The organism is Pseudomonas sp. FP603 (genome assembly GCF_030687415.1).
GTDB lineage: Bacteria > Pseudomonadota > Gammaproteobacteria > Pseudomonadales > Pseudomonadaceae > Aquipseudomonas > Aquipseudomonas wuhanensis.
In genome coordinates, this window is record NZ_CP117431.1 from 3,374,431 (window position 1) to 3,489,773 (window position 115,343).

Annotated in this window: 100 protein-coding genes and 3 pseudogenes (2 of these 103 only partly in view); 48 read left to right on the forward strand and 55 right to left on the reverse strand. The window is 59.3% G+C overall.

The window, feature by feature from the left end; all coding sequences use genetic code 11:
- Window positions 1-1,155, reverse strand: the 5' portion of a protein-coding gene (locus PSH65_RS15615) for an MFS transporter (protein ID WP_305426880.1). 156 nt of this gene lie to the left of the window's left edge; only the first 1,155 of its 1,311 coding nucleotides appear in the window; its start codon is at window positions 1,153-1,155; its stop codon lies beyond the left edge, outside the window.
- Window positions 1,156-1,324: 169 nt separating this feature from the next.
- Here PSH65_RS15615 and PSH65_RS15620 point away from each other — a divergent pair, with 169 nt between their 5' ends.
- From PSH65_RS15620 to PSH65_RS15635, 4 genes are all read left to right on the forward strand, one after another.
- A complete protein-coding gene (locus tag PSH65_RS15620; RefSeq protein ID WP_305426881.1) occupies window positions 1,325-2,446 on the forward strand; it encodes a sugar diacid recognition domain-containing protein in 1,122 nt (373 codons plus the stop codon).
- Between the two features lie 257 nt (window positions 2,447-2,703).
- Complete coding sequence (locus PSH65_RS15625; protein ID WP_305426882.1) at window positions 2,704-3,846, forward strand: glycerate kinase; 1,143 nt, start codon at window positions 2,704-2,706, stop codon at window positions 3,844-3,846.
- A 342-nt stretch (window positions 3,847-4,188) separates the two neighbouring features.
- The gene (locus PSH65_RS15630) at window positions 4,189-5,814 is read left to right on the forward strand and encodes a methyl-accepting chemotaxis protein (RefSeq protein WP_305426883.1); all 1,626 of its coding nucleotides are present in this window, start codon (window positions 4,189-4,191) and stop codon (window positions 5,812-5,814) included.
- A gap of 40 nt (window positions 5,815-5,854) precedes the next feature.
- Window positions 5,855-7,042, forward strand: coding sequence for a pyridoxal phosphate-dependent aminotransferase (locus tag PSH65_RS15635; protein WP_305426884.1), 1,188 nt, complete (start codon window positions 5,855-5,857; stop codon window positions 7,040-7,042).
- A gap of 125 nt (window positions 7,043-7,167) precedes the next feature.
- Here the strand turns inward: PSH65_RS15635 and PSH65_RS15640 are convergent, their stop codons facing one another.
- The 5 genes from PSH65_RS15640 to PSH65_RS15660 all read right to left on the reverse strand — a co-directional run bounded on the left by PSH65_RS15640 (window position 7,168) and on the right by PSH65_RS15660 (window position 12,608).
- The gene (locus tag PSH65_RS15640; RefSeq protein WP_305426992.1) at window positions 7,168-8,145 is read right to left on the reverse strand and encodes an NAD(P)-dependent oxidoreductase; all 978 of its coding nucleotides are present in this window, start codon (window positions 8,143-8,145) and stop codon (window positions 7,168-7,170) included.
- Between the two features lie 21 nt (window positions 8,146-8,166).
- Window positions 8,167-9,465: an MFS transporter gene (locus PSH65_RS15645; protein WP_305426885.1), complete on the reverse strand. Its 1,299-nt coding sequence runs from the start codon at window positions 9,463-9,465 to the stop codon at window positions 8,167-8,169.
- A 61-nt stretch (window positions 9,466-9,526) separates the two neighbouring features.
- Entirely contained in the window at window positions 9,527-10,546 is a 1,020-nt protein-coding gene (locus PSH65_RS15650) for a sugar kinase (RefSeq protein WP_305426886.1), read from the reverse strand.
- Window positions 10,539-11,321: a sugar phosphate isomerase/epimerase gene (locus PSH65_RS15655; RefSeq protein ID WP_305426887.1), complete on the reverse strand. Its 783-nt coding sequence runs from the start codon at window positions 11,319-11,321 to the stop codon at window positions 10,539-10,541. Before PSH65_RS15655 ends, PSH65_RS15650 begins: the two co-directional genes overlap by 8 nt.
- Window positions 11,322-11,582: 261 nt before the next feature.
- Window positions 11,583-12,608 carry a LacI family DNA-binding transcriptional regulator gene (locus PSH65_RS15660; protein WP_305426888.1) on the reverse strand — a complete coding sequence of 342 codons (1,026 nt, stop codon included), beginning with the start codon at window positions 12,606-12,608 and terminating at the stop codon, window positions 11,583-11,585.
- 281 nt (window positions 12,609-12,889) lie between these two features.
- Between PSH65_RS15660 and PSH65_RS15665 the strand changes: the two genes are divergently transcribed.
- The 3 genes from PSH65_RS15665 (at window position 12,890) to PSH65_RS15675 (ending at window position 18,260) form a co-directional block, all read left to right on the forward strand.
- A complete protein-coding gene (locus tag PSH65_RS15665) occupies window positions 12,890-13,651 on the forward strand; it encodes a hypothetical protein (protein ID WP_305426889.1) in 762 nt (253 codons plus the stop codon).
- Between the two features lie 106 nt (window positions 13,652-13,757).
- Window positions 13,758-15,779: a hypothetical protein gene (locus tag PSH65_RS15670; RefSeq protein WP_305426890.1), complete on the forward strand. Its 2,022-nt coding sequence runs from the start codon at window positions 13,758-13,760 to the stop codon at window positions 15,777-15,779.
- Between the two features lie 228 nt (window positions 15,780-16,007).
- Window positions 16,008-18,260: an autotransporter outer membrane beta-barrel domain-containing protein gene (locus PSH65_RS15675; protein WP_370694688.1), complete on the forward strand. Its 2,253-nt coding sequence runs from the start codon at window positions 16,008-16,010 to the stop codon at window positions 18,258-18,260.
- A gap of 71 nt (window positions 18,261-18,331) precedes the next feature.
- On the opposite strand, the gene PSH65_RS15680 is transcribed toward PSH65_RS15675, so the two are convergent.
- From PSH65_RS15680 to PSH65_RS15700, 5 genes and pseudogenes are all read right to left on the reverse strand, one after another.
- On the reverse strand, window positions 18,332-18,835 hold the full coding sequence (locus PSH65_RS15680) for a hypothetical protein (RefSeq protein WP_305426892.1): 504 nt from the start codon (window positions 18,833-18,835) through the stop codon (window positions 18,332-18,334).
- Between the two features lie 316 nt (window positions 18,836-19,151).
- Entirely contained in the window at window positions 19,152-20,012 is an 861-nt protein-coding gene (locus PSH65_RS15685; protein ID WP_305426893.1) for a hypothetical protein, read from the reverse strand.
- Between the two features lie 142 nt (window positions 20,013-20,154).
- The gene (locus PSH65_RS15690) at window positions 20,155-20,796 is read right to left on the reverse strand and encodes a DUF1345 domain-containing protein (RefSeq protein WP_305426894.1); all 642 of its coding nucleotides are present in this window, start codon (window positions 20,794-20,796) and stop codon (window positions 20,155-20,157) included.
- 190 nt (window positions 20,797-20,986) lie between these two features.
- Window positions 20,987-24,088 (reverse strand): annotated as a pseudogene (locus tag PSH65_RS15695) (multidrug efflux RND transporter permease subunit).
- Between the two features lie 15 nt (window positions 24,089-24,103).
- Window positions 24,104-25,261, reverse strand: a complete 1,158-nt coding sequence (locus PSH65_RS15700; protein WP_305426895.1) for an efflux RND transporter periplasmic adaptor subunit — start codon at window positions 25,259-25,261, stop codon at window positions 24,104-24,106.
- A gap of 293 nt (window positions 25,262-25,554) precedes the next feature.
- Here PSH65_RS15700 and PSH65_RS15705 point away from each other — a divergent pair, with 293 nt between their 5' ends.
- Both PSH65_RS15705 and PSH65_RS15710 read left to right on the forward strand, forming a co-directional pair.
- Window positions 25,555-26,256, forward strand: coding sequence for a response regulator transcription factor (locus PSH65_RS15705; RefSeq protein WP_305426896.1), 702 nt, complete (start codon window positions 25,555-25,557; stop codon window positions 26,254-26,256).
- Window positions 26,257-26,260: 4 nt separating this feature from the next.
- Window positions 26,261-27,562 (forward strand): ATP-binding protein, encoded by a 1,302-nt coding sequence (locus PSH65_RS15710; RefSeq protein ID WP_305426897.1) that lies wholly within the window; start codon window positions 26,261-26,263, stop codon window positions 27,560-27,562.
- Window positions 27,563-27,591: 29 nt separating this feature from the next.
- Here PSH65_RS15710 and PSH65_RS15715 read toward each other — a convergent pair.
- Window positions 27,592-27,900 (reverse strand): annotated as a pseudogene (locus PSH65_RS15715) (isochorismatase family protein); the annotation flags it as partial.
- 123 nt (window positions 27,901-28,023) lie between these two features.
- Here PSH65_RS15715 and PSH65_RS15720 point away from each other — a divergent pair.
- The gene (locus PSH65_RS15720; RefSeq protein WP_305426898.1) at window positions 28,024-28,836 is read left to right on the forward strand and encodes a crotonase/enoyl-CoA hydratase family protein; all 813 of its coding nucleotides are present in this window, start codon (window positions 28,024-28,026) and stop codon (window positions 28,834-28,836) included.
- A gap of 6 nt (window positions 28,837-28,842) precedes the next feature.
- On the forward strand, window positions 28,843-29,673 hold the full coding sequence (nudC, locus tag PSH65_RS15725; RefSeq protein WP_305426899.1) for an NAD(+) diphosphatase: 831 nt from the start codon (window positions 28,843-28,845) through the stop codon (window positions 29,671-29,673).
- Here the strand turns inward: nudC and PSH65_RS15730 are convergent.
- Complete coding sequence (locus PSH65_RS15730; protein WP_007900140.1) at window positions 29,641-30,420, reverse strand: TSUP family transporter; 780 nt, start codon at window positions 30,418-30,420, stop codon at window positions 29,641-29,643. The two genes, nudC and PSH65_RS15730, sit on opposite strands and share 33 nt — an antisense overlap.
- A gap of 195 nt (window positions 30,421-30,615) precedes the next feature.
- Window positions 30,616-31,854 carry an acyl-CoA dehydrogenase family protein gene (locus PSH65_RS15735; RefSeq protein WP_305426900.1) on the reverse strand — a complete coding sequence of 413 codons (1,239 nt, stop codon included), beginning with the start codon at window positions 31,852-31,854 and terminating at the stop codon, window positions 30,616-30,618.
- 335 nt (window positions 31,855-32,189) lie between these two features.
- On the opposite strand from PSH65_RS15735, the gene sfnG reads away from it, so the two are divergent.
- Window positions 32,190-33,284 carry a dimethylsulfone monooxygenase SfnG gene (sfnG, locus tag PSH65_RS15740; RefSeq protein ID WP_370694689.1) on the forward strand — a complete coding sequence of 365 codons (1,095 nt, stop codon included), beginning with the start codon at window positions 32,190-32,192 and terminating at the stop codon, window positions 33,282-33,284.
- Window positions 33,285-33,404: 120 nt separating this feature from the next.
- Here the strand turns inward: sfnG and PSH65_RS15745 are convergent, their stop codons facing one another.
- Together PSH65_RS15745 and PSH65_RS15750 are read right to left on the reverse strand one after the other, a co-directional pair.
- On the reverse strand, window positions 33,405-33,881 hold the full coding sequence (locus PSH65_RS15745; protein WP_183681829.1) for a nuclear transport factor 2 family protein: 477 nt from the start codon (window positions 33,879-33,881) through the stop codon (window positions 33,405-33,407).
- Window positions 33,882-33,937: 56 nt separating this feature from the next.
- Complete coding sequence (locus tag PSH65_RS15750) at window positions 33,938-34,501, reverse strand: TetR/AcrR family transcriptional regulator (protein WP_305426902.1); 564 nt, start codon at window positions 34,499-34,501, stop codon at window positions 33,938-33,940.
- Window positions 34,502-34,716: 215 nt separating this feature from the next.
- On the opposite strand from PSH65_RS15750, the gene pssA reads away from it, so the two are divergent.
- The 8 genes from pssA (at window position 34,717) to PSH65_RS15790 (ending at window position 43,368) form a co-directional block, all read left to right on the forward strand.
- Window positions 34,717-35,817: a CDP-diacylglycerol--serine O-phosphatidyltransferase gene (pssA, locus tag PSH65_RS15755; RefSeq protein WP_370694690.1), complete on the forward strand. Its 1,101-nt coding sequence runs from the start codon at window positions 34,717-34,719 to the stop codon at window positions 35,815-35,817.
- Complete coding sequence (locus tag PSH65_RS15760; RefSeq protein ID WP_370694691.1) at window positions 35,748-36,062, forward strand: phospholipase D-like domain-containing protein; 315 nt, start codon at window positions 35,748-35,750, stop codon at window positions 36,060-36,062. Before pssA ends, PSH65_RS15760 begins: the two co-directional genes overlap by 70 nt.
- Before the next feature lie 270 nt (window positions 36,063-36,332).
- On the forward strand, window positions 36,333-37,349 hold the full coding sequence (locus tag PSH65_RS15765) for an AraC family transcriptional regulator (RefSeq protein ID WP_305426903.1): 1,017 nt from the start codon (window positions 36,333-36,335) through the stop codon (window positions 37,347-37,349).
- 273 nt (window positions 37,350-37,622) lie between these two features.
- Window positions 37,623-39,287 (forward strand): AMP-binding protein, encoded by a 1,665-nt coding sequence (locus PSH65_RS15770; RefSeq protein WP_305426904.1) that lies wholly within the window; start codon window positions 37,623-37,625, stop codon window positions 39,285-39,287.
- A gap of 16 nt (window positions 39,288-39,303) precedes the next feature.
- On the forward strand, window positions 39,304-40,065 hold the full coding sequence (locus tag PSH65_RS15775; RefSeq protein ID WP_305426905.1) for an SDR family NAD(P)-dependent oxidoreductase: 762 nt from the start codon (window positions 39,304-39,306) through the stop codon (window positions 40,063-40,065).
- 12 nt (window positions 40,066-40,077) lie between these two features.
- Complete coding sequence (locus PSH65_RS15780) at window positions 40,078-41,271, forward strand: acetyl-CoA C-acyltransferase (RefSeq protein ID WP_305426906.1); 1,194 nt, start codon at window positions 40,078-40,080, stop codon at window positions 41,269-41,271.
- A 165-nt stretch (window positions 41,272-41,436) separates the two neighbouring features.
- Window positions 41,437-42,564 (forward strand): acyl-CoA dehydrogenase, encoded by a 1,128-nt coding sequence (locus tag PSH65_RS15785; RefSeq protein ID WP_305426907.1) that lies wholly within the window; start codon window positions 41,437-41,439, stop codon window positions 42,562-42,564.
- Between the two features lie 30 nt (window positions 42,565-42,594).
- Entirely contained in the window at window positions 42,595-43,368 is a 774-nt protein-coding gene (locus PSH65_RS15790; RefSeq protein ID WP_305426994.1) for an enoyl-CoA hydratase, read from the forward strand.
- A gap of 120 nt (window positions 43,369-43,488) precedes the next feature.
- Here the strand turns inward: PSH65_RS15790 and PSH65_RS15795 are convergent, their stop codons facing one another.
- Complete coding sequence (locus tag PSH65_RS15795) at window positions 43,489-44,640, reverse strand: acyl-CoA dehydrogenase family protein (RefSeq protein WP_305426908.1); 1,152 nt, start codon at window positions 44,638-44,640, stop codon at window positions 43,489-43,491.
- Between the two features lie 3 nt (window positions 44,641-44,643).
- The gene (locus PSH65_RS15800; RefSeq protein WP_305426909.1) at window positions 44,644-45,750 is read right to left on the reverse strand and encodes an enoyl-CoA hydratase/isomerase family protein; all 1,107 of its coding nucleotides are present in this window, start codon (window positions 45,748-45,750) and stop codon (window positions 44,644-44,646) included.
- A 472-nt stretch (window positions 45,751-46,222) separates the two neighbouring features.
- Here PSH65_RS15800 and PSH65_RS15805 point away from each other — a divergent pair, with 472 nt between their 5' ends.
- From PSH65_RS15805 to astA, 7 genes are all read left to right on the forward strand, one after another.
- Window positions 46,223-47,002, forward strand: a complete 780-nt coding sequence (locus PSH65_RS15805) for a transporter substrate-binding domain-containing protein (RefSeq protein WP_305426910.1) — start codon at window positions 46,223-46,225, stop codon at window positions 47,000-47,002.
- Between the two features lie 75 nt (window positions 47,003-47,077).
- Window positions 47,078-47,803 carry an ABC transporter permease gene (locus PSH65_RS15810; RefSeq protein WP_305426911.1) on the forward strand — a complete coding sequence of 242 codons (726 nt, stop codon included), beginning with the start codon at window positions 47,078-47,080 and terminating at the stop codon, window positions 47,801-47,803.
- The gene (locus tag PSH65_RS15815; RefSeq protein WP_305426912.1) at window positions 47,800-48,510 is read left to right on the forward strand and encodes an ABC transporter permease; all 711 of its coding nucleotides are present in this window, start codon (window positions 47,800-47,802) and stop codon (window positions 48,508-48,510) included. The genes PSH65_RS15810 and PSH65_RS15815 overlap by 4 nt, the downstream gene beginning before the upstream one ends.
- 56 nt (window positions 48,511-48,566) lie before the next feature.
- A complete protein-coding gene (locus PSH65_RS15820; RefSeq protein WP_305426913.1) occupies window positions 48,567-49,328 on the forward strand; it encodes an ABC transporter ATP-binding protein in 762 nt (253 codons plus the stop codon).
- 12 nt (window positions 49,329-49,340) lie between these two features.
- The gene (locus tag PSH65_RS15825) at window positions 49,341-49,820 is read left to right on the forward strand and encodes an Lrp/AsnC family transcriptional regulator (protein ID WP_205890769.1); all 480 of its coding nucleotides are present in this window, start codon (window positions 49,341-49,343) and stop codon (window positions 49,818-49,820) included.
- Window positions 49,821-50,040: 220 nt separating this feature from the next.
- Complete coding sequence (gene ctlX, locus PSH65_RS15830; RefSeq protein WP_305426914.1) at window positions 50,041-50,991, forward strand: citrulline utilization hydrolase CtlX; 951 nt, start codon at window positions 50,041-50,043, stop codon at window positions 50,989-50,991.
- On the forward strand, window positions 50,988-52,022 hold the full coding sequence (astA, locus tag PSH65_RS15835) for an arginine N-succinyltransferase (RefSeq protein WP_305426915.1): 1,035 nt from the start codon (window positions 50,988-50,990) through the stop codon (window positions 52,020-52,022). The genes ctlX and astA overlap by 4 nt, the downstream gene beginning before the upstream one ends.
- 156 nt (window positions 52,023-52,178) lie before the next feature.
- On the opposite strand, the gene PSH65_RS15840 is transcribed toward astA, so the two are convergent.
- The 9 genes from PSH65_RS15840 to argH form a co-directional block, all read right to left on the reverse strand.
- Window positions 52,179-52,877, reverse strand: a complete 699-nt coding sequence (locus PSH65_RS15840; RefSeq protein ID WP_305426916.1) for an HPP family protein — start codon at window positions 52,875-52,877, stop codon at window positions 52,179-52,181.
- Window positions 52,878-53,035: 158 nt separating this feature from the next.
- The gene (locus PSH65_RS15845; protein WP_305426917.1) at window positions 53,036-54,214 is read right to left on the reverse strand and encodes an MFS transporter; all 1,179 of its coding nucleotides are present in this window, start codon (window positions 54,212-54,214) and stop codon (window positions 53,036-53,038) included.
- Between the two features lie 136 nt (window positions 54,215-54,350).
- Window positions 54,351-55,748, reverse strand: a complete 1,398-nt coding sequence (locus PSH65_RS15850) for an MmgE/PrpD family protein (RefSeq protein ID WP_370694692.1) — start codon at window positions 55,746-55,748, stop codon at window positions 54,351-54,353.
- Complete coding sequence (locus PSH65_RS15855) at window positions 55,745-56,632, reverse strand: polysaccharide deacetylase (RefSeq protein ID WP_305426918.1); 888 nt, start codon at window positions 56,630-56,632, stop codon at window positions 55,745-55,747. The genes PSH65_RS15850 and PSH65_RS15855 overlap by 4 nt, the downstream gene beginning before the upstream one ends.
- The gene (locus PSH65_RS15860) at window positions 56,625-57,473 is read right to left on the reverse strand and encodes a polysaccharide deacetylase (protein WP_305426919.1); all 849 of its coding nucleotides are present in this window, start codon (window positions 57,471-57,473) and stop codon (window positions 56,625-56,627) included. The genes PSH65_RS15855 and PSH65_RS15860 overlap by 8 nt, the downstream gene beginning before the upstream one ends.
- A 270-nt stretch (window positions 57,474-57,743) precedes the next feature.
- Window positions 57,744-58,568, reverse strand: a complete 825-nt coding sequence (locus tag PSH65_RS15865) for an ABC transporter substrate-binding protein (protein WP_305426920.1) — start codon at window positions 58,566-58,568, stop codon at window positions 57,744-57,746.
- A 53-nt stretch (window positions 58,569-58,621) separates the two neighbouring features.
- Window positions 58,622-59,386 carry an amino acid ABC transporter ATP-binding protein gene (locus tag PSH65_RS15870; protein WP_150727267.1) on the reverse strand — a complete coding sequence of 255 codons (765 nt, stop codon included), beginning with the start codon at window positions 59,384-59,386 and terminating at the stop codon, window positions 58,622-58,624.
- 10 nt (window positions 59,387-59,396) lie between these two features.
- Window positions 59,397-60,275, reverse strand: a complete 879-nt coding sequence (locus PSH65_RS15875) for an amino acid ABC transporter permease (RefSeq protein WP_305426921.1) — start codon at window positions 60,273-60,275, stop codon at window positions 59,397-59,399.
- Window positions 60,276-60,449: 174 nt separating this feature from the next.
- Window positions 60,450-61,877 (reverse strand): argininosuccinate lyase, encoded by a 1,428-nt coding sequence (gene argH / locus PSH65_RS15880; RefSeq protein WP_223484255.1) that lies wholly within the window; start codon window positions 61,875-61,877, stop codon window positions 60,450-60,452.
- A gap of 306 nt (window positions 61,878-62,183) precedes the next feature.
- On the opposite strand from argH, the gene PSH65_RS15885 reads away from it, so the two are divergent.
- On the forward strand, window positions 62,184-63,149 hold the full coding sequence (locus PSH65_RS15885; RefSeq protein WP_305426922.1) for a LysR family transcriptional regulator: 966 nt from the start codon (window positions 62,184-62,186) through the stop codon (window positions 63,147-63,149).
- A gap of 2 nt (window positions 63,150-63,151) precedes the next feature.
- Here PSH65_RS15885 and PSH65_RS15890 read toward each other — a convergent pair whose 3' ends face one another.
- The 10 genes and pseudogenes from PSH65_RS15890 to arnB all read right to left on the reverse strand — a co-directional run bounded on the left by PSH65_RS15890 (window position 63,152) and on the right by arnB (window position 74,113).
- Entirely contained in the window at window positions 63,152-63,670 is a 519-nt protein-coding gene (locus PSH65_RS15890) for a GNAT family N-acetyltransferase (RefSeq protein ID WP_305426923.1), read from the reverse strand.
- A gap of 22 nt (window positions 63,671-63,692) precedes the next feature.
- Complete coding sequence (locus PSH65_RS15895) at window positions 63,693-65,312, reverse strand: glycosyltransferase family 39 protein (RefSeq protein ID WP_305426924.1); 1,620 nt, start codon at window positions 65,310-65,312, stop codon at window positions 63,693-63,695.
- Window positions 65,285-66,664 (reverse strand): UDP-glucose/GDP-mannose dehydrogenase family protein, encoded by a 1,380-nt coding sequence (locus PSH65_RS15900; RefSeq protein WP_305426925.1) that lies wholly within the window; start codon window positions 66,662-66,664, stop codon window positions 65,285-65,287. Before PSH65_RS15900 ends, PSH65_RS15895 begins: the two co-directional genes overlap by 28 nt.
- Window positions 66,661-67,074 carry a 4-amino-4-deoxy-L-arabinose-phosphoundecaprenol flippase subunit ArnF gene (arnF, locus tag PSH65_RS15905; protein WP_305426926.1) on the reverse strand — a complete coding sequence of 138 codons (414 nt, stop codon included), beginning with the start codon at window positions 67,072-67,074 and terminating at the stop codon, window positions 66,661-66,663. Before arnF ends, PSH65_RS15900 begins: the two co-directional genes overlap by 4 nt.
- Window positions 67,071-67,415, reverse strand: a complete 345-nt coding sequence (arnE, locus tag PSH65_RS15910; protein ID WP_305426927.1) for a 4-amino-4-deoxy-L-arabinose-phosphoundecaprenol flippase subunit ArnE — start codon at window positions 67,413-67,415, stop codon at window positions 67,071-67,073. The genes arnF and arnE overlap by 4 nt, the downstream gene beginning before the upstream one ends.
- Window positions 67,412-69,061, reverse strand: a complete 1,650-nt coding sequence (gene arnT, locus PSH65_RS15915; protein ID WP_305421111.1) for a lipid IV(A) 4-amino-4-deoxy-L-arabinosyltransferase — start codon at window positions 69,059-69,061, stop codon at window positions 67,412-67,414. The genes arnE and arnT overlap by 4 nt, the downstream gene beginning before the upstream one ends.
- On the reverse strand, window positions 69,058-69,942 hold the full coding sequence (gene arnD / locus PSH65_RS15920; RefSeq protein WP_305426996.1) for a 4-deoxy-4-formamido-L-arabinose-phosphoundecaprenol deformylase: 885 nt from the start codon (window positions 69,940-69,942) through the stop codon (window positions 69,058-69,060). The genes arnT and arnD overlap by 4 nt, the downstream gene beginning before the upstream one ends.
- Complete coding sequence (gene arnA / locus PSH65_RS15925) at window positions 69,942-71,951, reverse strand: bifunctional UDP-4-amino-4-deoxy-L-arabinose formyltransferase/UDP-glucuronic acid oxidase ArnA (protein ID WP_305421113.1); 2,010 nt, start codon at window positions 71,949-71,951, stop codon at window positions 69,942-69,944. The genes arnD and arnA overlap by 1 nt, the downstream gene beginning before the upstream one ends.
- Window positions 71,948-72,967, reverse strand: coding sequence for an undecaprenyl-phosphate 4-deoxy-4-formamido-L-arabinose transferase (gene arnC / locus PSH65_RS15930; RefSeq protein WP_305421115.1), 1,020 nt, complete (start codon window positions 72,965-72,967; stop codon window positions 71,948-71,950). Before arnC ends, arnA begins: the two co-directional genes overlap by 4 nt.
- Window positions 72,964-74,113, reverse strand: a pseudogene (arnB, locus tag PSH65_RS15935) (UDP-4-amino-4-deoxy-L-arabinose aminotransferase). The gene arnC and the pseudogene arnB overlap by 4 nt, the downstream one beginning before the upstream one ends.
- On the opposite strand from arnB, the gene PSH65_RS15940 reads away from it, so the two are divergent.
- Window positions 74,045-74,323, forward strand: a complete 279-nt coding sequence (locus PSH65_RS15940; protein WP_305427081.1) for a hypothetical protein — start codon at window positions 74,045-74,047, stop codon at window positions 74,321-74,323. The pseudogene arnB and the gene PSH65_RS15940 overlap by 69 nt on opposite strands.
- 143 nt (window positions 74,324-74,466) lie before the next feature.
- Window positions 74,467-75,405 carry a tyrosine recombinase XerC gene (xerC, locus tag PSH65_RS15945; protein ID WP_370694646.1) on the forward strand — a complete coding sequence of 313 codons (939 nt, stop codon included), beginning with the start codon at window positions 74,467-74,469 and terminating at the stop codon, window positions 75,403-75,405.
- A gap of 7 nt (window positions 75,406-75,412) precedes the next feature.
- Here xerC and PSH65_RS15950 read toward each other — a convergent pair whose 3' ends face one another.
- The 7 genes from PSH65_RS15950 to PSH65_RS15980 all read right to left on the reverse strand — a co-directional run bounded on the left by PSH65_RS15950 (window position 75,413) and on the right by PSH65_RS15980 (window position 82,918).
- A complete protein-coding gene (locus tag PSH65_RS15950; protein ID WP_305421116.1) occupies window positions 75,413-75,964 on the reverse strand; it encodes a membrane integrity-associated transporter subunit PqiC in 552 nt (183 codons plus the stop codon).
- A gap of 17 nt (window positions 75,965-75,981) precedes the next feature.
- Window positions 75,982-77,637, reverse strand: a complete 1,656-nt coding sequence (locus PSH65_RS15955; RefSeq protein ID WP_305421118.1) for an intermembrane transport protein PqiB — start codon at window positions 77,635-77,637, stop codon at window positions 75,982-75,984.
- A complete protein-coding gene (locus PSH65_RS15960) occupies window positions 77,634-78,284 on the reverse strand; it encodes a paraquat-inducible protein A (RefSeq protein WP_305421120.1) in 651 nt (216 codons plus the stop codon). The genes PSH65_RS15955 and PSH65_RS15960 overlap by 4 nt, the downstream gene beginning before the upstream one ends.
- The gene (locus PSH65_RS15965; protein ID WP_305421122.1) at window positions 78,281-78,877 is read right to left on the reverse strand and encodes a paraquat-inducible protein A; all 597 of its coding nucleotides are present in this window, start codon (window positions 78,875-78,877) and stop codon (window positions 78,281-78,283) included. Before PSH65_RS15965 ends, PSH65_RS15960 begins: the two co-directional genes overlap by 4 nt.
- A 139-nt stretch (window positions 78,878-79,016) precedes the next feature.
- Window positions 79,017-80,318, reverse strand: coding sequence for an FAD-binding oxidoreductase (locus tag PSH65_RS15970; protein ID WP_305421124.1), 1,302 nt, complete (start codon window positions 80,316-80,318; stop codon window positions 79,017-79,019).
- On the reverse strand, window positions 80,315-81,403 hold the full coding sequence (locus PSH65_RS15975; RefSeq protein ID WP_305421126.1) for a polyamine ABC transporter substrate-binding protein: 1,089 nt from the start codon (window positions 81,401-81,403) through the stop codon (window positions 80,315-80,317). Before PSH65_RS15975 ends, PSH65_RS15970 begins: the two co-directional genes overlap by 4 nt.
- Before the next feature lie 156 nt (window positions 81,404-81,559).
- Window positions 81,560-82,918, reverse strand: a complete 1,359-nt coding sequence (locus PSH65_RS15980) for a glutamine synthetase family protein (RefSeq protein WP_305421128.1) — start codon at window positions 82,916-82,918, stop codon at window positions 81,560-81,562.
- Window positions 82,919-83,078: 160 nt separating this feature from the next.
- On the opposite strand from PSH65_RS15980, the gene PSH65_RS15985 reads away from it, so the two are divergent.
- Window positions 83,079-84,005, forward strand: coding sequence for a helix-turn-helix domain-containing protein (locus PSH65_RS15985; protein ID WP_305421130.1), 927 nt, complete (start codon window positions 83,079-83,081; stop codon window positions 84,003-84,005).
- Window positions 84,002-84,322, forward strand: a complete 321-nt coding sequence (locus PSH65_RS15990; RefSeq protein ID WP_305421132.1) for a hypothetical protein — start codon at window positions 84,002-84,004, stop codon at window positions 84,320-84,322. The genes PSH65_RS15985 and PSH65_RS15990 overlap by 4 nt, the downstream gene beginning before the upstream one ends.
- On the opposite strand, the gene PSH65_RS15995 is transcribed toward PSH65_RS15990, so the two are convergent.
- From PSH65_RS15995 to PSH65_RS16005, 3 genes are read right to left on the reverse strand one after another with little or no spacing between them, the layout of a single operon-like run.
- Window positions 84,307-85,356 carry a DUF2955 domain-containing protein gene (locus tag PSH65_RS15995; RefSeq protein WP_305421134.1) on the reverse strand — a complete coding sequence of 350 codons (1,050 nt, stop codon included), beginning with the start codon at window positions 85,354-85,356 and terminating at the stop codon, window positions 84,307-84,309. The genes PSH65_RS15990 and PSH65_RS15995 overlap by 16 nt on opposite strands.
- Entirely contained in the window at window positions 85,346-86,485 is a 1,140-nt protein-coding gene (locus tag PSH65_RS16000; RefSeq protein ID WP_305421135.1) for an HlyD family secretion protein, read from the reverse strand. The genes PSH65_RS15995 and PSH65_RS16000 overlap by 11 nt, the downstream gene beginning before the upstream one ends.
- Window positions 86,482-88,014, reverse strand: coding sequence for an efflux transporter outer membrane subunit (locus tag PSH65_RS16005; protein ID WP_305421137.1), 1,533 nt, complete (start codon window positions 88,012-88,014; stop codon window positions 86,482-86,484). Before PSH65_RS16005 ends, PSH65_RS16000 begins: the two co-directional genes overlap by 4 nt.
- A gap of 192 nt (window positions 88,015-88,206) precedes the next feature.
- Here PSH65_RS16005 and PSH65_RS16010 point away from each other — a divergent pair, with 192 nt between their 5' ends.
- Window positions 88,207-88,728, forward strand: a complete 522-nt coding sequence (locus PSH65_RS16010) for a transporter suffix domain-containing protein (protein ID WP_305421139.1) — start codon at window positions 88,207-88,209, stop codon at window positions 88,726-88,728.
- 7 nt (window positions 88,729-88,735) lie between these two features.
- Here PSH65_RS16010 and PSH65_RS16015 read toward each other — a convergent pair whose 3' ends face one another.
- Both PSH65_RS16015 and PSH65_RS16020 read right to left on the reverse strand, forming a co-directional pair.
- A complete protein-coding gene (locus PSH65_RS16015; RefSeq protein ID WP_305421141.1) occupies window positions 88,736-89,368 on the reverse strand; it encodes a response regulator transcription factor in 633 nt (210 codons plus the stop codon).
- Between the two features lie 34 nt (window positions 89,369-89,402).
- The gene (locus PSH65_RS16020; RefSeq protein ID WP_305421143.1) at window positions 89,403-90,764 is read right to left on the reverse strand and encodes a cache domain-containing protein; all 1,362 of its coding nucleotides are present in this window, start codon (window positions 90,762-90,764) and stop codon (window positions 89,403-89,405) included.
- Between the two features lie 380 nt (window positions 90,765-91,144).
- Here PSH65_RS16020 and PSH65_RS16025 point away from each other — a divergent pair, with 380 nt between their 5' ends.
- From PSH65_RS16025 to PSH65_RS16070, 10 genes are all read left to right on the forward strand, one after another.
- Window positions 91,145-93,202: a carbon starvation CstA family protein gene (locus tag PSH65_RS16025; protein WP_305421145.1), complete on the forward strand. Its 2,058-nt coding sequence runs from the start codon at window positions 91,145-91,147 to the stop codon at window positions 93,200-93,202.
- 15 nt (window positions 93,203-93,217) lie between these two features.
- On the forward strand, window positions 93,218-93,415 hold the full coding sequence (locus tag PSH65_RS16030; protein WP_007900300.1) for a YbdD/YjiX family protein: 198 nt from the start codon (window positions 93,218-93,220) through the stop codon (window positions 93,413-93,415).
- Window positions 93,416-94,341: 926 nt separating this feature from the next.
- A complete protein-coding gene (locus tag PSH65_RS16035) occupies window positions 94,342-94,737 on the forward strand; it encodes a hypothetical protein (protein ID WP_305421151.1) in 396 nt (131 codons plus the stop codon).
- Window positions 94,738-94,841: 104 nt separating this feature from the next.
- The gene (locus PSH65_RS16040) at window positions 94,842-95,249 is read left to right on the forward strand and encodes a hypothetical protein (protein WP_305421153.1); all 408 of its coding nucleotides are present in this window, start codon (window positions 94,842-94,844) and stop codon (window positions 95,247-95,249) included.
- 88 nt (window positions 95,250-95,337) lie between these two features.
- Window positions 95,338-96,024: an isoprenylcysteine carboxylmethyltransferase family protein gene (locus tag PSH65_RS16045; protein ID WP_305421155.1), complete on the forward strand. Its 687-nt coding sequence runs from the start codon at window positions 95,338-95,340 to the stop codon at window positions 96,022-96,024.
- Window positions 96,021-96,290, forward strand: a complete 270-nt coding sequence (locus tag PSH65_RS16050; protein ID WP_205890508.1) for a DUF5676 family membrane protein — start codon at window positions 96,021-96,023, stop codon at window positions 96,288-96,290. The genes PSH65_RS16045 and PSH65_RS16050 overlap by 4 nt, the downstream gene beginning before the upstream one ends.
- Before the next feature lie 40 nt (window positions 96,291-96,330).
- Window positions 96,331-98,499, forward strand: a complete 2,169-nt coding sequence (locus PSH65_RS16055) for a heavy metal translocating P-type ATPase (RefSeq protein ID WP_305421160.1) — start codon at window positions 96,331-96,333, stop codon at window positions 98,497-98,499.
- On the forward strand, window positions 98,496-98,714 hold the full coding sequence (locus tag PSH65_RS16060) for a hypothetical protein (RefSeq protein ID WP_305421162.1): 219 nt from the start codon (window positions 98,496-98,498) through the stop codon (window positions 98,712-98,714). Before PSH65_RS16055 ends, PSH65_RS16060 begins: the two co-directional genes overlap by 4 nt.
- Before the next feature lie 30 nt (window positions 98,715-98,744).
- The gene (locus PSH65_RS16065; protein ID WP_305421163.1) at window positions 98,745-99,050 is read left to right on the forward strand and encodes a DUF2933 domain-containing protein; all 306 of its coding nucleotides are present in this window, start codon (window positions 98,745-98,747) and stop codon (window positions 99,048-99,050) included.
- A 150-nt stretch (window positions 99,051-99,200) separates the two neighbouring features.
- Window positions 99,201-99,851, forward strand: coding sequence for a dienelactone hydrolase family protein (locus PSH65_RS16070; RefSeq protein ID WP_305421164.1), 651 nt, complete (start codon window positions 99,201-99,203; stop codon window positions 99,849-99,851).
- 32 nt (window positions 99,852-99,883) lie between these two features.
- On the opposite strand, the gene PSH65_RS16075 is transcribed toward PSH65_RS16070, so the two are convergent.
- The gene (locus PSH65_RS16075) at window positions 99,884-101,251 is read right to left on the reverse strand and encodes an erythromycin esterase family protein (protein WP_305421165.1); all 1,368 of its coding nucleotides are present in this window, start codon (window positions 101,249-101,251) and stop codon (window positions 99,884-99,886) included.
- Between the two features lie 290 nt (window positions 101,252-101,541).
- On the opposite strand from PSH65_RS16075, the gene polX reads away from it, so the two are divergent.
- The gene (polX, locus tag PSH65_RS16080; RefSeq protein WP_305421166.1) at window positions 101,542-103,350 is read left to right on the forward strand and encodes a DNA polymerase/3'-5' exonuclease PolX; all 1,809 of its coding nucleotides are present in this window, start codon (window positions 101,542-101,544) and stop codon (window positions 103,348-103,350) included.
- Between the two features lie 68 nt (window positions 103,351-103,418).
- Here the strand turns inward: polX and PSH65_RS16085 are convergent, their stop codons facing one another.
- Window positions 103,419-103,961, reverse strand: coding sequence for an Hsp20/alpha crystallin family protein (locus tag PSH65_RS16085; RefSeq protein WP_305421167.1), 543 nt, complete (start codon window positions 103,959-103,961; stop codon window positions 103,419-103,421).
- Between the two features lie 77 nt (window positions 103,962-104,038).
- Window positions 104,039-105,532, reverse strand: a complete 1,494-nt coding sequence (gene arcD, locus PSH65_RS16090) for an arginine-ornithine antiporter (RefSeq protein WP_305421168.1) — start codon at window positions 105,530-105,532, stop codon at window positions 104,039-104,041.
- Between the two features lie 292 nt (window positions 105,533-105,824).
- Between arcD and PSH65_RS16095 the strand changes: the two genes are divergently transcribed.
- Window positions 105,825-108,107, forward strand: coding sequence for a heavy metal translocating P-type ATPase (locus PSH65_RS16095; RefSeq protein WP_305421170.1), 2,283 nt, complete (start codon window positions 105,825-105,827; stop codon window positions 108,105-108,107).
- 14 nt (window positions 108,108-108,121) lie between these two features.
- On the opposite strand, the gene fnr is transcribed toward PSH65_RS16095, so the two are convergent.
- Together fnr and PSH65_RS16105 are read right to left on the reverse strand one after the other, a co-directional pair.
- The gene (gene fnr / locus PSH65_RS16100) at window positions 108,122-108,868 is read right to left on the reverse strand and encodes a fumarate/nitrate reduction transcriptional regulator Fnr (RefSeq protein WP_305421172.1); all 747 of its coding nucleotides are present in this window, start codon (window positions 108,866-108,868) and stop codon (window positions 108,122-108,124) included.
- A gap of 164 nt (window positions 108,869-109,032) precedes the next feature.
- Window positions 109,033-109,680 (reverse strand): BON domain-containing protein, encoded by a 648-nt coding sequence (locus tag PSH65_RS16105; RefSeq protein WP_305421174.1) that lies wholly within the window; start codon window positions 109,678-109,680, stop codon window positions 109,033-109,035.
- A 117-nt stretch (window positions 109,681-109,797) separates the two neighbouring features.
- Here PSH65_RS16105 and PSH65_RS16110 point away from each other — a divergent pair, with 117 nt between their 5' ends.
- Complete coding sequence (locus PSH65_RS16110) at window positions 109,798-112,647, forward strand: cation-translocating P-type ATPase (protein ID WP_305421175.1); 2,850 nt, start codon at window positions 109,798-109,800, stop codon at window positions 112,645-112,647.
- Window positions 112,648-112,698: 51 nt separating this feature from the next.
- On the opposite strand, the gene PSH65_RS16115 is transcribed toward PSH65_RS16110, so the two are convergent.
- Entirely contained in the window at window positions 112,699-113,619 is a 921-nt protein-coding gene (locus PSH65_RS16115; protein WP_305421177.1) for a universal stress protein, read from the reverse strand.
- A gap of 250 nt (window positions 113,620-113,869) precedes the next feature.
- Here PSH65_RS16115 and PSH65_RS16120 point away from each other — a divergent pair, with 250 nt between their 5' ends.
- Window positions 113,870-115,108: a DUF4010 domain-containing protein gene (locus PSH65_RS16120; RefSeq protein WP_305421178.1), complete on the forward strand. Its 1,239-nt coding sequence runs from the start codon at window positions 113,870-113,872 to the stop codon at window positions 115,106-115,108.
- A 107-nt stretch (window positions 115,109-115,215) separates the two neighbouring features.
- Window positions 115,216-115,343, forward strand: the start of a protein-coding gene (locus PSH65_RS16125; RefSeq protein WP_305421179.1) for a universal stress protein. The gene runs 796 nt beyond the window's last position; 128 of the gene's 924 nt are visible here — the first part of the coding sequence; it begins with the start codon at window positions 115,216-115,218; its stop codon lies off the right edge, out of view.

Genomic DNA, 115,343 nt, shown 5'->3' on the forward strand with positions numbered 1-115,343 from the left:
GTTGATCAACGCCAACCCACCGGCCGCCGCACCCGCACTCAGCATGGCCGTCGGCACCGGCCAGAACATCGGCAGGCCGGTGAGGGCGCCCATGGTGGCGAGGGTCAGGCCGAGGATGGCGAGGGCCGGGTTGGCGGCGAAGTTCACCGCAATCAACAGGCCCACCGCGCCCATCAGCATCGGCACCACCAAGTGCCAGCGGCGTTCTTTGCGCAGGTCCGCCGAGCGACCGACCATCAACATGAACACCGCCGCCAGCAGATACGGAATCGCACTGAGCCAACCAATCACCAGGTTATCGCTGAAACCCAGGTTCTTGATGATCGACGGCAACCAGAAGTTGATCGCGTAGACACCGCTCTGGATGCAGAAATAGATCAGGCCGAAGGCCCAGATCGCCGGGTTCTTGAACACCGCCAACAGGGAATCAGTGGCGGTTTTCGGTTTGCTGGCCAGGTCTTCAGCGTGATCGGCCTCAAGCACCGAACGCTCGTAAGGGGTCAGCCACTTGGCGTTGGCGTAACTGTCGCTGAGCAGGAAGTAGGCGAGGGCACCGAGGATCACCGTCGGAATGCCTTGCAGCAAAAACATCCACTGCCAGCCCGCTAAACCGCCTTGGCCAGCGGCGAAGTGGTTGAGGATCCAGCCGGAAAACGGGCTGCCGAGCAGGCCGGACACCGGGATCGCCGACATGAACAGCGCCATGATGCGACCACGACGGAACGTCGGGAACCACTGCGAGAGGTACAGCACCACACCGGGGAAGAACCCGGCTTCGGCCGCACCGGTAAACAGGCGCAGGGTGTAGAACTCGGTCGGTGTGGTGACGAACAGCAGGCAGGTCGACAGCGTGCCCCAGGTAATCATCATCAGCGCGATCCAGCGTCGCGGGCCGAATTTGGTCAGGGCCAGGTTGCTCGGTACGCCGCACAGTACGTAGCCGATGAAGAAGATCCCGGCGCCGAGGCCGTACACGGTTTCGCTGAATTTCAGTGCGTCGAGCATCTGCAGTTTGGCAAACCCGACGTTCACCCGGTCGAGGTAGTTGAACAGGTAGCAGATGAAGATGAAGGGGATCAAACGCAGGGTAATGCGCTTGTAGACGGCATTCTTGTCGTCAGCGTTGGCCAGGGTAGCTGTGGCGCTCTGTGACATGGCGGGCTCTCTCTTTATTATGATTTTTTGCGACGCAAGGGTAACGTTGATCGCCCAGTGAGTCTCGGCCACCCCTTGGGTGGTTGTCTTTGTGCCTGAGCACAGGGTTTACGACCAAGGCCTGTGCGGGTGAACAACCCGTTCCATCACGTTTTCAAGGAACCGCGCTATGTTCGAACTCGATCACGACCTGGCCCAGGACATCGTCGACCGGGCGATGGCCATCCTGCCGTACAACGTCAATGTCATGGACAGCCAGGGGCTGATTCTTGGCAGCGGCGAGCCGGAACGCATCAATACCCGTCACGAAGGCGCGCAATTGGTGCTGGCCAACGGGCGCGTGGTGGAGATCGACGCGCAAACCGCGATTCACCTCAAAGGCGTGCAGCCGGGTATCAACCTGCCGCTGTTGCTCGATCAGCGTTTGATTGGTGTGCTGGGCATCACCGGCGAACCCGAGCAATTGCGCACTTACGCCGAACTGGTGCGCATGACCGCCGAGATGCTGGTGGGCCAGCGCAATCAGCAAGCCGAACAGCAATGGCGGCGCCAGCGTTGCGATGATCTGCTGGCGCTGCTGCTCAGCGAGGCGGGGGATTCGCCGCGGTTGCTGGACGAAGCGCAGCAACTGGGGCTCAAACCGCAATTGACGCGGGTGCCGTACCTGTTCGAGTTGGGCATGGAACACGGCCCGGGGCAGACCGTCGAAGCGCTCAGCGCCTGGTTGATGTCGCGTTATCCGGACAGTTGGTGCGTGAGCTCGGCCAAGTCCTCGTTGCTGTGGTGCCGACCGGCGACGCCTGCGATCGAAAATGATCGGCTGCTGGAGAAGCTCGATGGCCTCGGCTGGAATATTTTGCGCATCGCCGTGGGCGGGCAGGCCGATGGATTGTCGGGGTTGCGCCGCTGCTATCGGCGCGTCGGTGATTTGCTGGCCTATGGACGCGATGTGTTACCGCATTCGCGCTTGCTGACCCTGAACCGTTATCGGCTGCCGGTGATGCTCTGGCGGCACCGCAACGACGATGCGCTGGATGAACTGCTGCGGCCGTTGCGCAAAGTCATCGCCAAGGACGGCAACGGCCAACTGCTGGCGACCCTGCGCAGTTGGTGCGAACACGACGGCCAGAGCCAGGCCTGTGCCGATGCCTTGGGCATCCATCGCAACAGTTTGCGTTACCGCATGGAGCGGATTGCCGAACTCAGCGGCGTCGACCCGCTAAAGCTGGACGGAATGCTCGCGCTCTACCTTGGCGTCCAGCTGCTCCCCCAGGCAGACGCCAACCCATGAATCACATAATTCCCTGTGGGAGCGGGCTTGCCCGCGATGGCGGTGTGTCAGTCACCATTCATGTTGGACGTGATGGCCTCTTCGCGGGCAAGCCCGCTCCCACAGGGAATTGTGGTGGTGCACAGATTTGTGAACGACGCTGCTCCCGCCGGGTTTTGTGGAAATGAACAATAATCCTCATGCCCGCTTGTGCAGCGGACCGGCGTTATTGTTCATGGCGGCTGGCAGCATGGACGCATTGGAACTGGAGAATTCGCATGAAAATCGTCATCGCCCCCGATTCGTTCAAGGACAGCCTGAGTGCCCAGGGTGTGGCCGAGGCCATTGCGCTGGGGTTGGCCGAAGTCTGGCCGGATGCACACTTGCTCAAGTGCCCGATGGCTGACGGCGGGGAAGGCACGGTCGAATCGATTTTGGCCGCGTGCGACGGCGAACTGCGCCGCACCCATGTTCGCGGGCCGCTGGGTGCCACGGTCGATGCCGCGTGGGGGTGGTTGCCACAGAGTCACACCGCGATCATCGAAATGGCCGAGGCCAGTGGCCTGCAACTGGTTCCGCCGAACCTGCGCGATGCCTGCACCAGCAGCACCTACGGCACCGGTGAGTTGATCCGCGCCGCGCTGGATGCCGGCGCGCAACGGGTGATCCTGGCGATTGGCGGCAGCGCCACCAACGACGGCGGCGCCGGGGCGATGCAGGCCTTGGGTGTGAAACTGCTGGATGCTCAGGACCAAACCCTGGTGCCGGGCGGTCTGGCCTTGGCGCAATTGGCCCGCATCGATCTGAGTGAGATCGATCCGCGCCTGGCCAAGGTGCGCTTCGACATCGCCGCCGACGTCAATAACCCGCTGTGCGGCCCTCACGGCGCTTCAGCGATTTTCGGCCCGCAGAAAGGTGCGTCACGTGAGCAAGTCGAGCAACTGGACCACGCTCTCGGGCATTTTGCCGAACGCTGCGCGCAAGCCTTGGACAAAGACGTGCGCGATGAGCCGGGCAGCGGCGCGGCGGGCGGCTTGGGTTTTGCCGCCAAGGCGTTTCTCGGTGCGCAATTTCAGGCCGGAGTGGAAGTGGTCGCCGAACTGGTGGGGCTGGCCGAAGCGGTCAAAGGCGCCGATCTGGTGATCACGGGCGAAGGTCGTTTCGATGCCCAGACGTTGCGCGGCAAAACCCCGTTTGGCGTGGCGCGCATTGCACGGCAGCACGGCGTGCCGGTCATCGTCATCGCCGGCACGTTGGGCGAGGGGTATCAGGCGCTGTACGAGCATGGCATCGATGCGGCCTTTGCCTTGGCCAGCGGGCCGATGACACTGGAGCAGGCCTGCGCCGAAGCGCCGCGATTGTTGCGTGAGCGGGCCCTTGATATCGCGCGGGTGTGGCGAGTGGCCGCCTGCAAGGCCTGACTCAATCCTCAGCAGAAAGAAATCCCTGTGGGAGCGGGCTTGCCCGCGAAAGCGGTGTGTCAGGCACCGCCAATGTTGACTGTGCCGCCGCCTTCGCGGGCAAGCCCGCTCCCACAGGTTCTGCGCTTTAGCTAACCAGTGTTTCACCGCTGAAACACTCCAGCCTCCCTCGAAAAATATTTCTCCAACCCCTGCAAAAAACCTCAACCCCGGCCGATACAGCTAACAGGCGCACACAAACCAACTACAACAGTGGCGCCAAGCTGAAAGGGTGCGCGCCATCGCCCGCCCGACAGTGATCACCGCAAGGATGCTCGCCGCCTCAATTACCGAGATCATCCTATGTCATTGCGTAATCTGAAAATCGCGCCTCGAGCTTTCCTCGGTTTCGCCTTCATTGCCATGCTGGTCATCGTGCTCGGCGTGTTTGCCGTGAACCGCATGTCGATCATCCGCCAGGCCTCTGTCGATATGGAAATGACGCAGTTACCCAGCATCGGGTTTCTGGGCAACGTGACGGAAAACGTTCTGCGTCTGCGGATTCTCTCGTTCCGCGTGCTGGTTAACCGTGACCCGGCGGCGTTGCAGGAAGCCCAGACCCGCATCGGCGTGCTCGTCGACAAGGTGCGCAGCGCCCAAGCCAGTTATGCCGCCTTGCCGGCCAGCCCTGAAGAAGCCGCGCTGTACAAAACCTTCGCGACTACCCTCGACAACTACATGCAGGCCCAGAGCCAAATGCTGGAACTGTCGCGGCAGAACAAACTGGAGGAGATGCGCGCCCTGATCAATACGCGGATCAAGGAAGGCACCGATCAGATGGGCGAGCAACTGAACAAACTGGTAGCGCTCAACGCCGCCGATGCCAAAGCTGCGTCGGCCAAGGCGGGCGAGCATTACAGCGAAGCCTTTACCGGCATCGTGACGGTGGCGGTGATGGCTTCGTTGCTGACCGTGCTGCTGGCCTGGCTGTTGACCCGCAGCATCCTCACACCGCTAAACCGTGCGGTGCTCGCCGCCGAAACCATTGCCGGCGGCAACCTGAGCAAGGTCATCGAAGTCGACGGCAACGACGAACCGGCGCGTTTGCTGGGTGCCTTGTCCGCCATGCAGCTCAACCTGCGTAAAACCATCGAACAGATCGCCGGCTCCGCGACGCAACTGGGCGCCGCCGCTGAAGAGCTCAGCACCGTGACGCAAGAAGCGTCCCGTGGCCTGCAACAGCAAAACAACGAAATCGAACAGGCGGCCACCGCCGTCAACGAAATGACCGCCGCCGTGGAAGAAGTGGCGCGCAATGCGGTATCGACCTCCGAAGCCTCGAACCAGTCGACCCAAGCGGCCCGCGAAGGTCGTGACCGGGTGGTGGAAACCGTCGACGCGATCCAGACTATGACCCATGACGTGCAGAACACGGCGTTGATGATCGAAGGCCTGGCGACTCAGGGCCGCGACATCGGCAAAGTGCTGGACGTGATCCGCGCCATCGCCGAGCAGACCAACCTGCTGGCCCTCAACGCCGCGATCGAAGCCGCCCGTGCAGGAGAGGCCGGACGTGGCTTTGCGGTGGTGGCGGATGAGGTTCGGGCGTTGGCCCATCGCACCGCGCAATCGACCCAGGAAATCGAGAAAATGGTCGCCGGCATTCAGAACGGCACCGGCGAAGCGGTCTCGTCGATGCAACAAAGCAATCAACGTACCCAAAGTACCCTGGAAATGGCCCGTGCGGCGGGTGTCGCCCTGGAGCAGATCACTCAATCGATTCAACTGATCAACGAGCGTAACCTGGTGATCGCCAGCGCCTCGGAAGAACAGGCTCAAGTGTCCCGTGAAGTCGACCGCAATCTGGTGAATATTCGCGACTTGGCTACTCAGTCCGCCGCCGGTGCCAACCAGACCAGCGCCGCCACCCACGAACTGTCACGATTGGCGGTTGATTTGAATGCGATGGTGGCGCGTTTCGTGATTTGAGATAGGGTTGAAACTGGAACCCGCGCGTTAGGAGAAGTACATGCGCTATTCAGCCTTGACCCAACGAATCGACGGTGACGGAGCGGCAGCCTGGAAGATTCACGATCGAGCGCTGGAATTGCGCGAGCAGGGCGTCGACGTGCTGCTGCTATCGGTCGGCGATCCGGATTTCGACACGCCGCTGCCCATCGTCCACGCCGCCATCGACAGCCTGTTGGCCGGTGACACTCATTACTCGGATGTACGCGGCACCCGCACACTACGCACCAGCATCGCCAGCCGTCATCAGCGGCGCTGCGGTCAGGAGGTGGATGCCGACCATGTGATCGTGCTGCCCGGTGCGCAGTGCGCGGTGTATTCGGTCGCCCAATGCTTGCTCGATCCGGGTGATGAAGTGATCGTCGCCGAACCGATGTACGTGACCTATGAAGGTGTGTTCGGCGCCTGCGGAGCCAGCGTGGTGCCGGTGGCGGTGCGTCCGGAGAATGGCTTTCAGGTCGAACCGGCGGATGTAGCGGCGCTGATTACCCCAAAAACCCGCGTCATCCTGCTCAACAGCCCGAATAATCCCTCTGGCGCCAGCCTGTCGTTGAAGAGCTGGCAAGCGCTGGCGGCGCTGTGTGTGCGGCATGACCTCTGGCTGATCAGCGACGAGGTCTACAGCGACCTGTTGTATGAGGGCGAGCACATTAGCCCGGCCAGTCTGCCGGGCATGGCCGAGCGCACCGCGACCCTCAACAGTTTGTCCAAATCCCATGCCATGAGCGGCTGGCGGGTGGGCTGGATGATCGGCCCGAAACCGCTGGCTGAACACTTGATGCACCTGTCGCTGTGCATGCTGTTCGGCCTTCCGGATTTCGTCCAGAAAGCCGCGCAAGTGGCGCTCGATAAAGACTTGCCGGAAGTGGCGCTGATGCGTGAGGAATATCGCCAGCGTCGCGATCTGGTGTGCGCGAGGCTAAGTGGTTGCCCGGGCATCCGGCCGATCAAACCCGATGGCGGAATGTTCGTGATGGTCGATGTGCGCCAGACCGGGCTTGGGGCCCAGGATTTTGCCGAGCGGTTGCTTGAAGTGTATGGCGTGTCGGTGTTGGCCGGCGAAGCTTTCGGGCCGAGCGCGGCGGGGCATATTCGCATTGGGTTGGTGGTGGATCAGGTGAGGCTGGCGGATGCGTGCCAGCGGATTGCGTCGTGTGCAGCGCAGTTGCTGCAGGTGCGGCGGGCTTGATGGATTTGTGTTGTATCGGCCGGCCCCATCGCGGGCAAGCCCGCTCCCACAGGTTTTTGTGAACGCCATAGATCCCTGTGGGAGCGGGCTTGCCCGCGATGGCTGCCTGACAAACGCAAAATTTCTTAAACCCGCCACGCTCCGACATTCACCAAATTAGCCGGTCGCTCCCCAGCCAAAGCCGCCAACAGATTATCCACCGCACACGTCGCCATCGCCTCCCGCGTCTCGTGCGTCGCCGACCCAATATGCGGCGTCGCCACCACATTATTCAACTGCAGCAACGGCGAGTCATACCCCAGTGGCTCACGCTCGAACACATCCAGCCCCGCCGCGCGAATCCGCTTTTGTTGCAACGCTTCGATCAGCGCTGGCTCATCCACCACCTTGCCCCGGGAAATGTTGATGAAGATCGTCTCGGGACGCATCAGGGCGAACTGTTCAGCGCCAATCAACCCCTCGGTTTCAGCAGTCAGGGGCAACGTCAGGCAAACGAAATCGGCCTGCTGCAGCAGTTCGGTCAGGCTGCGGTATTGCGCATTGAATCGCTGCTCCACCGCCGGTTTCGGTGAATGGCTGTGATACAGAACCGGCATGCCAAAACCGAAATGCCCGCGCTGCGCCAATGCCTCGCCAATCCGCCCCATGCCGATGATTCCCAGCGTCTTGCCATGCACATCGCTGCCGAAATGCGTCGGCCCGATGTTGCGGTTCCACTGGCCGGCGCGAACCATGTTGGCCAGTTCCACCACACGCCGGGCGGTGGCCAGGATCAGCGCGAAACCGGTGTCGGCGGTGGTTTCGGTCAACACGTCGGGGGTGTTGCTGAGCAGGATCCGCCGCTCGGTCAGGTAGTCGATGTCGTAGTTGTCGACGCCGACGGACACGCTGGCAATGGCTTCCAGGTTTGGCGCCAGATCCAATAACCCGGCGTCCAGTTTCAGGCTGGCGCCGAGCAACCCTTGGGCGCGGGGCAGGGCCTGGCGCAGCTTTGCCAGACCCTCGGCGTCGAGGCTTTCGATCAGCGTCACCTCAGTCTGCTCATGCAAGCGAGCCATCAGTAGTGGCGAGAGTTTCTTGTACAGCACAACCTGCTTTTTCATCGTCGTCATATCAACATCCATTCAGGAATGAGCCCCAGCCGGCCGAGGCGTCGCAGCCTTGGCCACCACCCGGTCACTGGCGCCGGGCTTGAGGAAAATCGTCAGCACCACCGACAGCAGCAAGGCGCCGCTCATCAGCAGGTAAGACGCACCGGGCGATCCGGTGGAGCTGTTCAGGTAACCCACCAGATAAGAACCGCCAAACGAACCGAGTGCGCCCATGCTGTTGATCAACGCCATGGCGCCACCCGCGACGTTGGCCGGGAGGATCTCCGGGACGATGGCGAAAAACGGCCCGTACGGGGCGTACATGCAGGCGCCGGCGATCACTAGCAGCGTGTAGGACCACCAGAAATGTTCCGCGCCCAAGGCGTAGGAGCCATAAAACGCAATCGAGGCGATCAACAGCGGTGGCCAGACGAAGCGTTTGCGCTTTTGCAGTTTGTCCGAACCCCAGGACACCAGCAGCATGGCGATCACTGCGGCCAGGTACGGCAATGACGACAGCCAACCGGCTTCGATCATGTCCATCTGCGCGCCGGCCTTGAGGATCGATGGCAGCCACAACACGAAACCGTAGACACCGATGCTCCAGCAGAAGAACTGCAAGGCGAGGATGATCACCTTTGGCGAACGGAAGGCTTCGGCGTAGTTTTTCACCGCTTTGATGCCCACCTGTTCGGCGGCCAGGGCGCTCTCCAGGTCCTGTTTCTCCTGGTCGTTGAGCCACTTGGCCTGAGCCGGACGATCATCGGCCAGGCGCCACCAGATAAACGCCCACAGCACCGCCGGCAATCCTTCGATGATGAACATCCAGCGCCAGCTGAAATGCTGGATCAGGTAGCCCGACACCACCGACATCCAAAGCATGGTCACCGGGTTGCCGAGGATCAGGAAGGTGTTGGCGCGTGAGCGTTCGGCCCGGGTGAACCAGTGGCACAGGTACACCAGCATCGCCGGCATCACCGCGGCTTCGACCACGCCGAGCATGAAGCGAATCACGATCAGCCAGTAGGCGTTGGAGACGATCCCGGTCAAGGTCGCCAGGCCGCCCCAGAGGATCAGGCTGACGAAAATCAGCTTCTTCACGCTGTGCTTCTGGGCGTAAATCGCTCCGGGGATCTGGAAGAAGAAATAACCGAGGAAGAACAGCGCGCCGAGCAGGGAGGACAGGCCTGGGGTGATCATCAGGTCCGCCGCCATCCCGGAGGCGGCGGCAAATCCATAGTTGGCGCGGTCCAGATACGCCAGGCTGTAGGTGATGAACACGATCGGCATGATGTACCACCAGCGGCGGGTGGCCAGTGTTGCGGTTTTCATAGTGATGCTCCTGAGCTTGTTGTTTTTGTCGCAGCAGGTAACGATTTTAAATCTTCAGTGACTATTCGGGCCTCATCGCGGGCAAGCCCGCTCCCACAGGATTTGCGCCGATCCCTGTGGGAGCGGGCTTGCCCGCGATGGTGGCTTCAAACTCGACGGACATTTCCAGCCTGTTGGGCAACCCCTCCATATCCCCACGGCTCTGCACCGCGCGGCTGCCGATCCAGTTGGCACGCTGCACGGCGTGGGCAACGCTGTGGTTTTCCAGCAGGGCGCTGATCAGGCCGACGGCAAACCCGTCACCGGCACCGACCGTATCGACCACTGTCTCCACCGGCACGCCTGCAACGAAACCTTCATCCAGAGGGGTTCGGTAATACGCGCCGTGCGGCCCGAGCTTGATCGCCACGGCTTCAACGCCCTGGTCGAGGTAAAACGCGGCGATGTCGGCGGGGTCTTCGAAACCGGTGAGCAAACGCCCTTCGCTCAAACCCGGCAGCACCCAATGGGCGAGGGCGGCGAGACGGTTGATTTCGGTGATCATCTGTTGCTCGCTGGCCCACAGACTCGGGCGCAGGTTAGGGTCGAACGACACGCTGCGCCCGGCATTGCGCATGCGGGTCATCAGCTCGAAGGACATTTCCCGGGCCGATGCCGACAACGCCGGAGGAATGCCCGTGGCGTGCAAGTGCCCAGCCTTGAGCAATTGCGGCTTGATGGACTGCACCGACAAATGACTGGCCGCCGAGCCACGACGGAAATACTCAACAACCGGATCGCTGCCATCATCGGCGCGGGACTTGAGTTGAAACCCGGTGGGGTGCGCCGGGTCGATGTCGACATGAGTGCAATCCAGGCCTTCTTTCTCAAGCGTATCGATGACGAACCTGCCGAGCGAGTCCGCGCCAACCCGGCTCAGCCAGGCGACGTTAAACCCCAACCGCGACAAGCCAATGGCGACATTGCTGTCGGCCCCGGCAATGCGTTTGTGGAACTGGCCGACGTCGGCCAACTCACCGTTCTGCTCGGCAACGAACATCGCCATGGTTTCACCGAACGACAGAATATCGATCTCAGACATGAGCAGACTCCAGGCGGGATTGACCGAGGTGGGCGAGGGCGGCGACATGCTCGGAGGTCAACTGCACCAAGTCATCGCCTTGCAGCGGATACTCCGCTGCACGCATCACGTCGTGATCCATGTGCCGCAGCAATTGGCCCCACAGATGCAGGTCGCTGGCGGCCGGTGGCACCGCCACCAGTTTGCCGTCGGCCCGGCGCGCCACTGCTTTACAGTGCACGTAACCGACATGTCGACCGAGCAACCGCGCGGCGCTGGCGGCGGATTGGTCCTGCCATTGCCAGTTGCCGATATCGAAGGTCATTTTGATCGGCAGCTGATGTTGTTCGATGTCGGCGAAGAAACGCTGAAACGGTTCGATTCGGCCGCCGTGCAGCGTCTGGTCGTTTTCCACCAGCAGATGCACCGGGCTCTGTTGCAACTGCAGCGCCAGGGTTTGCAGATCGTTGTTGTCGGTGAAATAACCCAGGGAGACTTTCAGCCATCTGGCGCCGAATGCCTCGGCGCGCTTCAGGGTCGAGAGCAGTTCAGGATTGGGTGCCGATTGCCCGGCCAACCACAATTCCATCGGTGAGGAATAAATGCTTTCCAGGCCTTGGGATTGCGTGGCATCAGCCAGTTGCGCGGGGTCTTCGAGGGTCAATAGTTCTTCGCGCCATTCGATGTGCGTGGCACCGGCAGCGGCCAGCACCTCGACAAAACTGCCTTGGCCGCGTTGGCGGACAAGCTCCGCGCCGTAGCTGGAAAGGCTGATGGAAACGGGTGGTTTGTTCATTGTTATTCACCTCTGAAACCGGTTTCATTTTTGTTCAAAAAAAATGGCTGCTTTAAGGATGTGTTGTTCTTTCGGGCCCCATCGCGGGCAAGCCCGCTCCCACAGGTTTTGTGAACGCCACAGATCGCTGTGATTTGGCAAAAAAATATTGATGTTGAGTTGTGGGGTTTTTAGGGCCCCATAGCGGGCAAGCCCACACAGATTTTGTGAACGCCACAGATCCCTGTGGGAGCGGGCTTGCCCGCGATGGGGCCCGAACATTCACCGAAGATTCCCCAGGGTGGACCCCCGCACAATCAACCGAGCCGAAAAATCCAACGTCCGCACCGGCCCATCATCCCCACGCAGTCGCTTGAGCAAACATTCAAACGCACTCGCGCCAATTTCCTCAGTCGGCTGGGCGAGGGCGGTAATCCCACTGCCCACCAACGGATACCAATCCAGATCATCCAGGGCGATCAGCCCGACATCCTCGAACAGATTGCACTTCAACTCACGCAACGAATGGGTGCTGGCCAGCGCGGCAATACCGTTGGCACAAAACAGCGCTTTCGGGCCAGGACCGGGAGTTTGCAAAAAGGTGTTCAAGCGAGCAGTCAAATCGCCGCCAGTTTCAACCACCGCGCCCGAGAACGCCGGACGCTGCGCGACCTGCGCCTTGAAACTGCTGACCCGTTCGATCCGCGAACTGGTGCCGTCATACGGCTCGGTGACCATCAGCACATCGCGATAACCGCGTTCTTCAAGGTGGGCAATGGCCATCTCGACAGCGGCCGGATTATCCAGCCCCACCAGATCGCTATCGAGCTGCTCGACCTTGCGATCCACCAGCACCATGGGCATTTCCTGACGCAACTCGCGCAGTTCATCGCGGTGATGACCGAGGGTGTTCACGATCAAGCCTTCGATGTTGTAGGAACGCAGCAACGCCAGGTGCTGACGTTCCTGCTCATCATCGCGGTCGGTATTGCACACCACCAGGCTGTAGCCGTGCTGACGGCAAGCGGTTTCCACCCCGTGCATCACGGCAATCGAATAAGGGTTACGGATATCGGCCACCAACATGCCGATCAGGCGGGTGCGCCCACGTTTCAGGCCGCGGGCCATTTGATTCGGGCGATAGCCCAACTCGCTGATCGCCTGCTCGATGCGCGAGGCAATGGCATCGGAGAGCAGGGCGCGATCTTCGCCGATGAAGCGCGAGACACTGGCCTTGGAGACCCCGGCGTGTTCGGCGACGTCGAGCATGGTGACGCGGCTGCGTTGGGCGGCGGAGAAGTCGTTCATGGTGGGCGACCTTGTTATTGGGATAGTTCACACAAAGGGTCCTGAAACCGATTTCAGGAAACATCATTACGCAAATGCCGTCAAGGTTGCTGTCATTCAAAAATGTAGGAATAAGCGACGAACGGTAGTAAGACCTGTCAGATATGACAGTAGCCAGTCGATTGACTTTGGCGCCTAATTTAACTCAGCAACCACATCAATCCGGGAATATACACGCCAGCATGATGAGGGCTCATTACATGTCCCCTATACCGATTTATGAACCTCCAAAGGTGATCGGAGTGGCCGATCCCGATGTTGATCCCGCAGGCAATATTCCTTATGAATTGCTGCTAAAAGGTATTGATGTTGTTGTTCCTCTTTGGAAAAACTACGCATCAAAACCAGATGAGCGGGATATCCTTGTCGTGTTCTTTGAGCAGCCAGAATTGGAACTGCCTCCGGTGCGGATAGAAAGTATATACTTGCCAGCAGATATCAAGCCGGAATTTATAATTCATATTTCTCCAAAGTATTTGCAGCATAATGGGCCTGGCAATTTGTGGTATGAAGTTTTCGATACTGCTAATAATCCGGCTTACTCGTTTCGACGAACGCTTACTATCGATCATACTCCTGTTCAGACAGACCTTCCCGCTGCTGAGTTTCCCCACGCCGATAAGTACGGGTATCTCAACTGCACAACCGAACCGCCGCTGTGGAACGGTGTAACTGTGAAGTTTCCGCCTCTCCCAAGCTTTGAAGTAGGGGATGTATTTAATATTTTTTGGAGTGCTTATACCTCTCTTAATGGGAGTGGCCTGCAATTGACAAGGGCGCGCAAAGTAATTAAGCATGACATTTTGACTGAAGAAGATCTCCGCAATGGATTTGTCGAGGTGGTCACGCCATACGACATTCATATAAAGCCGATGGTCAGTAATGCATCTGCGCTGGTTAGTTATAAAGTGTATCGCGGATCCAGACTCATAGGGAAATCAAAGGTCGGGCTGGTAAGGATAGATAGGGTCATACCAGGAGAGGAACTTCCGTGCGGACCTTGAAAGAGCAGTGAGTTATATGTGTAGTCATATAAGTGAGAGCGTGCATCAGGTGGTCGTTCGTTGAAACCGGTGCGCTATCGATTGCTAAGACATGGAGAAAACCAGAATGAACGCAATAGTTGAAAAGGCCGTATTGTCCAGAATGGCAGTGCTTCAAGAAAGAACCTTCAGGTCAGGCGATACACTCGCTGATCCTCCCAAGGCAGTTACTATTCTGGCGCAAACATTGTTGCCCGACTTGCGAATACCCATCGCAGACTTGCTGTCGCCCTTGAAGTACCTCGTTCCCAAGCCATTGCTTGAAGACGATGATGATTTTCTACAGCCTCAGATTCGCAAAATAGGAGATCCAGCCTGGACAGATATTGCCCCCGGCCAATTTATTGAGCTGGGTCCAGTGGCTGACAGGGATTGGACTGTGCCGTTTGAGATTGCGGTCAGCTTCTTGAAAGAAGAACTCACCCCTGAGCCCCCTACTGAATATGAGATGCGATACATTTATTGGGCTGGAGGAACGAACGACGGTATATCGGAGAGCACCCTGTACACGATTGACCTGACAGCGCCCTACAAAGTGAAAAATCCGCCATCGGACCGTACGCCGGGCGCACCCACGTGGCCTGCCGATCTGGCGCCGACCTCACCGATCGATGAAGCTTATCTCGATGGCAAGCCTGGGATTCCCGTCAAGCCAGCAGTCTCCCCAACCTATCACCTGAGTGACATTTACAGTTTTTACTGGGGGCCCGCACCTGATCCGGCTCGCGATACGCCAGTGTTTGAAGATGTATTGAATGCTGCAGGGGAGGCGTTAATTCCTGCCGACGCATTTAAGAATGGGGAGGAGGGGCCTAATCAGCTTATTTATGTAGCGAGAGACTTGCCAGGAAATAAAGGGCGCAGATCAAATCCCAGCCAGCGCACTGTGGTCTTTTTGCCTGACCCTGATCCTGCCACGGTCTTGCCGCCAGTGCTTCCTTTGGCGAATGGTGAAAGTGGCGATAATCTGATTGATCTGCCTGATACTCAATTTGATACAAGAGGTGTGCAAATTAATGTTTGGGTGCCGACGCCCAACGCACCCGGTGACACAATCATTTGTTTTTGTGGAGGAAAGCCTGTTGGTCCAGAGCAAAGAGTACGAACCGAAGTCGAATTAATATTTTTTGCTATGTATGATCTTATAAAAGAAGTTTATGGCGATACCGATGGAATAGTACCCATAAAATTTAGCTATAAAATGTTTCGTGGTGTCCGTGAGATTGCTGCAAGTGATGTCGACATAGATGTGGATATTTCATTCATTGGTCCGGATCCGATTCTTATTGGGTTGGATGCGCCCCGGCTGACAACAACGGCGGGTAACAACGATGAGGTATTGGAAGGGGACTTCAACGACAATGGTATAAAAATCTTCATTGACCTATTTACTACTCCTCCTACTGAAGAAGGTTGGTTGATTGATGTTTCTTATGGCGGTGTAAAAATCGGTCCGACCATTGCTTTGACAACAGGACAAGAAGGCACCACGATTCCTGTGTCGCTGCCTTGGGCAACTGTACTTTCCCAAGGCAGCGGAACCAAGGTTTTGAGTTGCAAATTGTATACGCTGACCGGGGTCAATCCGACTGAATCCAGGCCAAAGGATATTCTCGTAGAAGCATTTCCAATCGAAATGGCCGCGCCGGAAGTATTAAAGCTTGCAGGTCCACTTAAACGAATTGGCTGCTCTACATTGAACTTCCCTTCAGCGTTGGATCCAGGGGATGGTACGTCTAGACGAAATCTGCTGGTGCGCGTACTGAAAAATGCATACACAGTTGACGGTGAAACAATCACTCTGAACTACTATGCATACGTCACTGACCCTGCAGTTCCAATTGCTGGTACAGAGGCCGAAGCTACTTACGACATTGTTGGCGATTATCCTGAAGCCGGCGTCCTCATTAGTATTGGCGATTACATGGAGGACTTCAGGCCGGCACACAATGCAAATGGCAGGGTTACCTATACTATTTCGCGCGGAGGTACAGGTACTCCAACGCCTGAATCACTACCTGCTGTTCATCGGTTGGATCTGGACAACAGTGAGGGCCAATTCTGTGAAGAGGTGCATCCTCTTCCATAGATAAAGGCTGGCTTGCAACAGTGCGACGGGAGAAAGCCCCGTCGCACTGTTGTAATGCATTGATATACGTTTTTAAGAGAAATTCTGAAGGAGTTTTCGCTTATTAAATAAGGATAAATCCTACAGAACTTTGTGAAACTCCCAGATAGCCTAGCGACCCTCAAATGGCTGGCCTCGCTCATCTCCGAGAGTGCCGGCGCTCGAGTTTTTTTCAGGTAGGTGTCTACTATGCGAGGCAAATTTTCATTTTTTCCCAGGAGTGCGTCCAGGTGTACGTTGCTGTGCCCCTCGCTACTGGCGTGCTTCACTTCATTTGCAACCGCTGCGCCCGTCATTGGGGGGAATGTAACTATTAATGGCGGCACACCGGAAAGCTGGGACCTTAGCCAGAATGCGACGCTGACGGTTAATGGCGCGCAGACGCTCAGTATCACCTCCGACAGTTCGACACTCAATGTAAACACCGGTGGCACGACTCAGCAGATTTCGGCCAGCAATGGCTCGAGCGTCAATCTGAGCGGGGCGACCGTTTCAGGCATCGGCGGCCTTGCAGCTGTCTTGCTGAGCAACAGTGACGCCACTATCGATAACAGCACCATTACCGGTAATCGTGTAGGACTGCAGGCGGTTCGCAATGCTGCTACTCAGACCGGCTCCAAGGTTACTGTGACAGGTAACAGCACCATTACCGGTGTATTGGGTGGTGCCTTGGTCAGTGCCTACAGCACCCTGGATGTTACCGATTCAACCATTCAAGGCACTGGTGCCACGAGTTACGGGATTCGGTTGCGCAGTGGCCAGGCTACGGCCAGGAGCAGCACAATCGTTGGCGGGCAAAACGGTGTACTCATTGACCTTGACCCGAATGACGTTCAACCCGCCGTATTGGCCATTGAAAACACCACAGTTCAGGGGCATTCCGGTTCGGCGATCCTGGTGGACTTCGCCAATGGAGCGACTTCGACAGCGACCATCTCCTTGAGCAATTCCCGATTGCTGGCAGGCAACGATACGCTGCTGGATGTGAGAGGCGGTGCCAACACCTCCATGACCGTTAATGGCAGTACGTTGACCGGTAACATCGTTACCGAGCAAGGCAGTACCACCCAACTGATCCTGCAGAACGATTCAGTCTTGACCGGCCGCCTGGAAAATGTGGCCAGCACCACCATTAATGACAGTTCCAAATGGGTACTGGTGGATAACAGTAACGTTGACAAACTCACGCTCAACAATGGTGGGGCGGTGATATTCGGTGCTGATAACGCCTTCTACCAATTGAACGTGACCACGCTGTCGGGCAATGGCCGGTTCGTGATGGGCACAGATTTCGCCACGGGCCAGACCGATTTGCTAAATGTCACAGGGACCGCCAGTGGCAATCATGAATTGTTGATTGCCAGCAGTGGTGTTGACCCTGCCGCCGGCCAACCGATTCGCGTGGTTCAAACCGCCGCTGGCGATGCGCAGTTTTCTCTGGTCAACGGCGCGGTCGATCTTGGGACCTATTCCTACGGGCTGGCAAAAAGTGGCAATGACTGGGTACTCGATCCGAGTACTCGCACGGTCAGTCCGGGCACACGCTCGGTACTTGCTCTATTCAATACCGCATCGACCGTATGGTTAGGCGAGTTGACCTCATTGCGCACTCGCATGGGGGAACTGCGTTTCAATGGCGGCAAGGCGGGCGCCTGGGGCCGCACATACGCCAACAAGTACAACATCGCCGATGGCTCGGGTGTCGGTTACCAACAAACCCAGCAAGGTTTCACGTTGGGCGCAGATGCGCCGCTGCCTGTCGGAGATGGCCAATGGCTGGTGGGTGTGATGGCCGGTCAGAGTAAATCCGACCTTGACCTGAAGGCTGGCACCTCAGGGCGTGTAGCTAGCTACTATCTGGGCACATACGTCACCTGGCTTGACTCACGGACCGGTTATTATTTCGACGGCGTGTTAAAGGCGAACCGTTTTCGCAATGAAGCGAAAGTCGGTTTGAGCGATGGCGCCCGGGCCAAGGGCGACTATGACAATTCGGGCCTGGGAGGCTCCATCGAGTTTGGACGCCATATCAGCTTCGCCAATGGAAACTTCCTTGAACCCTTCACTCAATGGTCCGCGGTGGTCATTCAGGGCAAGGACTTTTCCCTGGACAACGATTTGCAAGCTGAAGGGGATCGCACGCGTTCCTTTATCGGTAAGGTGGGGGCTACCGCAGGGCGAAATATCCCGCTCGAACAGGGGCGTGTGATACAGCCATACCTGCGGGCCGCCTGGGCTCACGAGTTCGCGAAGAGCAATGAGGTTCAGGTCAACAACAATGTCTTTAATAATGATCTGTCCGGTTCTCGAGTTGAGTTGGGTACTGGGGTTGCCGTCGCCATGACGAAAAAACTCCATATGCACGCTGACTTCGACTACGGCAGTGGTCGAAATTTTGAACAGCCTTTTGGGTTCAACTTTGGCGTTCGTTACGAGTGGTAAATACCCCTGCCAAGTCATGTAAAAAGGAAGCTAGCGCTTCCTTTTTTTACTATCACTGTTTTATCAATCGGTTACGCAGCTACCGCGCGGGCGCGCAAACTGCTGGAGAGTGCGCTATTTTTCCTCACCGAAAATTTCACATCAATCGTTAATGCCTTAGGTTCGTCATCGTCGTGGTTTTCAACAACAGCGCCCTTCAATGTTCCGTAAAAAACCCCGGTGACGGCATTATATTCCCACACGGCCGTTCCCCCGCTTTGGGTGTAAATAACAGGTTTGGCGGGATTACTATTGTCAGCGTAGGTAAGCCGGACATTATGCGCTAGCGGCGTCAACTCGTAGGTGCCATTGATTAACCCCTCTTTTGAAAAGGAGAGTGTGATTTCTTTCGTCGTATAATTCGGTTCTCCGGAGCGTTGCCGCGCAAACATTACGTAAGCGGCGTTATGTTCTGGTGGAAAAGCTTCCTCCTTGAGCTCCACCAGACCTGCGTTAAACTCTTCCGTGGTGTTGATCGTCCCGATACAGGTATTGGCGTTCACTGATTGTCTGAATTTTTGCGTGATCATATTCATCAATAAGGTCTCCATAGTCATGACAAGATATCCCGCTATTAAAGACAACTTCCGGGATGACGTATCAAAGCGCTAATGGGTCTGCCCTGTAAACTCACAGACTTGCTAGTTTACAAAGCCCGATTAATGTGAATTTTATCTGGGGCTTGGGTTGACGCTGATCAGGTAGCTGAAATGTGCGCGTAGGGTTTCGATGCCTGGGTCGGCGTCCTGGGGTCAGGTCGATCCGGTTGTGATTGGGCATGGGAATCCTGAGTTTATGCGGGGAAGGGCAAAACCGTCAGCCTGGGGCTGACGGTTTATTGAGCGATGGGCATCAAAATTCGTTGTCTTCAATATTGAACTCGCCGTTTACCAGAATCTTCTTCTCATTCTCGATGAAATTCGCAATCAACGTACCCTCGGCATGACCTGTTCCGGGCAGCGATGTGAACGAGAGCCTACCCTCGATCGCATGAAAGATACCACCGTGGTCTGGCCTGAAGTAAGTGACCCAAACGTCTTTGTTGTCCTTTAACTGGTGTTCTTTCCCCTCCACGTTTTCGTTGATAAATAGCGCGATATGGGATCGGGTCGGTGGAAGCTCGTTATCCATGCGGCCGACAATCTCCCAATAACCGACCGGATCAACGGGAATTTTTTTACATTCAATGCTCACATCGTTGGCATTGAAGGAACCCCATTCCTTGCTGGTGGCCTTGAACGTTCCGCTATCGGTGAACGTGCCATTGTGCTTGACGCCGTCGGTGATGCCCGTCAAATCGAACTCACCGGCACTGATGTTGATCTCAGTGGAGCCAACCCTGGATTTGAACTGAAAAGTACCTTTCATTTGGGCTGTTTTCCAGTTGTAACTCATTCTGAGTTGGCCGGACGCTGACCCCCATTGACTTCCGCCAGGCGAAAACTGTTCGTAGTTTGCCCGGGCTTGAGTGTTCGAATCCGGGTTCATCACTAATGACAAGTCAAACTCCGATCCATCATCGGGAATGCTGGCGGGTAAATACATTGAAATGTAACGCCACTGCCCATTGGGCAAATCCATACGTGCCTTGACATAAAACCGCTCAGGGGATTTCTGGATGGCGAAGCCACTCGATCCCTTGAAACTTTCGTTGAAGTAGTCAATTTCGGCTGACATTGTGCCAGTGGTCTGGCGGGGAATTTTTTGGTCCATAACTCTGTGCTCCCTGGCCCTCGGGCCGTCTGGTAATCCACTGAAACCAGTGGAAGCCACAGCGTATGAGCAATGAGCAACCGGCGTAACTGTCAGAGTTGATAGGGGTAGCCGCCGCTTTGAAGCTTGCGCACAATCAGTTTCAGCCAAACAACCCTGCCGCAATATTGATCGAAAACCCCAAAATCGCGGTATTAAACACAAACCCGATCAACGACTGCGCCAGCACGATCTTGCGCAAGTCCCGCGTGGCGACGCCTACATCTGCGGTCTGCACCGCCACGCCGATGGTGAACGAGAAGTACAGAAAGTCCCAGTAGTTGGGGGTTGCCAGCCCCTCGGCAAAACGCAGCGCCGGTTCCTTGCCGTTCCAGGTGTAATACAGCCGGGCATAGTGCACGCTGAAAATCACCCCGATCAGTAGCCATGAGCCGATCACCGTCAGTGCGGTGAAACCGTAGCGCAGCAGTTTGCGGGCGGTTTCCAGGTCCCTGCTGCCGGCGAGTTCGAAGGTGATGGTGCCGAGGCTGGCCAGTGCCGCGATGCACACCAGCAGCAACACCAGACCGGCGTTTTCATCTTCGACTTCGGCAATGCGTTTGACGTCTGGGGCCTTGGCGCGCACGGTGAGCCAGAGCATCAGTACCAGATAGGTCCAGACCCCGGCGTTCCAGCCGATGAGGATTTTGCTGATGATTGAGTCGGCTGGAGCCAGAATGCCTGCCGCGACGCCGAGCGTGGCAGCGGCGGACAGGCGAGGGTGGGTGCGGGCGAGTAGGGGCATGGAGGCTCGATGCGTCTGGGCTTTGCAACACCATAGCCCAGCGTTGTCCGTTGTCACCACAAAGCTGAATCCAATGGGATCGAATGTGGGAGCGGGCTTGCTCGCGAAGGCGGCGTGTCAGTCAACATCAATGTTGAATGTGACGGCCCTTTCGCGAGCAAGCCCGCTCCCACAGTTGATTGATGTTTGGTCAGATGTTTTTATGGTGTTTGCGCACCAGTTTCATCACCACCACAAAGAACACCGGTACAAACACCACTGCCAGGGTCGCGGTGATCATCCCTCCAATCACCCCGGTGCCGATGGCTTGCTGGCTCGCCCGAACTCGCGCCGGTGGCAATTGCCAGCGGCACCACGCCGAGGATGAACGCCAGCGATGTCATCACGATCGGCCGCAACCGCAGGCGCGCGGCCTGCAGAGTGGCGTCGATCAGGTCGTGGCCTTCGTCGTACAGGCTTTTGGCAAACTCGATGATCAGGATCGCGTTTTTCGCCGACAGGCCGATGATGGTAATCAGCCCGACTTTGAAGAACACGTCATTGGGCATTTCCGCGCAGGGTCACGGCCAGAACTGCACCAAGTACCCCCAGCGGCACCACCAGCAACACCGACGTCGGAATCGACCAACTCTCGTATAGCGCCGCCAGGCACAGGAACACGATCAGCAGCGACAGCCCCGAGCAGAATCGGTGCCTGGCTGCCGGACAGGCGTTCCTGCAATGACAACCCGGTCCATTCCTGACCCAACCCGGCCGGGCCTTGCGCCACCAGCCGTTCGATTTCCGCCATGGCTTCGCCAGTGCTGTAGCCCGGTGCCGGTTCGCCGGAAATGCTGATGGCAGGGTAGCCGTTGTAACGCGTCAACTGCGCCGGACCCTGGGTCCAGTTGGCCCGGACGAAGGACGACAACGGCACCATTTTCTCGGCGTTGTTGCGCACGTTAATCTTCAACAGATCGGCGACTTGACTGCGTTGATCACCTTCAGCCTGGACCACCACCCGTTGCATCCGCCCCTGGTTGGGGAAGTCATTGATGTAGGCCGATCCGACGGCGGTGGACAGCACGTTGCCGATGTCGGTAAAGGAAATGCCCAAGGCATTGGCTTGCTTTCGGTCGACTTCCAGTTGCACCTGCGGCGCTTCGGCCAGGGCGCTTTCGCGCACGTTCATCAGGACCGGGCTCTTCTCGGCGGCGGCCAGCAACTGGCTGCGCGCCTGCATCAGCGTGGCATGACCGAGGCCGCCGCGATCCTGAAGGCGGAACTCGAAGCCGCTGGACGTGCCGAGGCCATCGACCGGCGGCGGTAACACCGCGAAGGCCATGGCGTCCTTGATCTGACTGAGCGCGATGTTGGCGCGGTCGGCAATCGAACTCGCCGAATCGTCACTCCCCCGGTCCGACCAATCCTTGAGCGTGGTAAACGCCAGCGCGGCGTTCTGCCCGCTGCCGGAGAAGCTGAAACCGAGAATCACCGTGCTGTCGCCAACGCCCGGTTCAGTGGCGTTGTGCGCTTCAATCTGCTCGACCACCTGCACCGTGCGATTCTTGCTCGCGCCCGGTGGCAGTTGAATGTCGGTGATGGTGTAACCCTGGTCTTCCACCGGCAGGAACGAGGAGGGCAGGCGACTGAAACACAGCCCCAGACCGATCAGCAGTACGCCGTAGATCAACAGGTAACGACCGGTGCGTTTCAGCGCGTAGGCGACCCAGCCCTGATAGCGCTCGGTCAGTTGTTCGAAGCGTCGGTTGAACCAGCCGAAGAAGCCGCCCTTGGCATGATGTTGGCCTTGGGCAATCGGCTTGAGCAGTGTCGCGCACAGCGCCGGGGTCAAGGTCAGGGCGAGGAATGCCGAGAACAGGATCGACGTGGCCATCGACAGCGAGAACTGTCGGTAAATCACCCCGACCGAGCCCTGCATGAACGCCATCGGAATGAACACCGCCACCAGCACCAGGGTGATGCCGATGATCGCCCCGGTGATCTGCTTCATCGCCTTGCGCGTCGCGTCCTTGGGCGACAGGCCCTCGGTGGCCATGATCCGCTCGACGTTCTCCACCACCACAATCGCGTCGTCCACCAGAATACCGATGGCCAGCACCATGCCGAACATGGTCAGCACGTTGATCGAGAAGCCCAGCGCGAGCATGGTCGCAAAAGTCCCCATCAACGCCACCGGCACCACCAGCGTCGGAATCAGCGTGTAGCGGATGTTCTGCAGGAACAGGAACATCACCGCAAACACCAGCACCATCGCCTCGACGAGGGTGTAGACCACTTTGGTGATCGAGACTTTGACGAAGGGCGAGGTGTCGTACGGAATCTTGTATTCGACGCCGGCCGGGAAGTAGCGCGCCAGTTCATCCATCTTCGCCCGCACCAGCGTTGCGGTGCTCAGGGCATTGGCGCCCGGCGACAGTTGTACGCTGACGGCGGTCGACGGTTTGCCGTTCAGCCGTGTAGAGAACTGATATTCCTGGCTGCCGATCTCGACCCGCGCCACATCGTGGATGCGTACGGTGGAGCCGTCTGGATTGGCCTTGAGCACGATGTCGGCGAATTCTTCAGGCGTCGACAGCTGCCCTTTGACCAGAACAGTCGCGGTGATTTCCTGGGTCGTGCGGGTCGGCAAATCGCCGATGCTGCCGGCGGAAACCTGAGCATTCTGCGCGACGATGGCGGCATTGACGTCGGCCGGGGTCAGGTTGAAACCGATCAGCTTCTGCGGGTCGATCCAGATGCGCATCGCCCGTTCGGCACCGTACAACTGGGCCTTGCCGACGCCGTCCAGACGCTTGATCTCGTTCATCACGTTGCGCGCCAGGTAATCGCTGAGCGCTACGTCGTTGAGCTTGCCGTCGGTGGAGGTGAGGGTAATCAGCAACAGGAAACCGGCGGAGACCTTCTCCACCTGCAAGCCTTGCTGGGTGACGGCTTGCGGCAAGCGCGACTCGACCGCTTTGAGGCGGTTTTGTACGTCGACCTGGGCCATCTCCGGGTTGGTGCCTGGCTGGAACGTCGCGGTGATGGTGGCGCTGCCGAGGCTGCTCTGGGATTCGAAATACAGCAGATGATCAGCGCCGTTGAGTTCTTCCTCGATCAGGCTGACCACGCTTTGGTCCACGGTTTGCGCCGAAGCGCCGGGGTAGGTGGCGTAGATTTCGACTTTCGGCGGCGCAACGTCCGGGTACTGCGCCACGGGTAACTGCCCAATGGCCAACGCACCGGCCAGCAGGATGAACAAGGCCACCACCCAGGCGAACACCGGGCGGTCGATAAAGAACTGCGGCATAAAAAAGCGTCCTGCTTACTGACCAGAAACCTGGGCAAGTGGAAGAGGGGTGTTATCTATCTGGACTTTTTCACCGGGGCGCGCATGTTGCAGGCCTTCAGTGACGATGCGGTCGCCGGGCTTGAGACCGTGGGTGACGATCCAGCGATCGTTCTGCACCGGGCCCAGTTCGACCGGTTGCTGGCCGACCCGCTGCTCGGCGTCGAGCAACAGCACCTGGGCGACGCCGGCGCTGTCACGCTGGATGGCCCGTTGCGGCACGCTGATGCCTTGCTGATTGAACGCTTGCTCCAGACGCACGCGCACGAAGCTGCCCGGCAGCAAGTCGAGGTCCGGGTTGGGAAATTCGCTGCGCAGAATGATCTGACCGGTGCCTGGGTCGACGGTGATGTCGGTGAACAGCAACTTGCCCGGCAATGGATAGAGGCTGCCGTCGTCCTGAATCAACGTGGCTTTGGCCTGACCTTGGCCCACTTCCTTTAACTGGCCTGAACGGAACGCGCGGCGCAGGTCGTTGAGTTCACGGGTCGATTGCGTCAGGTCGGCATGGATCGGGTTCAACTGCTGAATCAATGCCAGCGGTGTAGTTTCGTTCTGCCCAACCAGCGCGCCTTCAGTCACCAGCGCCCGGCCGATGCGCCCGGAAATCGGCGCGGTGACGGTGGCGTAACCCAGGTTCAGTTTCGCCCGTTCCACGGCGGCTTTGTTGGCGGCGACATCGGCGGCGGTCTGCCGGACATTGGCGCGGGCGTTGTCGTAATCCTGGCCGCTGATAGCGTTGCCTTCGATCAATTGGGCGTAACGCTGCTCTTGCAGTCTGGCCTGGAACGCGTTGGCCTCGGCCTTGCGCAATGCGGCTTCGGCGCTGTCCAGGTCGGCCTTGAACGGTGCCTGGTCGATACGGAACAGAACGTCGCCTTTTTTCACGTCGCTGCCTTCGTGGAAGGCGCGTTGCAGCACCACGCCGGCAACACGGGCGCGCACTTCGGCAATCCGTGGCGCGGCAATCCGCCCGCTCAGTTCGCTGCTGATCGACAGGGGCCGGGCTTCGACGGTTTCGATCCGCACGGTGGCCAGTGGCGCCTGTTCTTCGGCGGTCGAGGACTGGTCACACGCGCTCAGCGTCAACGCCAGTGCGATCAGGCTGAGCGTGGCAAGCAGATTCTTTGACATGTAGATACCCCAATAATGACCTCCCGTATCCTACGGGGGGCCGAGGAGGGTAGCGGTGAAGCTTTGTAAGTGCTGTGTGAAATTGTGTAAGGGTTTTGCTCAGGCGAGCGTGAGGGCGTATATCCTTGGCGGCTTGAAATTTATTGCGACAGATGTACCGCTATCGCGGGCAAGCCCGCTCCCACAGTGGTCTGTGATGTTCACAAAATCTGTGTCCACATCAAATCCCTGTGGGAGCGGGCTTGCCCGCGATGACGATCTATTCGGCGCCACTGCACTTTCTGGAAACACCCATGCCCAACATCCTCCTGGTCGAAGACGACTCCGCGCTCTCCGAACTGATTGCCAGCTACCTGGAACGCAACGGCTATTGCGTCAGCGTGATCAGCCGTGGCGACCATGTGCGCGAACGGGCGCGGGTCAATCCTCCGGACCTGGTGATTCTCGATCTGATGCTGCCGGGGCTCGACGGTTTGCAGGTCTGCCGCTTGCTGCGAGCTGATTCGGCGACTTTGCCGATCCTGATGCTCACCGCCCGCGACGACAGCCACGATCAGGTGCTGGGGCTGGAGATGGGGGCCGACGACTACGTCACCAAACCCTGCGAACCACGGGTGTTGCTGGCCCGGGTGCGGACCTTGCTGCGCCGTAGCAGCCTCAGCGAACCGCTGACCGCCAACGACCGCATTCTCATGGGCAACCTGTGCATCGACCTGTCCGAGCGCACCGTGACCTGGCGCGAGCAACTGGTCGAGCTGTCCAGCGGTGAATACAACCTGCTGGTGGTGCTGGCCCGGCATGCCGGCGAAGTGCTGAGCCGCGACCAGATTCTGCAACGCTTGCGCGGTATCGAATTCAACGGCACCGACCGTTCGGTGGACGTGGCCATTTCCAAACTGCGGCGCAAATTCGACGACCACGCGGGCGAGGCGCGCAAGATCAAGACAGTGTGGGGCAAGGGCTACCTGTTCAGCCGCTCCGAGTGGGAATGCTGAGTCGATGTTCAGAATCCTGTTTCGCCTCTATCTGGTCACCATCGTCTCGTTCAGCGCGGCGATCTACCTGGTGCCGGACCTGGTGATCCAGGTTTTCCACGAGCGCTTCGTGACCTACAACCTCGATTACTCCCGAGGCTTGCAAACGCTGATTGCCAAGCAGTTTCGCGCCGTGCCCTCGGAGCAGTGGCCGGCATTGGCGGCCGAGATGGACAAGGAATTCCAGCCGCTGCACATCGTGCTGACCCGCAATGACGACCCTGAATTTACTCGGGATGAACGTGAACGCTTGCAGCGCGGTGAGAACGTTGTGCGTATCGGTGACTGGGGCTGGCGCACCTTGGCGGTAGCACCGTTGAACGAGCAGATGGTGGTGAAAATGGTCGTGCCGCCGGACCCGACGGACGTCAGTTGGTTGTACTGGAGCATCAACGTACTGATCGGCGCGACCATGCTCGCCTGCCTGTTGCTGTGGTTGCGCCCGCACTGGCGCGACCTGGAGCGCCTCAAAAGCACCGCTGAACGCTTCGGCAAGGGCCACCTGAGCGAGCGCACGCAGATTTCCCCCAGCTCCAACATCGGCAGCCTGGCCCACGTGTTCGACACCATGGCCGGCGACATCGAAAACCTGCTCAACCAGCAGCGCGATCTGCTCAACGCCGTATCCCACGAACTGCGCACGCCACTGACAAGGCTGGATTTCGGCCTGGCCCTGGCGCTGTCCGACGACTTGCCGGCCACCAGCCGCGAACGTCTGCAAGGCTTGGTCGCGCACATTCGCGAACTGGATGAACTGGTGCTGGAACTGCTGTCTTACAGTCGACTGCAAAACCCTGCGCGGTTGCCGGAACAGGTCGATGTGTCGTTGGATGAATTCATCGACAGCATTCTGGGCAGTGTCGACGAAGAACTGGAATCCCCGGAAATCGTCATCGATGTACTGCTTCATGGCCAGCTCGAACGCTTCTCGCTGGACCCGCGATTGACCGCCCGGGCGATCCAGAACCTGCTGCGTAATGCCATGCGCTATTGCGAAAAACGGATTCAGATCGGTTTACAGGTATGCCCCAAGGGCTGTGAGATTTGGGTGGATGACGATGGCATCGGCATCCCGGAGGAAGAGCGAGAGCGGATTTTCGAGCCGTTTTATCGGCTGGATCGTAGCCGGGATCGCGCCACTGGCGGGTTTGGTCTGGGGCTGGCGATCAGTCGCCGGGCGCTGGAAGCCCAGGGCGGCACACTGACCGCGCAGGTTTCGCCGTTGGGTGGAGCGCGGTTCCGGCTTTGGTTGCCAACCCCCATCTGAATCCAGTGGCATCCCCTCGCCACAGGTCATCACCAGCCACAGGTTTTTGATGGAATCAACCCAACCCCCGCCACCTGCATCCGCTCGATCGCCGCCGCCAACGAGCCGTCCAGATCAATCGCGCGGCAAGCATCCGTCACCACAAACGCATTGAACCCCGCCGCCCGCGCATCCAGCGCAGAAAACATCACGCAGAAATCCAGTGCCAGCCCGACCTCCGGGTTGCAGCCCTTGCGGATGATCAGTTGAGCGGGGGGCAGGTCCAGTTCCGGGTGGAACTCGGCGCCGGGCGTGGCGCGTACACAATGCTCCGGCCAGAGCGTTTGCTCGCGAAAAGGCCAGTCCAGACACTAAAGAACCTGAAGCCAGTCCCGCATTTGGCCGAACCGCTGCCTTACTGCGGGCACTGATGCCTTGTTATAGTTCGGGCCTCATATTCTGCCCGGTAAAGGATCACTGCCATGCCTCAATACACCGCCTTCAGCGTCGAACTGGCCGATAACATCGCCCATGTGCAGATCAATCGCCCGGAAAAGATCAATTCGATGAACGCCGCGTTCTGGAGCGAGATCATCGAGATTTTCCAGTGGATCGACGATACCGATGAAGTGAGGGTGGTGGTACTCAGTGGCGCCGGCAAGCATTTTTCTTCAGGCATCGACCTGATGATGATGGCCGGTATGCTCAATGAGTTGGGCAAGGACGTCAGCCGCAATGCACGGCTGCTACGAAGAACGATTCTCACGCTGCAAGCCTCGTTCAATGCCGTCGACAACTGCCGCAAACCGGTGCTGGCGGCGATTCAGGGTTATTGCCTGGGTGGCGCCATCGACCTGATTTCGGCCTGCGACATGCGTTACGCCGCCGAGGACGCGCAATTTTCCATCAAGGAAATCGACATCGGCATGGCCGCCGATGTCGGCACTTTGCAACGCTTGCCACGGATAATCGGTGACGGCATGCTGCGTGAACTGGCTTACACTGGTCGCACCTTTGATGCTGACGAAGCGCGCAACATCGGCCTGGTCAATCGCGTCTACAGCGATGCCGCCTGCCTGCTTGAAGGCGTGATGGGCATTGCCCGCGAGATCGCCGGCAAGTCGCCGATTGCTGTCACCGGCACCAAAGAGATGATCAGCTACATGCGCGACCATCGCATCGACGACGGCCTCGAATACGTCGCCACCTGGAACGCCGCCATGCTGCAATCCACCGATCTGCGCGTGGCCATGGCCGCCCATATGAGCAAACAGAAACCCGAATTTCTGGATTGATTAACCATGATTTCACGCTGGACCACCGCAGTACTGGACACCGATCAACCCGGCGGCTGGGCCGTGGCGCGCAGCCCCGAAGGTTTTTTGTTCGATGACAATGGCGCGCTGTTTCCACGGGAATGGCTCAAGCGTCAGGACTTGTCGATTCTTGCCGAGCACGGCATCGGTCACCTGGATGGCGAACCGGTCTACCTGCTGGAGTTGCGCAGTCACAGCGAAGTACCGGGCTGCAACTGGAAAGGCCTGCGGGCGTTCATGCTCGAGGGCGATCACACCGTCTACAAGGTTCTGGGCTATGCGGCGCAAATCGGGACCTGGGCCCGTGAACACCGTTTTTGCGGCAATTGCGGGCAGGTGATGAGCCAGGTGCCGCGTGAGCGGGCGATGTACTGTGAACCGTGTGATATACGCCACTATCCGCGCATTTCACCGAGCATGATCGTGCTGGTGACCCGTGGCGACGAGGTTCTGCTGGCCCGTTCGCCGCGTTTTGTCACCGGGGTCTACAGCACCTTGGCAGGGTTTGCCGAGCCGGGTGAGTCAGCCGAAGACTGCCTGATTCGCGAGGTCCGCGAAGAGGTGCAGATCGAGGTCAAGAACATCCAGTACATGGGCAGTCAATGCTGGCCATTCCCGCATTCGATGATGCTCGGTTTCCACGCCGAGTACGCCGGCGGCGAGATTGTCTGTCAGGAAGACGAGATCGAAGACGCCCAGTGGTTCAACGTGCACAAGCTGCCGCCGTTGCCGGCGTCACGCTCGATTGCCCGTTACCTGATCGACGTCTACGTGGCGCGGCGTTTAGGCCACGCTGAACCAGTGCTGCCAGGCTAGGCGCACGGTCAGGCCGAGCACCACGGTGATGAACACCGGGCGAATGAATTTCGCACCGCCGCTGATGGCGGTGCGCGCGCCGAAGAAGGCGCCGACCATCACCGACAGGCCCATGCTCAGGCCGATGATCCAGTCCACTTGCCCGGAAAAGATGAACACCGACAGCGCCGCAATGTTGCTGACGAAGTTCATGCTGCGCGCCACGCCGCTGGCCTTGACCAGGTCGATGGGGTAGAGCAGCAGGCTGCTGACGGTCCAGAACGCTCCTGTGCCCGGACCGGCCACGCCGTCATAGAAACCGAGGCTGAAGCCTTGGGTCGATTGCCACTTTTTCTTGATCGGTGCGTCGCTGTCCAGCGGCGCCTTCGGTGTGCCGCCGAACAACAGGTACAGGCCGCAGGCGAAAACGATCACCGGCAGCATCTTGTTCAGCCATTCCGCCGGCAAGTAATGAGCGACCACGGCGCCGGTGAGTGCGCCCACCAGCGTGCCGACGATGGCATGCGTCCATTGCCGAGGATGGAACAGCTTGCGCCGGTAGAAAGTGAAACTGGCAGTGGCCGAGCCGAAGGTCGAACTGAGCTTGTTGGTGCCCAGCACCAGGTGCGGCGGCAGGCCGGCAGTCAGCAGCGCCGGAGTGGTCAACAGACCACCACCGCCGGCGATGGCGTCGATGAAACCGGCAATGAAAGCGACGAGGGCCAGAACGGCCAGGGTAGTGAGGTCAACGCTGAGTTCGAAAGGCATGGAATGGGCTTATTCGGCAGGGCGCAGAAGAGGGGCTGCGGGGGAAGGCCGGTATCTTACCCATAAAGTTATCCTGTTACAGCCGATCGTTCCCACGCTTTGCGTGGGAATGCCGCCATGGACGCTCCGCGTCCGCTTGGGATGTGACGCGGAGCGTCACGGGATGCATTCCCACGCGGAACGTGGGAACGATCATTACCGTGTGGATGGCCCATTACCGATCTGCCACACAAACGGCGGTTCGGTCCCGTTAATCGCCCAGTCCCCAACAATCCGCGCCTTGTAGATCACCGGATTGTGCGATGACACGGTCCGGGCATTGCGCCAATGCCGATCCAGCGATTTGCCTTCGCGCACATCCGAAGCGCCCAGGGCATTGAACAGCGCCGTGGTCGCCCGCTGGGTCAATTCCGAAACCACCACCTGAGCCTTGGCCGACTCAATCTCCGCCGCCACATTCACCGCGCGCTCCAGCGCTTCATCTCCCGAGAACCGCGCCAGATAAGCCCGTTGCGCCGGTTTCGCCGCTTTCAAGGCACTGGCTTCGGCGGCATACACCCACGCCGCCACTTCACCGACAACCTGCTGCACTTGCGAATCCTCGCTGACCCGCTGCGCATTGCCATGGCTATAGATGCGTTTACGCTCGCGTACCTGATGCGCCACATCACGCAACGCGGCGCGGCCAATCCCGGCCAGGGTTGCCAACAGCACCAATTGATAGAACGCCGTCTGGTATTTGAAGCGGGTGGCGAAGTCGATGATGTTCTCGGCGTCCACTTCAGCCTCGTTAAACCGCGAAGTGCCGCTGCCCGTGGTGCGCTGGCCGAAACCGTCCCAGTCATCGCTCTGCACAATTCCCGGTTGGCGTGTGCGGACGGCAGCGATCACATCGCCGCCGGTATCGCTGCGCTGGGCATAGACGTCGATCCAGTCCGAGAAAATGCTGCCGGTGCTGTAGAACTTCTCACCGTTGAGCCGCCACCGATCGCCGTCGGGCGAGACCTTGGTGATCACATCACCGATCGCCACGCTGCCGATCTCGGTCCAGGCGCAACCGACGATATCGCCCTCCACGAAGCGCTTGAACCAGACATCCCGAGCCGGCCCCGGTGCCGCGTTCAAACGATCCTCGGCAAAGGCGAAATGCCCGCGCAAGGCCTGGGGCACGTTGGAATCGGCTTCGGCCAGTTCGATCAGCAATTCGAGCAGCTGTGGCAGAGACGCGCCGCCACCGCCGTATTCAACCGGCACCCGCACCGCGCCGAAGCCAGCGTCCTTGAGCCATTGAATCGGTTCGTACGGCAGACTGCGGCTTTGTTCGCGCTCAACGGCACCGGCGGCGATGCGCTGGAAGATCGGCCGAAAACGTGCGGCCAACGCTTCATAGTCAGTACCGGTGGACAGCGGGTTGATTACTTGATGTTCGGTCATGGGACAGCTCCTTGGAACGGCAGTGAGTGCCATAGGGGATTGCACGGTCCATGCCGAAGCTCGCCGACCATGGTTTATTGGATGTTGTGGATTTGGGCGTGCCTGAATTGTTGCTGTGCCAACAGTGCATCAGCAAATTGCTTGAGCACATCGCATACCTGTGGCGAGGGAGCTTGCTCCCGCAGGGCTGCGCAGCGGCCCCAAAATATTTGTGAGCGCTGCGCACTCAAGCGGGAGCAAGCTCCCTCGCCACAGTTCTCTCTCGTCTCAAGAAATCAGCTGGCACGTTTGCTGCTCTGACCTCAGGACTTCCCTGAAAACCCGAGGACATGCCAATGAGTCAGCAAGCCGTCAAATTTGCCTACTGGGTACCGAACGTCAGCGGTGGGCTGGTGGTCAGCAAGATCGAGCAACGCACCCACTGGGGCATCGATTACAACCGCACACTGGCGCAACTGGCCGAAGAGGCGGGGTTTGAATATGCCCTGACCCAGATTCGCTTCACCGCCGGTTATGGCGCCGAGTTCCAGCATGAATCCGTTGCCTTCAGCCATGCGCTGTTGGCCGCTACCAGTAAATTGAAAGTCATCGCCGCGATTCTGCCGGGGCCATGGCAGCCGGCGCTGGCGGCCAAACAACTGGCAACCATCGATCAACTCACCAACGGCCGGGTGGCGGTGAACATTGTCAGTGGTTGGTTCAAGGGCGAGTTTCAGGCCATCGGTGAACACTGGCTGGAGCACGATGAGCGTTATCGCCGCTCCGAAGAATTCATTCGCGCATTGAAGGGCATCTGGACCCAGGACACCTTCACCTTTCGCGGCGACTTCTACCGCTTCGACAATTACAGCCTCAAACCCAAGCCGCTGGGCCAGCCAGAAGTCTTCCAGGGCGGGAGTTCCCGGGCAGCGCGGGACATGGCGGCGCGGGTCTCGGACTGGTACTTCACCAACGGCAACACCCCCGAAGGCATCAAGGCCCAGGTCGACGACATCCGCACGAAAGCGGCCGCGAATAATCATTCGGTGAAAATCGGGGTGAATGCGTTTGTCATCGCGCGTGACACCGAAGAAGAGGCGCGGGCGGTGTTGGCGCAGATCATCGATCAGGCCGACCCGGACGCTGTGAACGCTTTTGGCGATGCAGCGAAGCAAGCGGGCAGGGCGTCACCCGAGGGCGAGGGCAACTGGGCCAAATCGACCTTTGAAGATCTGGTGCAGTACAACGACGGCTTCAAGACCAATTTGATCGGCACACCGCAGCAGATCGCCGAGCGGATCGTCGCGTTGAAAGCGGTGGGCGTGGATTTGGTGCTGGCGGGTTTTCTGCACTTTCAGGAAGAGGTGGAGTATTTCGGCAAGCGGGTGTTGCCGTTGGTGCGGGAGCTGGAGGCCAAAGCGCCTGCAACGCCGCAAGCCGCGGTCGCCTGAACACCAAAAAAACCTGCGGGAGCCGGGCTTGCCCGCGATAACGGTTTCACATTCAACAAATAAGTTGTCTGTGACATCGCCATCGCGGGCAAGCCCGCTCCCACATGGATCTTGGTGAAGTTACAGGCCCAGATCAGACAAGCCCGGGTGATCATCCGGCCGGCGGCCCAACGGCCAGTGGAACTTGCGGTCGCTTTCCTTGATCGGCATGTCGTTGATGCAGGCGTAACGATTGAACATCAGGCCGTTCTCGTCAAACTCCCAGTTCTCGTTACCGTAGGAACGGAACCAGTTACCCGAGTCGTCATGCCATTCGTAGGCGTAACGCACGGCGATGCGGTTATCGCCATGGGCCCAGAGTTCCTTGATCAGCCGGTAGTCCAGTTCCTTGGCCCATTTGCGGGTCAGAAAGCTTTTGGCTTCTTCGCGGTTATGGGCGAACTCGGCACGGTTACGCCACTGGGTGTCCAGGGTGTAGGCCAAGGACACCCGTTCCGGGTCGCGTGAGTTCCAGCCGTCTTCGGCCAGGCGAACTTTTTCGATGGCCGATTCACGGGTAAACGGCGGCAATGGCGGACGAACTTCGGCAGTAGACATATTAAGTCTCCCTATCAAATTAACGTTCAAGCAAGTTGTCGGGCTTGTTAAAAGTGTTACAGGTCCAATAACTTTCGCGCCATGCATTGCGCATTATCGGCGGCACTGTGATCACCCATCACAAGCGCTACGGTAATGGCACCGTCGATCAGGATCAGCAGCTGTTTGGCCAGCGTCTCCGGGTCTTGTGCGCCATGTTCGGTACAGAGCTCGCGCACGTAGTCGAGCAGCTGCTGTTTGTGGTCTTTGGCCACCAGGCGAACCGGGTCTTGTGCATCGCCGGTTTCGCCGCTGGTGTTGATGAATGCGCAGCCGCGGAAGCCTTCGGAGGCGAACCAGGTCTTGAGCACGGTAAACAGGTTGAGCAGCCGGTCGGCCGGGGTTTGCGCTTTGCCGACTTCGCTTCGATACCAGTTCATCCAGCGCACATCGCGGCGTTGCAGGGCCGCGACGACAAGCTCCTCCTTGTTGGCGAAGTAGCGGTAAATACTTTTTCTGGAAACACCGGCGGTTTTCACCAGAAGATCCATGCCAGTGGCAGCGATGCCACTTTTGTAGATCAACTTTTCGGTGACATCCAGAATGATGTTGCGTGTGTCGTTGCTAGTGATTTCGTTCATGCGGCTAACAGTAGAATGATCGTTCTCCTTGGTCAAGCAGATATTTTCTTGTCTATGAAATTGCCATCGCGGGCAAGCCCGCTCCCACAGGTACAGCGCTGTTCTTGTGGGAGCGGGCTTGCCCGCGATGGGGCCAGAACGGACAGCCACAAGACCCAAACCCATCCATGGTGTAAGCTCTCGGGTTCTTCGGATTCGACCCTTTTGCGAGCCCTATGCCGTCGCTTTTCAAACGCTCTCTGCTGCCTAAACTGCGCAGTTTTCCGCTGACCGCCGATGCCGTCACCATCCTCTCTGGCGCTGCCGAGTTCCGTCGCTGCCTGCTGGAGCAAATCGCTCAGGCCACCCGGCGCATCTACATTGTCGCGCTGTACCTGCAACAGGATGAGGCCGGGCAGGAAATCCTCGATGCCCTGCACGCCGCCAAACTGGCGCGTCCGGAACTGGATGTTGTGGTGGTCGTGGACTGGCTGCGTGCCCAGCGCGGTTTGATCGGCGCCGGCAAGCAGCCGGGCAACTCGGCCTGGTATCAGGAAACGACCCGCACCCATGAAAGCGTTGTGCCAGTGTACGGCGTGCCGGTGCAGACCCGCGAGCTGTTCGGCGTGCTGCATTTGAAGGGCTTCGTGATCGACGACTGCGTGCTCTACAGCGGCGCGAGCCTGAATAACGTTTACCTGCACAAATTCGATAAATACCGCTTCGACCGTTATCACCTGCTGCAGAACCAGGCGCTGGCCGATTCGATGCATCACTTGGTTCAGCACGGCCTGATCACTTCCAAAGCAGTGCATCGCCTCGACCTGCCGAACCTGCCGACCACCCGCAGCCTGCGCCACGACATCGGCGACTTGCGCAGCCGCCTCAAGCACGCGGCATATGACACCACGGCTGGCAGCACGGCGAAGGACGGTTTATCGGTTTGTCCTTTGCTCGGTGTGGGCAAGAACAACCCGTTGAGTCGGGTGATCTGCGAGCTGATCGCCAGCGCGCGGCATCAACTGACTATCTGCACGCCGTACTTCAACCTGCCGCTGGCGGTGACCCGGGAAATCAATCGGGCACTGGCCCGTGGCGTGAAGATCGACATCATCGTCGGCGACAAGACTGCCAACGACTTCTACATTCCGCCCAGCGAGCCGTTCAAGGTAATCGCGGCGTTGCCATACCTTTACGAGATCAGCCTGCGGCGCTTCGCCAAGCGGCATCAGCGCAACATCGACAGTGGCAAGTTGAACCTGCATTTGTGGAAGGATGGCGACAACACGACTATCACCTCAAGGGCATGTGGATCGATCAGCGCTACACCTTGCTGACCGGCAACAACCTCAATCCACGGGCGTTTCGTCTTGATCTGGAGAACGCGTTGCTGATCGATGATCCGAAAGGTGAATTGCTGGAGCCCCGTGGCAATGAGCTGGTGGAAATTTTCCAGCACACCAGCCGCATCGAGCGGTATCAGGATCTGGAAACGCTGCCGGATTACCCGGCGGGAGTGGCCAAGTTTCTCAAGCGTGTGAGTCGGGTACGGATCGAGCGGTTGTTGTATCGGATATTGTAGGGATTAGTACGGCGGGGTAGGTGCGTTGCCGGTGAGATTGTCATCGCGGGCAAGCCCGCTCCCACTGGGATTTGATGCGGACACAGATTTTGTGAACATCACCAACCACTGTGGGAGCGGGCTTGTCCGCGATGACGGCATCACATTCGATACATCAGTCAGCTGACCCACCGCTTTCGCAGACAAGTCCGCTCCCACAGGATCTGCGCCGGGCTGATCGCTGCGCTAATATGCTCACGACTCAAACAAGAACAAGGCTCGCCACGGTCAATGTCGGAAAAAGACACCATCTCCATTCAACTGGTGCGTGAAGCGCTGTTGCAAAGTTGCGCCCCGGGCGCTGCCACCGAAGAGGTGTTGGACAAGGTCGGCATCGATCCGGCGTTGCTGGAAACCACCGACGCCCGAGTTCCGGCTACCGCGTATGCGCGGTTGTGGCGCTTGCTGGCCCGGCGCGGCGACGATGAGTTTTTTGGCATGGACCCGCGCAAGCTCAAGTCCGGCAGTCTCGAGTTTCTCTGTCGTTGCTCGATGGTTCAGCCGAGTCTGGCCGCCGGGCTGACTTCGGGCCTGAGTTTTTTGTCGTTGATGCTTGAGCGCATGCCCGCGCAACTGGTTCGTCAGCAAAGCCTGGCGGAAATCGTCCTGCTCGAAGACGACGAAGACCCGCGCCGCGCCTTTACCTACTTCACTTACTGGATGATCGTGCACGGCGTGGCCTGTTGGCTGGCGGGGCGGCGAATTCCGATCCTGGCCATCGAGCTGCGCTGCCCGGCGCCGGATTTTTGTGATGACTACCGGGTGATGTTCTCCGAGAACCTGCGGTTCGACCGGCCACGCACGCGGATGATTTTCTCGGCCGATTGCCTGGATTTGCCGATCAAGCGCAGCCCTGAAGAGCTCAAACGATTCCTGGCTCATGCGCCGGCGAACATTCTGGTCAAGTATCGCGATCCTGAAAGCCTGGCCAGTCGGATCAAACACGATCTGCGGCAACTGCCCGCCGAGCACTGGCCAGAAACCGAGGCGCTGGCGCAGCGACTGTGCATGTCGGCCTCGACCCTGCGTCGACGCCTGGCCGAAGAAGGCCAGACGTATCAGGGGCTCAAGGACAGCGTGCGCAAGGAACTGGCCATCGTCTGGCTGGCTGAGCCGGCCATCAGCTTCGCCGAAATCGCCGCCCGGTTGGGGTTTGCCGATGCGAGTTCGTTCTACAAGGCGTTTCGCAAGTGGTCGGGGTCAAATCCGGGGCATTATCGGAGTTTGATTCTTAACGAGGCCGACTGATCTGGATTGTGTGGTGCCTGATCTGGCGCCATCGCGGGCAAGCCCGCTCCCACAGTGATATGCGGTGACCATAAATGTCGTACACACCGCAAAACCTGTGGGAGCGGGCTTGCCCGCGATGGCGTCCGCCCAGGCGACGCATCCCTTGAACCTTGGCCAAACCAGTCACACAACTTGATAGCTTTGACCATTGTCCCGCTTCCCGCGCAGAGCGAGTATTTCCCTGTTATTTACGGTTCCCCAACCTAATAAAAATACACAGGGATTCTGGCAATGCGCGATTACTTGTCTGCCACGTCACAGTTCAATTATCAGCACACCGTCGATGCCGCGCTCACAGGGTCGTTGAGCGCCCTCAACGCCTGTGTCGAGTGTTGCGACCGGCATGCCTTGCCGGGGCGCATCGCGCTGTTCTGGGAAGGCCGCGACGGCGCCAGCGCGACCTACACCTTCAGCGACTTGCAGGACAAAGCCGCGCGATTTGCCAATTTTCTGCTGGCCCAGGGCGTGAAGAAGGGCGATAAAGTCGCCGGCCTCTTGCCACGCAACATCGAATTACTGATCACCGTGTTTGCCACCTGGCGCATCGGCGCGGTCTATCAGCCGCTGTTTACCGCCTTCGGCCCGAAAGCCATCGAACATCGCCTCAACAGCTCCGGCGCCAAAGTGGTGGTCACCGACGCGGTCAATCGCCCGAAACTCGCTGAAGTGGCCGACTGCCCGACCATCGTCACCGTCGGCGGCCCGAAAGGCCAAGGCATTGTTCGGGGTGATTTCAGTTTCTGGGCCGAACTGGCCAACTACTCCAGCGTCTGCGAACCGGTATTGCTGAGCGGCGAAGACCCGTTCCTGCTGATGTTCACCTCGGGCACCACCGGCCCGTCGAAAGCGCTGTCGGTGCCGCTCAAGGCGATCGTTGCATTCCAGAGTTACACCCGTGACGCGGTGGATTTACGCCCTGAAGACGCGTTCTGGAACGTCGCCGATCCGGGCTGGGCCTACGGCATCTATTTCGGTGTCACCGGGCCGATGGCGATGGGGCATCCGATCACCTTTTACGATGGTCCGTTCACCCTCGAAAGCACCTGCCGGGTGATCAACAAATACGGGATTACCAACCTCACCGGCTCACCGACCGCCTACCGTTTGCTGATTGCCGGTGGCGATGAATTCGCCCGTTCGATCAAGGGCAAGCTGCGCATTGTCAGCAGCGCCGGCGAGCCGCTGAACCCGGAAGTGATCCGCTGGTTCGCCGATAACCTTGGCGTGGTGATCCACGACCACTACGGCCAGACCGAACTGGGCATGGTTTTGTGCAATCACCACGGCCTCGATCATCCGGTGCACGTCGGCGCTGCCGGTTTTGCCTCGCCGGGCCACCGCATCGTGGTGCTCGACGACGAATACAAAGAACTGGGCGTCGGCCAGCCAGGCATTCTGGCTATCGACCGTACCCAGTCGCCGATGTGCTGGTTCGGCGGCTACGAAGGTGCACCGACCAAGGCCTTCGTTGGCAACTATTACCTGAGCGGCGACACCGTCGAGTGGAACCCGGACGGCAGCATCAGCTTCGTCGGCCGTAGCGACGACGTGATCACCACCTCTGGCTACCGCGTCGGCCCGTTCGACGTGGAAAGCGCGCTGATCGAACACCCGGCAGTGGTCGAAGCCGCCGTCATCGGCAAACCCGATCCGGAGCGCACCGAACTGGTGAAAGCCTTCGTTGTGCTCAGCCCGCAATACCGCGCCGAACCTGCACTCGCCGAAGAACTGCGCCAACACGTGCGCAAGCGTCTGGCGGCGCATTCGTACCCCCGTGAAATCGAATTTGTCAGCGAGTTGCCGAAAACCCCAAGCGGCAAATTGCAGCGCTTTATCTTGCGCAACCAGGAAATCGCCAAGGCTCAAGAGGCCGCCGCGAAGAACGTTTCAGCTTGAATCCAAGGAAACAATGATGCAGATCGAAAACAAGGTTTTTCTCGTCACCGGCGGTGCATCCGGCCTCGGTGCCGCCACCGCTGAAATGCTGGTGGCTGCCGGCGCCAAGGTGATGCTGGTGGACATGAACGCCGAAGCCGTCGCGGCCCAGGCTGCACGTCTCGGCGCGCAAAGCGTGGTAGCGGATATCAGTAATGAAACAGCTGCGGAAGCGGCGGTGCAGGCGACGGTCAAAGCGTTTGGCGGCCTCAATGGTCTGGTCAATTGCGCCGGCATCGTCCGTGGCGAAAAGATCCTCGGCAAGAACGGCCCTCATGCACTGGACAGTTTCAGCCAGGTGATCAACGTCAACCTGATCGGCAGCTTCAACATGTTGCGCCTGGCGGCGGCGGCGATTGCCGAAACCGAAGCCAACGAAGATGGCGAGCGTGGCGTGATCATCAACACCGCCTCGGTCGCGGCCTTCGACGGCCAGATCGGCCAGGCCGCATATTCGGCGTCGAAAGGCGCGATCGCCAGCCTGACCTTGCCCGCCGCCCGTGAACTGGCGCGCTTCGGCATCCGCGTGATGACCATCGCACCGGGCATATTCGAAACACCGATGATGGCCGGCATGACCCCGGAAGTGCGCGAGTCCTTGGCCGCTGGCGTGCCGTTTCCGCCGCGCCTGGGCAAGCCGAGCGAGTACGCCGCGCTGGTCAGGCATATCATGGAAAACAGCATGCTCAACGGCGAGGTGATCCGTCTCGACGGTGCCCTGCGCATGGCCGCGAAATAAGGAGGATTAGACATGACACTTTCCAACGATCCGATTGTTATTGTCAGCGCTGTCCGCACCCCGATGGGCGGTTTCCAGGGCGAATTGAAAAGCCTGACCGCGCCGCAGCTGGGCGCCGCGGCGATTCGGGCTGCCGTCGAACGCGCCGGCATTGCTCCTGAATCCGTAGAAGAAGTGCTGTTCGGCTGCGTACTCCCCGCCGGCCTCGGCCAGGCCCCGGCGCGGCAAGCGGCACTGGGCGCCGGGCTGGATAAATCGACCCGTTGCACAACGCTGAACAAGATGTGCGGCTCGGGCATGGAGGCCACGATCCTGGCCCACGACATGCTGATCGCCGGCAGTGCCGAGGTGGTGGTCGCCGGCGGCATGGAAAGCATGTCCAACGCGCCGTACCTGCTGGACCGCGCCCGCAGCGGTTACCGCATGGGTCATGGCCGGGTGCTCGATCACATGTTCCTCGATGGCCTGGAAGACGCCTACGACAAGGGCCGCCTGATGGGCACCTTTGCCGAGGATTGCGCCGAAACCAACGGCTTCACCCGCGAAGCTCAGGACGCCTTTGCCATTGCTTCGACCACCCGCGCTCAACAGGCGATCAAGGACGGCAGCTTCAACGCCGAGATCGTGCCCGTGCAGGTGATGGTCGGCAAAGAGCAGGTGCTGATCAGCCACGACGAACAGCCGCCGAAAGCCAAACTGGACAAGATCGCCTCGCTGAAACCGGCGTTCCGCGAGGGCGGCACCGTGACGGCGGCCAACTCCAGTTCGATCTCCGACGGCGCGGCGGCACTGGTGTTGATGCGCCGTTCCGAAGCCGAGAAACAAGGCCTGAAACCGCTGGCAGTGATTCATGGTCACGCTGCATTTGCCGACACGCCGGGGCTGTTCCCGGTGGCACCGGTGGGCGCGATCAAGAAGCTGATGAAGAAAACCGGCTGGTCCCTGGACGAAGTCGAGTTGTTCGAAGTCAACGAAGCCTTCGCGGTGGTGAGTCTGGTGACCATGACCAAACTGGAAATCCCCCACGAGAAGATCAACGTCCACGGCGGTGCCTGCGCCCTGGGCCACCCGATTGGTGCGTCTGGCGCGCGGATCCTCGTGACCCTGCTCTCGGCCCTGCGCCAGAAAGGCCTGAAACGCGGCGTTGCGGCGATCTGCATCGGTGGCGGCGAAGCCACGGCCATGGCTGTGGAATGCCTGTATTAAGGGCTGACGCCAATCCCTGTGGGAGCGGGCTTGCCCGCGATAGCGATCTGTCAGACGACATCGTTGGTGTCTGGAAAACCGCCATCGCGGGCAAGCCCGCTCCCACAGGTCCAGTGTTTCAACTGACAGGCATTTTGTACGAAGGCAAAATTTTAAGGACTTGGCATGATTCCCAATGACGAACAACTTCAGATCAGCGACGCGGCCCGGCAGTTTGCCCAGGAACGGCTGAAACCGTTCGCCGCCGAATGGGACCGTGAACATCGCTTCCCCAAGGAAGCCATCGGCGAAATGGCCGATCTGGGCTTCTTTGGCATGCTGGTGCCGGAGCAGTGGGGCGGTTGCGACACCGGTTACCTGGCCTACGCCATGGCGCTGGAAGAAATCGCTGCCGGCGATGGCGCCTGCTCGACCATCATGAGCGTGCACAACTCGGTGGGTTGCGTGCCAATCCTCAAGTTCGGCAACGACGATCAGAAAGAACGCTTCCTCAAGCCACTCGCCAGTGGCGCGATGCTCGGTGCGTTTGCCCTGACCGAACCGCAAGCCGGCTCCGACGCCAGCAGCCTGAAAACCCGTGCCCGGCTGGAAGGCGATCACTACGTGCTCAACGGCTGCAAGCAGTTCATCACTTCCGGGCAAAATGCCGGGGTGGTGATTGTGTTTGCGGTGACTGACCCGAGTGCCGGCAAACGCGGGATCACCGCGCTGATCGTGCCCACCGATTCGCCGGGCTATAAAGTCGCGCGAGTCGAAGACAAACTCGGTCAGCACGCCTCCGACACCTGCCAGATCCTCTTCGAGGATGTGAAAGTCCCGGTGGCCAATCGACTGGGCGAGGAGGGCGAAGGCTACAAGATCGCCCTGGCCAACCTCGAAGGCGGCCGTGTCGGCATCGCCTCGCAATCGGTGGGCATGGCCCGCGCCGCGTTCGAAGCGGCCCGTGACTACGCCCGTGAACGCGAGAGCTTCGGCAAGCCGATCATCGAACACCAGGCGGTAGCTTTCCGGCTGGCGGACATGGCAACCCAGATCGCCGTCGCCCGGCAGATGGTGCATTACGCGGCGGCGTTGCGCGACAGCGGCAAACCGGCGCTGGTGGAAGCGTCCATGGCCAAGTTGTTTGCTTCGGAAATGGCCGAGAAGGTCTGTTCCTCGGCGTTGCAAACCCTGGGCGGTTACGGTTACCTGAACGACTTCCCGCTGGAGCGGATCTACCGCGACGTGCGGGTGTGTCAGATCTATGAAGGCACCAGCGATATTCAGCGCATGGTCATTTCGCGCAATCTTTGAGAAGGAGTCCCGTCTGTGAGCAATAAAGAGCTGAACTACGAAACGATTTTGCTGGAAACCCACGGCCGCGTCGGCCTGATTACCCTGAACCGCCCGCAAGCGCTGAACGCGTTGAATGCACAGATTGTCAGCGAACTGAACCACGCCCTCGATGGCCTGGAAGCCGATTCGAACATCGGTTGCATCGTGCTGACCGGCTCGAAAAAAGCCTTCGCCGCCGGTGCCGACATCAAGGAAATGGCCGAGCTGACGTATCCGCAGATCTACCTCGATGACCTGTTCAGCGACAGCGATCGCGTGGCCAACCGCCGCAAGCCGATCATTGCCGCAGTCAACGGTTTCGCCTTGGGCGGTGGCTGTGAGCTGGCGCTGATGTGCGACTTCATTCTGGCCGGCGACAACGCAAAATTTGGTCAGCCGGAAATCAACCTCGGTGTGCTGCCAGGCATGGGCGGCACCCAGCGCCTGACCCGCGCCGTAGGCAAGGCCAAGGCCATGGAAATGTGCCTGAGCGGGCGTTTAATCGATGCGGTGGAAGCCGAGCGTTGCGGGATTGTCGCGCGGATCGTGCCGGCGGATGAGCTACTGGAGGAAGCGCTGAACGTCGCGGCGCTGATTGCCAAGAAATCGCTGCCGATTGCGATGATGGTCAAGGAAAGCGTCAATCGCGCCTTTGAAGTCAGCCTGTCGGAAGGCGTGCGCTTTGAGCGCCGGGTGTTCCATGCGGCGTTTGCCACGCAGGATCAGAAGGAAGGGATGGCGGCGTTTATTGCCAAGCGTGAGGCCGAGTTCCAGGATAAGTAACTGCACCGATCGTTCCCACGCTCTGCGTGGGAATGCCGCCCGGGACGCTCCGCGTCCCTTCGCAAACGTGACGCAGAGCGTCACAGGATGCATTCCCACGCAGAGCGTGGGAACGATCATTTAGACCAGGTAGTGCTTAAGTTCCCTGGCAATCACCATCCGCTGTATCTCGCTCGACCCTTCATAAATCTGCGTGATCCGCGCATCCCGGTAGTAACGCTCCACCGGGTAGTCCTCCAGATACCCATACCCGCCATGAACCTGTATCGCCGACGAGCAGACCTTCTCGGCCATTTCCGAGGCAAACAGCTTGGCCTGTGAGGCCTCGGACAGACACGGTTTGCCAGCACTGCGCAAGCGCGCGGCATGCAGGATCAGCAAGCGCGCGGCGTTCAAGCGGGTGTGCATGTCGGCCAGCATATTGGCGATGCTTTGGTGTTCGATAATCGGCTTGTCGAACTGCACCCGATCCCGCGCGTAAGCCAGCGCTGCTTCGAACGCCGCACGGGCGATGCCCAGGGCTTGCGCGGCGATGCCGATACGGCCGCCTTCGAGGTTGGAGAGGGCGATGGCCAGGCCTTTGCCGCGTTCGCCCAGCAGATTGGCCTCGGGAACGGTGCAATTGTTCAGGGTGACGGCGCAGGTATCGGAAGCGCGAATACCCATCTTGTGTTCGCTGCGGTCGACGATGAAACCCGCTGTTTCGGTTGGCACCAGGAACGCTGAGATGCCGCGTTTACCCAGCTCCGGATCGGTCACGGCGAAGACAATGGCCAGTTTCGCCCTTTTGCCGTTGCTGACGAATTGCTTGGCGCCGTTGATCACCCACTGGCCGTCACGCAGTTCGGCGCGGGTGCGCAAGTTGTGGGCTTCGGAACCGGCTTGCGGTTCAGTGAGGCAGAAGCAGCCGATGGCCTGGCCGCTGGCGAGGTCCGGCAACCATTCCTGCTTTTGTTCTTCGGTGCCGTAGTTGAGCACCGGCCCGCAGCCCACGGAATTGTGGATGCTCATCAGCGCACCGGTGGCGCCATCACCGGCAGAAATCTCTTCCACCGCCAAGGCGTAGGCAACGTAGTCGACATAAGTGCCGCCCCATTCCTCGGGCACCACCATGCCCAGCAGGCCCAGCTCGCCCATCTTCGCCACCAGACCGTCATCGATCCAGCCGGCCTTTTCCCAGGCCTGTGCATGGGGCGCGATTTCGCCGCGGGCAAAATCCCGGGCCATGTCGCGGATCATCACTTGTTCTTCGCTCAATTCGATATCGTGCATGGCTCAGCTCCCGCTCTGGTCAAACCCGGTGAAAAAACTCGCCACGTGCTCGGCGTCCAGCGCCTGCAGAGTTGGCGGATTCCAGCGCGGGTTCTTGTCTTTGTCGATCAGCAAGGCGCGCACGCCTTCGATCAGGTCGCCGCGTTCGAACCACTGGCGATCCAGGTGCAGTTCGAGGGCGAAGCACTGTTCCAGGCTCAGGTGTCGACCGCGCCGCAGCATTTCCAGGGTCACGCCCATGGCCAGGGGTGAACGGCTTTCCAGCAAGTCGGCGGTGGCCATGGCCCACTCATGGCTGTCGGCGACGGTCACTTCACGCAGTTGTTCCACCATACTCGGCACATCGGGCAGGGCGAAGAAGTGATCGATGACCGGCCGCAATGCCGCTAATGGCGCAGCCGGCAGTTGTTGCACGGCGAGTTTCGCCAGCAGACCTTGAAGGTCCTTCAACGGCGTTTCGTGCCATTGGAGCTGATCGAGTTGCTCGTCCAGAGTACCCAGCTTGTTGCTTTCCAGGTACCAGTCGGCCAGGCCGCAATAGAGCGCGTCGGCGGCACGAATCTGCACGCCAGTGACGCCGAGATAAATGCCCAGCTCACCGGGAATACGCGGCAGGAAGTGGCTGCCACCAACGTCCGGGAAATAACCGATGGCCACTTCCGGCATCGCCAGACGACTGCGCTCGGTGACCACCCGCAAATCGGCGCCTTGCACCAGCCCCATGCCGCCGCCCAGCACAAAGCCGTCCATCAAGGCCAGGACCGGTTTGCGATAGTGATGGAGGGTGAGGTCGAGGGCGTACTCCTCGACGAAGAAGTCTTCGTGCAGGGTGTCGCCGCTTTTGAAACTGTCGTACAGCGAGCGGATATCGCCGCCGGCACAGAAAGCTTTCTCGCCAGCACCGCGCAACACCACCGCATGCACCTGCGGATCCTGTGCCCAGGCATCGAGCTGCTGTTGCAGACTGCGGACCATGTCCAGGGTAATGGCGTTGAGGCCGGCGGGGCGGTTGAGGGTCAGGTGACCGATGTGATTGCGAACCTCGGCCAACACTTCGTTTTGCGTGGCGTCCATGGGCTGTGTTGTCGGGGATGAAACCTGAGCAGTCATCACTAACTCCCTGCTTTTATTGTTCTTTATAGAGAAGCTCGCGCGCGAGCGATGCTGGATCGTATCAGTGCAAATTTGTGATGTACAACCGGGATACGTGCAGGTGCTGTTTGCATATTTGCCTTAAGGGAAGGCTGCGATCTTTAGCTCTTTCCTTTGATCTTTAACCCCATCCGGCAATCAACGACAGAATCGGCTGTGAAAGCTCTTCGTTCAGCGCAGTTGAGCTGTCTGGACAGGGGCTTACGACACCCGTGGCCCCCAGGCAATTGGCATTCTGGCGGTCCATTTCAAGCACTTGCGATCAAGCGCCTGGAATGGACTGCACCCCAACGACTGATTAGACCCAGTCGAAAACAACAACAAATACGGCTGCGGTGAATGCCGCATCGACTCTCTGCCCCTGTCAAAAAGTGTGGTGCGGCGCAGGCGCCAAGCCGCGATAAATCCAAATAATCCGGGACTCTAGAAGATGAATATCAAATGGCTGACCTTACCGGCATTGGCTCTGCTGTGCTGCTCCACCGGCGCCAGCGCCAAAGAGTGGAAAGAGCTGCGCTTTGGTGTGAACCCCAGTTACCCACCTTTTGAATCCACCACCGCCGATGGCGGCGTGCAAGGGTTCGGCGTGGACCTGGGCAACGCAATCTGCGCCGAGCTGAAAGTGAAGTGCGTATGGGTCAGCAATGACTTCGACGGGCTGATCCCGGCCCTCAAGGCGGGCAAGTTCGACGCCATCGAGTCGTCGATGACCGTCACCGACGCACGTAAAAAACAGATCGACTTTACCGATCGTCTGTACGCCGGACCGACCGCTATCGTCACCCGCAAGGATTCCGGGTTGTTGCCCACCGCCGAATCGCTGCGGGGCAAGACCATCGGTTACATGCAGGGCACGATTCAGGAAACCTACGCCAAGGCCAAACTGGCACCGGGCGGGGTGAAATTGCGCGCTTATCAGAATCAGGATCAGGTCTACGCCGACCTGGTTTACGGACGTCTCGATGCATCGATCCAGGACAAGCTGCAAGCGCAGATGAGCTTCCTGCCGTCGCCGCAAGGAGCGGACTTCCAGAACAGCGAAGGCATCAGCGACCCGCTGGTGCCGTCGGAAATCGCCATTGGCGTGCGCAAGGACAACGAAGAACTCAAAGGCATGCTCAACGCCGCCATCAAGGCCCTGCATGAAAAGGGCATCTACGCACAGATCCAGCAGAAGCATTTCGGCGATCTGGACCTCTACAACAACTGATCCTCGCGCCCGAACGCTGCGTCCTGGTAACAGGCGCAGCGCTTGCAAACGGGCGCCTCAAGACAGGTGACTGGCGTGAATTCCTTCCTGAATCTGATCGGGGTCGATCTTTCGGCCCTGCAAGGCTATGGCCCCTTGTTGCTGCATGGCACCTGGGTCACCCTCAAATTGTCGGCGCTGTCACTGCTGGTGAGCATGGCGCTGGGGCTGCTCGGCGCGGCGGCCAAACTGTCGCCGTTGAAGCTGTTGAACTTGCCTGCCACTTTCTACACGACGCTGATTCGCGGCGTGCCGGACCTGGTGCTGATGCTGCTGATTTTCTACAGCCTGCAAGGCTGGCTGAGCAGCCTGACCGAGGCCATGGGTTGGCCTTACATGGAAATCGATCCGTTTGTAGCCGGTATTGTCACCCTCGGCTTTATCTACGGCGCGTATTTCACCGAGACCTTTCGCGGGGCGATCCTCAGCGTGCCAAGCGGCCAGCAGGAAGCCGCCGCGTGCTTTGGTTTGAGCCGCTGGCAGCGTTTTCGCTTCGTGGTGTTCCCGCAGATGATGCGGTTCGCCTTGCCGAGCCTGGGCAACAACTGGCTGGTGCTGCTCAAGGCCACGGCGCTGGTGTCGATCATCGGGTTGTCAGATTTGGTCAAAGTCGCTCAGGAAGCCGGAAAAAGCACTTTCAACATGCTTGATTTCCTGCTGCTGGCAGGGGCGCTGTATCTGTTGATCACCAGCGCGTCGACCTACGTATTGCGTGTGCTTGAACGACGTTATAACCAGGGCGTGCGGGGGATGGCGCGATGATCGAGTTGATTGCCGAATACTGGCAACCCTTTCTGTTCAGCGACGGCTATAGCCTCACTGGATTGGCGATGACCTTGTGGCTGTTGGTGGCAAGCATCGTGATGGGTTTCTTCCTCTCGCTGCCGCTGGCAATCCTTCGAACCTCACGCTGGGGCCTGCTGCGCTGGCCGGTTCAGCTGTTTACTTATGTGTTTCGTGGCACGCCGCTGTATATCCAGTTGCTGATTTGCTACAGCGGAATCTACGGCATCGCCGTGGTCCGCTCGCAACCACTGCTTGAAGCGTTCTTTCGCGATGCGATGAATTGCACCTTGCTCGCCTTCACGCTCAACACCTGCGCCTACACCGTGGAAATCTTCGCCGGGGCGATTCGCAGCATTCCTTACGGTGAAATCGAGGCGGCCCATGCTTACGGCTTGAGCGGCTGGCGCCTGTACCTGCGGCTGATCCTGCCTTCGGCGTTGCGCCGGGCGCTGCCGTATTACAGCAACGAAGTGATCCTGATGTTGCATGCCACGTCGGTGGCGTTCACCGCGACCATCCCCGACATTCTCAAAGTCGCCCGGGACGCCAATGCCGCGACCTTCATGACCTTTCAGGCCTTCGGCATTGCCGGCCTGCTGTACCTCGCACTGTCGTTCGGGCTGGTCGGCGCGTTCCGCCTGGCAGAAAAGCGTTGGTTGAGCTTCCTCGGGCCGGCGCACTAATTCCTCTTTTCATCCAGAGCAGCGTCGCAGCAGGCGCTGTTGCAGGAGACTTATGCATGTACAAACTCACGGTTGAAAATCTGTACAAACGTTTTGGTGACAATGAAGTGCTCAAAGGGGTCTCGTTGAACGCACGGGCCGGCGATGTAGTGAGCATGATCGGTGCCAGCGGTTCGGGTAAAAGCACCATGCTGCGCTGCATCAATTTTCTGGAGCGGGCGGACGAGGGCGCCATCGAACTGGACGGTGAGCGCGTCATCACTCGCCCGGGCGCTGGCGGCATGCGAGTCGCCAACCCGGCGCAGTTGCAGCGTTTGCGCACACGCCTGGCGATGGTGTTCCAGCATTTCAATCTGTGGAGCCATCTGACCGTACTGGAAAACATCATACTGGCACCGTGTCGGGTACTGGGTGTCAGCCGCAAGGCCGCTGAAGACAGCGCGCGGGCGTATCTGGACAAGGTCGGTTTGCCGCAACGGGTGGCCGATCAATACCCGGCGTTTCTGTCCGGCGGGCAACAACAGCGCGTGGCGATTGCCCGGGCGTTGGCCGTGGAACCGGAGATTCTGTTGTTCGACGAGCCGACCTCGGCGCTCGACCCGGAACTGGTGGGCGAGGTGCTGAAGGTGATTCAGGCGCTGGCCGAAGAAGGCCGGACCATGTTGATGGTGACCCACGAAATGGGCTTTGCCCGGCAGGTGTCCAGCCAGGTGTTGTTCTTGCATCAGGGGCGGGTCGAGGAGCAAGGTGACGCAACCATCCTCGACCAGCCAAAGAGTGAACGTTTACAGCAATTCCTATCGGGTCGTTTGAAGTGAGGCAAGACGTACATGGCGGATATCCGCGATATGTCGATTGTGCTTGATCGTATCGATCAGGCCATCATCGAAGTGCTGCGCCACGAAGGGCGCATCACTTATCAAAAGCTGTCCGAGCGCGTGCACCTGACGCCCAGGCCGTGCCTGGAACGGGTGCGCAAACTCGAACAGCTCGGGGTTATCCGTGGCTACGGCGCGATTCTCGATGAAAAAAAACTGACACCGGGGCTGTCGCTGCTGGTGTTGGTGGCGTTGTCGAACCAGAGTGGGCGGTCGGCGCAAAAGGCTTTTGAGGCCAAGGTCCGTGGTTGTCCGCAGGTGCTGGAATGTCGCTTGATCAGCGGCGCGTTCGACTACAGCCTGCGCATGCGTTGCCGGGACATGGAGCATTACCGGGTGCTGACCGAAGTCTGGTTTGATGACCCGGAATTGCACATTGATAAGCTGGTCAGCCATCCGGAACTGGCGATGGTCAAGACCACGATGGAGTAATGAGCACCGCAATCCCCTGTGGGAGCGAGCAAGCCCGCTCCCACAGTGGTTTTGTAGTGTGTTCAGATGCCGGGATTGACGATTCCCGAGCCTCGCCGAATCGGCTGAATGGAACAAAATCTTCAGCCATTTCCATCATCCCCAAAGCCCTTAACAACCGGGTTTTTCCATCGCCGAAACAGACAATGAGTGCCTCTCAACCCTCATTGAATCTGTGCCCATGCAAACCACCAATACCGTTTTGATGATTCGCCCGACACGTTTCTCGTTCAATCAGGACACGGCGGCGAACAACCGTTTCCAGCGCCCGGCCAGTGTGTCCGAGGACGTGCAGCTCAAGGCCCTGCAAGAGTTCGACGGCTACGTCGCCGCGCTGCGCAGCCACGGTGTCGAAGTGCTGGTGCATAACGACCTCGAAGCCCCGCACACCCCCGATTCGATCTTTCCCAACAACTGGTGGAGCAGCCACCCCGACGGCACGTTGGTGCTGTACCCGATGCAGGGCCACAACCGGCGTCTGGAGCGCGATAAGGGTGTGCTCGACTGGCTGCGGGACGAATACCGGGTCGAGCAGTTGCTGGATCTTTCCAGCCTGGAACAGCAGGAAGTGTTCCTCGAAGGCACTGGCAGCATGGTGCTGGATCGACAGCAGCGGATTTGTTACGCCGGCTATTCCACGCGTACCCACGTTCGGGCGCTGGATCAACTGGTCGACCATTTGGGTTACGAGCTGTGCGCCTTCAATGCGGTGGACCGCCAAGGCGTGGCGATTTATCACACCAACGTGATGATGAGTGTCGGCACGCGGCTGGCCATTGCCTGCCTGGCGTCTGTCGCTCACCCAGCTGAACGCCAAGCCCTGCGTTCACGGCTGGAAGACAGCGGTAAAAAGGTCATTGCCCTGGACTGGGCACAACTGGAGTCGTTCGCCGGCAACATGCTGGAAGTCCACACCACAGCGGGGGAACCCTTGCTGGTGATGTCTCGCACGGCCTGGCAATCGCTGGATGCCGATCAGCGTCGTTTGATCGAAACCCACACTACGCCGCTGCCGGTGAACATCGACACCATCGAACGCATCGGTGGCGGCAGCGCTCGCTGCATGTTGGCCGAAGTCTATTTATCTAAACGGCTGCCTGAACATCAGTCTGCCCAGGAGCAAGTGCGATGATCGTCCGTCCTGCAACACCGGCAGATTTGCCGGCACTGTTGGCCCTGGCCCATAGCGCCGGGACCGGTTTGACCACCTTGCCGGCCGATGCGGCGCGTTTGAGCCAGCGTCTGGAATGGGCGGCGAAAACCTTTGCAGGCGAGGCCGAGCGCGGCGATGCCGACTACCTGTTTGTGCTGGAGAACGACCATCAAGAAGCGGTCGGCATCTGTGCCTTGGCGGGCGCTGTCGGTTTGCGCGAGCCCTGGTACAACTATCGACTGGGCCTATTTGTTGCCGCGTCGAAAAACCTTGGGATCAATCAGCAACTGCCGACGTTGTTCCTCGGCAATGACATGACCGGCCACTCGGAACTGTGTTCGCTGTTTTTGCATGCCGATCACCGCAGCGGTCTGAATGGCCGCTTGTTGTCGAAGGCGCGGTTCCTGTTTCTGGCGGAATTTCGTCAGCACTTCGGTGACAAGGTGATTGCAGAGATGCGCGGCTATTCGGACGAAGAGGGTGTTTCACCGTTCTGGGAAGGTCTGGGGCGGCACTTTTTCAAGATGAATTTCGCCGACGCCGACTACCTGACGGGCCTTGGCAACAAAACCTTTATCGCCGAACTGATGCCCAAGTTTCCGTTGCCGACCTGCCTGTTGCCTGAGGCAGCGCGAGCGGTTATCGGTCGCGTGCACCCCAACACCGAACCGGCACTGGGCATGCTCAAGGCGGAAGGCTTCGAGCATCGGGACTACATCGATATCTTTGATGGCGGGCCGCTGATCGAATGCGCCACCGGCGACATTCGTGCGGTGCGCGACAGTCAGGTGCTGCAACTGAGCATTGGTACGCCAGGAGAGCAGGCGGCGACGTACCTGATTCACAACCGCCAGTTTGCCGAGTGCCGGATTACGGCGGCACCGGCGCGAGTCGCCGCCGGTACTTTGATCGTCGATGCGCAAACGGCGAAAACATTGGGGTTGAGTGCCGGGGCGTCGGTGCGCGCGGTGAGCCTGGCGGTGCCGGTGCAGCAGCAATCTGCTGCCTAGTGAATCCTGTGGCGAGGGGGCTTGCCCCCGTTCGACTGCGCAGCAGTCGCAGATAAGGTCATGAGGTATGCCTGGAAAAACTCGATAGCAGGTTCTGGGGCCGCTTCGCGACCCAACGGGGGCAAGCCCCCTCGCCACAAAAGCCTGCCGCTTCCATTAGGCTCTACTGCTCAGCACTTCACCAATGCTACGGCGCTTGGCATGCAACTCACTGGCATGGATCAGTTGTTCGAGGTCTTCGGGGGTGACGTCGTAGAAGGCCTCCATGTCGGCGAGGGCCAGTTTCAGATCCGCGGCGGTGATTGCCTGGCTGTCGGTGGCGTGCATCATTAGCGGCGCCGGTTCGCTGGCGCGTTTGGGGTAACGGATGCGCGTCAGATTGTTGTATGCCAGTGCGCTGAGCAGCATCGTCGAGGCGCTGAGCATCACCGGGCCGAGGGCTTTCCACCCCATGGCGATGGTCGCCGGGTCTGCCACCACCATAAGCAACGCCAAGGCACCGGCCGGTGGGTGCAGGCAACGCAACCAGCACATCAGAATCAGTGCCATGCCCGCCGCGAGGCACGCGCTGCCGAGGGTGCGTCCGAGCACGTGAGCGACCAGCAGCGAGACCACCCCCGCGCAGAGGTAACCGCCAAGAATCGACCACGGCTGGGCAAGCGCACCCGAGGACACGGCGAACAACAGCACCGCCGAGGCCCCCAACGGACCGATCAGATGCAGCGCCACGTCGATGCCGAACACCTTGCCGCAGAGCCAGACGCTGAACATCGTCCCCAAGGCCATGCCGATAGCGGCGCGGCTCCATTCTGAAGGACGGGTATTAATGGCGGCAGGTAACCAGCGAGCAAACATGAGGCAAACGGTCCGTATAAAAATCGAGACAAAAAAAAGGCTTAGCTGGGATACCCAGAAAGCCCTTGAAAGAGTTCCAACTATTGGGGGAGGAACGCCGCACAGTGTGCCGATCAATCCTGATGCTGACAAATTCATATTAATGCAGCTTCAGTGCATTATTTTTGCGGTATCGCCACCCGCCGACCGCTCATGAAACAGAGAAAACCGCCCATTGCCGTCAACGCACTCAGGGCATAGAACATGGTGGGCGCGGGCGTGTGCAACAGCAGATAGCCACAGATCACCGGGCTCAGCGCACCGCCGAGGGCCGCGAGGTTTTGCGCGCCGTAGTAGCTCCCGCGCAGTTCTTCCGGGGCCAGGGTGTCGACGAACAGGAATTCGGCCGGGTAAATGATCATTTCGCCGAGAGTGAAAATGAACATCGCTACGCACCAGCTCACCAGGCTATCGGCCAGACTGAAACCGATCAACCCGAGGATGAACAGGCTGGTGCCACCGGCAATCCAGTAGCGCAGGTGTTCGCGCTGGAGAAACCGGCCGATCTGGTATTGCAGCAGGATCACGCTGATGGCGTTGCAGGCGAGCAGGGCGGCCATGGTTTCCAGGGCACGTTTGGTGTCTTGGGTGACCAGCAGGTATTGCGACAGGTACAGGGTGAAACGACCGTGCACCACGGCGCTGAGCAGGCAGCCGCAGGTGAACATGATCAGCGTGCGGTCGTTCTTCAGGGTGATCAGGGTTCTGAGGAAACTCTGGGGCTGGCCGATGGCGGGTGTCTGGACCGGGTCTTTGGGAATCCCGCTCATCAGGAAAATACTGAAGAATGCGATGCCGCCGGCGATCAGGAACGGCGCAATCGGATACACGCCGGCGATCACCACGCCGAGCATGGGGCCGGTGGCGTAGCCGATATTGGTCAGCGTGTAGCGCAGCGAAAAAGCCTTGGCGCGTTGGCCCACAGGCAGGTTTTCGCTGAGGATCGCCTTGGACCCGATCAGGAACAGCGCCGAGGCGGTTTCGGTGATCACCAGGGTGGCGGTGGTCAGGTAGAGGTTTTCGGCGAAGGTCAGCAGCAAGAAACCGATGGCACTGGAGAGCATGGCGAGAATCAGCAGCCGACGCTTTTCGAGGCGGTCGATGATGTAACCGCCGTAAAGGGCGAGCAGGGTGGCGATGAACACCGCGATGCCCAGCAACAGGCCGACGTCCTGTTGGTTGAGGCCGAGTTTGTTGCTCAGAAACAGGGTGAGCAATGGGCTGGTAATGGCGCGGCTGACGACGATGGTCAGCGAAACGATCATCAAGCGGCGAATAACGAGGGAGTAAGTAGCCACGGTGGGGCAAATGTCCTTATTCAGTTTGTTGATCGTTCCCCACGCTCTGCGTGGGAATGCAGCCAGGGACGCTCCGCGTCCCAAGAGCGGACGCAGAGCGTCCGGTGAGACATTCCCACGCAGAGCGTGGGAACGATCACGGTGTGTTCAGCCATTGCTCCAGTGATTCGACAGAACTCAAACTTTCCAGACGCCACAACTGTTCCAGCAATTGACTGGCCTGCTGTCGTGGCATCACCCGCCCAGCCAGGCTGAAAAACTTCTCCTCCAGCGCTTCATCACTCAGCGGATTCCCCGGCGCACCCAACGGCACCTCAACACACAAACTCGCGTGCCGACCGTCCACGGTCTGCAGGCTGACCACAGGCTCGCCATCCTCCGACAGTAGCGGGTCGACTTCAAGGCGAATGCGCGACATCCAGTGAGCGATCCGCGGATGGTGGCGCTGTTCATCGTCGTAGGCTACCAACCGGCAATGCCCATGGACCAGCCGGGCCGCGAGGGCATAGCGCAGGCTCATTTGTGCCGCTGGCAGGCTATTGATGTCCTGACCGCCACACATGTCCTGAAGGAATCCGCACAGCGAAACCTGAACGCTTTCGACCTGATCCACGCTGACCTGCAATTGATCGAGCAACAGACCCAATGCATCGATCGCCGAATGCGTCCCCCGGCATGCCGCGTAGGGCTTGATCGAGCAGCGGGCGAGCTTCCACACATGGCCCAGTTCGGCATCCAGCGCCTCGGGCACGGCGGTATCCGCCGCGAGGGTCTTGAGAAAACCGCCCCAGACATCATCGAACAGCTTTGTCGGCCCGGTGATGCCTTGTTGAGCAAACCGCGCCGCCAGCAGTCCACCTTCGGCGGCCCGGCCGCTATGGAGTTTTTTGCTTTGCGAGCCGTCATGGATGAAGGCCCAAAGACCACCGCTGAAGCTGCCGGCGATGCCCAGCGCCGCCAGGGTTTGCTGCGCATCCAGCCCCAGAATCCGCGCACTGGCCGCTGCTGCGCCAAACACCCCGCACGTCGCGGTGGAGTGCCAACCGGCGCCGTTGTGGGCCGAGTAACTGCCGCAGGCTTCGAGTACCCGACGGCCGATTTCGTAGCCGATCACTACAGCGGTGATCAACTCGCGGCCATTTATCGGTCTTTCAGACATCGACACAGCGGCCATCACCGCCGGCAGCACCACCGCGCCGGAGTGGTCGCAGCCGCCGGTGTCGTCCAGCTCCAGGGCATGCGCGGCGATGCCGTTGAGCATGGCGGCCTGCGCTGCGCCGACTCGCTGATCGGTGCCCCAGACCAACGTGCTGCCGGCTTCACCCTCGAAAACCTGACGCGCCTGCTTCGCCACATCGCTGCCAGCCCCGGCCAGGGTTACGCCGAAAGTGTCGAGGATGTGTCGCCTGGCTTGCGCTACCAATGCGGGTGGTAAATCTTCGAAGCGAGTCTCCACACAAAACTGCGCCAACCGCTCCATCCGCATGACCCCATCGTAGGCGCTACCGAAGGCTGCGATCTCTTGATCTTTCATACCCCGTAATCCCGATAATGACGTTCGTACACCGCCGCCGGGTGATCCTCGGTCACGGGCGCTGCCGACTCGGCCCACCATTGAGCGACTTCGGCACCAGTTGCGATCCATACATCGTCGTGCTGTTGAATGCTTTGCAGCAATTCGCGCAACACACCGATCCGCCCGGGCGTGGCGATGATCTCCGGGTGCAGCCGCAGCACGTAACACAGCCCGAATCGATGAAACCCGGCGAAGTCCATTTGCAGGTTGCCTAAGGTATGGCTGTAGGAGGCGATGCGCGATTGCGCCGGTGGCACCGCCGGGCTGAGGTTGAAGGCGAAGTAGGGTTCGTCTTCCAGTTCGTAGTGCAACGGCAGCTCGATCACGTCTGGCGCCGTCGGGTGAGCAAAGGGCAAATCATCGCCGCGCCATGACGAGTCCCAGCGGATGCCATGCTCCCTTAACGCCTCGATGAAGCCCGGCGCACCGTTGCCGGCGGGGATGCGAAAGCCTGTCGGACGCTGACCGGTCAGCGCGCTCAAGGCCGCGCAACCTTTTGCGACCTCGGCACTTTGCTCGGCCAGCGTCAGGTTGTCGTAGTTTTGATGGCGATACCCGGCGCAGGCGATTTCATGCCCGCCGGCCTGGATCGCCCGGACGTGCTGCGGGTTTTCCTCGGCGACGATGCCGGGGATGCACCAACTGCTGGAAACCCCCAGTTCTTCGAACAAACCGAGCAAACGCTCGACACCGCGTTGGGTACCGTAGCGCCACACCGATAAGGTCTTGTCGCGTCCGGCGACTTCCGGCGCCTGGGTGAGGATGCCGTGAATGTCGTTGTAATCGACGGTCAGCACCACGGCACAGCGGTAGCCGTTGGGCCAGACAGTGGAATCAGCCATGGTGATGCTCCTTCAGCCACCAGTGGGCGACGTCGCGGCAGGTGGCGAACCAGACGTCATCGCGCTGGCGCATGTGTTCGAAGAGTTTTTCCAGGAGCAGGATGCGCCCCGGTTTGCCGGTGATTTTGGGGTGGAACAGGGTGGTCAGGCACAACCCTTCATCCATGGCGCCGTCGAACTCGCGGCACCAGTTGTCGAGGGTCAGCGCGTAGCTGGCGGTGCGGTCGAGTCCCGAGGGAAAGTCTGGCGCGCGGGTGTAGGCGAGGGAGGCGTAGTCGTCCATTTCCCAACGACCGGGGATTTCCACCAGCGGCGTATCGAAGCCCGGCACGCTGACCAGATACGGCCGATCATCGCCGCGCATGCTGCTGGAATAGGTCACGCCTGCTTCCACCAGCATGGCCGGCGTTTCGGCCCGCCAGTCACCGGACGGGGTGCGAAAACCTTCGGCGCGGATGTGCAGGTGTTTCCAGAACACCTCGCGGGATTTGTGCATCACGTCCTTCTGCTGATCCAGCGTCAGGGCGTAAAAGGATTCGTGTTTGTAGCCGTGGTACGCCACTTCATGTCCGCGCTCGACAATCGCCTGGCACTGTTTCGGCCAGTTTTCCACGACCCAGGCCGGGACGAAAAATGTCGTCGGGATCCGGAACTCATCCAGCACATCGAGAATCCGCGGCAGCGCCCGATAGGGGCCGTAACCACCGAAACCAAAGTACTCGGGCTTGCGCCAGATCGAGCCGTTGAGCATGGCATCGCCGGTGGGACCATCGAGGTCGAAGGCCAGGGCGAGGCAGGCTGCGTGCTGATTGGGCCAGGTGGGTTGTAGCGAGGAGGACATGTGGTGCTCCAACTATTTATAAGTAAACGCCAGACCCTGTGGGAGCGGGCTTGCCCGCGAAGGGGCCGGCACATTCAACAGTTATGTCGCCTGACAGACCGCCATCGCGGGCAAGCCCGCTCCCACAGGTTTTTCGGTGGGCCACAAAATTGTGATCGACCCAGAGTTAGTGTGGGAGCGGGCTTGCTCGCGAGGAGGCCGGCACATTCAACATCTATGTCGCCTGTCAAATCGCTTTCGCGGGCAAGCCTCGCTCCTACGGGGCTAGCATTATTTCCCGGCGTTAATGGTCACCGTCTTGATCGCGCCCAGTTCCAGGTCCCACTTCTTCAAGATCGCCTGGTAGCTGCCGTCATCGACCATGCTCTGCATCGCCACTTTCACCGCTTCGCTCAGCTCAGGCTTTTTCTTGCTCACGCCCAACCCGGTGAACTGCTTGGAAATCGGCAGGCCCACGGTTTTGTACATGTCCTTTTCCTGGGTCTTGAGGTACGGCAGGGTTTCGCTGCCTTGCATGGCCGCGTCGATACGGCTTTGACGCAGTTGCGCGCGGGCGTCGGCCGAGCCTTCGGTGCCGATCACGTTGATCGCAGGCTTGCCGGCGGCTTCGCAGTTGGCCTTGCTCCACTCGGCGATTTCCGCCGGAAAGGTCGTACGTCGGCTGGTACCGACTTTCTTGCCACACAGGTCGATGATCTCGTTGGTGTCCTTGTTTTTCTGCAAGGTGTAGAACTGCGGACCGCTGGTGAAGTAGTCGACGAAGGTCACACTGGCCTGGCGCTCGGCGGTGTCGGTCATGCCCGACATCACCATGTCCACGCGGTCGGTGGTCAGCGCATTGATCATTTGCTCGAAGCCGGTTTCCTGCCATTTGATCTTCACGCCCAGCCGCTCGGCCAGGGCGTTGCCCAGGTCAACGTCGAGCCCGGTGAGGGTGTTGGTGGCCGGGTCCTTGAAATCCATCGGCGGGTAGTTCGGCATGATCGCTACCACGACCTCGCCCTTGTCCTTGATGCTGGCCGGTAGCTCGGCGGCCCAGGTGAAACTGGAAGCCATAACACCTGCGATTACTGCTGGAATAACGAAGTTCTTCATGGTCGTTCTCTTATGAGTGTTGTTACGCAGCTCTTGATTTCTGAGACTGGCGCTTAGGTTCGAACGGCAGAAATGAAGCTTTGGGTGCGTGGGTTTTGCGGACTTATTAGTATTTCTTCGGGGCTTCCAGCCTCCACGATCTGTCCTTCGTCCATGAACACCATGCGGTTGGAAACCTCGCGAGCGAAGCCCAGTTCATGAGTGACGACGATCATGGTCATGCCGGTTTGCGCCAGATCGCGCATCACCGACAGCACCTCACCGACCAGTTCCGGGTCGAGTGCCGAAGTGGGTTCATCGAACAGCATCAGCTTGGGTCGCATGGCCAACGCGCGGGCAATCGCCACCCGTTGTTGCTGACCGCCCGACAGTTCGATCGGGTAGCTGTTGCGCTTGTCGGCCAGGCCGACGCGAGCGAGCAATTCCAAGGCTTCTTCGTGCGCTTCTTTGGGCGAACGCTTGAGCACCTGGCACGGCCCTTCGATGATGTTTTGCAGCACAGTCATGTGCGGGAACAGGTTGAAGCGCTGGAACACCATGCCGGTGGCCAGGCGCTGACGGGCGATCTGCGACTCGTTGAGTTCGTGCAGTTTGTTGCCGGCGATGCGGTAACCCACCAGTTCGCCGTCGACCCACAGGCCGCCCTTGTCGATTTTTTCCAGCTGATTGACGCAGCGCAGCAGGGTGCTTTTGCCGGAGCCGGACGGGCCGATGATGCACAACACCTCGCCTTGCTCGACCTCGATATTGATGTCCTTGAGCGCGTGGAAATGGTCGTAGTACTTGTTCAGGCTCACGGCCTTGACGATGCTTCTCATGTGGGGCTCCTCAAGAACGCTTGCCGGCGCCGCGAGCGAAACGACGCTCCAGACGGCTTTGACCAAAGGACAGAACAGTGACGGTGGCCAGGTACCAGATACCGGCGACGATCAGCAGCTCCATCACGCGGGCGTTGGCGTAGTAAATGTTCTGGGCGTTGTAGAGCAGTTCCGAGTACTGGATGACGCTCGCCAGGGAGGTCATTTTCACCATGCCGATGAACTCGTTACCCACCGGTGGAATGATGATCCGCATGGCCTGGGGCAGGATGATCCGGCGCAGGGCTTGCAGGCGCGGCATGCCGATCGACTTGGCGGCTTCGTACTGTCCGGTGTCGACCGAGAGCAGGCCGGCACGCACCACTTCGGCGGTGTAGGCGCCCTGGTTGATGCTCAAGCCGAGGAGGGCGGCCACGAAGGGCGTCATCAGGCTCACGGTGTCCATTTCGAACACACCGGGGATGCCGATGGTGGGGAAAATCAGCGCCAGGTTGAACCACAGCAGCAGCTGCAGAATCAGCGGCGTGCCGCGAAACAGCCAGGTGTAGGTCAGCGCCACATAGCGCAGGATCGGGTTGGCCGACATGCGCATGATCGCGGTGATCACCCCGAACACGATGCCCAGCGCCATCGCCAGCACCGCCATGACGATGGTGTTGAGCAGGCCCCACATGATTGCCTGAGAAGTGAGGAACTGGCCGATGTACGACCATTCGATCTTGCCTTCGGCGAAGGCCCGCACCAGGCCGACAATCGCAATCACGATTACCGTGGCGAAGAAAATCCGCCCGTAATAGCGCCGTGGCACATGCTGGTACTGGGTGATATCGAACTGGTTTTCCGCCAGTTTGCGCTCCGCCTGGAGTCGTTCTGCCTGAGTCTGGCTCATGTTGTTTCTCCGTACGCCGCGCTCAATCAAGACGGCGCGTGTTGTCTTTCATTTCCAACACAATCCCTGTGGGAGCGGGCTTGCCCGCGATGGCGGCATTACATTCAACATCAATGTTGGCTGACACTCCGCTATCGCGGGCAAGCCCGCTCCCACAGGTTTGGTGGCGTTGATTCAGAGACGGAAACCCTGATAGTTCTCGGTCCATTGTTGCTGGGCGGCGAGGGCGGTTTTCAGTCGACCGATCTGCTCGCGCACTTGTTGCGGCGCGGTACCGCCCCAGCCACTGCGGGCGGCGATGGCGGCTTCGAGGGTCAGGCTGTCGCGCACTTCAGGCTTGAGACGTGGATCGATCTCAGCCAGCAGCGCCGGGGACGCTTCCCACAACTCGATGTCATGTTTCTCGCAGGCCTGGACCAATGCGCCGGTGATTTCATGAGCTTCCTTGAACGGCACACCGCGCACCGCCAGCCAGTCGGCCACTTCGGTGGCGAGGGTGAAGCCCAGCGGTGCCTGACGACGCAATTCTTCAACGTTGACCTTCATGGTCGCGACCATCCCGGCCATGGCCGGCAACACCAGCAGCAGGGTGTCGACACTGTCGAGCACGCCATTTTTGTCTTCGCTGAGGTCGCGGTTGTACGACAGCGGCAGGGATTTGAGCGTCGACAACAAACCAGTCAGGTTACCGATCAAGCGGCCAGCCTTGCCCCGGGCCAGTTCGGCGATGTCCGGGTTTTTCTTCTGCGGCATGATCGAACTGCCGGTGGCATAGGCATCGTCCAGTGCGACCCAGCGAAATTGCCGCGACGACCACAGACAGAATTCTTCGGCAAGGCGGGAAATGTTGATCCCGAGCATGCTGGCGATAAACAGGAACTCGGCGACGTGATCGCGGCTGGCCACGGCGTCGATGGAGTTTTCGCAAACACCGCTGTAGCCCATTTCCTTGGCCGACTGCTGCGGCAAGCGAGCAATCGCAGAACCAGCCATGGCTGCGGCACCGAGTGGCGACAGCGAAGTGCGCACGTCCCAGTCCACCAAGCGTTGCACGTCACGCAGCATCGATTGGGCGTGGGCCAACAAGTGGTGCGCGAAAACGATCGGCTGCGCCTGTTGCAAGTGAGTGAAGCCCGGGCAGATGCTCTCGATGTGTTGCTCGGCTTGATCCACCAGCGCTTGTTGCAAGGCCAGCACTTCGACGGCCAGGGTGCGCACGTGATCACGCAGGAACAGCCGCAGGTCATTGGCGGTCTGGTCGTTGCGCGAACGGCCGGCGCGCAGCTTGCCGCCCAGTGCGCCGAGGCGTTCGGTCAGCAGGCGCTCGATGAAGGTGTGGACGTCTTCGTCGTCCAGCGTCGGCGCGATGCTGCCGGCACGGAAGTCATCACCGATACGCTCCAGGGCGTCGAGCATGGTCTGGGTTTCCTGCTCGCTCAACAGCCCTGCGCGCTGCAATTCCCGGGCATGCGCCTTCGAGCCGGCGAGGTCGTACGGGGTGAGGCGAAAGTAACGCTCGGGGCAACGGGACAAGGCCGCCAGGGCTTCGGACGGGCCGCTCTTGAAGCGGGCACCCCAGAGACGGTCGGTGGTTTGAGACATTGTTGTTTTCCTCGTCGTAAAGCGAATTGAAATCGGTATGCCGAGCCCGGAACACCCGCCGAAAATCATTCGGGCGTGGTTCGGCTCAATCAATATTCAAGGGCAGGGGAAAAGCGCAGTTGCTAAATGGCGAGAACTGATCGAAGTGTCAGTTTTTAATGGTTCGAAATCAGTGTGTTGGCACTGATCTGCGGGATTTATTAACGGTTGCCAAGCCTTGTTTTCTGTGTTCATTATTATTAGCCAGCACTGTTTTTGTTGTTGGACACAGATTGTTGAATAGGGCGCCAGAGGTAAATAAGCATTATGGAAACCCCACTTTCCAATTCCGGAAACCCGCCGCCAAAAACGGTACATCGGGCACCGCTGGCCCTCAGCGGTCTGGACTTCAAACTGCTCAAAGTATTCAAGGCTGTGGTCGAGGCTGGCGGCTTCAGTGCAGCGCAGAATGAGCTGAATGTGGGCCTGGCGGCCATCAGCAAACAGATCTCCGACCTCGAGATTCGCATCGGCATGCGCCTGTGTACCCGAGGGCGGGAAGGTTTTCACCTGACCGAAGAAGGCCGTCTGGTGTACCAGGCGTCAATCGATTTGTTTGCCTCCGTCGATAACTTTCGTGACCGGCTTAGTTCAGCTCAGAACGAACTTATTGGCGACCTTGGAGTGGGTGTTATTGATAATACGATCACGGACGCTAATTCGCCGTTAGTTGCGGCGCTGAGAAAAATAAACGAAGAGTCACCAAAAGTAAGGTTTCAACTTCAGGCGTCTCAGTTAGATGAGGTAGAAAGAGGCGTAGTCGAAGGGCGGTTAGTGGCCGGGATCGTGCCGGTTTATCAGAAAAGAGAAGAGTTCGATTACTTCCCGCTTTATGAAGAACGCTCGTACGTGTATTGCGCCGTTGGCCATCCACTGTTCGCGATGCCGGAGGCGGACATGGGCAGCAACGTGCTGCTGGATTTCGAGTGCATCAACCACCGTTACGCGATCCATCGGGACAAACTGAATTTTGCCCGCTACGACAGCTTTTCCGCGTCGGCGACTCAAGTGGAAGCCGTGGCGCTGCTGGTCAAGACCGGCCGTTTTGTGGGTTTTCTACCCGAGCATTACGCGGCAACCCTGGTGGCTCAGGGGCAGTTTCGAGCGGTGCGTCCGGACCTGATCAACATCGTCACGCCGTTCAATCTGATCCTGCGCCACAACACCGTGCGCAGTCCGCTGGTGAAGGCATTTGCCCAGGCGCTGGGTGTGGATCTGAAGGCGTCGGTTTGAGGCTAACGCAGCTTCAAGCGCATCGCGCACCGTCGTTCCCCAGGCAGACCGTGGTTGATTTCGTTGTTCAACACCGTCCTTAAACGCGAGCCTATTTCGGCCGGGCTCAATGTTTCAAAGTCGAGTTTGCGATAAAACGGTTCATTCCAGGGCAAGTCGCGGAACGTGGTCAAAGTCAGACCGTCGAGTTTCCGTTTGCGTGCGTGTTCGAGTGCCGTTAACAGCAACTTACGGCCAGCGCCCTGGCCCTGAAACTGTTGGCTGACGGACAGTTCCTCAATATGCAGTTCCCTGTCGACTTCAACGGCCCTGAGAAACCCCATAAGTTCACCGTCGGCCGATTGCGCCACCCAAACCTGCTCGTTCTCAATTGCCATTTGATGGTGTTCGGCATCGGCTACCGCAGCGTCGGCGAGCCAGGCCAATGAAGGGTCGCAGCGAAACAGCGCAGCCGCCGAACGCTCGATGGCGGGGAGGGCGGTGGCGTCGGCAGATTGGGCACGGCGTACAGTGAAATTCATACGGGCACTGTAGCTGCTGCTACTAGGGATTGACGTGCAGGAGAACGTAATCGTTTTTATCGAAACGCCCGCTCAATATCGGCGCCTGGGCTCCCAGCGCAGTGCCTTGCAGGGCGTGGTAGTCGTTCCGATCCATCATCAACCAGGCCGGCCCCTGCAGCGCTTCCAGTTCCTGAATCGATTCGGTGAACACCGGTTGCAGGTCCTGCTCGATATTGACCATGAACTTGATCGCCTTGGCATCCTTGCCCATGCCGTGCAGCACCAGCGGCGCCGGATCTTTCTGAACCTGTGCGAATGCCGCCCGGCTGAAGGTTTGCGTGTCGTAAAGCTGACGTTCGACCGGCTCGAACACCAGGATGTAAACCGACCACAGCGCCAGGACTGCGCAACCGGCCAGCATTTCGGCCCGCCAACGAGATCGGAACCACACCACTAGCGCGATGATTTGCAACGCGACAAGCACGATCAGGACCGGCACAAGGGCAGCCGGTTGCGTTGGCAGACGCCGCTGCGCGATCAGCAATCCGATGATCAACAGCCCCGGAATCAGCAACCACAGCCCTTGCATCAAGGTCCGCAACCAACCGAACACCCGACCCTGCGCCACTTGAAACGGATAGGCTGCGATGATCGCCGCCATGGGCAACATCGGCAGCAGGTAACGGGCCTTTTTCGCCTGGGGAATCGACAAGCCAATCATCACGATCAACCCGGCTGCCGTGCAGTACTGCAACAGACGCAATGCCGGACCGGCCTGCCGTGGATTCGTCAGCCAGACCGCCGCCAACACCAGCAACGCTAGCGGATAGGCGAGCGCATAGTTACCCAGCGAACGGGTGAAGTAATACAGCGAACCGCTGGCTCCCTCGCTGCCATCCATGCGCCCCAAGAACTGCATGTGCACCACGTCCTGCATGAAGGCCGGCCCGCCGCTGGTTTCGGCCAGCCACAGCAGCATGCCGACACACATCGCCAGCAACACGGTCGCCAGCAAACCGAAACCGAACAACCGTGACCATTGGCGATTGAGCAGGTAATAGCTGCACAGCATGCCGGTGGGGATTACCAGCCCGATCGGCCCGCGAATGCCGAAGCCCAGCAGCAACAAGGCAAGAAGTAACGGCAACCGACGGGGCATCGCGAAATGATCGGTGGCATAGCCCAGGTAGAACACCGAAAACGCGACGGCCGCCAGCATCAAGTCCTGGGACACGGCACGGGTTTCAGTGACAAACGTGCTGGTCAGCAACATCAAGGCGATGCTCAGCAGCGCCCAGCGTTTGGAGTACGGCGCGAGCAACCGGTACATCAATGTGACGATCACGGCGGCGGCGATGGCGCTCGGTAACCAGGCGCTGAGGCTGTTGACCTGCCCGAACGGCAGGGACAACAACCAGATGAACAGCGTCGAAAGCGCTGAGTAATCGGCATAGGGCTGGCCATAAGTGGTCGGGAAAAACGACGGCCCGTGGCGCAGCATCTCTTGGGCGAACAGCACAAACCGCGAGTCGAAACCGATCGCCGCTTGCTGATAAACCCCGGCGATGAACAGCATCAGCGCCAGCAGCCCAATCCCCAGGGACTGCCGACGAATGCCGGGCGATACCGTGTTCACGCGACGACCGAGGCCGCTGGCCATTGCTGATGGGGAATCGGCAGGTTGCGCGATTCACCGCGGCCCATCGGGAAGTACAGGAAACCGCTGCGGGCCAGGCGCTCGGCGTCGTACAGGTTGCGCCCGTCGAAGATCACCGGCGCGTGAAGCCGTTGCTGGATCAGGTTGAAGTCCGGCGCCTTGAATTGCTGCCATTCGGTGCAGATGATCAACGCGTCGGCCCCGGTAAGAACCGATTCTGGTGTGCCCATGAGCATCAGTTTAGATTCGTCCGGGTAAAGGTGTTGGGTTTCCTGCATGGCTTCCGGGTCGAATGCCCGCACATGGGCGCCAGCGGCCCACAGCGATTCCAGCAGCACCCGGCTCGGCGCATCGCGCATGTCGTCGGTGTTGGGCTTGAACGCCAGGCCCCACACGGCGAAAGTCCTGCCGCGCAAATCGCCCTTGTAGAAGGCGTTGATACGCTCGAACAGTTTGTGTTTCTGTCGCTGGTTGATGGCTTCCACCGCTTGCAGCAGGTCGCTGGAGCAGTGAGCCTCTTCGGCACTGTGAATCAGCGCGCGCATGTCCTTGGGGAAACACGAGCCCCCGTAACCGCAGCCGGGATAGATGAAGTGATAACCGATGCGCGAATCGGCACCGATGCCCAGCCGCACCGATTCGATGTCGGCGCCCAGGTGTTCAGCCAGCTCGGCGATCTGGTTGATGAAACTGATCTTGGTCGCCAGCATGCAATTAGCGGCGTATTTGGTCAGCTCGGCGCTGCGCAGGTCCATGAACATGATGCGATCATGGTTGCGGTTGAACGGGGCGTAGAGGTCGCGCATCACGTCGCGCACGTCATCGCGTTCACAGCCGATGACAATGCGGTCCGGGCGCCGGCAATCGGCCACGGCCGAACCTTCCTTGAGAAACTCCGGATTGGAGACGATATCGAACTGCAGCAGCCGACCGACCTTGAGCAGGCACTTTTCGATATGCGCGCGCAGGGTATCGCCCGTGCCCACCGGCACCGTGGATTTCTCCACCAGAATCACCGGCTGTTCACGGTGACGCGCCACCGCTTCGCCCACCGACAACACGTAGCGCAGGTCCGCCGAACCATCGTCCCGGGACGGCGTGCCGACGGCAATGAACAGCACCTGGCCGTGCTGCACCGCGAATTTTTCGTCGGTGGTGAACTGCAGCCGTTTGGCTTCCAGGCTTTCACGCACCAGGCTGGCCAGCCCCGGTTCGAAGATGCTGACGTGGCCTTGTTGCAGCAACTCGACTTTCTTCTCGTCAATGTCCATGCACACCACGTCGTGGCCGACTTCAGCCAGGACGGCGGCTTGCACCAGGCCAACATAACCGCTACCAAATACACTGATTTTCATGGAGCTCTCCTGATAGTGGGCGCGTGAGCAGGTCGAGAGTTGATGGTGATGACACCGAGGATGACCAGCGCCACCCCCAGGGTTTTCGAGAGGCTGAAGGTTTCGTTGAACAGCGGCAGGCTGGCGGCCAGCACGTACACCAGCGCGTAGCTGATGCTCAGCAGCGAATAGGCCCGAGCGAGGGGCAAATCCCGCAGGGCGGCGAGCCAGGTGAGCATCGATACGGCATAGGCGAGGATGGCGGCCAGCACGACAGCCACGGCGAACCTATCGATGCTGCCGCTGCTCAAGGCGGGTAACCATTGTTCGGGATGGGGCAAGCGGGTCATGCTCCAACGCATGCCCAACTGCGCGGCGCTGCCCAGCAGCACGCTGCCCAGGGCGAAGGCGACTCCGCGACGCAGGCTCATGCGTGTTGCCCCAGCAACGCCACGCCAGCGATCACCAGCGCCACGCCCAGCCAGTGACGGCGGTCGATGGTTTCGTGAAAGACGAAGCGGGCGACCAGTGTGATCAACACGAAATTCAGGCTGAGCATGGGATAGGCGACGCCGACTTCAAGGCGCTGCAACACCAGCAGCCAGACCAGCAAGCCCAATCCCAGAGAGGCGAACGCCAGCCACAGCCACGGCGAGCGCAGTTTTTCGCCCCAGTTCGACGTTTTGCCGCGCCAACTTTCCACGGCGTACTTCTGGGCGATCTGGCCCAGGCAGGTCAGCAGGCAGGCAGCCAATACGAGCAGCAGGCTCATGACGCCCCCTGAGGAAAGATCAGCATCACCAGGTTGCCTTGTTCATAACGTTTGCCATCCTTGGGCAGTCGTTCGATTTCTTGCAGCTCGCCATCGCCCTTGACCCGCATCACCACGCCGACCGAACCACTCTGGCGGGCTTCGCGCATCCACTGTTGCACCGTGTCCGGGTCGACTCGCTGCTTCATTGAGTCAGGATAGGCGAGGCCATATTTCAATTCGCCTATCGTGTTGTACAACGCCACGTCGGGGCGTTTCAGGCGCCAGGCCAAGGCTGACGCGGCGCCCAGGTCGTTGCTCAATAGCGTGCCGGTTTGCGCGAGTTCCTCGGCGTGTTCGAGGATGAACTGGTCGGGCATCTTGTTCGCCACCACCGAGTCGGGCAGCCCGGCGGGCAACACGCCGATCAGCAGCAAACTGCCGAAGGCCGGTGCCGCCCAGCATTGCAACGGACGGAACGCTTGCAGCAGGTTGGCCATGATCCAGCCGATCAACCCGATGAACACCAGCACCAGGTTGTGCAGTTCATGGGCATACAGCGGATTTTTCAGTTGCAGCCAGACCAGCGCAATCAGGGTGACCAGGCCCAGCATCAGGTTCAGCAGGCCATTGAGCCCCAGTGCCCGGCCCTGTTGCAGCTTCAGACGGTCCGCCAGGGCATGGCCCAGCAACAACGCCAGGGGCAGCAGGCAGGGCAAGATGTAGGTCGGCAATTTGCCGTTGCTCAGGCTGAAAAATGCCAACGGCATCAGCAGCCACAGCAACAGGAATGCGATGCCTGCCTGATGCCGGGCCTGCCACGCCTGTTTCAGCGCCGACGGCAGCAGCGCCGCCCACGGCAGACTGAACCCCACCAGCAGCGGCAGATAGAACCACCAAGGTGCGTCATGCTGGGCGTCATCCCCGGCGAAGCGGCGAATGTGTTCGTGCCAGAAGAAGAACCGCCAGTAATCGGGTTCCTGCGCGTGCACCGCCAAAGCCCACGGCAGGCTGACGGCGATGGCCACGACAATCGCCACCGGGCCGTATGTCAGCAGCTCCCGCCAGCGCTTTTTCCAGAGCATCCAGGGCAGGGCGATCAGCACCGGTAGCAGCCAGGCGAGGAAACCCTTGGTCATGAAGCCCATGCCGCAGGCCAGCCCCAGCACCGTCCAGCCGAGCAGACGCTGGCCACGGCTGATGCTGTCCAGCGCAAACCACAAAGCTACCAGGCTCAGGTTGACCCAGAAGGTGAATTGCGGATCGAGATTGGCATAGCCGGCTTGCCCGGCAACGATGGTAAAACTCATATACAGCAGCGCGCAGGCAAAGCTCTTGCGCGGTTCGTTCCACAGCCGTCGGGCGATCAGGTAACACAACAACACGCTCAGCCCGGTGCTCAGCGCCGAGACGAAACGCACGCCAAACAGGTTGTCGCCAAACAGCGCCTGGCCAATGGCGATCATCCAGTAGCCGGCCACTGGCTTTTCGAAGTAACGCAGGCTCATGAAGTGCGGCGACACCCAGTTACCGCTCAGGAGCATGTCCTGGCTGATCTGGGCGTAACGGGTTTCATCGGGAATCCATAAACCGTGGGTGCCCAGCGGCAACAAGTACGCCAGCGCCATAACGACCAGCAAAAACGGCAGTGCCCAGCGCTTGCTCATGCGCCTTGTACCCCCAGCCAGCCTTCACGGCCCTCGAGGGTGCCGCGCAAGACCCGGCCTGCCGGCAAGGTGGCGGCTGCTTCGGGCAGCAGATTGCCCAGGGGTTGGAAATGAATGTCCTGCCGGCGCGCATCGGCCAGCAGTTGACGGAAATCATTGGCCATCAGAATCCCTTCTACTTCGGCGTGGATCGTGTAGACGTTGAGTGCTTGCGGGGTGAACCGCTCAAGAATGAACGCGTTGAAGTCCTTGGCCGCGACGGTCGGGCCGACCACCTCATCGAAGGTCGGCAGGTCCACCGGAATCTGCGGTGTCCCCGAACTGCCATCAGTCAACGTCGGCCGGAACAGATGCTGGCCCCGACAATCGCTGTTGTAGCGAAAGCCAAATCCCTGTTTGGCCTCGATCACACGCTCGTCCGCCCGCCAACCGGCAGACGCCGAGCACTCGACTCTTCGCCCGAGGATGTCACTGAGGCTGTCAACGCCACGGCGAATCTGCTCGATCAACTGCGTCTCGCTCCAGCGCCCGGCATTGGCCTGCCAGCCATGGTGATCCCAGGCGTGCAGGCCGACTTCATGCCCCCCCGCCTGGGTCTGACGCATCAGGTGCCCGAGCTCGCGGCCGATCGGTTTGCCCGGCCACGCGGTGCCGGCCAGCAAAATGTCCCAGCCATACAGGCCGGCGGCGTTGGAACGCAGCATCTTCCAGAGGAACTGCGGGCGGATCAGGCGCCACAGATGGCGGCCCATGTTGTCCGGCCCGACACTGAAGAAAAACGTCGCCTTGACCTGAGCCTCATCGAGCATGTCCAGCAACCGCGGCACCCCTTCACGGGTGCCTCGGTAAGTGTCGACATCGATTCGTAGGCCTGCCTGCATCAGCATGATTCTTCTATAAATTCTCGCTGCGCGACTTCGAGCATGGCCTCGCGCAAGAAGAAGTCCAGCGTGTTGCCGATGGTCTCGCTCATCTGCACTGTTGGTATCCAGTCAAGCAGACGTTTGGCATTGGCGATGCTTGGTTTGCGGTGAGACACGTCCTGATAGCCGGTGCCGTAGAAGGCCTTGCTTTCGACATCGCGGAAACCGGCGAACGGCGGGAAGTTGGCGCGCAGCGGGTGAGCCTCGAACTGGCGCAGCAGTTCTTCGCCCAACTGACGAATGCTGGCTTCGTTGTCGGGGTTGCCGATGTTGATGATCTGGCCGTTGCAGGCGTCGTTCTCGTTATCGATGATCCGCGCCAGGGCTTCGACGCCATCGGCGATGTCGGTGAAGCAGCGTTTTTGCTCGCCGCCGTCGAACAGACGAATCGGCGTGCCTTCCACCAGGTTGAGGATCAGTTGGGTGATGGCCCGGGAACTGCCGATGCGCGCGGAATCCAGTCGGTCCAGGCGTGGGCCCATCCAGTTGAAAGGGCGGAACAGGGTGAAGTTCAAGCCTTTCTGGCCGTAGGCCCAGATCACCCGGTCGAGCAACTGCTTGGAAGTCGAGTAGATCCAGCGTTGCTTGTTGATCGGTCCGACCACAAGGTTGGAGCTGTCTTCGTCGAAGTTGCCGTCCTGGCACATGCCATAGACTTCGGAGGTCGACGGGAAGATCACGCGCTTGTTGTACTTGACGCAATAGCGAACCAGTTTCAGGTTCTCTTCGAAGTCCAGTTCGAACACGCGCAGCGGATTGCGCGTGTATTCGATCGGCGTGGCAATCGCCACCAGCGGCAGGATCACGTCGCACTTCTTGATGTGGTACTCGATCCATTCCGAGTGGATGCTGATGTCGCCTTCGACGAAGTGGAAGTTCGGATGGCTGCGCAGCCGCTCGATGGCGTCCGAGCCGATGTCCAGGCCGTACACTTCATATTGGTCGTTACGTAGGAGGCGTTCGGACAGGTGATTGCCAATGAAGCCGTTGACGCCAAGGATCAGCACCCGGGTGCGACGCGGCCCACAGCCCGATTCGGCACCACGCAAAACCGAACCATCGACCAGCCCCAGTTCGCTGGCCAGTTGCGGGCCGCTAAGGTACAGACCGTTGTCGTTACGCTGGCCGGCGTTGATCAGCAGCGAGCCTTCGCCGCAGGCGATTCGCAGTGGATCAACGCTGATGACCCGGCCGGGAGCCTGGCCTTCGTTGCCCTTGACAACGTCCGCGTCCCAGACAATCAACTTGTGCTCGCCAACCGCGCAGAAAGCGCCGGGGTAAGGCTGGGTCACGGCACGCACCAGATTGAACAGCTCTTCAGCCGGTTTGTTCCAGAGCAGTTTGCCGTCCGCCGGGGTGCGACGGCCAAACACCGTGGTTTGGGATTCATCCTGTGGGGTTTCGCTGAATGTGCCCTGAAGCAGCGCAGGCAAGGTGTCGCGCAACAGATCGATGGCGGCCAGGCGCAATTTGCCGTGCAGGGTCAGCGCGGTGTCGATGCGCTCAATCGCCACTCTTTGCTGGGCGATGATCGTACCGGCGTCGGCACGCTTGACCATGCGGTGCAGGGTCACGCCGGTTTCCGTTTCACCGTTCACCAGCACCCAGTTGGCCGGTGCCCGGCCACGGTAGCGAGGCAGTAATGAGCCGTGCAGGTTGAACGCACCTTTACTGGCCGTGGCCAGCAGTGGCTCGCTCAACAGATTGCGGTAGTAAAACGAGAACAGGTAATCCGCCTTGAGCTGGCTGATGCGCTCGATCCACAGTGGATGGTTGACGTCTTCCGGAGCGTGCACCGGGATGCCTTTGCGCGCGCACAGTTGCGCAACCGAGCCATAGAACGCGTTTTCCTTCGGGTCATCGGGATGGGTGAACACGGCGGCAATCTCGTAACCCGAGTTGAGCAGGGTTTCGATGCCGGCACAGCCAATATCGTGATAGGCGAAGACAACAGCTTTTGCGCTCATGAGAGAACCTGATCTGAAGAAGTGGAAGTGAGGCCGTCGACGGTGACAACGGGAGCCGGGGTAGAGGGGTGGCTACGCAGAACCTTCTCGATAAAGAACCGTGGACGCGCCCGGACGTCGCTGTACATGCGCCCCAGGTACTCGCCCAACAGGCCCATGCCGATGAATTGCCCACCGGTAAAAATGAACAGCACCGCAAACAGCACAAACAAACCGTCGCCGGCCCATTCGGCGCCGAAGACCAAACGCAGGACGATCAGCATGACGGCGAACAGCAAGCCGAGGCCGGCCATGCCGAAGCCAACGATGCTCAGCAATCGCAGCGGTGTGGTGGTCATGCAGGTGATCAGGTCGAACATCAGGCTGATCAGGCGCATCGGGCTGTATTTGGATTCGCCGTGTTCGCGCTCGGCGTGGGTCACCAGGATTTCCGTGGTGTGCCGGGCGAAGCTGTTGGCCAGGATCGGGATGAAGGTGCTGCGTTCGCGGCAGGCGAGCATGGCGTCGACGATGGTCCGGCGATAGGCGCGCAGCATGCAGCCGTAGTCGGTCATGGAAACGCCGGTGGAACGCTGCACGGCGAGGTTGATCAGCTTCGACGGCCAGCGGCGCAAGGCCGAGTCCTGACGGTTGTTGCGCACCGTGGCAACCACGTCGTAGCCCAGTTCGGCCTGAGCCACCAGCCGGGGGATTTCTTCCGGCGGGTTTTGCAGGTCGGCGTCAAGGGTGATAACCACATCGCCCTTGCACTGTTGGAAACCGGCCATGATCGCCGCGTGCTGGCCGTAGTTACGGTTGAGAATGACCGCCACCACCGGGCTGCACTCGCGACCGGCAGCGTCCTCGAGAATGTGCGCCGAGTTGTCGCGACTGCCGTCATCGACCAACACGATTTCGTAATCCTGGTGCAGTTGCTGGCACGCCGCTTCGGTACGCCGGAGCAACTCGGGCAGGCTGTCTTGCTCGTTGTAGACCGGAATGACGATCGACACGCAACGGATCGGATAAGGTTTCACAGGCTTTTGTCCACTATGTTTTCAATGGCGTCGACGACACGACCGACGTCATCGGTGGTCATGTCGGGGAACAACGGAATCGAACACAGCCGCGCCGAATTCCATTCGGTGTGGGGCAGGTAGATGTTGGGGAAGCGGCGGCGGTACCAGGTGTGCAGGTGGGTGGCGATGAAGTGAATGCCGGTGCCGATGTTCTGTTCCTGCAAAGCCTTCATGAACGCCTCGCGGTCCAGCCCGCAGTGCCGGGCGTCGATGCGCAGAATGAACAGGTGCCAGGCGTGCCGCTGCGCATACGCCGGAATGGCCAGCGGTTGCACCGGTAAGCCTTCCAGGCGCTGCAGATAGGTCTGGGCCAACTCCGTGCGTTTGGCGTTGATCGCGTCCAGACGCTCCAGTTGCACCAGGGCGATGGCCGCGTTGATGTCGGCCAGGTTGTACTTGAAGCCAGGCTCCATCACCTGGGCCTGGGGTTTACGACCATGGCTCAGGCGGTCGTAGGCATCCACGCCAAGGCCATGAAACTTGAGCATGCGCACTCGAGTGGCCAGGGCTTCATCGTCGCTGACGAACATCGCGCCTTCGGCGCAGGTCATGTTCTTGATTGCGTGGAACGAGAAGATCGCCGTGCCTTGGGCGCCGACGTGCCGACCTTTGTAGAACGTGCCCGCCGCATGCGCTGCGTCTTCGATGACGGCGATGCCGTGTTTGTCAGCCAACGCGTAGAGCGGATCGAGGTCGAACGCGGCACCGGCGTAATGCACCGGAATGATTGCCCTGGTGCGCGGCGTGATTGCCGCTTCGATGCTCGCCAGGTCACTCATCAACGTGTCGCGATCAACGTCGACGAAAACCGGCGTCGCGCCGAGCAGGCAGATCATGTTAGCGGTCGACACCCAAGTCTGGGACGGTGTGATGACTTCGTCGCCGGGACCAATTCCCAATGCCAGTAATGTGATGTGCATGCCGCCGGTGGCTGAGGACAATGCGACGGCATGGCGACAGCCGACATAGTTGGAAAAGTGCTCTTCCAGTTGCTGGTTTTTTGGCCCGGTAGTGATCCAGCCGCGAGCGCAGTACTTGTTCTACCGCGGCTATTTCTTCATCGCCGATACTGGGGCGGGAGAAGGGGAGAAACGCCTGATTCATAGTAATCTCCGGGCGAACGAAGCCCTTCAGCGAAATCGCCGAAAGAAGCGTGTTTTCAAAGACTTAGCCGATAAGCCAAGAAGCCATCAATTGACTTTCCCGGCCATGACCGGCAGCGTGACGGCCCAGCGGGCTCGTCGAATGAAGGGAAGGTTATGCCCGTTTTTGTCAAAGGAACATGAAAAACCGGTAGGCGAATCGTTTATCTGAAGCTCATACAGCCACTGTTCAGACTTCTGCCGTTTATCCCGTTTTTTAGCGTAAAAGCCCGACAGAAGTGCCTCGCTTTATATTAAGTACATTTCATCGTTTAGTTGTTTTGTTGAACTTTATTCATTTTCAAGGCCGTTTCATTGATTGACTTACCTGCTACTGAATCCATCGTTTCAAAAGCCAACCCATTGACCCTGTACCTGACGCGTCTGGCGCCGTCCAGCCAGTTGACCATGCGTTATGTATTGCAGGACGCCGCCGACCGTCTGGACTTCGAAGACGTGAACATCGAAGAGATTCCCTGGCATCAACTGCAGCCCGAGGATGTCGTCGCACTGGTGGCGACCTTGAGCGAAGACGGCTACGCACCCAATACCTCGTCGCTCTACGTCAATGCGGTGCGCGGGGTGATGAACGAAGCGTGGCGCATGAGCCTGATCAGTCAGGAACACCTGCTGAAAATGCGCTCGGTCAAAGGCGTTGCCGGCACGCGACTGTCCCAGGGGCGCAACCTCAAGCGCACCTTGATTCGCGACTTGATGGAGGTGTGCGCCGCCGATCCACGGCCACAAGGGCTACGGGACGCGGCCATCATCGGGATTCTGTACGGTTCGGGGATGCGCAAATCGGAATCGGTGAATCTGGATCTGGACCAGGTGGATTTCACCGAGCGCAGCCTGTGCGTCACCGCCAAGGGCAACAAACAGCTGATCAAATACGCACCCGCCTGGGCCTTCGCCAAACTGGATGCGTGGCTGGAATTGCGGCGTTCGCAGTTAAAAGAGGGCGAAACGGACGACCCGTTCCTGTTCAACCGCATCCGCCGTGGCAGCCACATTACCCGCGAGCGCATCACCAAGCATGCGATCTACTACATTGTCCGGCAACGCGGCGCACAGGTCGGGGTGAAAATCATGCCGCATGATTTCCGGCGGTCGTTCATTACCCGAGTGATTGAAGAGCACGACCTGTCGATTGCGCAGAAACTGGCCCATCACAGCAACATCCAGACCACCGCCAATTACGATGTGCGCGACGACAACGAACGCCGTCGGGCGGTTGATCGCTTCGATGTGTGAACCACTATCAGGACGCTGAAGGACACCCTTTTTGGGAGCCGATCGCCTGACTGATAGCAGCAGCTAACCGTTTCACATTGTTTTGATGGGCCACCACCAAGTCATCGATGCTCGCACCGGAAGGGGTCTGCAACGTGCTGCGACAGGTGATCAGTGCGGTATCGCCGGCACCGAAGCTGCGCAGGCGCCATTTGACGTCAATCAACGCGTATTGCCCGGGAATCGAATCGAAGCGTTGCACATCCAGGCGCAACGACACTCTGCGTTGCGGGTTACTGTTGACCAGTTGATCGACCAGGGCACTGCGCAATTCATCCACCAGGCTCGCCGCCCACCATTCGGTTTCGAGGATCGCCACACCGCTGTTGCCTTGGCGGATGACAATCTGCGGCCGGTCGACCTGGGGCGGCACCGTGATGCTTTCGATCTGGATCTCCGCGCTGCTGTTTGCACCGCTCAGTTGGGCCGGGGTCAGGGTGTGGAACTGAATCGGGTCGCTGCGGCAAGCGCTGAGCAGTAACAGTGCAGTGACCAGAGAGATCTTCAGTGGAATAGCCATGGGGGTTGCTCCTGTGGTCAGTTGCGCGGGGGCGCCTTCATATCCATCGGTGCGGCATTGTCGGGACGGCCGCGAATCAGTGATTCCGGATGCCGGCCCAGGTAGTCCGAGAGCTCACGCAATGAGCGAGACATGCGCCCGAGTTCGTCCAGGGTCTGAGTCAACTGTTCTCGTTGCGGCGAATCCTCGGCCAGGGTCGAACTGGCCGATTGCAAGGTCTTGCTGACGTCCGCCAGGGTGGTCTGCACGCCGGGCAAGGTCCTGGCATTGAACTGCACGAGCCCTTTGCGCAGTTCGACGAGGTTGCTGTCGAGATTGCCGGCGATGCGTTCGATTGGCAGTTGGTTGATCTTGTTGACCATGCTCTCCAGTTTCTCCTGCAACTGTTCGAGGCTGCCAGGAATGGTGGGAATGACGACAGGCCGGGCGGCTGGATCGAACACGACTTTCTCCGCGTTGGGGTAGAAGTCGAGCGCGATGTAAAGCTGACCGGTCAACAGATTGCCGCTACGGGCCTGAGCGCGCAGGCCGTTGTCGATGAAACTGCCCATCAACTTGATACTGGCGGCTTCATCATTGGGATCATGATTCAAGGCCTTAAGCATCTTGGCATGGGCCTGGCCGAGTCGTTGTGGGTAGATCACAATGCCGACATTGACTGGAAAGCTGCGTTTTTTCGCGTCGAAATCGAGATTGACCGAGACGACCTTGCCAAATTCGATGCCGAGGAATTCCACCGGCGCGTCGATCTTCAGCCCGCGCAAGGCCTGATCGAAGCGCAAACTCAGGTACTGGCCCTTGCCATAAGGAGGCGCGAGGGCGGTATGCTGGTCTTCGAACAGGTCGAAGGCTTTATTCTCGCTGGCCGGCTGATCATTGGGGCTGTATTCCGGCGCGCGAAACGCGATGCCTCCCACCAATAGGGACGAGAGGGATTCAGTCTTCACTGCAAACCCATTGGCACCCACGCTCACATCGATGCCGCTGGCGTTCCAGAACCGGGTGTTTTCAGTGACGTAGGCGTCATTGGGCGAATGCACGAAAATTTCGATGTTCACCCCTTTGCCGTCGGCATCCAGCGCATACGCCACTACTTGCCCGACCGGGATCTTGCGGTAGTAGACGGAGGAGCCGATATCCAGCGAGCCGAGGTCTTGAGTGTGCAGCATGAAGCGTTTGCCCGGTTCGCCATAGGTAATGGGCGGCGGGTTTTCCAGACCGATGAAGTGTTTGGAGCGGATACTGGCCTGGCCGATGTCGGCGCCAATGTAGTCGCCCGACAGCAGGGTATCGATGCCCGAGACACCGCCGGCACCAATACGCGGGCGCACGACCCAGAATTGCGAGTCTTCGCGGGTGAAGCTTTCAGCCTGTTTTTCGAGTTTGATCGTGGCGTTAACGCTTTTTTGATCGTCGCTCAGCTCTACTTCCGATACATGGCCGATGACTACGTTGCGATACTTGACCTCGGTTTTGTTGGCCGTAAGGCCGCTACCGGTCTTGAACGTGACGGTGATGGTGGGGCCTTCCTGCATCACGTTGTGTATCACCAGGGAAATCCCCACCAGTACCGCAACGATCGGCACGATCCACACCAGCGAAACGCTGAAGCGACGGGTCTTGATATTGGCCTGGCCGGGGGCTTGCGGCCCATCAGTGGCTTGCGACTTCATCTAAGACCTCCTAGTTGTGGTTTTTCCCGCGCCTTATCCCGCTCTTTATCCCAAATAAGCCGCGGGTCGAAGCTCATAGCCGATAGCATGGTGAACACCACCACCAGACCAAAAAACAGAATGCCCGGGCGCGGTTCGATATCGCCCAGGGCCTGGAATTTCACCAGCGCTGCCACCAGCGCGACAACAATCACGTCGAGCATTGACCAGTAGCCGATCAGCTCGACGAAACGGTAAAGCTTCGAACGTTCCTTGCGCGCCCAAAGGCTGCCGCGTTGCACCGTGATCAGCAGCAGGGAGAGCGCAACGAACTTGATGCCCGGCACTGCAATGCTAGCGATGAAAATGATCAGGGCAATATCCCACGCACCATGTGCCCAGAACTCCAGCACACCGCTCATGATGGTGCTGTCGGAGCCGCTGCCGAACAGACTGGTGTTCATGACCGGAAGCAGATTGGCCGGGATATAAAACACCAGTGAGGTCAGGAGGTAGGCCCATGTGCGAGCCAATGAATTGGCTTTACGGGCATGCAGTGGCGCGCCACAGCGTTGGCATTCGTGAGGGTTGTCGGTTATGTCGCAGGCCAGGCCGCAGCTGTGGCACAGGCACAGGTTGAGTTCGCTGGCGAGCGGTGGCCTGTTCATAGGATGTCCCACAAATCACGGACATCGCGCCCGGCGATGCGAATCAACAGCAGGCTGAGAACGGCCAGGGCAAACAGGCCGATGCCGGGTATGACATCCAGCAACCCTGCGAGTTTGAACACCGCGACCATTGCGCCCAACAGACAGACCTCAAGCATGCTCCACGGCCTGAGGGTTTCCAGCCAGCGCATGCACACTTTGAAACCGGGCGAGCGCCGATGTACGAGGGCGAAGCTCAGGACCCAGATCAGCAACACCAGTTGAAAAAACGGCGCGATGATGATGGATATCGCCGCCACCAGTGCAATAAAGGTGATCGGCCCCTGGCTCAACGCCAATACCGAATCCCACAGCGTCGCACTGTTTTTCAGGCCTTTCAGGCTGATGCTCATGACCGGATAGAAATTGGCGAAAATCCACAGCACGGTCGCCGTGAAGGCCAAGGCCAGGCGCTGCTCCACCGACAGACCGTTATAACGCTGGAGCACGCCGCCGCAGCAGGTGCACAGGGCTTTTTGATGTTTGGCGAGCGTGACTTTTTCATACACGCAGTCGCAGTGCTCGCAAATGATCAGTTGGTCAGTCGTAGCCATAGGCCGCACTCGCCAGGAGGCAGGAAAGTCAGAGCACTCCCTCAATATAGAAGTGACTTGCGATTGAGCAAATTAAAAGACAGATCAAGGGGAGGTAATGATCAGATGGGTATCAGTGGCGAGGTGATTGTCCCGAACTTCAGCCGAGCAATTCGCGCAGGCGATACCAGAACATGCCGAGGGCCAGCAGCGGTGAACGCAGGACTTTTCCACCGGGGAAGGTCATGTGTGGCACGGCGCTGAAAACATCCAGCCCCTGGCTATGCCCGGCGTGAATCGCTTCAGCCAGCAACCGTGCGCACCAATGAGTCACGTTCAGGCCATGACCGGAGTAACCCTGGGCGTAGAACACGTTCGGGTACTGGCTCAAACGTCCGGCCTGGGGAAAGCGGTTGGCGGTGATGCCGATCATGCCGCCCCATTGATAATCGATGCGCACGTGCGCCAACTGCGGGAAGACCTTGAGCATTTTTGGCCGCATATAAGCACCGATGTCAGCCGGATCGCGCCCGGAATAATGGCAGGCACCGCCGAACAACAAGCGTCGATCCGCCGAGAGCCGGTAGTAATCGAGGCCGACTTTCTGGTCGCACAGCGCCAGGTTCTGCGGGATCAATTGCGCAGTAACCTCAGGTTCCAAAGGCTCGGTCGCGATGATGTAACTGCCTGCCGGTAAAACCTTGCCGCTCAGGCGTGGTTCGAGTTCCTCCAGGTGCGCGTTGCAGGCCAGCACCAGACTGCCGGCGCGTACCGTGCCACCTGCGCAGCGAACCTGCACGGTGCTGCCGTGAATCAACTCCAGCACCGGGCTCTGTTCAAAGATCCGCACCCCGAGGGATTCGGCAACGCGCGCTTCGCCGAGCACCAGATTCAGCGGATGCAAATGACCCGAACCCATGTCGATCAGGCCGCCGGCATAAACATCTGAGCCCACCACTTGCTGGCGTATCTGTTCGGGGCCGACAAGTCGGGTTTCATGGGCGTAACCCAGTGTGGCGAGGCTTTGCTGTTCAGCCTTGAACGCCTCAAACTGCGCCGGGGAGTTGGCCAGCTCGCAGAAACCCCAGCGCAGGTCGCAATCGATCCCATGCTCGCGGATGCGGTTGCCCACCAGTTCCACCGACTCGATTCCCGCACGCTCCAAATAGCGCACGCCGTCCTGACCGACATATCGGGCGAAACCTTCGACGTCATGGCCAATGCCGCGGATCAGTTGCCCGCCATTACGCCCGCTGGCGCCCCAGCCGATTCGCCGGCCTTCCAGCAGAATCACCGAGAGCCCACGCTGCGCCAGTTCAATCGCGGTGTTGACGCCGGTAAAACCGCCGCCTACCACGCAGACATCGGCCGTGAGGTCGGAGGCCAGCACGGGGTAGGGCGCCAGGCTGTTGGCCGACGCGGCGTAATAGGAATGAGCGTGTTCGTTGTCGTACTGATTCATTGGTTGGACTTCACTTTGCTCCAGGAACGGGTCATCAGACGCATGATCGGCTGGGGCGGGGTGGTGGAGATGTAGAGTTTGTCGAGGACTTCCTGAGGAGGATAGACCTCTGGATTATTGACCAGCTCCGGGTCCATGTATTGCTTGGCCGCCGGGTTCGGATTGGCGTAACCCACCGAGGCGCTGACCTTGGCGATTACCTGCGGATCCAGCAGGTTGTTGACGAACGAGTGGGCCTCTTTCGGGTTGCTGGCGTCGGCAGGAATCGCCAACAGGTCAAACCACAAGTTACTGCCTTCCTTCGGGATTGAGTAGGCGATGTTCACACCGTTTTTCGCTTCCTTAGCCCGGTTCGCCGCCTGGAACACATCGCCCGAATAGCCGAACGCGACGCAAATGTCGCCATTGGCCAGGTCCGACACGTACTTGGACGAATGGAAATAGGTGATGTAAGGCCGGATGGTCATCAGTTTGGCTTCGGCCTTTTTAAAGTCCGCGGGATTTTCGCTGCGTGGGTCCATGCCCATGTAGTTCAGGACCGCCGGGAACACTTCATCCGCCGAATCCATCATCGACACGCCGCACTGACTGAGCTTCTTCAGGTTCTCCGGTTCGAAAAACACCGCCCAGGAATCGATGCGATCGATGCCCAGCACCTGCTTGACCTTGTCGACGTTGTAGCCAATGCCGTTGGTGCCCCACAGGTACGGCACCGAATGCTCGTTACCCGGATCGTTTTTTTCCAGCAAGGCCAGCAGTTTCGGGTCGAGGTTTTTCCAGTTGGGCAGCTGCGAGCGATCCAGTTTGAGGAACGCGCCGGCCTTCACCTGGCGTGCAAGGAAATGGTTGGAGGGCACCACCACGTCATAACCCGTGCGGCCGGCGAGCAGTTTGCCCTCCAGGGTTTCGTTGGAATCGAATACGTCGTAGATCACTTTGGTCCCGGTTTTGGCCTGGAAGTCGGCGAGGGTGGTCTCGCCGATGTAATCGGTCCAGTTGTAGACGCTCACACTTGGCTGAGCCTGCGCAGTGGCACTGAACAGCAACACCAACGCGACCGGAACCACGGACTTCAATAAACGCATATCGACACCTCTTTTAGTTATTGGGTTTTCAGGCGTTTCTTGATCGTTCCCACGCTCTGCGTGGGAATGCAGCCCGGGACGCTCTGCGTCCCATTGGAACGCGGAGCGTCCCTTGAGGCATTCCCACGCGGAGCGTGGGAACGATCGTCAGGGGGGTTAGACGCTGAGCAGCAGGAACTCCCGCTCCCAGGAGCTGATCACGCGCTTGAAGTTTTCGTGTTCGGCACGCTTGACCGCGACATAACCCCGGACGAATTTGCTGCCCAGATAACGCTCGATGGTTTCGCACTCTTCCATGCGCGTCAGTGCGTCCTCGATGGTGATCGGCAGGCGCAGATTGCGTCGCTCGTAGGCGCGGCCCTGCACCGCGGCGCTCGGTTCGACCTTTTCGACCATCCCCAGGTAGCCGCACAACAGGCTCGCGGCAATCGCCAGATAGGGGTTGGCGTCAGCGCCCGGCAAGCGGTTTTCCACGCGCATGGCGTCTGGGCTTGAGGTCGGCACGCGCAGGCCGACGGTGCGGTTTTCTTCGCCCCATTCAACGTTGACCGGTGCCGAGGTGTCCGGCAGGAAGCGGCGGAACGAATTGACGTTGGGCGCGAACATCGGCAGCACTTTGGGAATGTACTTTTGCAAGCCGCCGATGTGGTGCAGGAACAGCTCGCTCATCTGTCCGTCGGCATCGGCGAAAATCGGCTGGCCAGTGGCGATGTCCACCACGCTTTGATGGAGATGCATGGCACTGCCAGGTTCATCACCGATGGGTTTGGCCATGAAGGTCGCGGTGACGTTGTGCTTGAGCGCCGCTTCGCGCAGGGTGCGTTTGAACACAGTGATCTGGTCCGCCAGGTCCAGCGCATCGCCGTGACGGAAGTTGATCTCCATCTGTGCCGGGCCGTCTTCGTGGATCAGCGTGTCGAGGTCCAGGCCCTGGAGTTCGCACCAGTCGTAGACGTCTTCAAACAGTGGATCGAACTCGTTGGCGGCGTCGATGGAAAACGACTGACGACCGCTTTCTGCACGGCCCGAGCGTCCCAGTGGCGCCTTGAGCGGCAAGTCCGGGTCTTCGCAGCGCTGGGTCAGGTAGAACTCCATTTCCGGCGCGACAATCGGCTTCCAGCCTTTGTCGGTGTAGAGCTGCAGGACCTTCTTCAACACGTTGCGTGGCGACAACTCGATGGGATTGCCGAACTTGTCGAACGTGTCATGGATCACGATGGCGGTCGGCTCGATGGCCCATGGAATGACGTAAACCGCGTCGGCGACGGGCTTGCAGACCATGTCGATGTCGGCCGGGTCGAGCAGGTCGTAGTAGATGTCATCGTCGACAAAGTCCCCGGTTACCGTTTGCAACAGCACACTTTCCGGCAGGCGCATGCCTCGCTCATGCAGGAACTTGTTGGTGGGTGCAATCTTGCCGCGAGCAATGCCGGTCAAGTCGCTGACCACACACTCGACCTCGGTAATCTTGTGATCTTTCAGCCACGTGAGCAGCTGATCGAAAGGGACATTCATAAAGACCTCGTTGTTGGTTTTATTGACGCCGGGGAAAACGGCTTCATCCACCGAACACTTCCCCTGTGGCGCGTTGACGACTATCTTGGGCGAGCCTTGCCGTTCCATCTATCCACTTTAAACAGCACAAAGCGCACCAAAAGAGTGCGTAAGGCGCCCCATGACAGCGTGCAATCCGTTACAGGTTCAAGCGTTCAACACCGCCGACGTGGCCGAGCAAATCCGCGCCACACCGGGTTGGGTGCAGCACTATCAGCAGATGTCTCCGGGGCATTTCGCCGGGCGGGTGCGCTATCTGGACTTGCAAGGCGTAGAGATTTACGAGGAACAGATGAACACCCGCGTCGAGCAGAATTTCAGCGCCCCCGATGGCACGCTGGCGTTCTGTTTCGATCGCAGCGACAACTCGCTGTACGTGTTGAACGGTGAAAGCCGCAACATCTGGATCACCCCGGAGAACTACCAGGAAATTGCTGTGGTGTTCGGTCCGCAATTCGTTCAGCGGCATGGCCTGGACGTGGCGCGACTCGAAGGCTTGTTCATGTCGCCGCTCAACTCAGGCCAGAACGCGCTGTTCAGCCGCTGGTTGAGCGGGACGTTGACGCGGTTGACGCAGACGCTGGATCCGCCGAGCAAGGACGCGTTGACCCAGCAACTATTAGAGGACTGTTTGTACATCCTCGATAACGCCTGTGTGTGCCTTGATCGCGCAGGTTTGCAGCGTCGGGCAGACGAGCGAACGATCATGAAACGCGTCGCCGAATGGGCCGCCGATACACCGGAAGAAACCCTCAATTTGCTGGAGCTGTCCCAGGTGGCGGGGGTTTCGCTGCGTCAGTTGCAGCATGCGTTCAAGGCGTATACCGGAATGACACCCACGCATTGGTTGCGCTTGCGTCGACTCAACAGCGCGCGGCGCGAATTGCTCAGGCGAACGCCTGGGGAAACGACGGTCGCGCAAGTGGCGATGGATTGGTCGTTCTGGCATTTGGGGCGGTTTTCCAGCAGTTATCGAGCGTTGTTCCAGGAACTTCCCAGCCAAACGCTCGCCCGCAAACACAGTGAGCCTTGTCGGAGGTCATCATGAGTCGGTTATCGTCTTTCAGCCTGTGTGTCCTAATGTCGATGGTCTATACGCAGGTGCAAGCCGAAACGGTCGTGCCCTTGAACGGGCAGAACTCGCAACAAGTCCAGCTGGACATCAACGATTGCAGCAACGTCACGGCCAGCCAGAGCACCTCAAACCCGCCACCCTCGGAGGGTGCTGCGGTGGATGCTACTGCCGGGGCGATGGGTGCGGAAGTACGAGGACGTCAACATGACGAGTTTTATGAGCCGGTCGAGGACGTGAAACAGGACTATCACGGTTGCCTGCAACGGCGGGGTTATCAGGTAACCCCGTGAGTGTCAGTGATCGTACGCTGCCGCTGATCGAGTAGATAAACCATCAGGCAAGCATAGAGCGTGAGGGCGATAAACAATCCCATGCGCACGGCGAAGGCGGTATAGACGTCTTTCCCGGCTAGGCTGTCCTGAACTGACTGACCCAGCAGGATGATCAACGTGACCAGGGTGTTGAGCCAGAACCCCGGGGTTTGTCGGGTCGGGCTCAGGGCATAAAGCTTGCGCGCCAATAGCAAGCCGAACAGGAGCATCCACAAAAAGAACATCCACAGGTGCACAAACAGGCTGAGCGCGCACCAGAACATAATAGCCAACAGCCCCCCCATGAAGGTTGAGCCGAGCAGTTCATGAGCCGCATTGCGCGCCGTTGTCGTCGAACTCTGCTGGCCAAGACTGACCGCTTTCAAAATGATCGGCAGATAGCTCGCCGGATCGATCAGCGCCAACAGGAACGCCGGTACAACAATCAGGGTTGCACGCAGTGCAACCCGATCCACCTCTTGCGCCGGCAGAGCGCTGGCGGCGGGTGGAGAGGGTGCATCGGCGGGTTCAGGAAACAACCAGTGACTGAACGCCACAACGATGACGGCAAGGATCAGGCCCTTGACCAAGGCGCCAATGACCATCATTGCCAGATCGAACTCGGCGACGCCGGCTGAGGAGATCATGGTCAGGCCAATGATCAGGAAGGTCATGATCAAGGTGTTGCCGCCGCGCAGACCAAAGCCAAACGCCAGGAACAGACTGACTCCAATCAGCAGCACACCGCAGAAGGGGTAATAGCGCAGGACAGGGATCAGCAACAGGCCGATGCCGGTGGTCAGCATCGCGGCCACCGCAAGCACCAGTGCGGCCTTGAACGGCAAAGGCCGATTGAGCGAGGCCAACAGCAATACGGCGAGCACTGGCGAAATAAAAGGGATCGGCAGCGCCAGACCGAAGCTGATGGCCAGGCATAACGCCGTGCCTGTGGCCAGACGCAACGCCCGTTGAACGCGAGGCGTGCGCTGAGTAGGCGCGCCCTTAATAGGCATAGCTCAGCCAGCTCATCAACCCCACAAACAAACGGCCGAGCAGATTCAGCGGATTGTCTTCGGTAGGGAACGCCATGACTTCAGCCTGCCCACCGGCACGGATGGCGCGACTGTCGAACAGTGTTTTCATTGAGTCCTCGGAAAACTCGATAATCACCGGAAAACGCTGGGCCGGACGCAGCCAGTCACGGCTGTTCTGCACACTGGGGAGGCTGCCGGGCGCAGGTGGCTGGCCGACGCTGACACCGTAACCGACACTGCGCACACGGCCTTCGAAAATCTTCCCCGGCAGGGCATCCAGAACGATCGAAACAGGTGTGCCGACCTCGACCAGGCCGAGGTTGTTTTCGGTCATGTCCGCGCTGATCCACACATCGTGGATGGCAATCAGGGTCATGACCGGGCTGCCGGCAGTGGCGAACTGTCCGACATCGGTGCGCAGATCGGTGATCAGTCCCGCCGACCGTGCGCGTATCTGCGTGTTGGACACGTCCAGTTCGGCTTTTGACAACGCCGTGGCGGCGCTACGCAACAGCGCGTTGTCTTCCTCGCTGCCGCCTTCCTGTTCCCGTGCCCGCTGGACTTCGGCATGGGCTGCGGCGACCTGACTGACGGCCTGTTCACGGTTGGCCCGAGAGACTTCCAGCAGGCGCACGGAAATGGTGCCGGGATCTTCGCGGTACAAACCTTCAAGCCGCTGATTGTCCTGCCGCGCCTTGAGTTCATTGGCCTGGGCGGCGCGCAAATTGGCTTGCGCCGAAGCAATGCCGGCGGTGCTGGCACCGATCTGTCGGCGTGTCGATTCAAGGTCTGCGCGTGCACGGTCGACGGCTATCTGATAGGGCTGCTGATCCACCTCAAACAGCACATCGCCCGCCTTGACATCCTGATTGTTGCGCACATTCACACGGGTCACCCGACCTGCCACTTCGGATGCCACCGGAATGACAAAGGCGCCCACCCGAGCCTGTTGCGTATACGGCGTGAAACGGTCAGCCAACAAGTACCAGGCCAGGCTCAATACGATCAGCAGCATCACCCATTTGATGCCTTTTTTTGCAGGATCGGCGGCAGGCTCGGGAGCCTTGGGGGAGGGCGCCTCAGTGACGGGCGGCGACGGTTCAGTCATCGGCTTTGACCTTCTGGCACGGGATAAGAGGCTTGCGAGGGGACCGGCTCATTCAGCAGGTTGCCCCAATCGGTGCGTTGTTCCATTTGCCGGCGAGTGTCTTGATCGACTGTCGGCTGGGCGCTGTACCATCCACCGCCAACGGCTTTGTACAGGGCGATCAGGTTGCTCACCGCGTTACTGCGGCTGAGCAGGTAATTGTCTTGCTGTTCGAGCAATGCGCGTTGAGCGTCCAGCACGCGCTGGAAGTCCGAGTAACCCTCCCGGTATTGGGTGCTGGCCAGGTTCAACGAGCGCGCGGCGGCGACCTGCGCTTCACCCAGGATGCGCTCGCGTTCCAGTGATTTGATCAGACTGCTGGCGGCATCATCGGCCTCCCGTGCGGCCTGGCGGACTTTGTCGCGATAAACCTCAATCAACTGCTGCAACCGCGCATCCTGTACACGCACGTTGTTGCTGATCTGGCCATGGTCGAACAGGTTCCAGCGCAAACTGGGGCCGCCGATCAGGTCCAGGCTGTTGGAGGTGCCGCTCAACGTGTCGGTGGTCCAGACGATGCTGCCCAGCAAGGTCAGCGACGGATAGAAGTCGGTTTCCGCCACACCGATCAATGCCGACTGGGCCGCGACATTGAGCTCGGCGGCGCGCACGTCCGGTCGACGCAACAACAGGCTGGCCGGCACGTCTTGCAGCACGGCTTGGTCCACCAGCGGAATCAGTCCCTCGTTTGTGAGCAATTGGGGCAGGGCGCTGGGTGGCTGTCCGATCAGCACAGCCAACGCGTTACGGGTGCGCAGTACTTGCGCCTCAAAATCCGGAATGCTGCTCAAGGTGCCCAGATATTGGGTCTTGGCTTGTTGCAAGTCGAGTTCGGCACTCTGGCCACTGTTGAACAGTTTTTCGGTGATTTCAAAGTTGCGCTTTTGCTGCTCGGCGTTTTCACGGGCGACGCGTAAACGCGCTTCGGTAGTGCGCAACGAAAAGTAAGTGTCGGCCACCTGGGCATGTAGCAATACAAGTGCGTCTTCATAGTTGGCTTGAGCCGCGAAGTAACTGGCATCGGATGATTCGATGGCCCGACTGAAACGCCCCCAGAAGTCCAGTTCCCAACCGACGTCAAAGCCTGCGCTGTGTTGCCAGAAATGGCTGTCTTGCGGGTTGTTGCCGCCGGACTGCTTGCGGTTGAAGTACAGGCTGTCAGCGCTGGCCTGTTGCAGTTGCGGATAGCGCCCGCTTTGCGCAATACCCAACCGGGCACGGGCTTCCATGACGCGAAGGCCGGCAATTTTCAGGTCTGAATTGTGCGCATCCGATTCGGCGATCAGGCCGTCGAGGACCGGGTCGGCGAACACTTGCCACCACTGGCGAACGTCGGGATTCAGGCTTCGTTGGCTAGCCTGCTCTAGCGCAGGGCTGCTCCAGAGTTTTGTCCAGGCTTCGCCGGGGGCCTGAAAATCCGGCCCCAGACGGACACAACCGCCAAGGCCAAGGACGACCAGCAGAAGCAGCCGACCCGAGCGCGTCAGCATCGGTGCACTGATAGTAGATCTTGGGAAAACGTCATCCGAACATACCTGATATTGAAATGGCGTTGGTTACCGGTTCGCTTAGGTTAGTACAGCTTGGACAAATACAAGGTCATGTTGAATGATCATGGGATCGACCAACTGCTACGCTTCTGAAGATCTATTAATCCAGGCCAAAAAAAGGTTAAGAAGACCATGAGCAACCCTCAGGATGACAATGCACCTAGTTCCGCTGGTTGGCGCTTCAAACTGGGCATCGCGATTATCTGTTTGATGCTGGGATCGTGGCTGATGGTGCCTCTCGCTGCCACAGCGGGTGTGTCAGGTTCAAAGGTCGCGGCACTGACAGGCGTTTTGTTTATCAGTAACAAGATTCTGTTGATTCTCGCCATTGCCATCATGGGCAAATCCGGCTTTCAGCAACTCAAGCGCAGTATGTTTGGTTACGTCTCCTCGCTTGCACCGGCAGACGTGGAAGTGGGCCCGGCTCGCCATCGCATTGGTCTCGTGATGTTTTGCCTGCCGCTGATCTCGGGATTTCTCGAACCTTACATAGACACTCTTTGGCCGGGGCTGAGACCGAATATCTGGCAGCTCCAGGCGCTGGGCGATGCCATGTTGATCGGCAGCTTTTTCGTGCTTGGCGGGAATTTCTGGGACAAGGTGCGCGCGTTGTTTATTCGCACGGCACGCGTCGTTAATACGAGTGCGGTGTGAATCGCCTCTAACGGGAAATGATTCCGTGATCGATCGCGTACTTTACGAGGGCGGCGGGTTTGTCGATGTTGAGCTTGCGACGGATGCTCAGGCGATGGGTTTCTACCGTCCGGACACTGATGTCCAGTTCGCGAGCCATTTCCTTGTTGTTCAGCCCCTGAGCCATCTTGTACAGCACCTGGCTTTCGCGCGGAGTCAGCTCATTGTCGGTACTTTTATCGGCAATGAGCCGCTGCGCGATTTCGGCACTGTAGAACGTCCCGCCACTGACAATGGCTTCGATCGCCGCAATGATTTCCCGTGAAGGCGCGTTCTTCAGCACATAGCCGCTGGCACCCGAACGAACGGATTCACTCACGTATTCATAGTTGTCGTACATGCTCAGCACCAGCACTTTGAGCGATGGGTACTGGCTGCGTAACAACCGGGTCAGTTCGAGGCCGTTGATGTCCTTCAGGCTGATATCGACCAACAACAGATCCGGCTGGCAACGCCCGACCATCTCAATGGCATCGGCGCCATTCTCGGCTTCTCCCACCACTTCCAGCTGCGCCATGACCGCCAGCAGCGATTTGATTCCGTCGCGGACCAGGGAGTGATCGTCGACCAGGGCGACGCGGATCGGGTAGGGCAGGTTCATCGCAGGCATTCACTCTAATTGTTATGGGGGTGAGTCAGCGTTCCGTACCGGGCAGTTTCATCGGCAGCAGCACGTCCAGCTCACTTCTTCCCGGCATCGATGTCAGGTCGAATCGACCGCCAAAATGTTCGACACGCTCACGGATATTACGCAGGCCAATGCCGGCGTGACGACGTTCGACCTGGGCGACGTTGAAACCGATACCGTCATCGACCACCGTCAAGCGTACGGATTTTTCAGAACCGTGCAGGGTAATGATGACGTTTTTCGCTTGTGCGTGGCGTTCGATATTGGTCAGGCCTTCTTGCACAATGCGAAACAGCGAGGCGGCGGCGCCATCGGCCAGGTGACAATCGAATTCGTTATCGTTGAAGGTCACGACAAGACCGCTGCGTTGCTCGAACTCGGCGGCGAGTTGACCGATCGCCGCCGGCAGGCCGAGGGTGTCGAGCAGCGACGAGCGCAGGTCGTGGGAGAGGCTGCGAACCTCGCCGATCGCATCCCCCAGTCGTTCCGTGGCGTCTCTTAAAATGCTCAAACCCTTGTCTTGCCCGTTCTCCAACACATGGCTGGCCAGTTCGAACTGAAACTTGATAGAGACCAGTAGCTGGCTGATGCCGTCGTGCAGCTCTCGGGAAACCCGGGATCGCTCTTCCTCCTGCAGGCTGACGATGCGTTGGGTCAGGCGCTGGAGTTTTTTGTCGGCCAGGCGATGTTCACTGACATTCAGCGTCATGCCGCTGGCGAAGACAAACAGCACTGCCACAAGGGCCACCGCGGCGATCGCCAGCATGGTTTTGCGGATACCCTGAGCCACCTCAGCACGCGCTTGTTGGGTGGCGCGTTCGACGTCTTCAAGGTAGATGCCAGTGCCGAGCATCCAGCCCCAACGGTCCAGCATCACCACGTAGGCAAGCTTGTCGGTCACTTGGCCGGAAGAGGGTTTGTTCCAGGCGTAACGTTGAAAGCCTTCGCCGGATTGCGCACTTTTGAGCAGCGCCTGGATCACTGGTAAACCGTGAGGATCCGTCATGTCCCACAGGTATTTGCCCACCAGTTCTGACTGGCGCGCGTGCATCAGGCTGCGACCCTCGCGGTCGTAGACGAAGAAGTAGCCGTTGATGCCAAAGCTGAGCTTGCGCAGTTCTTCGAGCACTTGTTGCTGAGCACGCGCGTCCCCCCGGCCGTTGTCGTATAGCGGCGCGATCAGGCTCTGCGCCATTTCGACGTAGTTTTTCAGTTCTGCGCGCTTACTGGCCAGAATGCTGTCTTCGATCAGTTGCGCCTGTTGATCACCCAGTTGACGGTTCAGGGAAATCACCAGCGCGCAGATGACCGCGATCGCCAACACCAGCGGAAGAATCCCGAGCGCGACGATTTTGTGTTTGAGCTGCATCTCTACTCCTGGCCAGACCGAGGGAAGGCGATGGCCCGGCATCATATGCCAAAGATGCGCGCCTCCAGTAGCAGTGCTGGACAGAATGACCTGCGGCGGTGATGTCAGTCAGGAGTATGCAAACCCCGTGGGAGCGGGCTTGCCCGCGAAGAGGCCGGTACATTCAACATCATCGTTGACTGACAGACCGCTATCGCGGGCAAGCCCGCTCCCACGGGTTTTGCATCGGCGGCATCTACGTAGAACTACGTAGATGCCACGTACGTAGTAACGCGGATTTATTTGTCGACAGCATGGGCGGATATTGGGCCCGCTCCGCAATGCGGACACAATTATAATAATTACCGCCGCAGCCACTGGCTGTCGGCAGGAGACACGCTATGCCCCGTCTGGCTAAACACCTCGCCTGGTTTGCCGTGGCTGTCCTGGGAGCGTTTGCGCTAAGTGTCGTGGCCCTGCGCCGCGGCGAAGCCATTAACGCCCTCTGGATCGTAGTCGCAGCAGTCGCAATTTATCTGGTCGCATACCGCTATTACAGCCTGTTCATCGCCACCAAGGTGATGCAACTCGATCCCAATCGAGCCACTCCCGCCGTACTCAATAATGATGGTCTGGACTACGTGCCGACCAACAAACACGTGCTTTTCGGTCACCACTTTGCGGCCATCGCTGGCGCGGGGCCGCTGGTCGGTCCGGTGTTGGCGGCGCAGATGGGCTACCTGCCCGGTACGCTGTGGCTGATTGCCGGCGTGGTGCTGGCCGGTGCGGTTCAGGACTTCATGGTCCTGTTCCTGTCCACCCGCCGCAACGGCCGCTCCCTGGGCGACATGGTTCGTGAAGAAATGGGCCGGATTCCCGGGACCATCGCGCTGTTCGGCTGCTTCCTGATCATGATCATCATCCTCGCGGTGCTGGCGCTGATCGTGGTCAAGGCCCTGGCCGAAAGCCCGTGGGGCATCTTTACCGTGATGGCGACCATCCCGATCGCGATGTTCATGGGCATCTACATGCGCTACATCCGCCCGGGCCGCATCGGTGAAATCTCGGTGATCGGCGTGGCGTTGCTGCTGGGTTCTATCTGGCTGGGCGGGCAGATTGCCGCTGACCCAGTGTGGGCCAAAGCCTTTACCTTCACCGGAATCCAGATCACCTGGATGCTGATCGGTTACGGTTTCGTCGCCGCAGTGTTGCCGGTATGGCTGATTCTGGCGCCGCGTGATTACCTGTCCACCTTCCTCAAAATCGGCACCATCGTTGCGCTGGCGATCGGCATCCTGATCACCATGCCCGACCTGAAGATGCCGGCATTGACCCAGTTCATCGACGGCACCGGGCCGGTATGGAAAGGTGGGTTGTTCCCGTTCCTGTTCATCACCATTGCCTGTGGCGCGGTGTCCGGTTTCCACGCATTGATTGCTTCCGGCACCACGCCGAAGTTGCTTGCCAATGAAGGCCATGCCCGTTACATCGGTTACGGCGGCATGCTGATGGAGTCCTTCGTCGCCATCATGGCGATGGTGGCTGCGTCGGTGATCGAGCCAGGCGTGTACTTCGCCATGAACAGCCCCGCAGCCCTTGTAGGCTCCGATACTGTTTCGGTGGCTCAAACGGTCAGCAGTTGGGGGTTTGCAATTACCCCGGAAGCCCTGCAAACGGTGGCCAAGGACATCGGTGAAACCACCATCCTGGCCCGTGCCGGCGGTGCACCGACCCTGGCGGTCGGTATCGCGCAGATCCTGCATCAACTTCTGCCGGGTGAAAACACCATGGCGTTCTGGTACCACTTCGCGATCCTGTTCGAAGCGCTGTTCATCCTGACTGCGGTGGATGCCGGTACCCGTGCCGGGCGTTTCATGCTGCAGGACTTGCTCGGCTCCTTCGTGCCGGCGCTCAAACGCACCGAATCCTGGACCGCCAACCTGATCGCGACCGCCGGTTGCGTGGCGATGTGGGGTTACCTGCTGTACCAAGGCGTGATCGACCCGCTAGGTGGCATCAACACCTTGTGGCCGCTGTTCGGTATCTCCAACCAGATGCTGGCCGGCATCGCGCTGATGCTGGCGACCGTTGTGCTGATCAAAATGAAACGCCAACGCTACGTCTGGGTGACCATGCTGCCAGCGGTCTGGCTGCTGATCTGCACCACCACCGCAGGCTTCATCAAACTGTTCGACGCCAACCCGGCGATCGGTTTCCTGGCGCTGGCGAAGAAATACAGCGATGCGTTGGCCAACGGTCAGGTCCTGGCGCCGGCCAAGAGCATCGAGCAGATGCAGCATGTGATCTACAACGCCTACACCAACGCAACGCTGACGGCGCTGTTTTTGCTCGTGGTGTTCAGCATCCTGTTTTTTGCACTCAAGGTCGGTATCGCCGCCTGGGGCACGAAAGAACGTACGGATAAAGAAGCGCCATTCCAGGCTCTGCCGGATGCTTGATGGAGGAGGGTGCCCATGTTCAATGACCTGAGTCGCCTTGGTAAATACCTCGGTCAGGCTGCACGCTTGATGGTTGGCATGCCTGACTACGACACTTACGTTGAGCATATGCAAACCAAACACCCGGACAAACCGGTGATGAGCTATGAGGTGTTCTTTCGCGAACGTCAGGAGGCTCGTTACGGCAGCAAGGCGGGACCGAAGTGCTGTTGATACGAAACATTTAAGCGGCATTTTGCTTTAGGAGCCCGGACTGCCGGTGATAGCGATCTTCGAGACGCTACTGTCGGCAAGCCGGGTTTTTTATTGCGATCGTCTGCGCGATTGCCTGTAGTTTGGAATGGCGTTGCAGGTGGTTTGCCAACGATTGGCTGGGGACTCAACCTCCTTACAGCCGTGGAAATGACCAGGGGGAACACGGTACTGGTGTCCGACGTGTGGTCACGTCAATGGGCGCCAAAAGCCCGGATTCTTGACCATGATCAACCTTTCGACTGTTATCCGGCGCAGTCTGTATTGATTCATGAAACGTAATGCGCCGCTTTTATTTGGGGGGCAGAAGAAATCGCCATACACAGTAAGACATCTGCAATCTGTTAGCAGGGAGGCCGTTTTCCCATACCCCGAATGGGGGCGAACAGAGGACTTGTGATGATCATTGAAATACATAAACAGCATTCAAGGAATCGTTGGTCGGTGCATATGGACGCTTGGGAGGCGGGTTTCAATAGCCTTGGTGAAGCCGAGTCATTCGTCAGGCTGCTCAAGGCTCGGATTGATGCGCCTCATGACTTGCCGGCCATACGCGAAGCTGCATTGTCTGGGCATCTACCGGTTGGCATATCACCCAGACCTCCAGTATCGCGAGGCTTGCACGCAGACGGTGCTTGATTCCCCAGGGCAAAACCATCAGCTCTACCATCAGCCGCAAGCGATAGGCTAAAAGGCAAGGCTTAGGAGTACGTCCTGAGTTAACGTAGAACGCACTCCTCGATCAAAAAAAGCCAGCAAGCATCTACTTTGCTGGCTTAGCCGGTGGCAGTTTCTTCCATCCATTGGTTTGACTTTGATCAACATCTTCATTGCTTTGCTAGCTACACTGAAAATTAATCCGACGTAATAAGTCGAGGTTGTGCTTCATGTACTGGTTCCGCCGTCACCGCCGAAGCCTATTGCACCTCACCCTCGTGGTATGGGTGTTAGCTGTGGCCGTGATGGCAATCCAGGGTTGTTTGGTGCAGCCGAATCACAATTTAGCCGCGCCACACCATGCCGAGCAGTACGTGGTGGATGGGCATGCTCTCCATACCAGTGGTTGCCTTCAAAACTGTGAGGACACTGCCACGGCGATAAAACCTGCATTGCAGACACCCGCATTGAACCCCATCCAGTGGGCCGCCCTTTTGCTGTTAACTGCGGCAGTATTAATGGTGCTTAATCCCAAGGAAAAATCCTCCTTTGCCGCTCTTGCGCTGACGCGCCCCGCACCGCCAGAAGGCCCAGCCCGCCTGATTTTCGTCCGTCTCAACGATTAACCCCTACCTCAGCGTGGCAGAGCACTGGTTGCTCCTTCCTGCTGCGCCGCTTTTTCGTGTTTCAGTTATTCCTGCTTATCCACTCACAACCTCAGGAGTACATCATGCATAAGCATTCTAAATTCGTTCTGGCTGCCGTCTTGGCCAGCGTTGCACTCATGGCCTCTGCCGAGGATGCGCATCATCCAGCTGACGCACCAGGCGACGCAACTGAGAGCACTGCTCCAATGTCGACGGCCGTGACTAAAGCCATGACCGAGCAAATGGAGAAAATGCAGGCTGCACATGACAAAGCGGCAGCGGCTAAAACTCCCGCCGAGCGCCACGCCGCCTTGCAAGAAGGCATGAAAGCGATGAAGGACAGCATGGCCATGATGAGCAACGAGCAGAGTGCAATGGGTTGTATGGGTATGCCTGGTGCCAAGGACGGCGCAGGCAAAGGGATGATGGGCATGATGATGCAAATGATGGAGCAGCAGTCGTCCATGATGGAAATGCCAATGAAACAATAAATGTGCGGTAGCGCTGCTGCAAATTACCTGGTTCTGGTGACTGCAGACCGCACCCGTCCGATGTGTGTGTTGTTAAGGAGCACTCACCATGAACCATACTGAATCGGCCTACGGCCTCTGGTCACTGGTTATCATTAATTCATTGGTGTTTATCTTGTTTGCCTTCAGTTTCACCCGGCCCAGGACGAGCCGCGACTGGCGCTCATTCGGTATGTTCTCGGCATTCCTGGTGGCGCTGTTTACCGAGATGTACGGTTTCCCGCTGACGATCTACCTGTTGATGCCTTGGCTCACTCGTTACTTCCCTGGCATCGACTTCCTCTCGCACGACGCTGGGCATTTGCTCGAAACAGTGATGGGGTGGGAGGTCAATCCACACTGGGGTCCATTCCACATTGTCAGCAACCTGCTGATCGCCGGCGGCTTCTGGTTATTAGCGGCCGCCTGGCGTGTGCTCTACAAGGCCCAAAGCACTGGCCAACTGGCACTCGACGGACCCTATGCCCGGATCCGTCACCCGCAGTACGTCGGCTTCGTGCTGATCATGTTTGGCTTTTTGCTGCAATGGCCGACATTGATCACCCTGACAATGTTTCCAATTCTGCTGTTGGTCTACGCCAGGCTGGCGAAGCGCGAAGAGCGGGAGATGCTTGTGCACTTCGGTGATGCCTACCGAACTTACTGTGAACAAACTCCGGCTTTCCTGCCCTGGTCAACCCCTCATAGCCCCAACACGCCTACTGGTGTCCCTCCAAGCTCAGGAAAACAACCATGAACGCTCCCTGGAAAACCGGCATTTCTCTGGCCTTGACCATGGCCATTTCCTACACTATCTGTGCGTTGCTCTATGCGCTATGGCCGGCGCAGGGTATTGCCTTTCTCAACGCCTTGTTTCATGGACTCGACTTCGGTCGTCTTCAAGCTCCGCAAGACTACAGTGTGACGACTTTCGTCGGACCACTGCTGGTCTTGAGTGTATGGGGCGCGGTGGTCGGTACCTTGTTTGCGTGGCTGTCCGCCAAGCTCCATGGCAGGCCTTGATAGCCGCTTCGAGTAGGAGGCCGCGATGAGCGAATCACACATGCAGCACAGCCAGCACCAGCAGGCGCTTGCATCAGGGAAAATGGCGAAGGATCCGATCTGCGGGATGATGGTTGATACGACCATGGCGTTGTCACGAGAACGTGGCGGGCGCACCTATTACTTTTGCAGCGATAGCTGCCTGCGCATCTTCGAGTCGCCAGAAAATGAACTGAAGGCGATGAAAACCCGCGTGACTATTGCCCTGACCGGAGTACTGGCCTTGGCGCTGCTGCGTGCGGGCGCCTTCATCGCGCTGGCCGCGGGTGCCACATTGCTGACGTGGGTGCCGATCCCGGCACTCCCTTGGTTCACGTGGGGTATCTGGCTATTCCTGCTGGTAACACCGGTGCAGTTCATCGGTGGCTGGAGTTTCTATAAGGGGGCGTGGAACGCCATTCGCACCCGTAGCATCAACATGGATTTTCTGATCGCCCTCGGCACGTCGGTCGCCTATTTCTATAGTGTCGCGGTGTTGTTCTTCCCGGACGTCCTGCCCGTCAAGGTCGCCGAGCGCGACGTCTATTTCGAGGTGTCGGCGGTGATCATCGCCTTCGTACTGCTTGGCAGGTACATGGAGGAGATCATCAAGAGAAAATCCTCTGCGGCGGTACGGCGCTTACTCGATCTCAAGCCTGCGATCGCGCATGTGATTCGTGACGGGCAAGAGGTCGACTTGCCCGCTGAAAACGTCATGGCCGGCGAGTTTCTGGTGGTCAAGCCTGGCGAGAAAATCCCCACCGATGGTGATGTCAGTGAAGGTCAGTCAACGGTGGATGAGTCCATGCTGACCGGCGAGTCGATGCCGGTCGACAAACACCCGGGCAGTCCGGTGATCGGAGGGACGCTCAATGGCAGTGGGGTGCTCACTTTCAAGGCGAGCAGGATCGGTGCCGATACCGCACTGGCGCAGATCATCAGGATGGTTGAGGAGGCACAGACCAGCACGGCACAGATCCAGCGGTTGGCCGATCAAGTCACGGGCTACTTTGTGCCTGCGGTGGTGACGGTCGCGATACTGGCCCTGATCGGCTGGTCTGTTGCGGGGAGTTTTCCGCAAGGGCTGTTGGCCTTTATCGCGGTGCTGATCATTTCCTGCCCGTGCGCCCTGGGCGTGGCGACGCCCGCCGCGTTAATGGTTGGTGTTGGCAAGGGGGCCGATAACGGCATCCTGATTCGCGGCGGCGAAGTGCTGGAGCGAGCAGAAAAACTCAGTACGGTGGTGTTCGACAAAACCGGCACGATTACCCGGGGAGAACCCAACGTCACCGATGTGATTTCGCTAGGCACAGCGTCGGAACACGAGGTTTTGATGCTCGCCGCCGCCGTGGAGTCCGGTTCAGAACACCCGCTTGGTGCAGCGATAGTGCGCGCCGCTCGGCATCGCGATATCAGCCTGCCGAAAGCGAGCGACATCAATGGGATCGCCGGTCACGGCATCGAAGGCAGAATCGACAATCGCACCCTCTGGCTGGGCAACCGGCGTTTATTCGCCCGCCAAGGCATTTCGACCGAGGCTGCCGAGGAGCACCTCATCCGTCTGGAAGCCGATGGCAAGACCGCCATGCTGGTCGGAGTCGACGACCGTTTGGTCGGTGTGATTGCTGTGGCCGATACCATTAAACCTGAGGCGGCTGAAGCCGTTGCGGCGTTGCAGGCAAGCGGCATCAAGATTGTGCTGCTGAGCGGTGACAACCACCGTACTGCCGAAGCGGTTGCACGCCAGGTGGGTATCGAGCGCGTGATTGCCGAGGTCTTGCCGAACGACAAGGTCGCAGTGATCCGTCAATTGCAAAACGAAGGGCAGGTCGTGGCAATGGTGGGTGATGGTGTCAACGATGCGCCTGCCCTGGCCACCGCGGACATCGGCATCGCCATCGGCTCGGGTTCCGATGTCGCCAAGGAAACCGGCGGCATCATCCTGCTCAAGAACGATGTACGCGACGTAGTCACCGCGATCAAGCTGTCACGCGCAACCATGGTCAAGATTAAACAGAACCTGTTCTGGGCATTCATCTACAACAGTATCGGCATTCCAATTGCGGCGTTCGGTCTGCTGAATCCCATCATTGCCGCCGCCGCTATGGCACTCAGCTCCTTGTCGGTAATCGCCAACTCCGCGCTGCTCAAACGTGCCCGTATTGGCTTAAGTCAGGAGGCCAAATCATGAAGCGCGAAGTTCTGATTATCTGCCTCCTGGTGAGTGTTGTGGGTATCGCAACGGTGGTTTACCTGTTGGGGCTGACTGGCAAATCGTTGGCCATCGCCGCGATTTTTCTAGTGTGCCCGGTCTTGGTCGGGGTGCAACTTTTTCGCGGAGTCCGCCAATTCGATAAGGACATGGCCGAGGCTCGTCGCCAACTGGAAAGGAAGAAACTGCCTTGACACTTAATCCGACCTCCAAGGAGTGCCGTCATGAATCAACATAATTTGCCCCAGCACCGCGCAAGGGGCACCAACTGGTACTTTTTAGGCTTCCTTGCCATCGTTGGTTATTTCCTGTTCACCGAGCACAGGGCCCACGTCATTCCGTATTTGCCATTCCTGCTATTACTGGCCTGTCCATTGATGCATTTTTTCATGCATCGTGGGCATGGGCATGGCGGACATGAACACGGTGAACGTGGTGAACATAGCAGCTGCTGTGACCATCAGCACACCCGTCAGGAGCATGAGGGTTTACCCGATAACAAGGCGAAATATCCCGATCGCCCTGTATAAGCGATTCGTCGTATTTGAGTCATGCCATTTCTGTATCAGGTGCCCTGCAGCGTTCTGGCGGTCTAGGTTCGGGTCATCATTGAGCCCGATCTTTTGCAACGGGCTGGCGCAGAGCATCCGGTACGCGTGTTTCCGGTCAGGAGAACTCCAATGTTTGAGCTTCGCTATCGAAAGCTGGACCTGGGAAGCGTGGAACTGTCCGCTGACCTGCGTCTGCCAATGAACGCTGGCGGCCTGGTGGTGTTCGTTCATGGCAGCGGGAGCGGTCGTTCAAGCCCGCGTAATCAACAAGTTGCACGGTCTCTGGCTGAGCGGGGGCTGGGGACATTGCTGTTCGATCTGCTCACGGAGCCGGAGCAGTACCTGGACAACCAGACCCGGGAATTGCGTTTCAATATTGCGCTGCTGTCCAACCGACTGGTGAAGGTGATCGACTGGATTGCTCGGGACGCCGAACTGCAACCGCTACCGATCGGATTGTTCGGCGCAAGCACCGGTGCTGCGGCGGCGTTATTGGCCGCGGCCGAGCGGTCGGACGTGGTGCATGCGGTGGTGAGCCGAGGAGGGCGGACCGATCTTGCGGGTGCGGCGCTGCCTCGCGTGAAGGCGCCGACCTTGCAGATTGTCGGTGAGCTGGATCCGGTGGTGCTCAAACTCAATGTGCAAAGCAGTCGCGCCCTGCAGTGCGAGCAGCGTCTGGAAGTGGTGGCGGGCGCGACGCATCTTTTTGAAGAAGCAGGAACCCTCGAAGAAGTCGCCAGACTGGCGGGCGACTGGTTCGAGCAGTATTTGCGACGGTAGTCATCCCACTCAGACAACCACCGTCTGGCCTGTCATATGCCAAATGGAAAGGTTTCGTCTTCCGGTTCCAGCGCCTGGCTTTTCGGCAGGGGCAACGCGGTTACCGGTTGCGTCTGTTCAATCCAGACCATGGCGTCGAATTGTTCGCTCAGCACTGATTCGAAGTAATGGCTGCTACGCTCGCTGGCGGGTCGATAGATCACACCGATGGCCCGCTCCAGCAGCGGTTTGGACAGGGCCCGGCGCAGCTCTTTTCGCTGTGGATCCCGCCAGTCGGTCAATGAAGCCGGGACGCCGGCGTCGAGGAACTGGCGCTCCCAACTGTCTGGCCGGGACGGCCGGATGTCCTTGATAAGCATCTCGCCATCCCAGTCATCGGCTGCGGCCACCTGGCCACGGTCGGTGCTCATGCCGATCAGCACCACATCGCGCCCATAGGCACTGCGGCACAGCTGACCGATATTGAACTGACCTTTCCAGCCCATCTCTGTCGCGGCCGCATTGCCGATATGCGAGTTGTGCGCCCATACCACGGCCTTGGCTTGCGGGCCTCGGTGTTCGAGCAGCGCACGTAATGTGTCGAACATGTGCCTGTCACGCAGGTTCCAGGAGGCGGTCGAACCTCGATAAATCGCTCGGTAATATTGTTCCGCCGCCTGGATGACCCGGGCGTTCTGGGTTGCATCGAAAAACGCCTCATCGTCCTTGATAGCCCCGGTCAGTTGCTCGGCCAACATGGCATTGAGCTGTTCGACCACCGCATGTTCGCAGGGCATGATGCCGTCGCGTTCGACAAAGTGGCCGTACAGTGCAGGATCATCCTGCCACGGGGTTAAGCAGCCATAGCGACGCCGTGCTTCATGTGCCAGCTGCGGATCGACACGGTCCAGATAGCTCAGAACCTCGTGGATGGAGTTGCGCAAGCTGTAAACGTCCAGACCGCGAAACTCGACGCGCTGTTCAGGCGCGTGTTGGTGGTTGTACTGATGCAGCCAATGGGTGAACGCTTTCACATCGGTGTTGCGCCACATCCAGGTCGGGAACCGGCTGAAAATGTGTCGTGCCCAGGCCGAGCGCGCCAGCCCCCGGGCATAACGGTCCACATGACCGGCGTCTGGCCAGTCTGCTTCAACGGCCACGATATTGAACCCGTGCTGCTCGATCAGCCGTTGGGTAATCGCGGCCCGGGTCCGATAGAAATCACTGGTGCCATGGCTGGCTTCACCGATCATCACCACGCGTGCATCCGCGTAGCGGTCGAACATCTCACCAAAGGCTGGTGAATTCAGTTCCGGCAGGGGGTCGGCGTATTGACGCAAGAGCGGAACGATCGAGGCCTCGTCTATGTGGGTATGCGTGCCGTACAGGTGGTCCAGCATGTTTTGGGAAGGTGTGTTCATGAACGTCATCCCCATAAGGGTGGATTGCCCGACGTGCGATGCGGCGCGGCATCACGTCGACTGTCAGGGCAGGGCTCGCACGGGGTTGTTTCGATCCATTCGACGTCGCGGGCCTGTATCGCCTCTTCAATCATTCCTACGCCTGAATGCAGTCGACCATTTGAGTTTTATCAATAGTCGGTGCACGAAGTGGCCGATGAGTGTCCGGTTGCTGTCTGACTTATATCAATGCCGGGAAGGCTGGATCGGTAATGCTGATTTCATAAAGCCTGTGCGATGGGAATCACGCCATGAAGCACACCGTCGTGCCTTTGCAGGCACCTTCGGCAGTCTTGCCGCCCCTGCCCAGTGGCAGTCAGGTGATCGACAATGATCATATCGCTGCGGTTTTTGATGAAGTCGCTGACCTGCTGGACATCGAAGACGCCAATCCCTTCCGGATCCGGGCTTACCGCAATGCAGCACGGACCTTGAGGGCGTTGACCTTTGACGTGGCGAAAACCCTTTCTCGTGGCGAGGCATTACCCAAACTGACCGGGATCGGGGTTGATCTTGCCGGAAAGATCAATGAAATCGTGACCACCGGTGATTGCTCGCTACGCCAACGGTTGCGTTCGACATTGCCACCCGGGCTGGTCGGGCTGCTTTCCATTGCCGGGTTGGGACCCAGGCGCGTCAAAAACCTTTATCATGACCTGGGTATCGAAACTGCGCAGCAACTCTGTCTGGCCGCTCAACAGGGCCGCATTCGCCATTTGCCCGGCTTCGGTGAGCGGATGGAGGCGCGGCTGTTGAGCGCCGCGCAGAAGGGGATCGGAAAGGATCGCCGTTTGCCATTGGCTTTGGTTGAGCCGATGGCGCGCAGACTGACCGAATACCTGCAGCAGATTCCAGGTGTCGAGCAAGCAACCACTGCCGGAAGCCTGCGGCGTATGCGCGACACCGTCGGCGACATCGATATTCTGGTGGTGGCAGCGCCTTCGGTGGATGTCACCACGCAGTTCATCAGCCATCCGGACATTTCCACCGTGCTGGTCAAGGGGCATGCGCGTGCAAGCGTCATGCTGAACTCAGGCATGCAAGTGGATGTGCGTATCGTCGAGCCGGCGGTGTATGGCGCTGCACTGGTGTATTTCACCGGCAGCAAGGCACATAACATCGCGATTCGTCAGAGGGCTCAGAAGCTGGGGCTCAAGCTCAATGAATATGGCGTGTTCCGAGCCAAAAATCGCCTGGCCAGCACCACCGAGGTATCGGTCTATCAGGCATTGGGCTTGCCGTGGATCACGCCGGAACTGCGCGAAGACCGTGGCGAAGTCGCTGCGGCATTGGCCGGCCATTTGCCTGGGCTGATTGAGCTGACCGACCTCAAAGGCGACCTTCATGCGCATACCCACGCTTCGGATGGAGGCAACAGCCTGGAAGAGATGGCGTTGGCGGCCCAGGGGGCCGGGCTGGAATACCTGGCGATCACCGACCATTCACAGTCCCTCAGGGTGGCCCATGGGCTGGGTGTCGAGCAATTGTTGAAGCAGATCGACCAAATCGATGCGCTTAACAGCCGCTTGCAGGGCATGACGTTGCTCAAGGGTATCGAGGTGGACATTCTCGAAGACGGCAACCTGGATTTACCCGACGATATTCTGGGACGTCTGGATCTGGTGGTGGGCGCCGTCCACAGTCATTTCGGCCTGACGCTGCGTCAACAGACCCAACGCCTTCTGAGGGCCATGGATCATCGCTACTTCACCATCCTGGCCCACCCCCTGTGTCGCCTGATCAATGAACGCGACCCGCTGAACCTGGACCTGCCGGCAATCATCAAGGCTGCCGCTCAGCGCGGTTGCTGCCTGGAACTCAACGCGCAACCGCCACGCATGGATCTGTTCGACCTGCAGTGCCAATACGCCAAGGATGAAGGTGTGCTGATCAGCGTCAATTCAGATGCACACCGCACCGCTGATTTCGCCAACTTGCGTTATGGCGTCGCTCAGGCACGCCGTGGCTGGCTGGAAAAACACAACGTGATCAATACCCGCTCGCTGACCGAGCTCAAGGCTTGGTTGGTCATTAAGAGCCCCACAACGTTCAGGGGATGAAGGGCGAGGTTGTCCGGCACCCATAAAAAACCCCTTGTCGGTTTCCCGACAAGGGGCAGGCCCGGGACTTAGCTGCCTTTGATCGGCACGACCTTGTCAGCCTTCAGTGCTTCAGGTTTTTTTGGCAACGAGATGCTCAGTACGCCTTTGCTGTAACTGGCTTCGATCTTATCGGCATCCACCTCTTTGGGCAGGTTGAACATCCGTTCGAAGGAGCCATAGCTACGTTCGCTAAGATAGTAGCCTTTCTTTTTTTCCTCTTTCTCTTCTTGTTTTTCCCCTTTGATTATCAGGCTGCCATTGGACAGCTTGATCTCAATGTTCTTCTGATCCATGCCGGGTAGTTCGGCAGTGATTTCGAAGCTTTTATCTTTCTCGACGATGTCTACTGCAGGCATGCTCTGACCGATCAATTCCCGACCCCACAAGGGTTCGACATCGAACAGTCCACGGTTGAACAGCGACAATCCTGAGCCAAGACTGAAGTCTTCGAACAGATGGTCGACCTGTTGCCGAAGCTTTTCGAAGGGGCGCATCAGATCATTTGTCTTTGGGCGCAGAGCGGTTTTCGCTTCGGTATGAACGGGTACTTTCTTCACGGAGTTGCTCATTTTCTTTTCTCCTCTTGGCGAATAAGGTGAGCCGAAACATTGGTTTTGCGGCCCACCACGACAAAACAAGAACATCCTCACAAGGCCAATGTTCCGGACCACAACATCCAGCCGGCGATGGCTGCCGCCACCCAGATAATGATCAACAGTCCCGTCTCGGGGCCGTTGAGCGCTTGCCCCTGGCGAGCCTTCAGGGTGCCCAGGTAAATCAACGAGCCGGGGGCGTAGAGCAACGCGCTGAGCAACATGTATTTAGGCCCGGCGGCATACAGCAACCACAGGCAATACAGCGTGGCGACCGAGGCAATGACCATGTCGCGCAGTTGCAGGCCTCGGTGGCCGGCGTAGGTCTGGCCCTGCCAGGTCAGTTTCAATGCGTACAAACCGCTGAACAGGTACGGCAGCAGAATCATCGAAGTGGCCAGGGAAATCAGGGTCAGGTAAGTGGCGCTCGAGTACAGCGTCAGCAGCAGGAACAGCTGTATGCAGCCGTTGGTGATCCACAGCGCATTGGCGGGCACGCCACGGGTGCTCTCCACCGCGAGCGTACCCGGCATGACCTTTTCCTTGGCGGGGGTGAATATCGATTCGGCTGCCAACAGCGTCCAGGCGAGCAGGGCGCCACCGACTGAAATGATCAAGCCGATGCTGATCAACATCGCACCCCACGGCCCGACAACTGCCTCAAGTACCCCCGCCATCGAAGGGTTTTTCAGGGTCGCCAGCTCCGGTTGTCCGAGAATGCCCAGCGATAACAGGGACACCGCAATCAGCAGCAACAGGGTAATGACGAAACCGATAACGGTGGCGCGGCCGACGTTGACGCGTTCGGCCGCACGGGCGGAAAACACGTTGGCACCCTCGATCCCGATGAACACCCAGACGGTCACCAGCATGGTGCTTTTGACCTGATCCAGCGTGCTGCCCAGTGCAGGAGAACCCCAGAAGTCGGCCATGAAGGTTTTACGCTGGAAGGCCGCGATCACCAGCCCGATAAACAGCAGCAAGGGCACGACTTTGGCCAGTGTGGTCAGGGCGTTGGCTTTGGCCGCGGTGCGCATGCCCCGCAGGATCATCCAGTGCAATGACCAGAGCACCACGGACGCCCCGACAATCGCCGCTTTGTTGTTGCCTTCGCCAAACAGCGGGAAGAAAAAACTCAGCGCGGAAAACAGAATCACCATGTAACTGACGTTGCCGACCCAGGCGCTGATCCAATAACCCCAAGCGGAGTTGAAGCCGAGGAACTCACCGCCCAACGCCCGGGCATAGGCAAACACGCCGTTGTCCAGGGTCGGTTGACGGCTGGACAAGGTTTGATAAACCAGTGCCAGCGACAGCATGCCGACGCCGGTGATCAGCCAGCCAATCAGGATGGCGCCGGCACCCGCACTGGCGGCCATGTTTTGCGGCAGGCTGAAAATGCCGCTGCCGATCATCGAGCCGATCACCAGAGCCGTCAGCAGGCTCAGGGACAGGCGTTTAGGCTCCAGTTGTCGCCAGCTACCGGCCAAGGGTTGGGGGGCAGTCGGCGGGAGAATCGGTTGCGTGCCGTGCAGATGAGTCGCCATGTCAGGCCTCCACGAAACGAAAGAATGAGCGCTGACCGCAGATACGGCGGTATGAACGCTGACTCTAAATGTCTACGTGAACGGCCCCTGGCTGTTTGATTTAAATCAGAAAGAAAGCAGACAGCGATTTTGTCCCGCTGCCGCTATTGCGCTAACGCCAGGCGAAGCTTCAATTGATAACGCGCAGCGGACATGCCAGGCATTCGAGACCTAAGCTCTACCCATAACGGCGATGAGTCGCAGGCATTTGTACAACGAGGGCTGCGCAGCGTTTGTTGAGGAACCCACAGCGATGTTCAGTAAGTGGCTGGACCCGGTTTTATTGCTGCTCACCACCCTGACCCTCCTGGCCGGGGGCATTGCGCAGGTGGCTCAAAAGTCTGACTGGGCATCGATTTGCTGGGCCGCTGGCAGTCTGGTGATGGCCCTGGTGCTGCTCGTCGAGATTGTCAGGCGCCTGGCCCGGCGCGAGGCGGGTGTGGACCTGATCGCTCTGCTGTCGATTGCCGCCGCATTATTTTTTCAGCAGACGCTGGTGGCGGCGGTGATTGCCTTGATGCTGGCGTCGGGGCGTATCCTGGAGTTCTTCACCCAACAACGCGCCGAACGCGAACTACGTGCACTGGTCGACCGTGCGCCACGCGTTGCCTGGCTACAGGAGAACGGCAATTTACGGCAGATTCCGGTCGAGCAGATCCAGCCACATCAGACACTGCTTGTGCGCCTGGGGGAGGTGGTGCCGGTCGACGGTCGTTTACTCAGCCCCACGGCGATTCTCGACGAGTCGGCGCTCACCGGCGAGTCATTGCCGGTCACCCGCCGGGAAGGAGAGCTAGTGCCCAGCGGGGTGACCAATGTCGGCGCGCCAGTGCTGCTGACTGCCACTCGAACCGCAGCGCAGAGCACCTACGCCGGGGTAGTGCGCCTGGCTGAAGCCGCACGGCAATCGCGCGCGCCTTTCGTGCGTTTGGCCGACCGTTACGCGTTGTTCTTCATACCGCTGACATTGCTGATTGCCGGCATCGCCTGGTACATGAGTGGCGACTCTTTGCGCGCGCTGGCGGTTCTGGTGGTGGCCACGCCTTGCCCGTTGATCCTGGCCGTGCCGATTTCGATCATGTCAGGTATTTCCAGGGCGGCGCGGCGCGGGATTTTGATCAAGGACGGCGTCACCCTGGAAGCGCTGGCCGAGGTCAAGCAAGTGTTTCTCGACAAGACCGGCACGTTGACCAGCGGTCACGCCCGTCTGCAGTCAATCGAGACCAACGGAGCGCTCGATCCGCGGCGTCTGCTGGGCCTGGCCGCTTCGCTGGCACAGGCCTCGACGCACCCCATCTCCCAGGCCATTGTCGAGGCCGCCTGTCAGCGTGGATTGCCGCTCAGCGTGCCGCAGGCGGTCGAGGAAAGCCCGGGCGCTGGTCTTTGCGGATTGATCGATGGCCTGCGGGTGCGTTTCGGCACGTTGTCCTTTGTTCAAAATGAGTCACCGGTTGGCGACTGGGCCGCCACCATGCTGCGCCGCATGGATTACCTGGCGTGCAGCGGCAGCTTCGTTGAAGTGGAGGGGGCGCTCGCGGGCCTGCTGATTTTCTCGGACAAACTGCGTCGGGAAACCCCGCTGACCCTGCGCCGACTGCGCAACAGAGGCATCGAGCGGATCGTCATGCTCACGGGTGACCGTGTGGAAACCGCCGAGATGATTGCCTTGTCGGCCGGGATCGACGAGTTGCGTGCCGGGTTGAGTCCTGGGGACAAGGTGCGTGCGGTACAGGATGCCTGCCTGCACGCCAGCACGCTGATGGTCGGTGATGGCATCAACGATGCTCCCGCACTGGCGGCAGCGAATGTCGGGGTGGCCATGGGGGCGAGCGGTGCCACGGCGTCCGCGCAAGCAGCGGGTGTGGTGCTGCTGGTGGATCGTCTGGATCGTCTGGTCGAGGCGTTGGACATCGCCCGTCAGACTCGCCACATCGCCCGTCAAGGTGTATTGGCCGGCATGGGCATGTCGGTGCTGGCCATGGGGGTAGCCGCCTTCGGCTACCTGCCGCCGCTGGTTGGTGCCGTGGTGCAGGAGGGCATCGACGTGGTGATCATCTTCAATGCCTTGCGTGCATTGGGGCCTTTGCCAGGTCTGCGCCAACGCAAGCTGGCCGCCGAGCATATCGATCACCTGCAAGACGAACACGACCAGCTCGCTTCGGTACTGAGCGATCTGCACCAACTGGCAAGCGACTTCGCCCAGCGCCCCCTCGAGCAAGCGCAGAGCGACTTGCTGGCGCTGGTAAAAAATCTGCAAGAATCGCTGGTCCGCCATGAACGGGACGACGAAAACACCCTGTACCCACTGTTGACGCAAAGCCTGCCCGGCGAGGACCCCATGTCGGCGATGAGCCACGTCCACCGCGAGATCTTTCGCCTGATCCATTTACTGGCGCGCATGAGCACGGATTTCAGTGCCGACCCGGCGACAGCTTCTGTCGATGAGATACAGCATCAGTTGATCCGCCTGGATACCCTCGTGCGGCTGCACTTCGATCAGGAGGAGGAGCTTTTTCGTTACCTTGATAAGCGCTGAAAAGCCCTGCAGCGTCAGTGGAGGACCGCCGAATGGCAACCTACGACCAGCTGCTTGAGCCCGTGCATGTTCAGCACCTTGACTTCACGGCCGGCTATTTCCACCAATTCCTGTTCCCGCAGATGAGCGATACCCCGGCAGATGGTTTCCAGGCGCAACCCCAGGTAGGAGCCTATTTCGTCGCGCCGCATCTTGAGTATGAATTCGCTGGATGAGTAGCCACGCATGCTCAAGCGCTGCGACAGGTTCAGCAGAAAGGCGGCCAGGCGCTCATCCGAGTTCATGTTGCCCAACATCATCAGCAGATCGTGATCGCGGACGATTTCACGGCTCAGAAACCTGTTCAGGTTGTGTTGCAGTGCCGGCAGCTCCCGGGCGAGTTTTTCCAGCTGAGAAAAATGGATGGGGCAGACTTCACTGTCCTCCAGGGCAAACGCATTACAGGTGTGCTCATCGGCGCTGATGGCGTCCAGGCCGAGCATCTCGCCGGGCAGCTGGAACCCGGTGACCTGCTCGCGGCCATCGAGCGACAGCACACTGGTCTTGAATGAGCCGATACGGATCGCATACAGCAAGCGCAAGGGATCGCCCGCGCGGTAGAGGGGGGCGCCTTTCCTGACCTTGAACCGTTGCAAAATCAGCTTGTCCAGGCGCTCGAGTTCCTGTGTGTTGAGACCAAAAGGCAGGCAAAACTCTAATGCACTGCAATTGGAACAGGCAGCCTTGAGGTGTTGACCCTGAAGCAGGCGGACTTCAGTCATGTCAATGGCGCCCATGGGGGTTATATATAAAGCATAGGTGTTGTGCACTTGGGCACGGATTCCGTTCAGAAGATCGCCGGGAGCAATCGACGAACGGGAAGCCGTTTGGCCCGCCGCAAGTGCTTGGTATCCCGGGGAGTTATAGGTTCCCCGGGCTCATTGATTCAGGCAATGCGTAGATGATCATCGACTTGCCTCACACCCGGTACTGACCAGGCGGCACGTTCGACGATCTGACGTTCACGCCACAAATGAACCTTGCCTTCAAGCTTCACCACATCGCCTTCGACCTTGATGTGAATTGCCTTGGCATCGACTTCGGCGTTGCGTTTGAGGGCTTCTTCGATGCGACGCTGGATATCGTCCACGTTCACCTGCGGACGAAGGACGAGCCGATTGTCCACGCCTACCACTCCCGACAGCTTGCGCACAGCCATCTCGGCGGTTTCTTTCTGGTACTGCCAGTCCACTTCGCCCTCAAGGGTGATCCACCCCTTCTGCACAATGACTTTGATGTCCTGCTCGGGAATGTCGGAGCTCCAGGTGAGGATGTTCAAGGCGCGGGAGGCAATGGCGTCGTCTGCCGTGCCGGCGCTTTTCATCGGCCTGACCTGAATTTCTTCGGCCACGGCGCGTACCCCTTTTATGCTTTTTACCGCGCGTTCCGCGCTGATTTTTTGCGCGTAGCTTTTAACGTGCCCAGTGAGCGTGACGACGCCATTGTCCACGGTTACTCCAATGTTGACGGCATCGATCTCGGGCTGGAACTCAAGCTCGTCCATAATGCTCTGGCGCAGACTCAAGTCGTTCATGGTGATGTCCTCTGTCTGATGCGTTGATGGCAATGGACCGCAAGCCCGGCCCGCTCAGTTTTTTCTACACTTGAACAGCGCAAGGACATTGAGCTAAATCAACAAGGCTTCCAAGAGATGAGCAGAACAGTTGAGTCTGGCAGCCCCCGTATCGCGCCCCCGTACCTTGAAGACGTGGAGACGATTGCCCGTGAGCTGGACACAGACATCGGCGTGGGCTTATCCAGCGCGCAAGCCCAGGCCCGGTTGAACCGTGACGGGCCCAATGAGTTACGGACCCAACCGGTCAAACCCGCCTGGCATTATCTTCTGGCGCAGTTTCGCGATCCGCTGGTGTATCTGCTGTTCGCCGCGGTAGCCATCACTTTGGCCACCTGGTTCCTGATGGATGGCCGCGATTGGCCTGTCGATGCGTTGGTCATCGTGCTGATTGTGCTGGTTAATGCGTTTCTGGGGTTTTTCCAGGAAACCCGTTCACAACGAGCTGTTGCGGCGCTGGCCAAACTGACTCAAACCTCTTCTTCAATCATCCGCGACGGCACCGTGGCGCGTATCCCCAGTCATCACCTGGTGATCGGGGATCTGCTGGTGTTGTCCGAAGGCGACTCGGTAGGCGCCGATGCTCGCCTCATTCAGGCCAATGCCTTGCAGGTAATGGAAGCTTCGTTGACCGGCGAAAGTGAATCAGTTTGCAAAAACACGCTCCGTCTGGACAGCGAAGTGCCCTTGCCAGAGCGCGCCAACATGGTTTTCAAAGGCACGGCTATCGTTCAGGGTTCGGGGCTCGGCATTGTCACGGCGGTCGGCATGGCGACGGAAGTAGGGGCGATAGCGCACCTGATGGATGTCACACCCGAAGAGGTGACACCTTTGCAAAAGGAGGTGCGTGAGATAGGCAAGATGATTGGCCTCGCGGTGCTGGTTATCGCCTCGGTCGTCGTCGCGACCGTGCTGATGCTCACTGATATTCAGGGTGTCGACGATGTATTGCGGGTTCTCCTGCTGGGTGTGTCCCTGGCGGTGGCTGCGGTGCCAGAGGGACTGCCCGCCGTTCTGTCACTGGTGCTCGCGTTCGGCATGCTGCGGATGGCCCGCAACAAAGCCATCATCAAGCGACTGTCTTCAGTGGAGACCTTGGGCTCTGCATCGGTCATCTGCACCGACAAGACCGGCACGTTGACCCGTTCTGAAATGACCATCCAGCAAACCATGACCGCCTCAGGCAAAGGGGTGGTCAGCGGTGTCGGTTACGCCCCGCAGGGGCAGATTCATCATCAGGACGTGCCCCTGAGCGGTGGTCCGGTGTACAGCGAAAACGTGCTGTTATTGCGCGGCGGAAGCTTGGCCGGCAATGCCACGCTTGCACAGCAGGAAGATGGCACCTGGGTGATTCAAGGCGATCCGACGGAAGGCGCCTTTCTGGTGGCGGAGCGCAAGCTGGATGCACCCGCACGCAGCCTGGAGCGCTTCGAGCGCGTGGCTGAAATACCATTTACCTCCGCTCGAAAAATGATGTCGGCCGTGGTCATCGATCATGAACATAACGATGAGCGCTTGCTGATCAGCAAGGGTGCGCCCGATGTGCTGCTTCAACATTGCACACATATTCAAGTCGGCATGGACGTGGTACCTCTCACCGACGATTTGCGTGCAAAAGCCGTGGCTGATGTAAATGAGTTGTCGGGTGAGGCATTACGTACGCTTTCCGTGGCGTACCGTTCTTTGGCGCCTGGCGAGGATGTCACGGCCGGTGAAGCCCTTGAGGCAGCGCTCGTTTTCATCGGTACGGTGGGCATCAGTGATCCACCGCGTGAAGAAGTCGCGCCGGCCATCGCCCAGGCCCATCGTGCTGGTATCCGCATCATTATGATCACTGGCGACCATCCGCGAACGGCCGCCCGCATCGCCGAGGATCTGGGCATCATTCAGGCCGGTGCCGGGGCGTTGACCGGTGCCGATCTGGATAAGCTGGACGATGCGGCACTGGCCGAGGCCGTCAAATCGACATCGGTTTATGCACGCGTGGCGCCCTCGCATAAGCTGCGGATCGTCGATGCGCTTCAGGCCCAGGGGCATGTGGTGGCAATGACCGGGGGGGATGGCGTGAACGATGCTCCGGCACTGAAGTCGGCCGATATCGGCATTGCCATGGGCATCACCGGCACGGAAGTGAGCAAGCAAGCTGGAAAAATGATTCTGGCTGACGATAACTTCGCAACCATCGTGTCGGCTGTTCGTGAAGGGCGCGGGATTCTGGACAATATCCGCAAGTTTCTCCGTTACTTGCTGTCTTCCAACATGGGGGAAGTACTGACGGTCTTTTTTGCTGTCATCGGTGCGGGCGTCATCGGCCTGGTTGATGAACGGGGCGGGATCGTCTTGCCGCTGCTGGCCACCCAGATTCTGTGGATCAATCTGATCACGGATGCGGCGCCTGCCATCGCCATGGGGCTTGATCCGCATGATGAGGGTGTGATGAGGCGTAGCCCGCGCAAGCCCACGGATCGAATCATCGATGCAAACATGTGGCGTGGTGTGCTCCAGGTCGGTCTGGTGATGGCGTTGGCGAGTTTGCTGACGGTCGACTGGATGCTGCCCGATGGTTTGATACCGGGGCATGAATCGCTGGTTCAGGCACGCACTGCCGGTTTTACCGTCCTAGTATTGGCGCAGCTGTTCAATGCGCTGAGTGCTCGCTCAGAGTCGGCCAGTGCATTTATCGGGTTGTTCTCCAATCGGTGGCTCTGGGCGGCAATTGCGCTGGCGCTGACGTTGCAGGTTGCCGTGGTGCACTGGTCGCCACTCAATAAGGCGTTCAGCACGAGCGCATTGACACTGAGCCAGTGGGGGGGCTGTTTTGCCATGGCCAGTGCTGTTTTCTGGTTCAGTGAGCTGCGCAAACTGGTTATGCGTTCGAGGAACCCTGAGCATCATGTTGCTGTTCAGCGCCCGGCAGTACATCCGTAGTGACCGAGCGCTGGCGCAAGTTATGTGGTGGCGGCTGTGCGAAACAGCGCTCTACAGTACTTCAGGTGAAACCACCCAGACACTGCACGGCATCTTGTACAGCAAATGCTCCACCGTGCTGCCCACCAGTCGACCCACGCCTCGGTGGCCGACCCGGCCCATGACAATCACGTCGATGTCGTAGGCATCGGCGTATTGGCTAAGAACCTTGGTCGGGTTGCCCATGATCATGTGCTGTTGCTCTGGCGCAATACCATTGCGCTCGGCCAGTTCGCGGAAGGCATCGGCCTGAGCATCGAATAATGTCTTGGCTTTGCCTGGGGAAAACAGCGCCGAGCTACTGTCGAAATCGAACTCGCCCGCACTGAGGGATGAAAGATCGTGGGCATAGATCACGTCGAGCTGGGCGCTACAGGTGCTCGCCAGTTTTGCGGCCTCGCGCAAAATCCTGTCGTTGAAATCCTTGTACTGAGTGTTGCTATGGAAGGGATCGACCGCGGCGACGATCTTGCGCGGCAGCACCTGCTTCACGTGGCTGACAAAATGCAGCGGCACCGGGCATTCGCGCAGTAAATGGATGTCCAGGGGCGTGAACATTATCCGTGATAGCAGCGACTCGTATTCCAGTGCCTTGATCAGTACCGCCATGGGCTGTTCTTTGAGATGAATGAGGATTTCCTGCAAAGGTCGTTCAACCCAGATCACCTCCGTGGTGACGGGCACCCCGATTTTACGCAAGGGGCGGGCCTGTTCTTCGAGCCATTGCCGATGGCGCTCGACATACCCGAGCCGCATCTGCTCCAGCGCTTGTTCGTTGACCATGCTCGCCGTTGCCAGGCCTTCCAGGTAATCGAAGGCGACGATATGCAGGGCTGCGCCCGCAGCCTTGGCCAGTGCGGCGGCGCGGTCGAACGCGGGGCTGTTTTCCATAAGAGGCGAGACGACCAGCATGAAGCGTGATTGCTCAGACATGACCAAACTCCCGTCAGAACCGTAGAAATTCCAGTGTCCACTGGCCCCCAGTGCTTGCGCAGGAGGCCAGGTTTTATCCTGCCGCCGACCGGGGGAGAGGGATTGATCTTTATCAACTTGGCGAGTGATGCAGCAGGCAGTCCGACGTGTGGTGAGTCGCGCGTCCATCTACAAAATATTGACCATTATCAACCTCCCGTGCGTCATACCGGCGCAGTCTGGGGCTTGTGGCTTACCTGGACGCAATCGCATGAACGACACCTTGGGCCTGGCAGGCGCGGCGGCTGCGCTGGGGATCGGCATGCTCATCGGCCTTGAACGTGAACGGCACAAGGGCCGTGGGGACAGTCGCGCCTGTGCCGGATTGCGCACGTTCGCGATCACCGCGTTGCTGGGTTATGTGGCGATGCAGGTCGGTGGTGGTTTGCTGGTGGGCATCATGGCGATTTCGGTGGCCTTGCTGGCCACCGTGGCTTACTGGCGAAGCCTGGGCACTGACCCTGGGGTCACCAGTGAAGTGGCGTTGTTCACGGTATTGGCCCTGGGGGCTTTGTGTGGCACCGCGCCCGAGTTGGCCATCGCCATTGGCGTGGTGGTGGCGGGGCTGCTGACGTATCGGCAAAAACTGCACCATTTTGCGCGCAGCCAATTGACCGAAGCGGAAATGCGCGACGGTCTGGTGTTGTTGATCGCCGCCCTGGTGGTGTTGCCCTTGGCGCCGGACCGCTTTATCGGCCCGTATGCCGCCATCAATCTGCGCACCATTTGCACCCTGACGGTGTTGCTGATGGCCGTCGGGGCGATAGGGCACATTGCCGTCCGTACCTTGGGTGCCCGTTACGGTTATGTGGTCAGCGCCGTCGCCTCCGGGTTTGCTTCCAGTATCGCGACCATCGCCGCGATGGGGCATCTGGTCGCCAAGGAGCCAGGCAACATCAAAGTCCTGAGCGCGGCAGCGATGCTGTCCAACCTGGCGACCATCATTCAGGTCGGCCTGATCCTGGGAGCGGTCGATCTCGGTCTATTGCGGCACATGTGGGGGCCGTTGTTGTTGGGTGCCGCCGCCACGGCGCTGTATGGCTTGAGCCTGATGTTGCCCAAACCTGCGAGTGGCGCCAATCAGCCGGTCAAGGTCGGCGGTGCGTTCAACCTCAAGCTGGCGTTGGTCATCGCACTGACCATGACCGGCATCACGTTTGTGTCTTCGATGGTACTCAGCCACTTTGGTGAAGTGGGCGTGATGGTCACGACGACGCTCACCGGATTCGCCGATGCACATTCTTCGACGGCGTCCATTGGCGCCCTGGCCAAGGCCGGGCTATTGCCGTTCGACGCCATTGCCGGGCCCACGCTGGTTGCCGTCAGCAGTAACTCCCTGAGCAAATGTCTGGTGGCCTGGGTCAGCGGCGGGCGACGGTTCGCCGCGTATGTCATTCCCGGTCAGGTCTTGCTGACGTTGGCGATGTGGGCGGGCATGTTGCTGCATTAACGTGCATCCGCGCACTGTAGCTGACAAAGATCAAGTCGCCCGATTCTGCTGCGATCACTCTAGGGTTCTACTCACTTCATCGAGATGGCCGCGTGCCGAGGTGTCCCATGTCGCAGACTCAGCGTTTACTGTTGATCGCCCCCCAATCCATGACCCGTACTCCGGCGTTCGACCGGGCCGCCGCATTGGCCCGCGCGATGCAATCACCGCTGCACATCGTGGCATTCGATTACTT

Bases quoted from the DNA above. Each gene is read 5' to 3' on its own strand.
- PSH65_RS16030 (WP_007900300.1), top strand. From the start codon at position 93,218: ATGTTCAATGACCTGAGTCGCCTTGGTAAATACCTCGGTCAGGCTGCA.
- PSH65_RS16065 (WP_305421163.1), top strand. From the start codon at position 98,745: ATGAATCAACATAATTTGCCCCAGCACCGCGCAAGGGGCACCAACTGG.
- PSH65_RS15750 (WP_305426902.1), bottom strand. From the start codon at position 34,501: ATGAACGAAATCACTAGCAACGACACACGCAACATCATTCTGGATGTC.
- PSH65_RS16115 (WP_305421177.1), bottom strand. From the start codon at position 113,619: ATGTCTGAGCAATCACGCTTCATGCTGGTCGTCTCGCCTCTTATGGAA.
- PSH65_RS15980 (WP_305421128.1), bottom strand. From the start codon at position 82,918: ATGAATGTCCCTTTCGATCAGCTGCTCACGTGGCTGAAAGATCACAAG.
- PSH65_RS16005 (WP_305421137.1), bottom strand. From the start codon at position 88,014: ATGCTGACGCGCTCGGGTCGGCTGCTTCTGCTGGTCGTCCTTGGCCTT.
- arcD (WP_305421168.1), bottom strand. From the start codon at position 105,532: ATGGCGACTCATCTGCACGGCACGCAACCGATTCTCCCGCCGACTGCC.
- astA (WP_305426915.1), top strand. From the start codon at position 50,988: ATGATCGTCCGTCCTGCAACACCGGCAGATTTGCCGGCACTGTTGGCC.
- PSH65_RS15690 (WP_305426894.1), bottom strand. From the start codon at position 20,796: ATGCCCCTACTCGCCCGCACCCACCCTCGCCTGTCCGCCGCTGCCACG.
- PSH65_RS16110 (WP_305421175.1), top strand. From the start codon at position 109,798: ATGAGCAGAACAGTTGAGTCTGGCAGCCCCCGTATCGCGCCCCCGTAC.
- arnF (WP_305426926.1), bottom strand. From the start codon at position 67,074: ATGAGCCTGCGTCGCGGAGTCGCCTTCGCCCTGGGCAGCGTGCTGCTG.
- PSH65_RS16040 (WP_305421153.1), top strand. From the start codon at position 94,842: ATGCATAAGCATTCTAAATTCGTTCTGGCTGCCGTCTTGGCCAGCGTT.
- ctlX (WP_305426914.1), top strand. From the start codon at position 50,041: ATGCAAACCACCAATACCGTTTTGATGATTCGCCCGACACGTTTCTCG.
- PSH65_RS15795 (WP_305426908.1), bottom strand. From the start codon at position 44,640: ATGCACGATATCGAATTGAGCGAAGAACAAGTGATGATCCGCGACATG.
- PSH65_RS15970 (WP_305421124.1), bottom strand. From the start codon at position 80,318: ATGAATCAGTACGACAACGAACACGCTCATTCCTATTACGCCGCGTCG.
- PSH65_RS15675 (WP_370694688.1), top strand. From the start codon at position 16,008: ATGCGAGGCAAATTTTCATTTTTTCCCAGGAGTGCGTCCAGGTGTACG.
- PSH65_RS15630 (WP_305426883.1), top strand. From the start codon at position 4,189: ATGTCATTGCGTAATCTGAAAATCGCGCCTCGAGCTTTCCTCGGTTTC.
- PSH65_RS15860 (WP_305426919.1), bottom strand. From the start codon at position 57,473: ATGTCCTCCTCGCTACAACCCACCTGGCCCAATCAGCACGCAGCCTGC.
- PSH65_RS15975 (WP_305421126.1), bottom strand. From the start codon at position 81,403: ATGCGTTTATTGAAGTCCGTGGTTCCGGTCGCGTTGGTGTTGCTGTTC.
- PSH65_RS15620 (WP_305426881.1), top strand. From the start codon at position 1,325: ATGTTCGAACTCGATCACGACCTGGCCCAGGACATCGTCGACCGGGCG.
- PSH65_RS15735 (WP_305426900.1), bottom strand. From the start codon at position 31,854: ATGACCGAACATCAAGTAATCAACCCGCTGTCCACCGGTACTGACTAT.
- PSH65_RS15955 (WP_305421118.1), bottom strand. From the start codon at position 77,637: ATGAAGTCGCAAGCCACTGATGGGCCGCAAGCCCCCGGCCAGGCCAAT.
- PSH65_RS16120 (WP_305421178.1), top strand. From the start codon at position 113,870: ATGAACGACACCTTGGGCCTGGCAGGCGCGGCGGCTGCGCTGGGGATC.
- sfnG (WP_370694689.1), top strand. From the start codon at position 32,190: ATGAGTCAGCAAGCCGTCAAATTTGCCTACTGGGTACCGAACGTCAGC.
- PSH65_RS15990 (WP_305421132.1), top strand. From the start codon at position 84,002: ATGAGTCGGTTATCGTCTTTCAGCCTGTGTGTCCTAATGTCGATGGTC.
- PSH65_RS16000 (WP_305421135.1), bottom strand. From the start codon at position 86,485: ATGACTGAACCGTCGCCGCCCGTCACTGAGGCGCCCTCCCCCAAGGCT.
- PSH65_RS15870 (WP_150727267.1), bottom strand. From the start codon at position 59,386: ATGAGAAGCATCGTCAAGGCCGTGAGCCTGAACAAGTACTACGACCAT.
- PSH65_RS15670 (WP_305426890.1), top strand. From the start codon at position 13,758: ATGAACGCAATAGTTGAAAAGGCCGTATTGTCCAGAATGGCAGTGCTT.
- PSH65_RS16045 (WP_305421155.1), top strand. From the start codon at position 95,338: ATGAACCATACTGAATCGGCCTACGGCCTCTGGTCACTGGTTATCATT.
- PSH65_RS16050 (WP_205890508.1), top strand. From the start codon at position 96,021: ATGAACGCTCCCTGGAAAACCGGCATTTCTCTGGCCTTGACCATGGCC.
- arnE (WP_305426927.1), bottom strand. From the start codon at position 67,415: ATGAGCCTGCTGCTCGTATTGGCTGCCTGCCTGCTGACCTGCCTGGGC.
- PSH65_RS15875 (WP_305426921.1), bottom strand. From the start codon at position 60,275: ATGAGCCAGACTCAGGCAGAACGACTCCAGGCGGAGCGCAAACTGGCG.
- PSH65_RS15765 (WP_305426903.1), top strand. From the start codon at position 36,333: ATGTCGGAAAAAGACACCATCTCCATTCAACTGGTGCGTGAAGCGCTG.
- PSH65_RS15815 (WP_305426912.1), top strand. From the start codon at position 47,800: ATGATCGAGTTGATTGCCGAATACTGGCAACCCTTTCTGTTCAGCGAC.
- arnD (WP_305426996.1), bottom strand. From the start codon at position 69,942: ATGCAGGCAGGCCTACGAATCGATGTCGACACTTACCGAGGCACCCGT.
- PSH65_RS15855 (WP_305426918.1), bottom strand. From the start codon at position 56,632: ATGGCTGATTCCACTGTCTGGCCCAACGGCTACCGCTGTGCCGTGGTG.
- PSH65_RS15710 (WP_305426897.1), top strand. From the start codon at position 26,261: ATGTTCAGAATCCTGTTTCGCCTCTATCTGGTCACCATCGTCTCGTTC.
- PSH65_RS15820 (WP_305426913.1), top strand. From the start codon at position 48,567: ATGTACAAACTCACGGTTGAAAATCTGTACAAACGTTTTGGTGACAAT.
- arnA (WP_305421113.1), bottom strand. From the start codon at position 71,951: ATGAGCGCAAAAGCTGTTGTCTTCGCCTATCACGATATTGGCTGTGCC.
- PSH65_RS16085 (WP_305421167.1), bottom strand. From the start codon at position 103,961: ATGAGCAACTCCGTGAAGAAAGTACCCGTTCATACCGAAGCGAAAACC.
- PSH65_RS16075 (WP_305421165.1), bottom strand. From the start codon at position 101,251: ATGAACACACCTTCCCAAAACATGCTGGACCACCTGTACGGCACGCAT.
- PSH65_RS15965 (WP_305421122.1), bottom strand. From the start codon at position 78,877: ATGGCTACGACTGACCAACTGATCATTTGCGAGCACTGCGACTGCGTG.
- PSH65_RS15800 (WP_305426909.1), bottom strand. From the start codon at position 45,750: ATGACTGCTCAGGTTTCATCCCCGACAACACAGCCCATGGACGCCACG.
- PSH65_RS15850 (WP_370694692.1), bottom strand. From the start codon at position 55,748: ATGAAAGATCAAGAGATCGCAGCCTTCGGTAGCGCCTACGATGGGGTC.
- polX (WP_305421166.1), top strand. From the start codon at position 101,542: ATGAAGCACACCGTCGTGCCTTTGCAGGCACCTTCGGCAGTCTTGCCG.
- PSH65_RS15770 (WP_305426904.1), top strand. From the start codon at position 37,623: ATGCGCGATTACTTGTCTGCCACGTCACAGTTCAATTATCAGCACACC.
- pssA (WP_370694690.1), top strand. From the start codon at position 34,717: ATGCCGTCGCTTTTCAAACGCTCTCTGCTGCCTAAACTGCGCAGTTTT.
- PSH65_RS15950 (WP_305421116.1), bottom strand. From the start codon at position 75,964: ATGGCTATTCCACTGAAGATCTCTCTGGTCACTGCACTGTTACTGCTC.
- PSH65_RS15635 (WP_305426884.1), top strand. From the start codon at position 5,855: ATGCGCTATTCAGCCTTGACCCAACGAATCGACGGTGACGGAGCGGCA.
- argH (WP_223484255.1), bottom strand. From the start codon at position 61,877: ATGTCTCAAACCACCGACCGTCTCTGGGGTGCCCGCTTCAAGAGCGGC.
- arnT (WP_305421111.1), bottom strand. From the start codon at position 69,061: ATGAGCAAGCGCTGGGCACTGCCGTTTTTGCTGGTCGTTATGGCGCTG.
- PSH65_RS16025 (WP_305421145.1), top strand. From the start codon at position 91,145: ATGCCCCGTCTGGCTAAACACCTCGCCTGGTTTGCCGTGGCTGTCCTG.
- PSH65_RS16055 (WP_305421160.1), top strand. From the start codon at position 96,331: ATGCAGCACAGCCAGCACCAGCAGGCGCTTGCATCAGGGAAAATGGCG.
- PSH65_RS15865 (WP_305426920.1), bottom strand. From the start codon at position 58,568: ATGAAGAACTTCGTTATTCCAGCAGTAATCGCAGGTGTTATGGCTTCC.
- PSH65_RS15890 (WP_305426923.1), bottom strand. From the start codon at position 63,670: ATGAATTTCACTGTACGCCGTGCCCAATCTGCCGACGCCACCGCCCTC.
- PSH65_RS15650 (WP_305426886.1), bottom strand. From the start codon at position 10,546: ATGTCTGAGATCGATATTCTGTCGTTCGGTGAAACCATGGCGATGTTC.
- PSH65_RS16095 (WP_305421170.1), top strand. From the start codon at position 105,825: ATGTTCAGTAAGTGGCTGGACCCGGTTTTATTGCTGCTCACCACCCTG.
- PSH65_RS15780 (WP_305426906.1), top strand. From the start codon at position 40,078: ATGACACTTTCCAACGATCCGATTGTTATTGTCAGCGCTGTCCGCACC.
- PSH65_RS16105 (WP_305421174.1), bottom strand. From the start codon at position 109,680: ATGAACGACTTGAGTCTGCGCCAGAGCATTATGGACGAGCTTGAGTTC.
- PSH65_RS15995 (WP_305421134.1), bottom strand. From the start codon at position 85,356: ATGCCTATTAAGGGCGCGCCTACTCAGCGCACGCCTCGCGTTCAACGG.
- PSH65_RS15705 (WP_305426896.1), top strand. From the start codon at position 25,555: ATGCCCAACATCCTCCTGGTCGAAGACGACTCCGCGCTCTCCGAACTG.
- PSH65_RS15680 (WP_305426892.1), bottom strand. From the start codon at position 18,835: ATGAATATGATCACGCAAAAATTCAGACAATCAGTGAACGCCAATACC.
- PSH65_RS15900 (WP_305426925.1), bottom strand. From the start codon at position 66,664: ATGAAAATCAGTGTATTTGGTAGCGGTTATGTTGGCCTGGTGCAAGCC.
- PSH65_RS15885 (WP_305426922.1), top strand. From the start codon at position 62,184: ATGGAAACCCCACTTTCCAATTCCGGAAACCCGCCGCCAAAAACGGTA.
- PSH65_RS15685 (WP_305426893.1), bottom strand. From the start codon at position 20,012: ATGGACCAAAAAATTCCCCGCCAGACCACTGGCACAATGTCAGCCGAA.
- PSH65_RS15640 (WP_305426992.1), bottom strand. From the start codon at position 8,145: ATGAAAAAGCAGGTTGTGCTGTACAAGAAACTCTCGCCACTACTGATG.
- PSH65_RS15730 (WP_007900140.1), bottom strand. From the start codon at position 30,420: ATGCCTTTCGAACTCAGCGTTGACCTCACTACCCTGGCCGTTCTGGCC.
- PSH65_RS15785 (WP_305426907.1), top strand. From the start codon at position 41,437: ATGATTCCCAATGACGAACAACTTCAGATCAGCGACGCGGCCCGGCAG.
- PSH65_RS15775 (WP_305426905.1), top strand. From the start codon at position 39,304: ATGCAGATCGAAAACAAGGTTTTTCTCGTCACCGGCGGTGCATCCGGC.
- PSH65_RS15655 (WP_305426887.1), bottom strand. From the start codon at position 11,321: ATGAACAAACCACCCGTTTCCATCAGCCTTTCCAGCTACGGCGCGGAG.
- PSH65_RS15840 (WP_305426916.1), bottom strand. From the start codon at position 52,877: ATGTTTGCTCGCTGGTTACCTGCCGCCATTAATACCCGTCCTTCAGAA.
- nudC (WP_305426899.1), top strand. From the start codon at position 28,843: ATGATTTCACGCTGGACCACCGCAGTACTGGACACCGATCAACCCGGC.
- fnr (WP_305421172.1), bottom strand. From the start codon at position 108,868: ATGACTGAAGTCCGCCTGCTTCAGGGTCAACACCTCAAGGCTGCCTGT.
- PSH65_RS15825 (WP_205890769.1), top strand. From the start codon at position 49,341: ATGGCGGATATCCGCGATATGTCGATTGTGCTTGATCGTATCGATCAG.
- PSH65_RS15805 (WP_305426910.1), top strand. From the start codon at position 46,223: ATGAATATCAAATGGCTGACCTTACCGGCATTGGCTCTGCTGTGCTGC.
- PSH65_RS16070 (WP_305421164.1), top strand. From the start codon at position 99,201: ATGTTTGAGCTTCGCTATCGAAAGCTGGACCTGGGAAGCGTGGAACTG.
- PSH65_RS15625 (WP_305426882.1), top strand. From the start codon at position 2,704: ATGAAAATCGTCATCGCCCCCGATTCGTTCAAGGACAGCCTGAGTGCC.
- PSH65_RS16060 (WP_305421162.1), top strand. From the start codon at position 98,496: ATGAAGCGCGAAGTTCTGATTATCTGCCTCCTGGTGAGTGTTGTGGGT.
- PSH65_RS15895 (WP_305426924.1), bottom strand. From the start codon at position 65,312: ATGGCCAGCGGCCTCGGTCGTCGCGTGAACACGGTATCGCCCGGCATT.
- PSH65_RS15985 (WP_305421130.1), top strand. From the start codon at position 83,079: ATGACAGCGTGCAATCCGTTACAGGTTCAAGCGTTCAACACCGCCGAC.
- PSH65_RS16015 (WP_305421141.1), bottom strand. From the start codon at position 89,368: ATGAACCTGCCCTACCCGATCCGCGTCGCCCTGGTCGACGATCACTCC.
- PSH65_RS16035 (WP_305421151.1), top strand. From the start codon at position 94,342: ATGTACTGGTTCCGCCGTCACCGCCGAAGCCTATTGCACCTCACCCTC.
- PSH65_RS15720 (WP_305426898.1), top strand. From the start codon at position 28,024: ATGCCTCAATACACCGCCTTCAGCGTCGAACTGGCCGATAACATCGCC.
- PSH65_RS15660 (WP_305426888.1), bottom strand. From the start codon at position 12,608: ATGAACGACTTCTCCGCCGCCCAACGCAGCCGCGTCACCATGCTCGAC.
- PSH65_RS16020 (WP_305421143.1), bottom strand. From the start codon at position 90,764: ATGCAGCTCAAACACAAAATCGTCGCGCTCGGGATTCTTCCGCTGGTG.
- PSH65_RS15745 (WP_183681829.1), bottom strand. From the start codon at position 33,881: ATGTCTACTGCCGAAGTTCGTCCGCCATTGCCGCCGTTTACCCGTGAA.
- PSH65_RS15700 (WP_305426895.1), bottom strand. From the start codon at position 25,261: ATGTCAAAGAATCTGCTTGCCACGCTCAGCCTGATCGCACTGGCGTTG.
- PSH65_RS15645 (WP_305426885.1), bottom strand. From the start codon at position 9,465: ATGAAAACCGCAACACTGGCCACCCGCCGCTGGTGGTACATCATGCCG.
- PSH65_RS16010 (WP_305421139.1), top strand. From the start codon at position 88,207: ATGAGCAACCCTCAGGATGACAATGCACCTAGTTCCGCTGGTTGGCGC.
- PSH65_RS15960 (WP_305421120.1), bottom strand. From the start codon at position 78,284: ATGAACAGGCCACCGCTCGCCAGCGAACTCAACCTGTGCCTGTGCCAC.